104 protein-coding genes and 1 pseudogene (2 of these 105 cut by a window edge) are annotated in these 113164 nt (G+C 72.0%); 51 read left to right on the plus strand and 54 right to left on the minus strand.

Annotation, left to right across the window (positions count from 1 at the left end; translation table 11 throughout):
* A protein-coding gene (locus tag ACFYW9_RS04270; protein WP_389144802.1) for a 4-hydroxybenzoate 3-monooxygenase crosses the window boundary here: on the plus strand, positions 1 to 22 show its final stretch. It extends 1142 nt beyond the left edge of the window; only the last 22 of its 1164 coding nucleotides appear in the window; its start codon lies beyond the left edge, outside the window; the stop codon is at positions 20 to 22.
* Between the two features lie 271 nt (positions 23 to 293).
* Positions 294 to 2003 (plus strand): methyltransferase, encoded by a 1710-nt coding sequence (locus ACFYW9_RS04275; protein ID WP_389144499.1) that lies wholly within the window; start codon positions 294 to 296, stop codon positions 2001 to 2003.
* 73 nt (positions 2004 to 2076) lie between these two features.
* Here the strand turns inward: ACFYW9_RS04275 and ACFYW9_RS04280 are convergent, their stop codons facing one another.
* The 4 genes from ACFYW9_RS04280 to ACFYW9_RS04295 form a co-directional block, all read right to left on the minus strand.
* Positions 2077 to 2883: a pectate lyase gene (locus tag ACFYW9_RS04280; RefSeq protein WP_389144502.1), complete on the minus strand. Its 807-nt coding sequence runs from the start codon at positions 2881 to 2883 to the stop codon at positions 2077 to 2079.
* Positions 2884 to 2921: 38 nt separating this feature from the next.
* Positions 2922 to 3899 carry a polysaccharide lyase family 1 protein gene (locus ACFYW9_RS04285; protein ID WP_389144505.1) on the minus strand — a complete coding sequence of 326 codons (978 nt, stop codon included), beginning with the start codon at positions 3897 to 3899 and terminating at the stop codon, positions 2922 to 2924.
* A gap of 377 nt (positions 3900 to 4276) precedes the next feature.
* Positions 4277 to 4663, minus strand: coding sequence for a PPOX class F420-dependent oxidoreductase (locus tag ACFYW9_RS04290; protein ID WP_351860889.1), 387 nt, complete (start codon positions 4661 to 4663; stop codon positions 4277 to 4279).
* A 55-nt stretch (positions 4664 to 4718) separates the two neighbouring features.
* Positions 4719 to 5354 (minus strand): HAD family acid phosphatase, encoded by a 636-nt coding sequence (locus ACFYW9_RS04295; RefSeq protein WP_389144508.1) that lies wholly within the window; start codon positions 5352 to 5354, stop codon positions 4719 to 4721.
* A 257-nt stretch (positions 5355 to 5611) separates the two neighbouring features.
* Here ACFYW9_RS04295 and ACFYW9_RS04300 point away from each other — a divergent pair, with 257 nt between their 5' ends.
* Positions 5612 to 6964: an NAD(P)/FAD-dependent oxidoreductase gene (locus tag ACFYW9_RS04300; protein ID WP_389144511.1), complete on the plus strand. Its 1353-nt coding sequence runs from the start codon at positions 5612 to 5614 to the stop codon at positions 6962 to 6964.
* Between the two features lie 347 nt (positions 6965 to 7311).
* Positions 7312 to 8697 (plus strand): S1 family peptidase, encoded by a 1386-nt coding sequence (locus ACFYW9_RS04305; protein WP_389144514.1) that lies wholly within the window; start codon positions 7312 to 7314, stop codon positions 8695 to 8697.
* 78 nt (positions 8698 to 8775) lie between these two features.
* On the opposite strand, the gene ACFYW9_RS04310 is transcribed toward ACFYW9_RS04305, so the two are convergent.
* From ACFYW9_RS04310 to ACFYW9_RS04340, 7 genes are all read right to left on the minus strand, one after another.
* The gene (locus ACFYW9_RS04310; protein ID WP_326783913.1) at positions 8776 to 8967 is read right to left on the minus strand and encodes a hypothetical protein; all 192 of its coding nucleotides are present in this window, start codon (positions 8965 to 8967) and stop codon (positions 8776 to 8778) included.
* A gap of 71 nt (positions 8968 to 9038) precedes the next feature.
* The gene (locus ACFYW9_RS04315) at positions 9039 to 9734 is read right to left on the minus strand and encodes a L,D-transpeptidase (RefSeq protein WP_351860897.1); all 696 of its coding nucleotides are present in this window, start codon (positions 9732 to 9734) and stop codon (positions 9039 to 9041) included.
* Between the two features lie 213 nt (positions 9735 to 9947).
* On the minus strand, positions 9948 to 10301 hold the full coding sequence (locus tag ACFYW9_RS04320) for a VOC family protein (protein WP_351860899.1): 354 nt from the start codon (positions 10299 to 10301) through the stop codon (positions 9948 to 9950).
* Between the two features lie 58 nt (positions 10302 to 10359).
* Entirely contained in the window at positions 10360 to 11178 is an 819-nt protein-coding gene (locus tag ACFYW9_RS04325; RefSeq protein WP_389144519.1) for an SDR family NAD(P)-dependent oxidoreductase, read from the minus strand.
* Positions 11179 to 11239: 61 nt separating this feature from the next.
* Positions 11240 to 12166: an SDR family oxidoreductase gene (locus tag ACFYW9_RS04330; protein WP_389144522.1), complete on the minus strand. Its 927-nt coding sequence runs from the start codon at positions 12164 to 12166 to the stop codon at positions 11240 to 11242.
* Positions 12167 to 12323: 157 nt separating this feature from the next.
* Positions 12324 to 12953, minus strand: a complete 630-nt coding sequence (locus tag ACFYW9_RS04335) for an MBL fold metallo-hydrolase (protein ID WP_389144525.1) — start codon at positions 12951 to 12953, stop codon at positions 12324 to 12326.
* The gene (locus ACFYW9_RS04340; RefSeq protein ID WP_351860907.1) at positions 12953 to 14038 is read right to left on the minus strand and encodes an S-(hydroxymethyl)mycothiol dehydrogenase; all 1086 of its coding nucleotides are present in this window, start codon (positions 14036 to 14038) and stop codon (positions 12953 to 12955) included. The genes ACFYW9_RS04335 and ACFYW9_RS04340 overlap by 1 nt, the downstream gene beginning before the upstream one ends.
* A gap of 321 nt (positions 14039 to 14359) precedes the next feature.
* On the opposite strand from ACFYW9_RS04340, the gene ACFYW9_RS04345 reads away from it, so the two are divergent.
* Both ACFYW9_RS04345 and ACFYW9_RS04350 read left to right on the plus strand, forming a co-directional pair.
* The gene (locus ACFYW9_RS04345) at positions 14360 to 15796 is read left to right on the plus strand and encodes a rhodanese-like domain-containing protein (protein WP_389144529.1); all 1437 of its coding nucleotides are present in this window, start codon (positions 14360 to 14362) and stop codon (positions 15794 to 15796) included.
* Positions 15793 to 16539, plus strand: coding sequence for a sulfite exporter TauE/SafE family protein (locus ACFYW9_RS04350; protein ID WP_389144532.1), 747 nt, complete (start codon positions 15793 to 15795; stop codon positions 16537 to 16539). The genes ACFYW9_RS04345 and ACFYW9_RS04350 overlap by 4 nt, the downstream gene beginning before the upstream one ends.
* A gap of 3 nt (positions 16540 to 16542) precedes the next feature.
* Here ACFYW9_RS04350 and ACFYW9_RS04355 read toward each other — a convergent pair whose 3' ends face one another.
* Positions 16543 to 16830, minus strand: a complete 288-nt coding sequence (locus ACFYW9_RS04355) for a metal-sensitive transcriptional regulator (RefSeq protein WP_351861049.1) — start codon at positions 16828 to 16830, stop codon at positions 16543 to 16545.
* An 81-nt stretch (positions 16831 to 16911) separates the two neighbouring features.
* On the opposite strand from ACFYW9_RS04355, the gene ACFYW9_RS04360 reads away from it, so the two are divergent.
* From ACFYW9_RS04360 to ACFYW9_RS04370, 3 genes are all read left to right on the plus strand, one after another.
* Positions 16912 to 17484, plus strand: a complete 573-nt coding sequence (locus ACFYW9_RS04360) for a rhodanese-like domain-containing protein (RefSeq protein WP_389144535.1) — start codon at positions 16912 to 16914, stop codon at positions 17482 to 17484.
* Between the two features lie 90 nt (positions 17485 to 17574).
* Positions 17575 to 19329, plus strand: coding sequence for an ABC transporter ATP-binding protein (locus ACFYW9_RS04365; protein ID WP_389144538.1), 1755 nt, complete (start codon positions 17575 to 17577; stop codon positions 19327 to 19329).
* Between the two features lie 304 nt (positions 19330 to 19633).
* Positions 19634 to 20551, plus strand: coding sequence for a helix-turn-helix transcriptional regulator (locus ACFYW9_RS04370; protein ID WP_389144541.1), 918 nt, complete (start codon positions 19634 to 19636; stop codon positions 20549 to 20551).
* A gap of 34 nt (positions 20552 to 20585) precedes the next feature.
* Here the strand turns inward: ACFYW9_RS04370 and ACFYW9_RS04375 are convergent, their stop codons facing one another.
* Positions 20586 to 20882, minus strand: a complete 297-nt coding sequence (locus ACFYW9_RS04375; protein ID WP_389144544.1) for a hypothetical protein — start codon at positions 20880 to 20882, stop codon at positions 20586 to 20588.
* A gap of 171 nt (positions 20883 to 21053) precedes the next feature.
* Here ACFYW9_RS04375 and ACFYW9_RS04380 point away from each other — a divergent pair, with 171 nt between their 5' ends.
* On the plus strand, positions 21054 to 21419 hold the full coding sequence (locus ACFYW9_RS04380; RefSeq protein WP_389144547.1) for a nuclear transport factor 2 family protein: 366 nt from the start codon (positions 21054 to 21056) through the stop codon (positions 21417 to 21419).
* A gap of 278 nt (positions 21420 to 21697) precedes the next feature.
* On the opposite strand, the gene ACFYW9_RS04385 is transcribed toward ACFYW9_RS04380, so the two are convergent.
* On the minus strand, positions 21698 to 22690 hold the full coding sequence (locus ACFYW9_RS04385) for a polyprenyl synthetase family protein (RefSeq protein WP_389144550.1): 993 nt from the start codon (positions 22688 to 22690) through the stop codon (positions 21698 to 21700).
* 185 nt (positions 22691 to 22875) lie between these two features.
* On the opposite strand from ACFYW9_RS04385, the gene ACFYW9_RS04390 reads away from it, so the two are divergent.
* Complete coding sequence (locus tag ACFYW9_RS04390) at positions 22876 to 24120, plus strand: glycosyltransferase (RefSeq protein ID WP_389144806.1); 1245 nt, start codon at positions 22876 to 22878, stop codon at positions 24118 to 24120.
* A gap of 213 nt (positions 24121 to 24333) precedes the next feature.
* Here the strand turns inward: ACFYW9_RS04390 and ACFYW9_RS04395 are convergent, their stop codons facing one another.
* Positions 24334 to 26202: a cellulase family glycosylhydrolase gene (locus ACFYW9_RS04395; protein ID WP_389144554.1), complete on the minus strand. Its 1869-nt coding sequence runs from the start codon at positions 26200 to 26202 to the stop codon at positions 24334 to 24336.
* A gap of 459 nt (positions 26203 to 26661) precedes the next feature.
* On the opposite strand from ACFYW9_RS04395, the gene ACFYW9_RS04400 reads away from it, so the two are divergent.
* Positions 26662 to 27882, plus strand: coding sequence for an XdhC family protein (locus ACFYW9_RS04400; RefSeq protein ID WP_389144557.1), 1221 nt, complete (start codon positions 26662 to 26664; stop codon positions 27880 to 27882).
* Positions 27883 to 27932: 50 nt separating this feature from the next.
* Here the strand turns inward: ACFYW9_RS04400 and ACFYW9_RS04405 are convergent, their stop codons facing one another.
* The gene (locus ACFYW9_RS04405) at positions 27933 to 28442 is read right to left on the minus strand and encodes a metallophosphoesterase family protein (RefSeq protein WP_389144560.1); all 510 of its coding nucleotides are present in this window, start codon (positions 28440 to 28442) and stop codon (positions 27933 to 27935) included.
* Positions 28443 to 28454: 12 nt separating this feature from the next.
* Positions 28455 to 30887, minus strand: coding sequence for a SpoIIE family protein phosphatase (locus ACFYW9_RS04410; RefSeq protein ID WP_389144563.1), 2433 nt, complete (start codon positions 30885 to 30887; stop codon positions 28455 to 28457).
* 338 nt (positions 30888 to 31225) lie between these two features.
* On the opposite strand from ACFYW9_RS04410, the gene ACFYW9_RS04415 reads away from it, so the two are divergent.
* Entirely contained in the window at positions 31226 to 33394 is a 2169-nt protein-coding gene (locus tag ACFYW9_RS04415; RefSeq protein ID WP_389144566.1) for a SpoIIE family protein phosphatase, read from the plus strand.
* 169 nt (positions 33395 to 33563) lie between these two features.
* On the opposite strand, the gene ACFYW9_RS04420 is transcribed toward ACFYW9_RS04415, so the two are convergent.
* Positions 33564 to 34946 (minus strand): S1 family peptidase, encoded by a 1383-nt coding sequence (locus ACFYW9_RS04420; protein ID WP_389144569.1) that lies wholly within the window; start codon positions 34944 to 34946, stop codon positions 33564 to 33566.
* 757 nt (positions 34947 to 35703) lie between these two features.
* Here ACFYW9_RS04420 and ACFYW9_RS04425 point away from each other — a divergent pair.
* The 4 genes from ACFYW9_RS04425 (at position 35704) to ACFYW9_RS04440 (ending at position 41869) form a co-directional block, all read left to right on the plus strand.
* Positions 35704 to 35919 carry a type A2 lantipeptide gene (locus ACFYW9_RS04425; protein ID WP_326783939.1) on the plus strand — a complete coding sequence of 72 codons (216 nt, stop codon included), beginning with the start codon at positions 35704 to 35706 and terminating at the stop codon, positions 35917 to 35919.
* Between the two features lie 91 nt (positions 35920 to 36010).
* Positions 36011 to 36820, plus strand: coding sequence for an HlyD family efflux transporter periplasmic adaptor subunit (locus ACFYW9_RS04430; RefSeq protein ID WP_389144573.1), 810 nt, complete (start codon positions 36011 to 36013; stop codon positions 36818 to 36820).
* Positions 36817 to 39039: an NHLP family bacteriocin export ABC transporter peptidase/permease/ATPase subunit gene (locus tag ACFYW9_RS04435; RefSeq protein ID WP_389144576.1), complete on the plus strand. Its 2223-nt coding sequence runs from the start codon at positions 36817 to 36819 to the stop codon at positions 39037 to 39039. The genes ACFYW9_RS04430 and ACFYW9_RS04435 overlap by 4 nt, the downstream gene beginning before the upstream one ends.
* A gap of 1 nt (position 39040) precedes the next feature.
* Positions 39041 to 41869, plus strand: a complete 2829-nt coding sequence (locus ACFYW9_RS04440; protein WP_389144579.1) for an NHLP bacteriocin export ABC transporter permease/ATPase subunit — start codon at positions 39041 to 39043, stop codon at positions 41867 to 41869.
* A gap of 186 nt (positions 41870 to 42055) precedes the next feature.
* On the opposite strand, the pseudogene ACFYW9_RS04445 reads toward ACFYW9_RS04440, so the two are convergent.
* The 3 genes and pseudogenes from ACFYW9_RS04445 to ACFYW9_RS04455 form a co-directional block, all read right to left on the minus strand.
* Positions 42056 to 42382: pseudogene (locus ACFYW9_RS04445) on the minus strand (ArsR/SmtB family transcription factor); the annotation flags it as partial.
* A 32-nt stretch (positions 42383 to 42414) separates the two neighbouring features.
* Complete coding sequence (locus tag ACFYW9_RS04450) at positions 42415 to 44007, minus strand: phosphatase PAP2 family protein (RefSeq protein WP_389144582.1); 1593 nt, start codon at positions 44005 to 44007, stop codon at positions 42415 to 42417.
* Between the two features lie 341 nt (positions 44008 to 44348).
* Positions 44349 to 44771: a subtilase-type protease inhibitor gene (locus tag ACFYW9_RS04455; protein WP_326783946.1), complete on the minus strand. Its 423-nt coding sequence runs from the start codon at positions 44769 to 44771 to the stop codon at positions 44349 to 44351.
* Positions 44772 to 45112: 341 nt separating this feature from the next.
* Between ACFYW9_RS04455 and ACFYW9_RS04460 the strand changes: the two genes are divergently transcribed.
* Entirely contained in the window at positions 45113 to 45664 is a 552-nt protein-coding gene (locus ACFYW9_RS04460) for a hypothetical protein (RefSeq protein WP_389144586.1), read from the plus strand.
* 117 nt (positions 45665 to 45781) lie between these two features.
* On the opposite strand, the gene ACFYW9_RS04465 is transcribed toward ACFYW9_RS04460, so the two are convergent.
* Entirely contained in the window at positions 45782 to 46960 is a 1179-nt protein-coding gene (locus ACFYW9_RS04465; protein ID WP_389144589.1) for a PucR family transcriptional regulator, read from the minus strand.
* A gap of 113 nt (positions 46961 to 47073) precedes the next feature.
* On the opposite strand from ACFYW9_RS04465, the gene ACFYW9_RS04470 reads away from it, so the two are divergent.
* Positions 47074 to 48243, plus strand: coding sequence for a lactate 2-monooxygenase (locus ACFYW9_RS04470; protein ID WP_389144592.1), 1170 nt, complete (start codon positions 47074 to 47076; stop codon positions 48241 to 48243).
* The gene (locus tag ACFYW9_RS04475) at positions 48240 to 49214 is read left to right on the plus strand and encodes an NAD(P)-dependent oxidoreductase (protein WP_351860957.1); all 975 of its coding nucleotides are present in this window, start codon (positions 48240 to 48242) and stop codon (positions 49212 to 49214) included. Before ACFYW9_RS04470 ends, ACFYW9_RS04475 begins: the two co-directional genes overlap by 4 nt.
* A 145-nt stretch (positions 49215 to 49359) precedes the next feature.
* Here the strand turns inward: ACFYW9_RS04475 and ACFYW9_RS04480 are convergent, their stop codons facing one another.
* A complete protein-coding gene (locus ACFYW9_RS04480) occupies positions 49360 to 49971 on the minus strand; it encodes a hypothetical protein (protein WP_389144596.1) in 612 nt (203 codons plus the stop codon).
* Between the two features lie 313 nt (positions 49972 to 50284).
* Complete coding sequence (locus tag ACFYW9_RS04485; RefSeq protein ID WP_389144599.1) at positions 50285 to 52090, minus strand: RICIN domain-containing protein; 1806 nt, start codon at positions 52088 to 52090, stop codon at positions 50285 to 50287.
* Positions 52091 to 52883: 793 nt separating this feature from the next.
* Between ACFYW9_RS04485 and ACFYW9_RS04490 the strand changes: the two genes are divergently transcribed.
* The 11 genes from ACFYW9_RS04490 (at position 52884) to ACFYW9_RS04540 (ending at position 65520) form a co-directional block, all read left to right on the plus strand.
* A complete protein-coding gene (locus tag ACFYW9_RS04490) occupies positions 52884 to 55259 on the plus strand; it encodes a SpoIIE family protein phosphatase (protein WP_389144602.1) in 2376 nt (791 codons plus the stop codon).
* Between the two features lie 282 nt (positions 55260 to 55541).
* Positions 55542 to 56777: an arsenic transporter gene (locus ACFYW9_RS04495; RefSeq protein ID WP_389144605.1), complete on the plus strand. Its 1236-nt coding sequence runs from the start codon at positions 55542 to 55544 to the stop codon at positions 56775 to 56777.
* Positions 56778 to 56782: 5 nt separating this feature from the next.
* Complete coding sequence (locus ACFYW9_RS04500) at positions 56783 to 57325, plus strand: universal stress protein (RefSeq protein WP_389144608.1); 543 nt, start codon at positions 56783 to 56785, stop codon at positions 57323 to 57325.
* A gap of 137 nt (positions 57326 to 57462) precedes the next feature.
* Positions 57463 to 58296, plus strand: coding sequence for a phytanoyl-CoA dioxygenase family protein (locus ACFYW9_RS04505; RefSeq protein ID WP_389144611.1), 834 nt, complete (start codon positions 57463 to 57465; stop codon positions 58294 to 58296).
* Between the two features lie 211 nt (positions 58297 to 58507).
* Positions 58508 to 59359 carry an endo alpha-1,4 polygalactosaminidase gene (locus ACFYW9_RS04510; protein WP_389144614.1) on the plus strand — a complete coding sequence of 284 codons (852 nt, stop codon included), beginning with the start codon at positions 58508 to 58510 and terminating at the stop codon, positions 59357 to 59359.
* A gap of 11 nt (positions 59360 to 59370) precedes the next feature.
* Entirely contained in the window at positions 59371 to 60663 is a 1293-nt protein-coding gene (locus tag ACFYW9_RS04515; protein WP_389144618.1) for an ABC transporter substrate-binding protein, read from the plus strand.
* A gap of 90 nt (positions 60664 to 60753) precedes the next feature.
* A complete protein-coding gene (locus ACFYW9_RS04520; RefSeq protein ID WP_389144621.1) occupies positions 60754 to 61716 on the plus strand; it encodes a carbohydrate ABC transporter permease in 963 nt (320 codons plus the stop codon).
* Complete coding sequence (locus tag ACFYW9_RS04525; RefSeq protein WP_329303143.1) at positions 61713 to 62543, plus strand: carbohydrate ABC transporter permease; 831 nt, start codon at positions 61713 to 61715, stop codon at positions 62541 to 62543. The genes ACFYW9_RS04520 and ACFYW9_RS04525 overlap by 4 nt, the downstream gene beginning before the upstream one ends.
* Positions 62544 to 62549: 6 nt before the next feature.
* Positions 62550 to 63581 (plus strand): carbohydrate kinase family protein, encoded by a 1032-nt coding sequence (locus ACFYW9_RS04530; RefSeq protein ID WP_389144625.1) that lies wholly within the window; start codon positions 62550 to 62552, stop codon positions 63579 to 63581.
* Positions 63582 to 63664: 83 nt separating this feature from the next.
* The gene (locus ACFYW9_RS04535) at positions 63665 to 64984 is read left to right on the plus strand and encodes an alpha-glucosidase/alpha-galactosidase (RefSeq protein WP_389144628.1); all 1320 of its coding nucleotides are present in this window, start codon (positions 63665 to 63667) and stop codon (positions 64982 to 64984) included.
* Between the two features lie 116 nt (positions 64985 to 65100).
* Positions 65101 to 65520, plus strand: a complete 420-nt coding sequence (locus ACFYW9_RS04540) for a hypothetical protein (RefSeq protein WP_389144631.1) — start codon at positions 65101 to 65103, stop codon at positions 65518 to 65520.
* Positions 65521 to 65607: 87 nt separating this feature from the next.
* On the opposite strand, the gene ACFYW9_RS04545 is transcribed toward ACFYW9_RS04540, so the two are convergent.
* On the minus strand, positions 65608 to 68271 hold the full coding sequence (locus tag ACFYW9_RS04545) for a LuxR C-terminal-related transcriptional regulator (protein WP_389144634.1): 2664 nt from the start codon (positions 68269 to 68271) through the stop codon (positions 65608 to 65610).
* A gap of 313 nt (positions 68272 to 68584) precedes the next feature.
* Between ACFYW9_RS04545 and ACFYW9_RS04550 the strand changes: the two genes are divergently transcribed.
* The 4 genes from ACFYW9_RS04550 (at position 68585) to ACFYW9_RS04565 (ending at position 73392) form a co-directional block, all read left to right on the plus strand.
* Positions 68585 to 70210, plus strand: coding sequence for an MFS transporter (locus tag ACFYW9_RS04550; RefSeq protein ID WP_389144637.1), 1626 nt, complete (start codon positions 68585 to 68587; stop codon positions 70208 to 70210).
* A gap of 199 nt (positions 70211 to 70409) precedes the next feature.
* Complete coding sequence (locus ACFYW9_RS04555) at positions 70410 to 70607, plus strand: hypothetical protein (RefSeq protein WP_151467062.1); 198 nt, start codon at positions 70410 to 70412, stop codon at positions 70605 to 70607.
* Positions 70608 to 70731: 124 nt separating this feature from the next.
* The gene (locus ACFYW9_RS04560; protein ID WP_389144640.1) at positions 70732 to 71394 is read left to right on the plus strand and encodes an HdeD family acid-resistance protein; all 663 of its coding nucleotides are present in this window, start codon (positions 70732 to 70734) and stop codon (positions 71392 to 71394) included.
* A gap of 204 nt (positions 71395 to 71598) precedes the next feature.
* A complete protein-coding gene (locus tag ACFYW9_RS04565; protein WP_389144643.1) occupies positions 71599 to 73392 on the plus strand; it encodes an ArnT family glycosyltransferase in 1794 nt (597 codons plus the stop codon).
* Between the two features lie 84 nt (positions 73393 to 73476).
* Here ACFYW9_RS04565 and ACFYW9_RS04570 read toward each other — a convergent pair whose 3' ends face one another.
* A complete protein-coding gene (locus ACFYW9_RS04570) occupies positions 73477 to 73998 on the minus strand; it encodes a hypothetical protein (protein ID WP_389144646.1) in 522 nt (173 codons plus the stop codon).
* Between the two features lie 226 nt (positions 73999 to 74224).
* Complete coding sequence (locus ACFYW9_RS04575; RefSeq protein WP_329303134.1) at positions 74225 to 74758, minus strand: flavoprotein; 534 nt, start codon at positions 74756 to 74758, stop codon at positions 74225 to 74227.
* A gap of 294 nt (positions 74759 to 75052) precedes the next feature.
* On the opposite strand from ACFYW9_RS04575, the gene ACFYW9_RS04580 reads away from it, so the two are divergent.
* Both ACFYW9_RS04580 and ACFYW9_RS04585 read left to right on the plus strand, forming a co-directional pair.
* Positions 75053 to 75685 (plus strand): LysE family transporter, encoded by a 633-nt coding sequence (locus ACFYW9_RS04580; RefSeq protein ID WP_389144650.1) that lies wholly within the window; start codon positions 75053 to 75055, stop codon positions 75683 to 75685.
* Between the two features lie 159 nt (positions 75686 to 75844).
* Entirely contained in the window at positions 75845 to 76288 is a 444-nt protein-coding gene (locus tag ACFYW9_RS04585) for a nitroreductase family deazaflavin-dependent oxidoreductase (RefSeq protein ID WP_351860997.1), read from the plus strand.
* Positions 76289 to 76423: 135 nt separating this feature from the next.
* Here the strand turns inward: ACFYW9_RS04585 and ACFYW9_RS04590 are convergent, their stop codons facing one another.
* Positions 76424 to 77530 carry a cation diffusion facilitator family transporter gene (locus ACFYW9_RS04590; protein ID WP_389144809.1) on the minus strand — a complete coding sequence of 369 codons (1107 nt, stop codon included), beginning with the start codon at positions 77528 to 77530 and terminating at the stop codon, positions 76424 to 76426.
* Between the two features lie 176 nt (positions 77531 to 77706).
* Here ACFYW9_RS04590 and ACFYW9_RS04595 point away from each other — a divergent pair, with 176 nt between their 5' ends.
* Positions 77707 to 78012, plus strand: coding sequence for a DUF4235 domain-containing protein (locus ACFYW9_RS04595; protein WP_389144654.1), 306 nt, complete (start codon positions 77707 to 77709; stop codon positions 78010 to 78012).
* Positions 78013 to 78128: 116 nt separating this feature from the next.
* Here ACFYW9_RS04595 and ACFYW9_RS04600 read toward each other — a convergent pair whose 3' ends face one another.
* Positions 78129 to 78590 carry a pyridoxamine 5'-phosphate oxidase family protein gene (locus ACFYW9_RS04600; RefSeq protein WP_351860999.1) on the minus strand — a complete coding sequence of 154 codons (462 nt, stop codon included), beginning with the start codon at positions 78588 to 78590 and terminating at the stop codon, positions 78129 to 78131.
* 86 nt (positions 78591 to 78676) lie between these two features.
* Positions 78677 to 79441, minus strand: coding sequence for a TetR/AcrR family transcriptional regulator (locus tag ACFYW9_RS04605; RefSeq protein WP_351861001.1), 765 nt, complete (start codon positions 79439 to 79441; stop codon positions 78677 to 78679).
* Between the two features lie 155 nt (positions 79442 to 79596).
* Here ACFYW9_RS04605 and ACFYW9_RS04610 point away from each other — a divergent pair, with 155 nt between their 5' ends.
* The 4 genes from ACFYW9_RS04610 (at position 79597) to ACFYW9_RS04625 (ending at position 83818) form a co-directional block, all read left to right on the plus strand.
* Positions 79597 to 81090, plus strand: coding sequence for an APC family permease (locus ACFYW9_RS04610; RefSeq protein WP_389144659.1), 1494 nt, complete (start codon positions 79597 to 79599; stop codon positions 81088 to 81090).
* Positions 81091 to 81136: 46 nt separating this feature from the next.
* Entirely contained in the window at positions 81137 to 82768 is a 1632-nt protein-coding gene (locus ACFYW9_RS04615; protein WP_389144662.1) for an amidohydrolase, read from the plus strand.
* Positions 82769 to 82904: 136 nt separating this feature from the next.
* Entirely contained in the window at positions 82905 to 83267 is a 363-nt protein-coding gene (locus ACFYW9_RS04620) for a DUF1304 domain-containing protein (protein WP_389144664.1), read from the plus strand.
* Positions 83264 to 83818: a TetR/AcrR family transcriptional regulator gene (locus tag ACFYW9_RS04625; protein WP_326783982.1), complete on the plus strand. Its 555-nt coding sequence runs from the start codon at positions 83264 to 83266 to the stop codon at positions 83816 to 83818. Before ACFYW9_RS04620 ends, ACFYW9_RS04625 begins: the two co-directional genes overlap by 4 nt.
* A 33-nt stretch (positions 83819 to 83851) precedes the next feature.
* On the opposite strand, the gene ACFYW9_RS04630 is transcribed toward ACFYW9_RS04625, so the two are convergent.
* The gene (locus ACFYW9_RS04630; protein ID WP_389144666.1) at positions 83852 to 84700 is read right to left on the minus strand and encodes a hypothetical protein; all 849 of its coding nucleotides are present in this window, start codon (positions 84698 to 84700) and stop codon (positions 83852 to 83854) included.
* 123 nt (positions 84701 to 84823) lie between these two features.
* Complete coding sequence (locus ACFYW9_RS04635) at positions 84824 to 85771, minus strand: GlxA family transcriptional regulator (protein WP_389144812.1); 948 nt, start codon at positions 85769 to 85771, stop codon at positions 84824 to 84826.
* 137 nt (positions 85772 to 85908) lie between these two features.
* Here ACFYW9_RS04635 and ACFYW9_RS04640 point away from each other — a divergent pair, with 137 nt between their 5' ends.
* Positions 85909 to 86859: an NADP-dependent oxidoreductase gene (locus ACFYW9_RS04640; RefSeq protein WP_389144669.1), complete on the plus strand. Its 951-nt coding sequence runs from the start codon at positions 85909 to 85911 to the stop codon at positions 86857 to 86859.
* Positions 86860 to 87150: 291 nt separating this feature from the next.
* On the plus strand, positions 87151 to 87531 hold the full coding sequence (locus tag ACFYW9_RS04645; protein WP_389144672.1) for an anti-sigma factor antagonist: 381 nt from the start codon (positions 87151 to 87153) through the stop codon (positions 87529 to 87531).
* 493 nt (positions 87532 to 88024) lie between these two features.
* On the opposite strand, the gene ACFYW9_RS04650 is transcribed toward ACFYW9_RS04645, so the two are convergent.
* From ACFYW9_RS04650 to ACFYW9_RS04660, 3 genes are read right to left on the minus strand one after another with little or no spacing between them, the layout of a single operon-like run.
* Positions 88025 to 88771, minus strand: a complete 747-nt coding sequence (locus tag ACFYW9_RS04650) for a GAF domain-containing protein (RefSeq protein WP_389144675.1) — start codon at positions 88769 to 88771, stop codon at positions 88025 to 88027.
* A gap of 5 nt (positions 88772 to 88776) precedes the next feature.
* A complete protein-coding gene (locus ACFYW9_RS04655; protein WP_389144678.1) occupies positions 88777 to 89478 on the minus strand; it encodes an ANTAR domain-containing protein in 702 nt (233 codons plus the stop codon).
* 11 nt (positions 89479 to 89489) lie between these two features.
* Complete coding sequence (locus ACFYW9_RS04660; RefSeq protein ID WP_389144815.1) at positions 89490 to 89843, minus strand: STAS domain-containing protein; 354 nt, start codon at positions 89841 to 89843, stop codon at positions 89490 to 89492.
* Positions 89844 to 90390: 547 nt separating this feature from the next.
* On the opposite strand from ACFYW9_RS04660, the gene ACFYW9_RS04665 reads away from it, so the two are divergent.
* Positions 90391 to 91428, plus strand: coding sequence for a fatty acid desaturase family protein (locus ACFYW9_RS04665; RefSeq protein ID WP_389144681.1), 1038 nt, complete (start codon positions 90391 to 90393; stop codon positions 91426 to 91428).
* A gap of 245 nt (positions 91429 to 91673) precedes the next feature.
* Here the strand turns inward: ACFYW9_RS04665 and ACFYW9_RS04670 are convergent, their stop codons facing one another.
* The 6 genes from ACFYW9_RS04670 to ACFYW9_RS04695 form a co-directional block, all read right to left on the minus strand.
* Complete coding sequence (locus ACFYW9_RS04670; RefSeq protein ID WP_389144684.1) at positions 91674 to 92282, minus strand: alkaline shock response membrane anchor protein AmaP; 609 nt, start codon at positions 92280 to 92282, stop codon at positions 91674 to 91676.
* Between the two features lie 28 nt (positions 92283 to 92310).
* On the minus strand, positions 92311 to 93000 hold the full coding sequence (locus ACFYW9_RS04675; RefSeq protein ID WP_389144687.1) for a DUF6286 domain-containing protein: 690 nt from the start codon (positions 92998 to 93000) through the stop codon (positions 92311 to 92313).
* A 51-nt stretch (positions 93001 to 93051) separates the two neighbouring features.
* Positions 93052 to 93465: an Asp23/Gls24 family envelope stress response protein gene (locus ACFYW9_RS04680; RefSeq protein ID WP_389144690.1), complete on the minus strand. Its 414-nt coding sequence runs from the start codon at positions 93463 to 93465 to the stop codon at positions 93052 to 93054.
* Positions 93462 to 93632: a hypothetical protein gene (locus ACFYW9_RS04685; protein ID WP_389144827.1), complete on the minus strand. Its 171-nt coding sequence runs from the start codon at positions 93630 to 93632 to the stop codon at positions 93462 to 93464. The genes ACFYW9_RS04680 and ACFYW9_RS04685 overlap by 4 nt, the downstream gene beginning before the upstream one ends.
* Before the next feature lie 81 nt (positions 93633 to 93713).
* Positions 93714 to 94202: an Asp23/Gls24 family envelope stress response protein gene (locus ACFYW9_RS04690; protein ID WP_389144693.1), complete on the minus strand. Its 489-nt coding sequence runs from the start codon at positions 94200 to 94202 to the stop codon at positions 93714 to 93716.
* A 147-nt stretch (positions 94203 to 94349) separates the two neighbouring features.
* Complete coding sequence (locus ACFYW9_RS04695) at positions 94350 to 94847, minus strand: PRC-barrel domain-containing protein (protein ID WP_389144696.1); 498 nt, start codon at positions 94845 to 94847, stop codon at positions 94350 to 94352.
* Positions 94848 to 95312: 465 nt separating this feature from the next.
* On the opposite strand from ACFYW9_RS04695, the gene ACFYW9_RS04700 reads away from it, so the two are divergent.
* From ACFYW9_RS04700 to ACFYW9_RS04710, 3 genes are all read left to right on the plus strand, one after another.
* On the plus strand, positions 95313 to 95609 hold the full coding sequence (locus ACFYW9_RS04700) for a hypothetical protein (protein ID WP_389144699.1): 297 nt from the start codon (positions 95313 to 95315) through the stop codon (positions 95607 to 95609).
* Positions 95610 to 95881: 272 nt separating this feature from the next.
* Entirely contained in the window at positions 95882 to 96733 is an 852-nt protein-coding gene (locus ACFYW9_RS04705) for an RNA polymerase sigma factor SigF (protein WP_389144702.1), read from the plus strand.
* Positions 96734 to 97135: 402 nt separating this feature from the next.
* Positions 97136 to 98764 carry a phytoene desaturase family protein gene (locus ACFYW9_RS04710; protein WP_389144705.1) on the plus strand — a complete coding sequence of 543 codons (1629 nt, stop codon included), beginning with the start codon at positions 97136 to 97138 and terminating at the stop codon, positions 98762 to 98764.
* Between the two features lie 48 nt (positions 98765 to 98812).
* Here the strand turns inward: ACFYW9_RS04710 and ACFYW9_RS04715 are convergent, their stop codons facing one another.
* The 9 genes from ACFYW9_RS04715 to ACFYW9_RS04755 all read right to left on the minus strand — a co-directional run bounded on the left by ACFYW9_RS04715 (position 98813) and on the right by ACFYW9_RS04755 (position 106834).
* The gene (locus ACFYW9_RS04715) at positions 98813 to 99685 is read right to left on the minus strand and encodes an SDR family oxidoreductase (RefSeq protein WP_389144708.1); all 873 of its coding nucleotides are present in this window, start codon (positions 99683 to 99685) and stop codon (positions 98813 to 98815) included.
* A 108-nt stretch (positions 99686 to 99793) separates the two neighbouring features.
* Complete coding sequence (locus ACFYW9_RS04720; protein WP_389144711.1) at positions 99794 to 100978, minus strand: zinc-dependent alcohol dehydrogenase; 1185 nt, start codon at positions 100976 to 100978, stop codon at positions 99794 to 99796.
* A gap of 209 nt (positions 100979 to 101187) precedes the next feature.
* A complete protein-coding gene (gene tal / locus ACFYW9_RS04725; protein WP_389144714.1) occupies positions 101188 to 102858 on the minus strand; it encodes a transaldolase in 1671 nt (556 codons plus the stop codon).
* 223 nt (positions 102859 to 103081) lie between these two features.
* Positions 103082 to 103579: an SRPBCC family protein gene (locus ACFYW9_RS04730; RefSeq protein WP_389144717.1), complete on the minus strand. Its 498-nt coding sequence runs from the start codon at positions 103577 to 103579 to the stop codon at positions 103082 to 103084.
* Positions 103580 to 103825: 246 nt separating this feature from the next.
* Positions 103826 to 104179: a DUF6479 family protein gene (locus ACFYW9_RS04735; RefSeq protein WP_389144720.1), complete on the minus strand. Its 354-nt coding sequence runs from the start codon at positions 104177 to 104179 to the stop codon at positions 103826 to 103828.
* Positions 104180 to 104241: 62 nt separating this feature from the next.
* On the minus strand, positions 104242 to 104691 hold the full coding sequence (locus ACFYW9_RS04740) for a hypothetical protein (RefSeq protein ID WP_389144723.1): 450 nt from the start codon (positions 104689 to 104691) through the stop codon (positions 104242 to 104244).
* A 94-nt stretch (positions 104692 to 104785) separates the two neighbouring features.
* Positions 104786 to 105874, minus strand: a complete 1089-nt coding sequence (locus ACFYW9_RS04745) for an iron-containing redox enzyme family protein (protein ID WP_389144818.1) — start codon at positions 105872 to 105874, stop codon at positions 104786 to 104788.
* On the minus strand, positions 105874 to 106170 hold the full coding sequence (locus ACFYW9_RS04750; protein ID WP_389144726.1) for a CDGSH iron-sulfur domain-containing protein: 297 nt from the start codon (positions 106168 to 106170) through the stop codon (positions 105874 to 105876). The genes ACFYW9_RS04745 and ACFYW9_RS04750 overlap by 1 nt, the downstream gene beginning before the upstream one ends.
* Positions 106154 to 106834, minus strand: coding sequence for a HemK2/MTQ2 family protein methyltransferase (locus ACFYW9_RS04755; RefSeq protein ID WP_389144729.1), 681 nt, complete (start codon positions 106832 to 106834; stop codon positions 106154 to 106156). Before ACFYW9_RS04755 ends, ACFYW9_RS04750 begins: the two co-directional genes overlap by 17 nt.
* Positions 106835 to 107151: 317 nt before the next feature.
* Between ACFYW9_RS04755 and ACFYW9_RS04760 the strand changes: the two genes are divergently transcribed.
* A complete protein-coding gene (locus ACFYW9_RS04760) occupies positions 107152 to 107961 on the plus strand; it encodes an alpha/beta fold hydrolase (protein WP_389144732.1) in 810 nt (269 codons plus the stop codon).
* Entirely contained in the window at positions 107961 to 109241 is a 1281-nt protein-coding gene (locus ACFYW9_RS04765; RefSeq protein WP_389144735.1) for a PP2C family protein-serine/threonine phosphatase, read from the plus strand. The genes ACFYW9_RS04760 and ACFYW9_RS04765 overlap by 1 nt, the downstream gene beginning before the upstream one ends.
* 993 nt (positions 109242 to 110234) lie before the next feature.
* Here ACFYW9_RS04765 and ACFYW9_RS04770 read toward each other — a convergent pair.
* Positions 110235 to 111074: a formate/nitrite transporter family protein gene (locus tag ACFYW9_RS04770; protein ID WP_389144739.1), complete on the minus strand. Its 840-nt coding sequence runs from the start codon at positions 111072 to 111074 to the stop codon at positions 110235 to 110237.
* A 262-nt stretch (positions 111075 to 111336) separates the two neighbouring features.
* Between ACFYW9_RS04770 and ACFYW9_RS04775 the strand changes: the two genes are divergently transcribed.
* The gene (locus ACFYW9_RS04775; RefSeq protein ID WP_389144742.1) at positions 111337 to 111795 is read left to right on the plus strand and encodes an ATP-binding protein; all 459 of its coding nucleotides are present in this window, start codon (positions 111337 to 111339) and stop codon (positions 111793 to 111795) included.
* A 418-nt stretch (positions 111796 to 112213) separates the two neighbouring features.
* Here ACFYW9_RS04775 and ACFYW9_RS04780 read toward each other — a convergent pair whose 3' ends face one another.
* The 3 genes in view from ACFYW9_RS04780 to ACFYW9_RS04790 are tightly spaced (at most 3 nt apart) and all read right to left on the minus strand, a layout consistent with a single transcriptional unit that may run on beyond the window.
* A complete protein-coding gene (locus ACFYW9_RS04780) occupies positions 112214 to 112492 on the minus strand; it encodes a gas vesicle protein K (RefSeq protein ID WP_326783991.1) in 279 nt (92 codons plus the stop codon).
* A complete protein-coding gene (locus tag ACFYW9_RS04785) occupies positions 112489 to 112716 on the minus strand; it encodes a gas vesicle protein (RefSeq protein WP_351870927.1) in 228 nt (75 codons plus the stop codon). Before ACFYW9_RS04785 ends, ACFYW9_RS04780 begins: the two co-directional genes overlap by 4 nt.
* A gap of 3 nt (positions 112717 to 112719) precedes the next feature.
* Positions 112720 to 113164 carry the 3' portion of a GvpL/GvpF family gas vesicle protein gene (locus ACFYW9_RS04790; RefSeq protein ID WP_389144747.1) on the minus strand. It continues 365 nt past the right edge of the window, so 445 of the gene's 810 nt are visible here — the last part of the coding sequence; its start codon lies beyond the right edge, outside the window — the gene reads right to left on this strand; it ends in the stop codon at positions 112720 to 112722.

Below are 113164 nucleotides of genomic sequence, written 5' to 3' on the forward strand. Positions count from 1 at the left end.
CGAGCACTACGTCGGCCTCTAGTGCCGTGTCAGTCAAGGTTTGCCCCCTCGAGGAGCGGCGTCCGGTGCGTGCTCTCGGCGTGCCGGCCGGAAGTCCTCGTACTGGACGTACTTGGGCTTTCGGCCGGTGCGGCGAGTGGGGGTGCCCCCTGCTCGGAGAGCTTGGGGGAGCGTGCCGGGCGTCGCGACGGGGCGAACCTTGGCTGACGCGGCACTAGCCGCCCATGTCCCCGACGCGCCCCTCGTCCATCCGAACGCGTACATCCGAACCCCGGAATGAGGATCCCTCCACAGTGATCACGGCATTGTCGGGCGAAACGTCCCGCCTGCGCGCGACGGTCGACTTCGTCAAGCAACAGGACACCGCCACACTGCTCCCGCTCCTGCTCCCCGGGCTCGACGGCCCGGAGCTGCGGAGCCTGGTGGAGCGCTGCGCCTTCTCGCATGCGGCACTGCTCGTCCTCCCGGCCGACGAGGAGGCGCTGAACGCCACGCTGGCCGACTGCGGGCTCGTCGTGGACGCGCCGCCGCGGCCGAGCGTCGTCGTGCGCGAGCGTCTCGCCGTACGGCACAAGCGGTCCGCGGCGCAGCTCGACGTCGGCGTTCTGCGTCCCTCGGTGGAGTGCCTGGACGGGGTCCGGCGCATGGTCGAGGTGTTCACCCTGACCGTGCCGCCGGGATCGGACCTCGAAACGGTCGCCGCGCACGAACGGGAGCGGCAGCACGAGGCGCATGTCGCCTTCGAGGTCGGGGAACCGGACCCGTTGGTGCTGCGCGGGCTGTGCGCGGCCTTCGGACGGTACGGCGCCACCTCCGACGGCGGCGGCTACAACCCGCACGAGAACGGCACGGTGTTCTACTTCGGCGCGCCCGCCGAGGCCAAGGCCGGATACCGGCGCGTGGAGCTGTACGTTCCCGGCGACCACCGCGACGTCCTCGCCGCCCACCTCGACGCATGGCGCGGGCGTCAACCCGCCGAGACCCTGCTGCGCCTGCTGACCGGGGCGTGGACGACGCAGGCGCTGGCCGCGTTCGCACGGCTGGAGGTCGCCGAGGCGATGGACGAGGAGCGGGGCGTCGGCGTGGCGGAGCTGGCGCGGGCCGTCGGCGCCCTCGAGCCGAACCTGGCCACCCTGCTGCGCTACCTCACCATGCTCGGCGTGGTGCGCGAGGACCGCGACGGTTTCCGGCTCACGGACACCGGCGGGCTGCTGCGCGCGGACGCCGAGGGGTCGATGCGGGCGCTGGCGCTGATGTACGGGGGTCCGTTCTACGAGTCCTTCGCCGGGCTCGATCACACCGTGCGCACCGGACAGGTCGCCTTCGAGCGGCGCTTCGGCGAGAACCACTTCGACCACTTCGCCCGCGATCCCGAACTCGCCGGCCTCTTCGACCGGTCGATGGCCGCCGGTTCACGGATGTTCGACCCGCTGCCCGCCCACCCGGTCCTGCTGGCGGCGGCCGACGGGGCCACCGTGGTCGACATCGCCGGCGGCAACGGGGAACTGCTCGGCCGGATCCTTTCCGCGCACCCTCGCCTGCACGGCCTCCTGCTGGAGCGCCCGCACACCGTCGAGGCCGCCCGCCGTCTCCTCGGCGCGGCCGGCCACACGGCGCGGTGCACCTTCCGGGCGGGCGACTTCGCGGACGTACCCGCGGGCGGCGACGTCTACGTCCTGTCCCGCGTCCTGCACGACTGGGACGACGACCGCTGCCGCGAGATCCTGCGCCACTGCGCCCGCGCGATGCACGAGAGCGCCGACCTGCTCGTCGTCGAACGGGTCCTGCCCGCCGACGGCTCGGCCTCGCTGGCCACGGCCTGGGACCTGCACATGATGTGCAACGTCGGCGGCCGGGAACGGCGCGCCGACCACTACGCCCGGCTCTTCGCCGACGCGGGCCTCACCCTGGTGGGCCGGACACCGCTGCCCCTGGACGGCAGCGTGCTGCACGTCCGCAGGATGGGGCCGGCACACGCGGCGTCCGGGCTCCAGGTGTACTGACCCGCTGGGTTGTCGACGCGGCTGAACGAACCGGCGTACGAGGCCGGTCCGTTCAGCCGCCGGGCGACGGCCGTCAGCCGTAGGTGATGTCGGACGTCGCGTACTTGCAGTAGGTGCTGTCGGGGCCGCTGCCGTTCGTGGTCGGCTCCGCCCCGGTGTTGTTGCCTGTGTACTTCTGGCAGGGGACGATCTTCTTGCTGCTGTCCCCGACGATCCTGATGGACTTCAGGGTCGCGCTGTCGCCGTAGTTGGTGTTGATGCCGACGAGCCTGCTTCCCTTGTAGGTCGCCTCGATGGTGTTGAGATTGATCGTCCGCTTGTACTGCGTCTTGCAGTTGCCGCAGGATCGGACGAACGTGCCGAAGGTCTTCACCGCGAAGTTCGACACGTTCAGCGTTCCGGCGCCGTTGAACTGGAACACCTTGTCACTGGCCTCCTTCGCGCCGCCGCCGCTGACGGTGTAGACGTTGGACGACGAGGAGCCGAGGAACGTCGCCGCGTCCTCGCCGACGTCCTCCCACCAGACGTTCTGGAGCGTGCAACTGCCCAGGCAGTGGATGCCGTCGGCGGCGGGCGCGCCGATGATGACGTTCTTCAGGACGGTGCCCGCCGCCAGTTCCAGGATCGGCCCCTGGTCCTCGTCCTGGCTGTCCGAGCCCAGGTCACCGGTGCCGTAGAGACGCTTCATCCCGTAGTCCTTGGTACCGGAGACCGAGATGGTGGAGGAGACGGCCTGACTGCCCGTCGCGGTGGGCCAGGTGGCGGCGCTCGCCGGTGTCAGAGCACCGTCGGCCATCACCATGGCGGCCGAGAGGCCGAGCGCGGCGAGGGTGCCGGTGAGGGTGCGCCGCCTGGCGCGCGGACGTGCTGATGACGTCATGTCCGGATGCCTTCTTCCTGTGGGGGTGGTGGGGTTCGTCAGAGCTTTCCGGTGCCCGCGCCGGACGTCACCGAGGCGACGACGGTCGAGGCCGGCTCGGCGGTGTAGCTGTAGGGCGGCTTCGTGAACGTGCCGACCTGCGAGATCTCGGTCGCGGCTCCGCCGAGATCGTTGCCGGTGAGGTTGGCGTGGCCGTCCACGTCGCTGTCGCGGTTCGTGGTGACGGCGACGGCCGTGCTCCGGAACACGTTGTTCTCCACGAGCATCTGGGCGCCCATGCGGGAGTGCACCGCGGTGTCGGCGCCGACGACGTAGTTGTCGTAGACGTGCCCGGTGCCGAAACGCAGGCTGGGGATGCGGGAGTTGACGTTGTTGAACCAGTTGTGGTGGTACGTCACCCGCAAGTGCCCGGTGTCCTCACTGGTGTTGCTGTCGCTGTGGCCGACGAGCGAGCCCTTGTAGTGGTCCTTGAAGGTGTTCCAGGAGACGGTGACGTAGTCGGAGGCGTGGGTGATGTCGAGCAGGCCGTCGTAGTAGTCCTTGCCGTGGTCGCGGTCCGACGAGAAGGCGTTGTGGTCGATCCACACCTTCGTCGAGGCCTGCACGGTGATCCCGTCGGCGGGCGCGACCGGCTTGCTGATGTTCAGGTTGCGGACGACGACGTTGGTGACCTTCTTCAGGCGCAGTCCGCCGCCGGTGAACCCGGACGCCGAACCGACGCCCAGGACCGTGGTGTTGGAGCCGATGTCGACCTGACCGCTGAGCGGGATCAGGCCGCTGACCTTCACGACCTTGGCCGCGTCGCCGGTGACGGCGGTCTTGAAGGCGGCGAGTGTCGTGACGGTGACGGCGGTCGCGCCGCCGCCACCGGTGGTCCCGGCACCGAAGCCGACCGGCGCGGTCTCGGCGGCTCCGGCCGGCTGCGGCAGTACGAGTGCCGTGGCGACCGCCAGGGTGGCGGCCCCGGCCGTCAGCAGGGCCGGGCGGGAACGCTTGCGTGGGGGGAGCGTACGCATACGGGTGTGTCCCTTCAGAGGCGACTCTGGACATGTACACGGATGCCGTACCTGTATCTGAACAACGCGGAGTGTGCGGCATGCCGTTCACGGACCTGAAGCGAGCTGGATACGACGACTTGCCCTGGTGGTGCGGCTCGGAGATCTGATGTCTCGTATACGAGATGTCACACACGGGTCACGCTGCTGAACGGGAACGTAAACGGTAAGCGCTTTCTAGTCAACGCTTCCGACAGCACTCGTCCGGCCGGCTCCCGTATCAGCCGCGAACCCACGCCGCCGTGGAAGACGGGGCGGGCATGCGAAAGGGAGGGCGCCCTCGGCGCCCTCCCGGGATACGGCACACGGCTCGAAAGCCGTCCTCACGACGGACTACGTCACTGGGACAGGGTGATACGGATGCCGACCGTGCCGCTCTCGCCGCGGCGCAGGCGGCTGCCGAGCAGGGTGAGACGGCCCGTCACGCCGTACTTGCGGGCGATGAGCTTCCGGTAGCGGGCCGTCTCCGCCGCGTCGACGATCTCGGCCGTGCCGGGAACCGGCTCCCCCGTCGGCCTGCCGCGCACGTCGCACGGACCGACCAGGACATCGGCACGGTTGCGGATGCGCTTCACCTTCCAGCTGTCCGCGACGGTCCAGGCGCCCAGCGCCGTCCCGTCCCGCACCACCCACACGGGCGTGGCGACCCCCGTGCCGTTCTTGCGATAGCTGGTGATCAGCAGGTACTTGCCCGATCCCAGCGCGTCCAGCGAGGCCTCGTCCATGGCGGAAGTGTATGCGGGACGGTCCACGGCCCCCTCGGCGCCGGAGCCGTCCGGGTCAGGACAGCTCGCCGTCGTAGTCCGGCAGCTTGAACGTGCGCTCCGCGTGGCCGCCGACCAGGTCGGTGGTGTTGTTGCCGATGTTGGCGATGATCGTGTAGCCGCGGGACTCGATCTCCGCGCGCTTGCCGGTCTTGTAGGCGCCGACCTCACCGAACAGGTCCGGCAGATCCCGCACGTAGAGTCCGTCCACCGGGTAGCCGACGCACTTCAGGTTCCACTTCGTCTCACTGGCGATGATGCCCGGACGCGCGGTCACGAAGAACACGGCCACGCCCCGGGAGTGCGCGTAGCGGGCGAGTGCGAGCGAGGCCTTGACCGCCGGGGTGGGCAGCTCGTACCAGGGGTGGAAGTCGGTCTCCAGCGTGGTGTTGTCGATGTCGAAGACGACCGCGAGCTTCTGGCCGCCGGCGTTCGCGGTGCGCTGCTCGACGTACGGCACCGCCTGGTCGATGACTGCCTGGACGTCGTTCTGCCAGGTGGCGTAGTCGACACCGGCCGTCACGGAGGCACTGGCGACCGTCCGGGCCGGGGCCGCGACGGCGGACCCGGCCGCGGTGGCCGTCCCCCCGATCCCGAGCGCCACGACCGCCGACACCACACCTATCCGCCGCACCACACCATGTCGCGTCATGCCTGTCCCCTTGTCACATCTGTCGGTCGGAGTGCGCGAGTTGGTCGAACCCGCGCATCGAGACGGCGACAGTGCCTGGGACTGCCGCCGTGGCGGAAATGATCCTGGCAGCGCGTGTACGGAGGGGGAAGAGGTAGTTACTGATCGGTAGAGATCGTGCTTCGCGCGCTTCGGGGTACCCGCCGTGCTGTGGCACGTGTCCGCGGCCCGTGTGAGCCTGGGCTCGCGGCTGGCACCAGTGGAAAGAGGCTGCTCTGATGCAAGGACCGAACATCGTCATCGTCGGCGCGGGTTTCGCCGGGGTCGAGGCCGCCAGAAGCCTGGAACGGACGCTCACCCCCGGCGAGGCCAGGGTCACCCTGATCAGCCCCACCGACTATCAGCTCTACCTGCCGCTGCTGCCCCATGTCGCCGCCGGTGTCGTCACACCTCAGTCCGTCGCGCCCTCGCTGCGCCGGATCCTGCCCCGCACCGCGCTGGTGCCGGGCGGAGTGATCGGTGTCGACCCGGAAGCCAAGGTGTGCGTGGTCCGGAAGATCACCGGAGACCTCGTCGATCTGCGCTACGACTACCTGGTGCTCACTCCGGGAAGCGTGACCCGCACCTTCGACATCCCCGGGCTGGCGGAGGAGGCGCGCGGGATGAAGACGCTCGCCCAGGCCGTGTACCTGCGCGACCACGTGATCGCCCAACTCGACCTGGCGGCGGCCACGTCGGACTACGACGAGCAGGCCGCGCGGCTCCAGTTCGTGGTGGTCGGCGGCGGGTACGCGGGCACCGAGACGGCGGCCTGTCTCCAGCGCCTGACCACCGCGGCGGCACGGCGCTACCACCCCCGTATCGACCCCGGTCTCATCAAGTGGCACCTGATCGACGTCGCCCCGAAGCTGCTGCCCGAACTGGGGGACAAACTGGGCGAGAGCGCGCTGCGGATGCTCGGCGAACGCGGCGTACGGATCTCGCTGGGCACCTCCGTCGCCTCCGTCACCAAGGACGAGATCACCCTCACCGACGGGCGGGTGCTGCCCTCGCGGACGCTGGTGTGGACCGCGGGCGTCGCGGCGAGTCCGCTGGTCGACTCGCTGGGCGCGGAGACGGTGCGCGGACGGCTCGTCACCGAGCCCGACTTCAGGGTGCCGGGAGTCGACGGGGTGTTCGCGCTGGGCGACGCGGCGGCGGTGCCCGACCTGGCCAAGGGCGACGGCTCCGCCTGCCCGCCGACCGCCCAGCACGCGGCCCGGCAGGGCCGGCACGCGGCCAAGGTCCTCGCGGCGAAGCTGCGCGGTGAGCCCACCCTGCCGTACCGGCACAAGGACCTCGGTCTGGTCGTCGACCTCGGCGGCCACGACGCCGTGTCCAAACCGCTCGGCATCGGCCTCAAGGGCGCGCCCGCACAGCTCGTGGCCCGCGGATACCACCTGTACGCCCTGCGCACGGGCGCCGCCCGGTTCCGTACGGGTGCCAACTGGCTGCTCAACGCCGTCGCGGGCGACGACTTCGTCCGCACCGGCTTCCTCGCGGACCGCAAGGGAACCCTGCGGGACTTCGAACGGACGGATGTGTACCTGAGCCGGGCCGAGGTGGCCGCCCGGACCCGTACGGGCGTCTAGGACCCGGCGCCCCCTCCTGCGGTCGGACGGGGTCCGGCCCTCTCCTCGGACAGGAACGGGCCCTCTCCTCGGACAGGGCCCGTTCCTCCCGTCGGACGGCGGCGCGCTCCGGCCGTCTCAGCACCCTTCGGAGTGCGGCGACTTCGGCGGCCCGAAGCCAGGGCCGGCGTCAGAAGCGCCCGCGCGCGCTTCTGACGCCGGCCGTTCCCGACACGAACCGGCCACCTGTGCGAGAGCTCCGGAAGGCGGTGAACGCGCGGGCCGGGACGCACGTATGAGGGGAGGGCCCTCGACCGGGGCCTTCGGCGGCGGGGCCGCCGCTCCGTACGGTTTTCGGGAGCCCACGCATGAGGCACGCACGACGACGGATCGTCCAACGGGGGGCGCGCCTGGCGGCCGTCGGCGGGCTGCTCTGCGGGGGGTTCATGGTGACACGCGCCATGGCCAGCGAACCCTCCGGCGCGTCGGGCACCACGGCGAGTTCGGCGCAGGTCGCGGCGGACACGGGTGCCGGACTCGTGTCCCGGCTGGGTACCTCGCGGACGGCCGGCAACTGGATAGCCGCCGACGGACGTCCCGTCGTCGCGGTCACCGACGCGGACGCCGCGGACGCGGTGAAGCGGGCGGGCGCTCGCCCGAAGGTCGTGACGCACAGCATGCAGGACCTCAAGTCCGCGACACAGAAGCTCGGTTCGGCACCCCGCGTGCCGGGCACCGCGTGGGCGGTGGACTACACGAAGAACGAGGTGGTGGTGCAGGCCGACAGCACGGTCTCCGCCACCGACTGGTCGCGCATGACGAAACTGGCCGACGGCATCGGCGACTCGGTGCGGATGCAGCGGACCCAGGGCACGTTCACCACGCGGGTGAACGGCGCGCAGGCGATCTTCTCGACGAGCGGACGCTGCTCGGCGGGGTTCAACGTGACCAACGGGCAGAGCGAGTTCATCCTCACGGCCGGACACTGCGGCCCCGCCGGATCGGTCTGGTTCTCCGACAACACGGGCAAGCAGCAGGTGGGCCGCACGGTCACCACGGCGTTCCCCGGCAGTGACTTCTCGCTGATCCAGTACGACACCGGGCAGCAGACCTCGGCCGGGAACAACGTCGTGTCCATCGGCGGCGGCAACGGCGTACGGATCACCGGCGCCGCCGATCCGGCGGTGGGCCAGCGGGTCTTCCGCAGCGGCAGCACCAGCGGGCTGCGCGACGGCAAGGTGACCGCGCTCAACGCGACGGTCAACTACCCCGAGGGCACGGTCACCGGGCTGGTCGAGACGACGGTGTGCGCCGAACCCGGCGACAGCGGCGGCCCGTTGTTCTCCGAAGGCATCGCGCTCGGGGTGACCTCGGGCGGCAACGGGGACTGCAAGACCGGCGGTACGACGTTCTTCGAGCCCGTCACCAAGGCGCTGACGGCGCTGGGAGTGACGCTCGCGGGCCAGCCCGCGCAGGGCGCCGGTGGTGCGGCCCAGCCGTCCGTCGCCCCGTCGGCGACGGCGATGGCCTCGCAGGGAGGGGCGCCGGGTTCGGCGGCTCCGGGCGCGGTCGAGGCGGTGGGTGAGACGGGGGCGGCCGGGACGTTCGTCTCCGAGCTCACCGACCCGCAGAACGTCGGCCCCGGCCTGCTGGTCATCGGGGGAAGCGTCATCGCGCTGATGGCGACCCGGTTCATCCGCACCGAGCAGGACCGCAACGCCTACCGGCGGCAGTACTCACAGAGCTGGGGCTGAGCGGGCCGACGGAGGCCGGCGCCGAGGATTCGAGGTGAGGGCTCCCCGGGAACGGGGAGCCCTGCCGGACGTGGAGGGTCAGGCGGCCCGGGTGGCCGAGGACGACGGAGCGGCCTTCGCCCACTCCAGGACGAGACGCTGGTACTCGCGCCGCTCGTCCATGTTCAGCGACCCACCCGCCCGGAACCAGAGAGCCCGGATCTCCTCGTTGACTTCGGCAGCGGATCGCTGAGTGTCGTTGTCAAGAGTGGTGCACATGGCGTGAAGCATACGGCCCTTGACGTGAAGATGATGTGAGCAAAGACCCACGGGACGACATAACGGACCGTGAAGCTCGTCACTCACGTGCCGGGCTTGCGGCCGTACACGTAGACGTCGTCACCGTTCTTGAGCAGCGACCAGTACTTCTTGGCCGTCGTCGGGGTCATGTTGACGCAGCCGTGCGAGCCGGGCGGGTTCCACATGCTGAGGCCCACCGAGTGGAAGGCCTGACCGCCGTCGAAGAACTGGCTGTAGGGCATGGCCACGTTGTAGATGCTCGAGACGTGGTCGATGTCACGCCAGTAGACCTTCTTCAGGCCGGTACGGGTCTCGTAGCCGTCCCTGCCCGTGCGGACCGGGACCGGTCCGTAGACCAGGCGGCTGCCGTCCTGGATCCAGCTGAGCTGGAGCGTGAGGTTGACGCAGGCGATACGGCCCTTGTTCACCGGACACTTGCCGTCCCGGTTGGGATTGGTCCCCACGGCCTTCTGCTTGTTCATGAGGTCCATCACGCCCCAGGTGACGGGCCCCGCGTACCCGATGTTCGGGGTGATGCCGTGCTTGTTCTGGAAGGCCTGGATCGCCTTGCAGTCGGTGGTGGACTGCCGGCCGTCGACGGGCCGGCCGAGGAACTTCTCCACCTGCTTCTGGTACGGGCCTGCGGCCGTCGTGCAGCTCGCGGCCTGGGCGGGCGTCGCACCCAGCGCGAGGGTGAGCGGTGCCACCAGTCCGGTGAGTCCGAGCGCGACAGCTCCCCGCCTGCGTATGTCCCCCATGGCGGACCTTCCTGTTGTGTCCATCGTGTTGTCTGCCTGCTAGACCGTCCTAGAGGGTATTGCGTTGTACGACCGGTCAGACAGGTACGAAACAGTGACATTCCTCGCTGTGACGACTCCGGTCCCCCGGCGGCGACCCCGGCTTCCCGCACCTGACGCCGGAGAACTCGCGCCGGCGACGCACGGGCCACCGGGCGGTCACAGATCCTCGCGTCAGGCGGGCTGCCACAGCTCGACGCGGTTCCCTTCCGGGTCGGTGACCCAGCCGAACCGGCCGACGCCGTCCATGTCCTGGGTCTCCTCCGCCACGTCCGCTCCCCGGGCGCGCAGTTGCGCGAGCATCGCGTCCAGGTCGCGGACGCGGAAGTTGAGCATGGTCTGCTGGCCGGGGGACCCGAAGTAGTCGGTTCCGGACTCGAAGGCCGCGAACACGGTCGGCCCGGCTTCCGGGCGCCACAGGCCGTTCTCGTCGGCGTCCAGGCCCAGGCAGTCGCGGTACCACGCGCCCAGGGCCGCCGGGTCGCCGGCGCGCAGGAAGTATCCGCCGATTCCAAGCACACGTTCCATGGGGGCCATCCTGTCAGCAGGGGTCCCGGACGGACCGGCACCACACCTGTCGCCCGCTTCAGCTTCCGTCGTCGCTCCCGCCCTCGCCCTCTCCTCCGACCGTCTGCTTGAACCTCTTGTTGACGCCCAGCAGGCCGCCGTCGACACACAGGGTCGTCCCGGTGATCCAGGACGCGTCGCGCGAGGCGAGGAAGGCGACGGCGGCCGCGATGTCCTCCGGTTCGCCGACCCGGCCGAGCGGGTACAACTGCCGGGCCGCCGAGGCCAGAGCGTCCTCGTGGCCCTCCCAGGCCGTGGTACGGACCGTTCCCGGCGCCACCAGGTTGACGCGGACACCCCGGGCGGCGGCGTGGCCGGCCAGCGTGCGGGTGAGCGACATCAGTCCCGCCTTGGCCGCGCTGTAGGCGTGGTTGCCGAAGTCCTGGATGCCGTTGACGGAGCCGATGGTGACGATGGCCCCGCGGCCGGAGGCGACCAGGTGCGGGAGCGCCGCGCGGGCGCAGCGGTAGGCGCCGGTGAGGGTGACGTCGAGATCACGGGCCCATGACTCGTCGCTCTCGTCCTCGAAGAGCGGGGCGTCGGGGCTGCACCGGTAGGCGTTGTTGACCAGGACGTCGAGCGAGCCGAAGGTGTCCACGGCGTACGCCACGGCGGCCTCGACCTGGGCCCGCTGCCCCACGTCGCAGGTGAACGCCTCGGCCCGCGAGCCGAGTTCACGCAGTGCGGCGGCGGTCTTCTCGGCCTCGGCCGGGTCCACGTCGGTGACGAGGACCCGAGCGCCCTCCGCTGCCAGGCGGTGGGCGGTCGCCGCACCGATGCCGCGGGCCGCGCCCGTGATCAGAACCCCGTGTCCCTCGAAGCGCCTCATCGCAGTCATGGCTGGGAAGGTACCTCCATGATCGTGACAGCGACAGAGGACGGTCCGGACCCGCCGTCCGTCAGCGGTACCCCGTCGCGTCCGCGGGCTTCCCCTTGTCCTGCACCTCGACCATGTAGCGCCAGGCGTCCGGCCGGCTGCCGTCCCGGTCGGTGAAGCCGTACACCCGGGCGAGCTGCCCGCTGGAGAGGGACTGCCCGTTCCAGCGCGCTCGTTCGGGATCGGCGGCCAGGGCGGCGACCGCGCGCCCCACGTAGAACGGCGTCTCGGAGATGGCGAAGTGCGGCACGTTCGCCTCGGCGTCGTGCCAGTTCTCCTCGGTCACGCCGAAGGCTTCGAGCATCATCTCCGAGCGCAGCCAGCCGGGGGTGAGCGCCACGGCGGTGGCGCCGCGCGGGCCCAGTTCGTGCCCGAGGGCGAACGCCATGCGCAGGACGGCGGACTTGGCGATGTCGTAGAAGAAGGAGACCCGGTAGGTGTCCCGGTTGTACTCCGCGGTGCCGTCGGTCATCTCGACGACCAGGCCGCCCGGGGTGCGCAGCAGCAGGGGCAGCGCGTGGTGGCTGGTGATCGCGTGGGTCTCGATGGCGAGCCGGAGCATCCTGCGTCCGTTGTCGAGGTCGTGCTCCCAGACGGGCGCGTCCCACTCGAAGAGCTTCTCGGCTCCCCAGATGTCGTTGACCAGGATGTCGAGACGGCCCTGTTCGTCCGCGATCCGGGCGACGAGCCCGGCCACCTCGGCCGGGACGAGATGGTCGGCGGGGACCGCGATGCCGCGTCCGCCCGCCGCGGTGACCAGGTCCGCGGTGTCCTCGATGGTCTCCGGGCGGTCGTACTCCGAGCGCCGTTCACGGGTGCTGCGGCCGGTCACGTAGACGGTGGCGCCGGCCGCGCCCAGTTCGACGGCGATTCCGCGGCCCGCGCCCCGGGTCGCGCCCGCCACCAGCGCGACCTTGTCCCGCAGCGTGCCTTCCAGCGGCCCTGACATGTCCGACCTCCGTGCTCGTGGCGTCCACGGGCGCTCACCCGTGTGTCCCTACGAGCCTCTCCCGGAAGCCGGACATCTTCTGTCAGGTATCCGTGTGGCGGCTTCACCGTGTCGCCGCGCGTCGCGGACGGATGTCCGGCCGGCGCGGTGGCGGGCGTCAGTGGCCGCGCGCGATCCAGGTCTCCAGGTGCGGAGCCTCCGCTCCGATCGTGGTCGACTCGCCGTGGCCCGTCCGTACGACCGTGTCGGCGGGCAGGGTGAGCAGCCGGTCACGGATGGACTCGACGATCGTCGGGAAGTGGGAGTAGGACCGGCCGGTCGCTCCCGGGCCGCCCTGGAAGAGGGTGTCGCCGGAGAACAGCGTGCGAAGGCCCGGGTCGTAGAGGCAGACCGCGCCGGGGGCGTGGCCCGGGGTGTGGAGCACGGTCAGATCGGTGCCCGCGGCCTCGATCACCTGCCCGTCCTGGAGCCAGGCGTCGGGCATGCGGTCCGGGTGGGTGAGCTTCCACAGCGGCAGGTCGTCGGGGTGGAGCCAGATGGTGGCTCCGGTGCGCTCCGCCAGGGCGGGGGCGGCGTCGATGTGGTCGTTGTGGGCGTGGGTGCACACGATCCCGCGCAGGCGGCGGTCGCCCACCGCCTTCGCGATGGCGTCGGCGTCGTGGGCGGCGTCGATCACGACGGCCTCGTGGTCGTCGCCCACGATCCAGACGTTGTTGTCGACCTCCCAGGTGCCGCCGTCGAGCTCGAACGTGCCCGAGGTGACGAGGTGTTCGATGCGCGCGGCCATCAGAACACCACCACCGAGCGCAGCACGTCGCCGTGGTGCATCCGCTCGAAGGCGGCCTCGATGCCGTCCAGGGCGATCGTCTCGCTCACGAACGCGCCCAGGTCCAGGCGCCCTTGGAGGTGCAGGTCGATCAGCATCGGGAAGTCGCGGGAGGGCAGACAGTCGCCGTACCAGGACGACTTGAGGGCGCCGCCTCGGCCGAAGACGTCGATCAGGGGGAGTTCGAGCTTCATGTCGGGGGTGGGCACGCCGACGAGGACGACCGTGCCGGCGAGGTCGCGGGCGTAGAAGGCCTGCTGGTACGTCTCGGGGCGGCCCACGGCCTCGATGACGACGTCGGCGCCGAAGCCGCCGGTGAGTTCGCGGATCGCCTCGACGGGGTCGGTGGTCCGGGAGTTGACGGTGTGCGTCGCGCCGAGCTTCTCGGCGGTCGTGAGCTTGCGGTCGTCGATGTCCACGGCGATGATCTTCGCCGCGCCCGCGAGCCGGGATCCCGCGATCGCCGCGTCGCCGACGCCGCCGCAGCCGATCACGGCGACGGTGTCGCCCCGTCCGACGTTGCCCGTGTTGATGGCGGCCCCGATGCCGGCCATCACTCCGCAGCCGAGCAGTCCGGCGACCGCCGGGGAGACGGCCGGGTCGACCTTGGTGCACTGTCCGGCCGCGACCAGCGTCTTCTCGGCGAAGGCGCCGATTCCGAGGGCCGGGGACAGCTCGGTGCCGTCCTTCAGCGTCATCCTCTGCTTCGCGTTGTGGGTGTCGAAGCAGTACCAGGGGCGTCCGCGCAGACAGGCACGGCACTGTCCGCACACCGCGCGCCAGTTGAGGATCACGAAGTCGCCGGGCGCCACGTCCGTGACACCGGCGCCGACCGACTCCACGATTCCGGCCGCCTCGTGGCCGAGCAGGAACGGGAAGTCGTCGTTGATTCCGCCCTGCTTGTAGTGCAGGTCCGTGTGGCAGACCCCGCAGGCCTGGATCTTCACCACGGCCTCGCCCGGCCCCGGATCCGGCACGACGATGGTCTCGACGCGCACCGGCTCGTTCTTGCCCGGTGCGATCACGCCCCGTACTTCCTGCGCCATGTGAGTGAGCCCTTCCCTGAGTCGACGTTCCGTCAACCGACCCTACGGGGTGACGGGCCGGTAGAAGGCCAGGTGGCCGCCGCGGCCACGGTCCCGGTGCCGCGAACGGCCGACCCGTGGCGGACGGCGGCGCCCCGCGCCCCGCCGCGCCGGAGGCAGAGGACACGGCCGGGACCACGGACGAGGGCGGGGAGAGGCGCGTCACCAGCGCCTCCCAGATACCCCCGGGGGTACCTCTGCTACCGTGGACACATACCCCCGGGGGTAATTTTCGCAGAGCCGCGAAGCCTGTCGGGCTTCCCGCGGGAGAGGAGTGCTGCCGTGTTCTTCGTCGACACCATCGAGGTGGCGGGCCTGGGCAACCGGAGCTATCTGGCCGGCGGCCCACGCACCGCCGTCGCCGTCGATCCGCCCAGGGACATCGAGCGGGTGATCACGGCGGCGGCCCGGCGGGGCGTGCGGATCACCCATGTCGTCGAGACGCATCTGCACAACGACTACGTGAGCGGCGGCCTGGAGCTGGCCCGGCTCACCGGGGCCGCCTACCGGGTCCCGGCCGGTGCCCGGGTCGCGTTCGAGCGGGTCGCCGTGACCGACGGCGACACCGTGCGGGTGGACACCGGGCTGACGCTGGAGGCGCTGGCCACGCCCGGACACACCCCGCACCACACCTCGTACGTGCTCCAGGAGAACGGACAGGCCGTCGCGGCCTTCACCGGCGGATCGCTGCTCATCGGCACGGTCGGCCGGCCCGATCTGGTGGAGCCGCGGCTCACCCGGGAGCTGGCCCGCGCCCAGCACGCCTCGGCGCACCGGCTCGCGGCCGAGCTGCCCGACGACACCGCCGTCCTGCCCACCCACGGCTTCGGCAGCTTCTGTTCCGCCGGAACCGCCGAAGGCGACGCGACCACGATCGGGCGCGAGCGCGCCGGCAACGAGGCCCTGGTCAAGGATGTCGACTCGTTCGTCGCGGACCTGCTCGCCGGACTCGACGACGTGCCCGCGTACTACGCCCACATGGGCCCCGCCAACGCCGGGGGCCCGGCCCCCCTCGATCTGACCCCGCCCGCGCTCGCGGACGCCGCGGAGATCGCCGCGCGGCTCGCGGCCGGCGAATGGGTCGTGGACCTGCGCGGCCGGCTCGCGTTCGCCGCGGGGCACGTCGCCGGAGCGGTCAACTTCGAGGCGGACGGCCAACTGGCCGTCTATCTGGCCTGGCTGCTGCCCTGGGGCAGGCCGGTCACCCTGCTCGCCGATTCTCCAGAACAACTCGCCCACGCGCAGCGTGAGTTGGCGCAGGTCGGCGTGGACCGGCCGGCCGCGGCGGCGATCGGCTCGCCGACCGACTGGCTGCGCGAGGGGGAACGACCGCGCACCTTCCGGCGCGCCGGCTTCGCCGAACTGGCCGAGGCGTACGCCTCCCCCGGACGGCCCGTGATCCTGGACGTCCGGCGCGACTCCGAACGCGCCGGGGGGCATGTCGCGGGGTCGGTGCACGTCCCGGTGCACCAGGTACGCGACCGGCTCGGGGAGATACCCGCCGGGACCGTCTGGGTGCACTGCGCCGGAGGCGTGCGGGCCGCCGTCGCCGCCTCGCTGCTCGACGCGGCGGGCCGGGACGTCGTGGCCGTCGACGACTCCTTCGCCGCCGCGGCCGCCTCCGGCCTGCCCATGACGCCGAGCACCCCCTCCGCCACCCCCTCCTCGGCCTTCGCCCCCGGCACGGCCTGCCGCGCGTCCGAGGACCCCGCGGCGTGAGCGTCCTGATCCTCGCCCTCGCCGCCGGGGCCGTGACCGGGCTCGCGCTCGGCGCGCTGGGCGGCGGCGGCAGCGTACTGACCGTGCCCGCCCTGATCTACCTGCTCGGATTCGCTCCCTCGGCGGCCACCACCGCGAGTCTGGTCATCGTCACCCTCACCTCGGTGACCGCGCTGTCGGCGCACGCCCGGGAGGGCACCGTCCGCTGGCGTGCCGGAGCGCTGTTCGCGGCGGCCGGGCTGATCCCCGCGGCCCTGGGCGGGGCGCTCTCCGGACAGCTTCCTCCGGCCGTGCTGACCGGCGCGTTCTCACTGATCGCGGGCCTCGCGGCGTTGCGGATGCTCCGGCCTTCGACCGGTGGGGCGGGGGCCCTGCCCGCGGGGACCGGCCGGATCACCGGGACGGGCGCCGGCCTCGGCACGGTGACCGGGGTCCTGGGGGTGGGCGGCGGCTTCCTCGCCGTACCGGCCCTCGTGAACGTCCTGGGTCTGCGGATGCGGGCCGCCGTCGGCACCAGCCTGCTGGTGATCACGGCGAACTCGCTCGCGGCGCTGCTCGCCCGCGCGGGCACGGCGCAGGGCCTCGACTGGGCGGTCGTCGCCCCGTTCGCCGGGGCCGCCGTCCTCGGCGCGTGGGACGGGAAGCGACTGGCGGCCCGGGTGTCCGGCGGCACGCTTCAGCGGATCTTCGCCTGGGTCCTGCTGGCCGTGGCCGCGCTGATGTTCCTGGACGTCGCGCTGTGAGGCTCAGGCCAGGGACAGGAAGAGCTTCTCCAGCCGGGCCCGCATCTGCTCACCGGTCTCACCGTTCTTCGCGCCCTTCTCGACATCGGTCAGGCACTGCTGGAGCCCGGTGGCGATGATCGCGAAGCCGGCCCGGTCCAGGGCGCGGGAGGCGGCGGCGAGCTGGGTGACCACCTCCTCGCAGTCGCGTCCCTCCTCGATCATCCGGATCACCCCGGAGATCTGCCCCTGCGCCCGGCGCAGCCGGTTCAGCACCGACTTCAGCTCGTCACCCGCGAGTTCCAGTTCCACGAACATTCCTCCGTCCATACCCCTAGGGGTATCGTACTCCGCCCTGCGGGGCACCTCCGAAGAGCAAGGATGACACTCCGTATGAACACCCCCGTCTCCCTCGACGTCGACCAGGCCCACGGACGCCTCGGCGAGCTGACCGTCATCGACGTCCGCACCCCCGGCGAATACGCCTCCGGCCATCTGCCGGGCGCCCTGAACGTCCCGCTGGACCGGCTCCGCCGTGCGGTGCCCGTGCTCGAAAACGCCCGGACCGAACTGCTCGTGGTCTGCGCCTCCGGCAACCGCTCGGCGAACGCCTGCGCCCTGCTGGCCGAGCACGGCGTGCCCGCGGCCACCCTCACCGGCGGCACCGGCGCCTGGGCGGAGCGCGGCCACGAGCTGCACCGCCCGGCCACCGCGACGCGGGCCGCCTGGTCCATGGAGCGCCAGGTCCGGTTCACCGCCGGCACCGTCGTCCTCACCGGCCTCGGCCTCGGACTCCTGCACCCCGCCTGGCAGTTGCTCTCCGCGGGTGTCGCGGGCGGTCTGGTCTTCTCGGCGCTCACGAACACCTGCGGCATGGCCGCGCTGCTCTCGAGGCTCCCGCACAACCGGCCCCGCCCGGCGGACCTCGACGCCACCCTCGCGGCCCTCGGGGAGCGCGTGTCCTGAAGTCCGCGCGGATCCGGGGCAGTCGGGGACGGGCCGCCCGGACCGCCGACGTAGCCTGAGTGCTCCGTCCACATCCCCGCGAGGAGCGCCGTGAGCCTGACCGAGGCCGAGCCCGAGGTGCCCGCGTGGCGCCTGCTGTTCGGGTACGTACGACCGCACCGCCGGGCGCTGTTCGGGGGCGCGCTGCTGGCGCTCGCGACCGGGGCCACCGGCCTGCTGCTGCCGCTGGTGGCGCGCGGCCTCATCGACGACCTGTCGCACGACCGGCCGATCGGCCGGGCCCTGTTCGGCATGGCGGCCCTCGTGGTGACCAACGCTGCGGTGGGAGCGCTGGGTTCGTACGTGCTGCGGCGCACCGCGGAGTCGGTGGTGCTCGGCGCGCGCCGCGCCCTGTCGTCGTATCTGCTGCGGCTGCGCATACCCGCCGTGGACCGCAGCGAGCCCGGCGACCTGATGGCGCGCATCACCTCCGACACGACCCTGCTGCGCGAGGTCACGACCGATTCGCTGGTCGGCCTCGGCACCGGCGGCCTCACCCTCGTCGCGACGGTGGTGATGATGGGCCTGGTCGACGTGGTGCTCCTCGGCGTCACGCTGGGCGTGGTGCTGTGCGCGGGTTCGGTGCTCGCCCTGATCGTGCCGCGCATCAACCGGGCGAGCAGACAGGCGCAGGACGCCGTCGGGGTGATGGGGGCCTCGCTGGAGCGGACCCTCGGCGCGCTGCGGACGATCAAGGCGTCGGGCGCCGAGCACCGCGAGGAGCGGAGCGTCCACGAGGCCGCCGAGGAGTCCTGGCGGCAGAGCGTGCGGGCGGCCGGATGGTCGGCGGCCGCCGGCAACACGGCCGGTCTCGCGATGCAGGTCGCCTTCATCACGGTCCTCGCCGTGGGCGGCGCCCGGGTCGCGACCGGCGCCATCGACGTCGGCACACTGGTCGCCTTCCTGCTGTACGTGTTCTACCTGATGTCACCGATCCAGCAGGTGGTCGGCGCGGTCACGCAGTACCAGACGGGTGCCGCCGCGCTCGCCCGCATCCAGGAGGCCCTGCGGCTGCCCGCCGAACCCGCCGCCCCGCCCGCACCCCTGCCGGCGCCGGACGCGGAACCGGCGACGCTCGCCTTCGAGGACGTCCGCTTCCGGTACGACGACGACCTGCCGTACGTCCACCACGGCGTGACGTTCAGCGTCCCGGCCCGGGGCCTGACCGCGTTCGTCGGCCCTTCCGGAGCCGGCAAGACCACCGTGTTCTCGCTCATCGAGCGGTTCTACGAGCCGGAGGCGGGCGTCATCAGTGTGGACGGCCGCCCGCTGGAGGAGTGGGAGCTGCCCCGGCTCCGTTCCGCCATCGGCTACGTCGAGCAGGACGCGCCGGTGCTGTCCGGCTCGCTGCGCGACAATCTCCTGCTCGGCAATCCGGAGGCCGAGGAGGGCGAGCTGACACGGGTGCTGAGGACGACCCGCCTCGACGGCCTCGTGTCCCGGCTGCCGAACGGCCTGGACACCCTCGTCGGGCATCGCGGCACCAAGCTGTCCGGCGGCGAGCGCCAGCGCGTCGCCATCGCCCGGGCCCTGCTGCGCCGCCCCCGGCTGCTGCTTCTCGACGAGGCCACCTCGCAGCTCGACGCGGTCAACGAGGCCGCGCTGCGCGACACGGTCGCCGACGTGGCCCGTACGACCACGGTTCTGGTGGTCGCGCACCGGCTGTCCACGGTCACGACGGCCGACCGCATCGTCGTGATGGACGCGGGCCGCGTCCGTGCCGTGGGCACCCACCGCGAGCTCGTCGCGGCGGATGAGCTCTACGCCGAACTGGCCGCCACCCAGTTCCTCGCGACCACGGGATGACCCCGGCACGGTAACCGGACCACGGCCCGGCACCCGGACCGCACCCCCGGCACCCGGCACCCCGCACCCGGCACCCGGCACCCGGCACCCGCCTCGGAACGACCCCGGCCCGGTGGCCACACCCCGGCGTCCGGACGGCGCCCCTCCACCACGCCCGGCGAAGAAGCCCGCGGCGGTTCCTTGGCGACGGCCCGGCTCTCCTCTATGGTGATGCCTTCCTTCCGCCCCGGGGCGGTCGTCCGCACGCCGCCACCCCCGACCGGGCGGCGAGGCACGTCCCACCCGGATACGCAGGCGACTGATCATGGTCAACAACTCACACCCGGCCGGGCAGGCCACCCCCGGACCCGTCTTCGCGGCCCCCGTCGGCCCACCCGTCGGCCTGGAGGTGATCTCGCTCGCCGCGCTGCGCGCCCGGACCCGTGCCCACGGCACCGATCTCGGCGCGCCGCAGCGTCCCGCCTTCCACCAGGTGCTCACGCTGGCCTCCGGCACACTGCGCCAGAGCGTGGACTTCACCGCCCATGACGTCGAGCGGGGCACCTGGCTGTGGACGCGCCCCGGGCAGGTCCTGCAGTGGGGGGACCTCACGGGGACCGAGGGGACGCTGATCGCCTTCGAGCGGGACTTCCCGGGCGCGGCCACCGTCCGCGCGGCCCGGCTCGACGACCCGCACGCCCGCGTGCTGCGCACCCCCGAAGGCGAGGTCGCCACCTCGTTGCGGGTGGCGACCGAGCATCTGGTGCACGAGTTCCGGGCACCCGGGCGGCTGCCGCGCGACGCGCGAGGCGCCGTACTGCGTCATCTGCTGGACGTGCTGATCCTGCGCCTGACCCATCTGGAGGGATCGGACCCCCCTCCCACCGGACCCGGCGAAACCTTTCTCCGCTTCCGCGCGACCGTCGAGCGGGACTTCGCGCGCACCCGGCGGGTGGACGACTACGCCCTCACCCTCGGCTACTCGGCCCGCACGCTGTCCCGGGCCGCCCTCGAATCGGCGGGCATCGGCGCCAAGGAGTTCATCGACCGCAGAGTGATCCTGGAAGCCAAGCGGCTCCTCGCCCACACCGACCTGGCCGCCGCCCGCATCGCCGCGCAGCTCGGCTTCTCCAGCGCCACGAACTTCGCCAAGTACTTCCACCAGCGTGCCGGGCAGGCTCCCATCGCGTTCCGCACGGCGGTACGCGGACGCGGCGCGGACATCCCCTCGGCACGGGGCTGAGGGGGTGCCGCCGCTGTCGACGCCTGCCGGGGCCCTAGCCCCCGATGCCCGGGAGCAGCCCCGTGACGGGTGCGGTGAGGTCGGTGATCCGGTGCAACTGGTTCAGGTCGTTCGTCCGGTTCAGACCCGCGACCTGGACGGAGGGCCGCGGAAGCCCGGCCTGCTCCTCGGCGGGGATGTCGCTCGTCGCGAGCGAGTCGAGCGTGGCGACGGGGTTCGTCTTCCCGGCGTCGTGGGCCTCGGAGCCCGCGGCCGTAGCCATCGGCGCGACAAGTCCCGTGACGCCGACGGCGAGACCAACGGCGGCGACGATACGTCGTGTTGAGATCATGCAATCAGCAACGCGCGGGCCCCGGAGCGGACACGGCCCGGGGTGCGCGCTCACCCGGGAGGCGCACCGGGCCCCTTGCGTTTGCCGTGGGCCCCGAGGCGGAGGACGCTCGATACTGAGGCGCTTCGCGGCCGGCTCGTGGCCGGTCCACGCCTTCCTGAGGAGGTCCCCATGGGCACAGCGGCAGCCCCCGCCTTCGACACCGAGGCGCTGCGCCGGGGCATTGAAGGAGACAGCGCGGCAGATCTGCTGTCGCTCTACGCGGACGACGCGGAACTGCGCATCGTCGACCGCAACACCCAGCCCAGCCACCCGATGGTCAAACACGGTCGCGCCGAGATCGCCGAGATGCTCGACGACGTCTACAGCCGGGACATGACGCACAAGATGGACCGTTGCGTCGTCCAGGGCGACCACGTCGCCTACACCGAGACCTGCGTGTACGCGGACGGGGTGCGGGTGATGAGCACGTCGATGATGTCGTTGCGCGACGGCAAGATCGTCGAGCAGACACTGGTACAGGCATGGGACGAGTAGGGAGGAACTGGCCGAAGGTCCAGGTCACGTCTCGTCTGACCTGGACCTTCTCCGCGGGCGCGGCGATGGGGAGTTCACGCCCGGACCGGTCCCGACGGCGGCACGCGGTCTCCGCGGCGGGTCTGCGGGTGTCCGCCTCCCTGCTGGACTCGATCCTGCGGACCGCGCGTTCGTATCCGCGTCCCCCGGCGGCCCGTACCGCCCGAAGGCTTCGCATCCGGCCCCGGTGAGTGCCACGCGTCCGCCTCGTGCCGGCTCGCAGAGGGACCGGGTCGCCGTCAGAGCTGGGGCGCGACCGCTCGGGCGACGGACTCGGCCACCCGCAGCAGCATCGGGGAGGCCCGGTCCACGAGGTCGTGCAGGACGTCCGAATAGGCCCTGTCGCCCCCGAGTTCGTCCAGGAGGCGGTGGGCCCGGTCGCGGAAGACGCCGATGTCCTCCTCGTAGCGGCGCAGCACGTCCGGTGCGAGAAGGAGGCCGGCGAGCGCCGCTCGGGCATCGGTCGAGTGGCGTGCGGCGGCGTGCAGTTCCAGGACGTCGCCCGCGCGGTCCCGTCCGGCGCTCTCCACCGCGCACGCCAGCAGATAGGTCACCGTGCCGTTCGCGAGGTCTTCGTTGCGGCCGGTCAGGATGTCCTGCTGATCGTTGAAGAGCTGCCACAGAACGCCGAGGACGTTGCCGAACTCCCGCCAGAGCTCGACTCGTTCGTCCGGGCGGTCGGCCAGCAGCGCGGCCATGGCGGTGACCATGCTGAACGGGGCGCCGGACTTCCCGAGGTAGGCCGTGACCACGGCGTCGCGGGTGGCCGCGTCCGCGTCCGCGCGCAGGTCCCTCAACTGCCCCTCGGTCGCGGTGATCCAGCACCTCACGACCTCGGCCGACAGCGGGCCGCGCGCCTTCTCGGGGATCCGCGGCGACTGAACGACGAGCAGGGGAAGCGGAATTCCGCTGATGACCGTGGCGAGCAGCGCCTCGCTCTCGCCGAGACCGCCGGCGGCGAAGACGGCCTGGCCGTCGGCGAGGTCGTCCAGGTAGCACGCGGAGGTCCACCACAGTTCGTGGACGACGGCCAGCGGAACGGCCGGTCCGGTCGCCCCCGTCTCCACGGCGTGGACGATCACCGGCAGCACGGACAGAGGGTAGGCGAAGGTCCGGTGTTCCAGGAGTTCGGCGACCGCGGCCCGGACGGACACGGCCGACGGTCCCAGCATGCCGAGCGCGGACGCGCGCTCCGCCTCGATGCCCGCGGACATCTCCCGATGCAGATCCATGTACGACTTCGCCCGCACGCAGCCCACCCCCACCACTGAATTGTTCGAGCGCTGATTCGATCATTCGCCATGATGGCGAGCCAGAGCAACTTTCCGCCATGGCCGGTTCCTTGAGAGCCCTTCCGACCGGCGAAGCGGCAAAGGCCACGGACCTCGCCATACTGGATCTCGTGCGAGTGGCGATCCTGACCGCGGGTTCACGGGGCGACGTGGCCCCGTTCACCGGACTCGGGCGCGGCCTGGTGCGGGCCGGGCACGACGTGACCCTGGTGACGCACGGATGCTTCGCGGGCCTGGTACCGGGTTCGGGGGTGGGGTTCCACGCGCTGCCCGTCGATCCGCGGGCCGAACTGGAGTCCGGGCGAGGGCGGCGGCTCCACCGGAGCGTCACGGGCGCCGGGAAGATCATCAGGCTGGCGGGAATCGCCCGGTCGCTCGTCGGGCGGCTGACCGACGACATGATCGCGGCCGCCCGCTCCAGCGACGTCCTCCTACTGGCCGGTTCGCTGGGACCGCTCGGGTACGCCGTCGCGGAGGGGCTGGGCCTGCCCAGCATGGGAGTGCATCTCCAGCCGCTGGCGCCGACGAGGGAGTTCGCGCCCCCGGTGGCCGGTGCCGGCTCCTGGGGGCCCACGGTCAACCGGGCGGCCGGGTACGGGGTGAACCTGGCCGTCGAGCGCGTCTACGCGGAGGCGGTGCGGAACCTGCGCGAGGAACTCGGCCTGCCGCCCATGGGTCCCCTCGCCGCCCGTCGCGCCCGCGAACGGCGGGCCTGGCCGGTGCACCACGGGTTCAGCCCTCTGGTGGTCCCCCGGCCGCGGGACTGGAGACGCGGGCTCGACGTCTGCGGCTACTGGTGGCCCTACGACGGCCAGGACGCCCGGCTCCCCTCCGCGCTGGAGGACTTCCTGGACGCGGGCCCCGCTCCCGTCTTCGTGGGCCTGGGCAGCGCGACGGTCCCCGATCCCGGACGGCTGAGCGGCGAGATCGTACGTGCCCTGCGGGCCGCCGGGCTGCGCGGGGTGATCCAGCGGGGGTGGGGTGAGCTGCGCGCCACCGGTGACGACATGTTCACCGTCGGAGAGGTGCCCCACTCGATCCTGTTTCCCCGGACGGCGGCGGTGGTGCATCACGCCGGGGCCGGTACGACCGCGGCGGGGCTGCGGGCCGGGGTGCCCGCGGTGCCCGTGCCGGTCCAGTTCGACGAGGGTTTCTGGGCGGCGCGGCTCGTCGCGCTCGGGGTCGCGCCCGGCGTCCTGTCGCCACGCGGGCTGCGCGCGGAGCGGCTGGCGCCGGCCCTGGTCCGGGCGACCACGGATCCCGCGTTCCGGCGAAGCGCGCGGAACCTGGCGGAACGCCTTCGCGCGGAGGACGGGGTGACCCCGGTGGCAAAGGCCCTCGACCGGCTCGAACACCGCGGGCGGCTCTGAGGACCTCCAGGCTTCCGGGCCCGGCCCCACAGCTCCGACAGCCCCCGGTCCCGCAACTCCGACAGCAGTGACAGTTCTCCGGCGGCTCGTACGGGACGGATCCCGTACGGACTCATGGCCGGCCTTCCTGGAGGTCGGCAGCGCGTCCCTCCAGGAAGGCCCGCCGGTCCCGGCCTCCCGGCCGTACCGGGAGGCCGGGAGCGGCGACGGCGCTCAGCCGAAACGCGCGGCGGCCCAGGCGGCGAGTTCGGTCCGGGCCCCGCTCAGCAGGGCGGCGGACGGGGCGCTCGCCCCGTTCGTGACCAGCGCGTAGTGCACGGTTCCCGGGCCGGACGCGGTGAGCAGGAGACGGCGGCTACCGGTGCCGCCCGGCTCGGGAGCCACGGCGACGGGCGTGGCCGAGGTGTAGGCGGGCGGGGAGACCAGCGCTCCGAGGTCGGACACCACCGTCGTGGCCGAGGAGGGGAACGAGGCCGGCAGATGGAGTTCCGTCGGGGCGGACCCGCCGTCGGAGCGCCAGACGAGCAGGCCGTACTGGCCCGTTCCCACGAGCTGGGAGACCTGCGGAAGGGTCGGGGGGACCGGGTTCCAGGTCAGGGTGGTGGAGCCGTCGCGGGAGCGGTCCTCGTAGGTGAAGGCGAGGGCGGAGCCCGCGGTGGCACCGGGGTAGAGGCGGTCGAGGAGCCGGGCGTCCTGGCGCAGCACGGCCGTGCCCGAGTCGTCGAGGCGTACGGCGGACATGTCCTCGTCGTTCCAGGCGTCGCCCGAGGTCAGGACCTTGCTCGGGTTGTCGTTCATCAGCTCGTGGTGCCGGCCGCTGTAGATGTCCCACTGCCACTGGGTACCCGACAGGACCGGTCCGGACGAGGCCGCTCCTGACCACCAGCCGGACCCGGAGAGCCGGGAGTCGAGGGCCTGGTACATCGCCTTGTCGACGGTCGGGGCCTTGTCCGAGACCGTTCCGGAGAGCGGGTGGCCGAACTCGGAGACGACGGCCGCCGTCCCGGCGGCGGTGGCCCGGTTCCGCACGGTGCCGAAGTCGCCGGTGTACTGGCCGTCTCCCGCCTTGCCCCACATGAGGATGCCCGAGATGGCCTTCTGGTCGTAGAAGTGGGTGTTGAACACATAGCGCGGGCCGAGGGTGCCCGCGTCGAGCAGTCCGCCCTCCTGCTTCTGGGAGGTGATGTTGGCGTTCCAGAAGAGGTTGGGTTCCACGAAGGCGGGCTTGTCCTGCCAGCCGGCCGCGTCCATGCGGGCCCGGAACTTCCCGTAGAACGGCCAGAGCAGGTCGCGTTCCCAGGTGCGGCTGGTCTGGCCCGAGTCGTAACTGCCCGCGTAGGGCTCGTTGTACGGGTCGAAGCCGGCGACGCCCGCGAACTCGGCCGTGGTGAGGTGCTGCCGGACGTACGTCATGGTGGCCTGGGCCGTGGTGAGGAAGGCGTCCTGGAGTCCGCAGGAGTTGTGCCAGAAGTCGTACTGTGCGGCCTTGACGGCGTTGTTCTGGGTGATGTTCTGGCCCCAGAAGAGGCAGAGGCCGCAGGACTCCTGCGGGTAACCGCCCGCGGTCACGGCCCACTTGGGGGCGCCGTCGCCCGCGTACCAGCTTCCCTGGTTGAAGAGGTGGCGGGAGTAGAGGTCCTGGTGGAAGTCGGGGAAGACACGGATTCCCGCGTCGAGGAAGGCTCGCATCTGGTCGGTGACCGCGGCGAGGTAGGCGTTGTCGACCTGGCCGCGGACCGGTTCGGCGTGCGCCCAGGAGAGCAGGAGGCGCACGGAGTTGCCGCCGCCGAGGGCGCGCAGCGCCGTGGCGGACTTCGCCGCGTCGGCGACCGAGGCGAAGGGCAGTCCGCTGTTCTCCTCCAGCTTGGTCTCGCCGGAGACGTTGTAGCCGCGCAGGACGACCTCGCGGCCCAGGCCGTCGGTGAAGCGGCCGTTCACGACCGTGAGGGCGGCGGCGGCCGGCTGGTCGAACCAGAGGGAGTCGGGGAGTCCGTCCGCGGCGGCGGGCGGGGTGCCCGCCGCCGTGAGGAGACCGGTGAGGAGTACGAGGACGCCGAGCAGACGCGCACGTAACTTCGTCATGTCCACAACAGTCCCGCCGGCATCAGGAGCCGTCAACACCTCTGACTCATGAGTAAGTTTCTCGTTTCACCCGCCTGGGCGCACAGGGCCGGCAGCACGGCCGGCCGGCTCACCCTCCGACCCTGCGCGTCAGGTTCAGCAGGTACTCCTTGCGGTCCAGCGGGTTCAGGTCGGTCCGGGGACGGCCCGGGATCGCGCCCCGCGGCACGGGCGCGTAGTGGTCGAAGGAGCATTCCAGCTCGCCCTCGCCGCGCGTCGGCCCCGGGTGTTCCCGTCGTCGACGCTGCCGATCTCGTCGATGACCCGACCGTGTGCAGCAGGCGGCCACGCGCGACGGCAACGTATTAACGCTCAACGAAACCTCGCCGCGGGACGGATCCTTGGAGGTGACCGGATCCTGGTCCTTCGAGGTGACCGGATCCCCGCGAAGGCCCGGCCCCGCGGAGAGAGGAGCGGACGATGCGCGACATCCTCCCCGCGCTGTACGAGTGGTACGCGGCCGGATCGCCCTTCGGGCTGGCCACGGTGGTGGCGGTCGACCGCAGCGCGCCCCGCGACCCGGGCGCGGCCATGGCGGTCGGCCCGGGCGACGAGATCGTGGGCAGTGTGTCCGGCGGCTGTGTCGAGGGCGCGGTCTTCGAGCTGGCCCGGGAGGTGACCGCCTCGGGCGAGGCCCGTCTGGAGACGTTCGGGTACAGCGACGAGGACGCCTTCGCCGTGGGACTCACCTGCGGCGGAGAGATCACCCTGCTGGTCCGGCGGGTGTCGGCCGCCGACGATCCGGCCTTCGCGGCGGTGGCCGAGTCGGTGGCGGCGGGCCGCCCGGTGACGCTGGCGACGGTACTGGACGGCCCGGCGCCACGGGGGGCGACGCTGGCCGTCCGGCCTGACGAGACCCCGGCCGAGAGCGGGCCCCCCGGCTCGGCGACCGTCACCGGCCCGGACGGCGCACCCGGCTCGGCGGGCCCGGACGGCGCCGCCTCCGCCCCGCCCGGGCCGGCGGACCCGGACGCCGGGACTGCCGGGTCGCTCGGGTCCGGGGGGCTGGATGCCGCCGTCGCCGCCGACGCGCGGGGGGAACTGGCCCAGGGGGCGACGGGGCGTCGGCACTACGGGCCGCACGGTGAGCGGCGCGAGGACGCCGTCACCGTTTTCCTGCACTCCTTCGCACCGCCTCCGCGCATGCTGGTCTTCGGCGCCATCGACTACGCCTCCGCCGTGGCCCGCATCGGAGCCTTCCTCGGCTACCGGGTCACGGTGTGCGACGCCCGTCCGGCGTTCGCCACGCCCGAGCGCTTCCCGGCGGGTGCGGAGGTCGTCGTGGACTGGCCGCACCACTACCTGCGCGGCACGACGACCGACGCGCACACGGTGATCTGCGTCCTGACGCACGACCCCAAGTTCGACGTGCCCCTGCTGGAGGAGGCGCTGCGCCGCCCGGCCGCGTACATCGGGGCGATGGGCAGCCGCCGCACCCACGACGACCGCCTGGAACGGCTGCGCGCGGCCGGTGTCCCGGAGCGCGAGTTGTCCCGGCTGCGCTCCCCCGTCGGCCTCGACCTCGGCGCCCGTACACCGGAGGAGGTGGCCGTGTCCGTCGCCGCGGAGATCATCGCGCTGCGCTGGGGCGGCAGCGGGCTGCCCCTGACGGCCAGGGGCGGGGCGATCCATCCGCGGTGAGCCGCGCCCGGCGCCGGCTGACCCGCGTCCGGCGGCCCGTGACCGTGGGATCAGCCGCTGCGCGGAGGCAGCCGGTGCAGGGTCACCTCGGCGAGCCGGCCGTCGCCGGTCACCGTCGCGGTCATGTACGTGCGGTACGGCTCGCGGCGGCGGTCGGTCGGTGAGCCGGGGTTGAGCAGGCGCAGGCCGGTGGGCGCGGTGCTGTCCCAGGGAATGTGGCTGTGGCCGAAGACCAGCACGTCGAGGTCGGGGAAACGCCGCGCGCAGCGCTGTTCGCGCCGGTGCGCGGAGCCGGTCTCGTGGACGACACCGAAGCGCAGGCCACCCAGCTCGGCGCGGGCGGTCTCGGGGAGGCGGGCCCGCAGACCGGGGCCGTCGTTGTTGCCGTACACCCCGATGACCCGCCGGGAACGGGCCTCCAGCAGGTCGAGGGTGGCGGTGTCCACCCAGTCGCCCGCGTGGATCACGACGTCGGCCGACGGGAGTTCGGCGAGCAGTGCGGCGGGGAGCTCCCCGGCCCGCTTCGGAAGGTGGGTGTCGGACATGAGCAGCAGACGCACGGCCTCACCTCCTCAGTCGAGCGAGATCTCGCTCCAGACCTGCTTACCGCCGCTCACCGGCACCGTGCCCCAGGTCGCCGACATCGCCTCGACGAGCAGGATGCCACGGCCTCCGGTGGCCTCCCAGCCGATGCTGGTGGGCTTGATCGGCGTACGGGGCGAGTTGTCGGCGACCGCGATGCGCAGGCGGTGGTTGATGAGGGTGAGGTCGAGCCTGACCTTGCCGTCGGTGTGCACCAGGGCGTTGGTGACGAGCTCCGAGACGATCAGCAGGGCGGTGTCCGTGTACTTGCCGACGCCCCAGGTCCGCAGGGCGCGCCGGGTGTAGCGGCGGGCGTGCCGGACCGCCTCGGGGACCCGCCAGACGGTCCAGCTCTCGCGGAGCGGCAGGACCTCCATGCCGTCGTACCGCATCAGCAGGAGGGCCACGTCGTCGCTGCGGTTGGCGCCCGTGAGCAGTTCGTCGGCGACGAGACCGAGGTGGGCGGGGTCGGAGCCGGCCAGACCCTCGGCGAGACGTTTGAGGCCGTCCTCGATGTCGACCTCGACGGACTCGACCAGACCGTCGGTGGTCAGCGCGACGATGGTGCCGGGCTGGAGCCGCAGCGGGCTCATGGGGAAGTCGGTCTGGCGGATGACGCCGAGCGGCGGTCCCGTCTCCGACTCGGGGACCTCGGTACGGCCGTCCGGGTGACGCAGCACGGGCGGGATGTGTCCGGCGCGCACATACCAGGCGGACCCCTCCTCCATGTCGATGTCGACATAGCAGCAGGTGGCGAAGAGGTCGGTCTCCAGATCGAGCAGGAGCCGGTTGGCGTGCGAGACCACCACGTCCGGCGGGTGGCCCTCGACGGCGTAGGCGCGCAGGGCGGTGCGCATCTGGCCCATGACGGTCGCGGCCGAGGCGTTGTGCCCCTGCACGTCACCGATGACGAGGGCGACGTGGTTGTCGGGCAGCGGGATGACGTCGTACCAGTCGCCGCCGACGTCCAGGCCCGACGTGGTGGGCAGATAGCGGGCGACGGCGACCGCGCCGGGCAGCCGGGGCAGCCGTCGCGGGAGCAGGGTCCGCTGGAGCATGGAAATCAGTTCGTGCTCGGCGTCGAAGGCGTGGGCGCGTACCAGGGCCTGCCCGGCGAGACCCGCGGACGCGGTGAGCAGGGCCCGCTCCTCGGGGCCGAACTCGTGCGGGGTGTCCCAGCCGATCAGGCAGGCGCCCGCCATGCGGCCGCCCGCCGGCAGCGGCAGGACGGCGAGGCCGCCGGGGCCGACCTCGGCGAGCGCGGATTCCAGGTCCGCGCCCGCGGGCCAGATGGCGGGCCGCCCCTCGTTGAGGGCCGCCGCGAGCGTGGGCATGGCCCGGACGGGCGCGTCGGGCCACTCCGAACGCCATTCACTGCGCCACAGCTCCGGCCAGAACTCCGGCTGAGGCGGGTCCAGGAGCGTGACGACGAGACGGTCGCCCTCCAGCTCGGCGACGGCGATCCGATCGGCCTGGAGGGGTTTGCGCAGGGCGGCGACGACGGCCTGGCCGACGTCGCGGACGGTGCCGGCGGTGGCCAGCGCGGCCGCGAGCCGCTGGACGCGGCCCACGTCGTTCAGGCCGGAGCGCAGCTTGGAGGCGTCGGAGACGGTGCCCACGAGCCGTGCGGGGCGGCCCTCGGCGGAGGGCCGCAGCCGGGCGCGCAGCCGGAGCCACTTGTGTCCGCCGGACGGCTGGCGGATGCGGAACTCCAGCTCGCGTTCGCCGATCGACATGTGGTCCGGTTCGACCGCGGACATCAGGGCCGGGAGGTCCTCCGGCACGGCCATGGACAGCAGGGTCTCGACCTTGCCGTCGAAGGTGGTGGGGGACAGTCCGAACAGGTCGAGCACCTCGCGGTCGACCTCGACGTGCCCGGTGTCCATGGCGAGGCTGAAGGCGTTGGCGGGCAGGTCCGCCGCGTCGTCCGGCGGCGGCGCGGGCGGGCAGACCACGGCATCGGCGAGCAGCCCGAGGCAGGCCCGGTCCTCGGGGCCGAAGCCGTCGGGGCGCTCGCTGACGGCGACCAGGCAGCCGTTGTCCCCCAGGGGCAGCACGGCCAGCGAGAAGTCCTGGGAGGCCGGCCGCCGGGCGTCGGCGCAGCGCCCGAGCTCCTCGGGTCCGAGCCAGCACGGCAGTCCCGAGCGCAGGGCCTCGGCGGCCGGGGAGCCTCCGGACAGGGGGTAGCTGTCGCGGAGCCCGTACAGCGTCCTGGGCACCCCCGCGGACTCGGCCAGCTGCAGTTCACCGCCGCTCACACTCGGTGAGTACACGGCGGCCACGGTCGCACCGGTGAAGACGAGTGCCTGTTCCAGCAGGCGGTGCAGCCGTTCACGTGGGTCGAGATCCGCGGCGAGCGTCTTCAGGGCAAGTTCGGCACGCGACCTTCTCGTTCCGCGTTCCGCAGCACCCTCACTGACCACGCCGTCATTACAGCGCTTCCCGGGCTCGGGCGCAGCCCCTGTGACCGTTCCGAACGCGTCGGGCCTGCGGCGGAGCCCATACGGGACGGCCGATTCGACGAAAGCGGATCCGTCGTGATTCATGTCGTCCGCACCGTGCTCCCATGACGAAGGCACACCGTGCTCCCATGACGAAGGCACACCGTGCTCCCGTGACGGAGGTGACGGTGCGCGTCCCGGCCGGGCGGGACGGCGGGTCGACGGCCTGCGGGGGCGGGTCGGCTCGCCGTGCGGGATCGACCTCCAGGGAGGAGCCTTGACCCCTGGAGGTGCGGAGTCGTGGACGGCCCCGCTAGGAGGTGGTCGCCGTGTCCGACGGGCAGGAGGCCGCGCAGGCGCCGGCAGGCCGGCCGGCCCCCGTGGGACGTCCGCTGCTGTCGCTGACGCTGGCCTCGATGCTGGACGACGTGGACGCCCACTCGGGAGCCGTCTACCTGCTGTCCTCCCAGGAACCGGTGCTGGAGATGGCGGTCTCCGCCGGGCTGCCACGGGCCTTCGCCGCGCCGTGGGAGCGCGTGGGGCTGAACGCGCCGATCCCGGTCGCCGAGGCGGTACGGGAGCGGCGGCTGATCTGGGTGGGCGGCGAGCACGAGATGGCCCGCAGGTACCCCCGGATCGCGGTGGTGCTCCCGTATCCCTTCGCCCTCGTCGCGCTTCCGGTGGCGACGGCGGCCACGGTGTACGGCGCCGTCTACGTGACCTGGCCCGGTTCGCATCCGCCCGACCTCTCCGACCGGGAACGCGATCGCCTCACCGCGGCCTGCGACCGGCTCGCGCTGCGTCTGGAGCGTGCCGCCGCGGAGAACCGGCCGCTGCACCCCGAGCCGGATCTGCTCACGCCGTCCGCGGAGGCGCCCGGCGGCACGCTCGGCTCGGTGGAGGCCACGCGGATGGTGGGGCGGCTGCCGTACGGGCTGTGCTCGCTGGATCTGCACGGGCGGGTCGGCTTCGCCAACGCGGCGACGGCCGAGCTGCTCGGGGTGCCCGTCAGCCGTCTCCTGGGCACCCAGCTGTGGGCGGCCGTGCCCTGGCTGAACGACCCGGTCTACGAGGACCGCTACCGGGCGGCGCTGATCAGCCAGCACGTGACCTCCTTCGTCGCGCTGCGTCCGCCGGGCGACTGGCTCTCGTTCCGCCTGTATCCGAGTACGAGCGGGCTGAGCGTGCGGATCTCGCGGGCCCGCCCGGTGTCCGAGATGACGCGGGCGGGCCCGCAGCGGCGCGACGGCAGCCCCCGCCTGGTGACGATCTCCCACGTGCTGAGTCTGGCGAGCGCGCTGACGGAGGCGGCGGGCGTGCAGGACGTGGTGCAGCTGGTGGCGGACGAGATCTCGCCGGCCGTCGGCAGCCAGTCCCTGGTCGTCCTCGCCAGCCGGGCCGGGCGCATGCACGTCCTCGGGCATCGCGGTTATCCGGACGCGCACATCGTGGAGCGCTTCAACGGGCTGCCGCTGAGCGAGCAGACCCCGGGCACCCAGGCGCTGAACACCGGTGTGCCCGCGTTCTTCGACTCGCGCGAGCAGCTGGAGCGGCTGTATCCGGCGCGGAACGCGACACCCGACGGCATGGGCGCGTGGGCGTATCTGCCGCTGGTGGCCTCCGGACGGCCGGTGGGCACCTGCGTCCTCGGGTACACGCAGTCCCACCACTTCGCGCCCGACGAGCGGGCGGTGCTGACCAGTCTGAGCGGTCTCATCGCCCAGGCACTGGAGCGTGCCCTGCTCTACGACGCGAAGCTCCAGCTCGCACAGGGCCTCCAGGCCGCTCTGCTGCCGGCCTCGCTCCCGCCGCTGGCCTCGGTCGAGGCGGCGGCACGCTATCTGCCCGCGACCCAGGGCATGGACATCGGCGGGGACTTCTACGACCTGGTGTCCTCGCACGGCCGGGCGGCGGCGGTGATCGGGGACGTGCAGGGGCACAACGTGACGGCGGCGGGACTGATGGGGCAGATCCGTACCGCGGTCCGCGCGTACACGGCGGTCGGCCAGGCCCCGGAGGAGGTGATGGGGAGCACCAACCGGCTGCTCATCGACCTGGGCACCGAGCTGTTCGCCAGTTGTCTGTATCTGCGCCTGGACCCGGCGCGCGGGGTCGCCGTGATGGCCAGGGCGGGGCATCCGCCGCCGCTGCTGCTCCGGCCGGACGGTGAGGTGAGGGTGCTCGACCTGGCCGGCGGGCCGCTGCTGGGGATCGACCCCCACGCCGTCTATCCGACGACCGCGGTGCCGCTCGTCCCGGGGTCGGTGCTCGCCCTGTACACCGACGGTCTGATCGAATCCCCCGGTGTCGACATCGAGGACGCGCTCGCCGACCTCGCGCGACGGCTCGCCGCGAGCGGGCACCAGCCCCTGGACGAGCTGGCCGACACGCTGCTCCAGCGGGGCGAGGAGAGCACGCAGGAGCGGCCCGACGACGTCGCCCTGCTTCTGCTGCGGGTACGGCCGCGTGGCGGGAACGGCGCCGTATGAGGAGCGGTCCGACCCTCCCGCCGGAGGGCCGGACCTGTCCACTGTCGACCGGAATTCCCTGTTCCGTTGGCCGGTCAGTGGTTCTTGATCGCCGGGCTCACCGGCTTCGGGGGCGGACACGAGGCCCGATCCGTCGCCGGCGGTCGGCTACTGGGGTGGCGGTGCCGGACTACTGGTGCTTGCGGGACCGGTGGTGCGTCCCGTTCTGGCCGGCACCCTCGCCCGCCGCGTCACCGGCGCCCGGGTCCACCGCGTCACCGCCGGCGCCCGGATCCACAGCGCTCGCGCTCGGGTCCACCGCGTCACCGCCGGCGCCCGGGTCCACGGCGTCACCGCCGGCGCCCGGGTCCACGGCGCTCGCGCTCGGGTCGACCGCGCCGCCGGCACCGGCGTCACCGGCACCCGCGTCGCCCGCACCCGCACCCGCACCCGCACCCGCGTCACCGGCTCCCAGCGTCGCGCCGACCGCCGCCAGCGCGGTGGTGACGGGCTGGAAGAAGGTCTCGCCGCCGGCCGTGCAGTCGCCGCTGCCGCCGGAGGTCAGGCCGACCGCGCCGCCGTCCTGGGTGAACAGGGAGCCGCCGCTGTCGCCCGGCTCGGCGCACACATCGGTCTGGATGAGGCCCGTGACGGTGCCCTCCGGGTAGTTCACGGTGGCGTTGAGACCGGTCACGTTGCCGTCGCGCAGACCCGTGGTGCTGCCCATCCGGAAGACCTGCTGGCCCACGGCGGCCTCGACGGCCTGGTTGATCTGGACGCTCTGCCCGTTGCCGACGTTGACGGCGCTGTTCGTCTGCGTGGCCGGGTCGTCGTACTTGACGAGGGCGAAGTCGCCGTCTCCGGGGAAGGTGGCCTGGTCGACGGTGGCGATGGGCGCACCGTTCGCCGAGTCCGACCACTCGGCGACGGCGACACCGCAGTGGCCCGCGGTGAGGAAGGCGGGGGTTCCGTCGCCCGCGGTGACGTTGAAGCCCAGCGAACAGCGCGCGTTGCCGCCGAAGATGGCGTCACCGCCGTCGACGAAGGTCTTCAGGGTTCCCGCGGACTTCGAGAGGGTCGCCACGCCGGAACCGAGGCCCTTGACGGTCGACTCGACCGTGTTCCACTTGTCGCCCGTGACGGTGGAGTCCGCGGTCACCCGGATCTCGTTGGTCTTCGGGTCGACGGACCACGCCGTGCCCGGGATCGTCGCGTCGGCCTTGAGGGTCTTGGCGGCGGTCTGCAGCTCGGCGGTGCTGTTCTGCACCTGGTGGGCCACCGCGCCGGCCTTCTCGATCTGGTTGACGACGTTGCTGTTGTTACCGACGACATTGATGACGAGCTGCTTTCGCTGCGCGTCGTAGTACGAGCCGGCAAACGCGTCACCCAGTTGGGAGGCCAGCATGGACGCGACGTCCGAGACGTCGTTCGCCGCGAAGGTTCTGGGAGTGGCGGCATCCCCGTTCGACTGCGACGCGTTGGCGTTGGGCAGCAGCAGAGCCGCTGCTCCGAGCGCCGCGACGCCGCCAACCGCGATGGCGGCCTTGCGCTTGGGTATCCGTTTGTGACTCAACTCTTGACCTCCTGGGGACGGGGTCGATGCCGCGTCCGGCAGCTGACTAGGGGGCGCCTGCTTGCCCGTTGATACGCGTGTGTCGCCCGGGGTGTTCAACTGCCATTGCAAATCGCGGGAGTTGACTTCACCAAAGGCGTCGATTGCGGAGACAACCGGGGCATTCCCCCTACCGGGAGGACGCCGGGACAGGCAGGACCGGCGCAGGCGGGACCGCCGAGACCCAAGGGGACCGGAGGGAACTGGAGGGAACTGGAGGGAACGGACAGCGCCGCCGAGGAGGACAGCCGCATCCGGGACGGCACGGAAAGCGACCGCCCGACGACGCTCCGTCGACGGGCGGCGGCGGAATCCCGGGTTCAGGGAATCTGCACAGCCCGTGCTCACCGAGGTCACCGCGGACCGGGGATCTGCACAGTCGCGCGCCCCCCCGCGCGCCGATGGGCCGGGACTGTCCGATTCGGCGCGGGAGTGGCAAGGGTCAGGGTGGATCGATGCCGCGCGGCATGTGAAGAAGTGGCCGCAGAGGCGTGTGCACCCGTGCACGGTTCACCGCCCATGGAGCACAAGTTCCCAGGTGAGAGCCCTGGTTGATTGGAAGCGCGCCCCGCGGCCGTGCTTTGATCCGTTGCACCGCGGAGGTCGCAGCACAGCTCCCGGCAACGGGAGCCGCACCCCTGCGGTGGCGGCCGTCGTCTGTCCCCCAGAGGGGGCCGCTCTCCCCCTTGTGAATATCCATATGAAGGGAAGTTCCATCATGAACTCCACCCCCCGTGTCGAGACCGCCGAGATCTCCGACGCCGACCTCGACAACGTCTCCGGTGGCCTCGCGCTGAACGCCGTCGGCACCGTCACCGGCCTGGTGGACGGCGTTGCCCCGGTCTCCGGCATCGTCGGCACGGCCATCGGCACCGTCGAGGGTGTGACCGGCCTGAACACCGCCCCGGTCACCGGCCTGGTCGCCGGTCTCTGATCGCGTTTCACGCCGCCGAGTCCCGGAACCGCCCCACCGGTTCCGGGACTCTCGGGTTCCGTGAGCCTCTCGAACAGGTGAGAAGAGTCCCGTGCAGTTCCGCCAACAGGCCCTCGCCAAGCTGCGCTCCCCCGAAGAGCTCGACCTTCCGGTGCGCTTCGCCCGCCCACAGGGCCGGCTCGCCCTGTCCGTGACGGTCCTCGCCATGGCCGCGGCCTCCGTCTGGGCCGTGACCGGCACCGTCACCCCCACCGTCGCGGCGCCCGCCGTGCTCACCCACGCGCAGGGCAGTTACATCCTGCAGAGCCCGGTCGCCGGGCAGGTCACGGCGGTCCTCGCGAAGGAGGGCGAACGGCTCCCCGCGAACGCCCCCGTACTGAAGGTGCGTACGGCGCGAGGGGAGACGGCCGTCGTCCGTACGGTCGCCGCGGGGCGTGTCACCGCCCTGGCCGCCACCATGGGCGCGATCATCTCGACCGGCGCGAACGTCGCCGCCGTGGAGAAGGCCGCCCACGCCGACGACCCCCTGTACGCGACGGTGTACGTCTCCGCCGCGAGCGCGGCCGCCGTTCCCGCCGGCGCCGCCGTCGACCTCACCGTCCAGTCGGCGCCCGCCCAGCGGTACGGAGTACTGCGCGGTCATGTGAAGACGGTGGGCCGCAGCGCGCAGACCCGGCAGCAGATCGCCGCCTACCTCGGTGACGCCCAACTGGGCGAGCAGTTCAGCGAGAAGGGCAGGCCTGTCGCCGTGCTGGTCGGCCTCGACCGGTCGTCCGCCACCCGCAGCGGCCTGAAGTGGTCGTCCGCGGACGGGCCGCCCTACGCGCTCACCTCCATGACCCTGGCCACGGCCTCGGTCCGGCTGGCCGGTCAGCGCCCCGTCGACTGGCTCCTGCCGTGAGCGCCGCACCGGACACCCGCGGCAGACGGCGCGCCGCCCCGCCCCGGCGCAGCGTGCCCAGGACCCGGGTCGGAAGCGTCCGCACCCCCACCGTGCTCCAGATGGAGGCCGTGGAGTGCGGTGCGGCGTCCCTGGCCATGGTGCTCGGCCACCACGGCCGACACGTCCCGCTCGAAGAGCTGCGTATCGCCTGCGGTGTCTCGCGGGACGGCTCGCGCGCGAGCAACCTGCTGAAGGCGGCGCGCGGTTACGGTCTGACGGCCAAGGGCATGCAGATGGACACGGCCGCGCTCGCCGAGGTGCGGGGGCCCGCGATCCTGTTCTGGGAGTTCAACCACTATGTGGTGTACGACGGCATGGGCCGCCGTCTCGGACGCCGGGGCGTGTTCGTCAACGACCCCGGCAAGGGCCGTCGTTTCGTGCCGATGGAGGATTTCGACACCAGTTTCACCGGGGTCGTCCTGGTCATGGAGCCGGGCCCCGGGTTCCGCAGGGGCGGCCGCAGGCCGGGGGTGCTGGGTGCCATGCCGGCCCGGCTGCGCGGTACTTCGGGCACGATGCCCGTCGCGGTGCTGGCGAGCCTGCTGCTGGTGGCGGTCGGCGCGGCCGTGCCGGCGCTCAGCCGGACGTTCATCGACCAGTACCTGATCGGCGGTCAGAGTTCGCTGCTGGGTGTGCTGTTCGCGTCGATGGGCGCCTCGGTGCTGCTGACGGTGGTGCTGACCTGGCTGCAACAGGCGAACCTGCTGCGCGGCCGCCTCATCTCCTCGACGCTCTCCAGCGCACGGTTCCTGCGCCATCTGCTGCGGCTGCCGGTCACCTTCTTCTCCCAGCGCAGCCCGGCCGACCTGGTGCAGCGGCTCCAGTCGAACGACGCGGTGGCCGAGACCCTGGCGCGCGATCTCGCCGCGGCGGGTGTGGACGCGGTCGTCGTCGTCCTGTACGCCGTACTGCTCTACACCTACGACCCGCAGCTCACGGCCGTCGGTATCAGTGTCGCGCTGCTCAACGTGGTGGCGATGCGTGTGGTGATCCGGCTGCGCGCGACCCGCACCGCCAAGCTCCGCGCCGACACCGCCCGGCTGACCAACACCTCCTACACCGGGCTCCAGTTGATCGAGACGATGAAGGCCACCGGTGGCGAGGACGGCTACTTCCGCAAGTGGGCGGGACAGCACGCCACCACGCTGGAGGAGCAGCAGCGCCTCGGTGTGCCGAGCGCGTGGCTGGGGGTGGTCGCCCCCACGCTGGCCATGCTCAACAGCGCGCTGATCCTGTGGATCGGCGGCCTGCGGGCGGTCGAGGGGCAGGTCTCCGTGGGTCTGCTGGTCGCCTTCCAGGCGCTGGTCACCCGGTTCACCGCGCCGATCACCCGGCTCAACGGTGTCGCCGGCCGGATCCAGGACTTCGCGGCCGACGTGGCCCGGCTCAAGGACGTGGAGAACTTCCGCGCCGATCCGCTCTACGCCCGCCCGGGCACCGGCGGGTCCACCCGGCGTCTGCGGGGTCATGTGGAGCTGGAGAACATCACGTTCGGCTACAGCCCGCTCGACGAACCGCTGCTCACCGGATTCTCGCTGACGGTCGGACCGGGTCAGCAGGTCGCCCTGGTCGGCGGTTCGGGCAGCGGCAAGTCGACGGTGTCCCGGCTGATCTCGGGCCTGTACACGCCGTGGGAGGGCACGATCCGCATCGACGGCCAACGCCTGGAGGACATCCCGCGCGGAGCGCTCGCGTCGTCCGTCTCCTTCGTCGACCAGGACGTGTTCCTCTTCGAGGGGACGGTCCGCGACAACGTGGCGCTGTGGGACCCGTCGATCCCCGACGACGCGGTGGCCGCCGCCCTCCAGGACGCGGCGCTGTACGACGTCGTCACCCGCCGACCCGGCGGGATCCACAGCCGCGTCGAGCAGGACGGGCGGAACTTCTCCGGCGGTCAGCGGCAACGTCTGGAGATCGCGAGGGCGTTGGTGCGCAGGCCCAGCGTCCTGGTGCTCGACGAGGTGACCAGTGCCCTGGACGCGGAGACGGAGCAGACCGTCATGGACAACCTGCGCCGGCGCGGCTGCGCCTGCGTGGTGATCGCCCACCGGCTCAGCACCGTACGGGACAGCGACGAGATCGTCGTGCTCGAACACGGCGCGGTCGTGGAGCGCGGGCGGCACGAGGCACTGGTGGCGGCCGAAGGCCCTTACGCCGGTCTGGTCAGGGAGCGTTGAGATGAGCACGGTCCACGAAGGCGTCCACGAGCAGGACATCGTGCTCGGCGCGCTCGGCGGCATGGGCACCCATGTCGGCTGCGCGGGAGTGAGCCGTCTCGATCTGGAGGGTCCGCAGGTCCTGTGGCTGGTGGTCGCGGGGGCCATGGACCTGTTCGCGGTCGACGCGGCGCAGCAGGGTCACTGGCATCACCTCGGCCGGCTCGAAGCGGGCTCCCTGCTGCTCGGCCCGGTGACGGGGCCTCAGCACACCCTGGTGGGGCGGCCGTTGCGCGGCTGCGAGCTGCGCCGGATCGGGTTGCGCGAGCTGCACCGGCCGGCCGACACGTCGACCTGGTCGTACGACGCGTACGGCAACCCGCAGTTCGTGCCGCCGGCTTCGAGCCCGCTGGAGCACGCCCTCGCGCTCGGCGTGGGACGCGGTCTCTCCGTCCTCTTCCAGGCGCCGACGGCCGCAGAGTACACCGCCGCTCCCACCGACGACGACGTGTTCTGGATGCGGGTCCCGCCGGGGAGTGTGCGGTACGGCTCGCTGTACGGGGCCGAGGCGGCGGCCGATCTGCTGATGGACTCCGGTGTCTGGCAGGGCATGGTCGACCAGCAGTACCGGCTGCTGTCCACCCTCGACCGCTGGATCGAGGAGCTGGAGGCCGGTCACGAGGACCGGGCGGCGGCGGGCGTCAAGGCCGGTGAGGCCGTCCGCGACCGGGCCGACCGGGCACTGCTCGCCTCGATCGGCAGAACGTCGGCGAAACGCCCGACCGCGGCCGAGACCGACGCCACCTACGCGGCCTGCGAGCTGGTCGCCCGCGCGGCCGGGATCACCCTCGCCGAGCGGACGGGCGGCGGCGCGGAGAGCGAGCGGCTCGATCCGGTCGAACGGATCGCGCTCGCCTCACGGCTCCGTACCCGTTCCGTGCGCCTGGACGGGCGCTGGTGGCGTGACGACATCGGCCCGCTGGTCGGCAGCCGGGCGGTGTCCGGTGCGCCGGTGGCGCTGCTGTGGCGGCGCGGCGGCTATGTCGCCGTACAGCCGTCGTCCGGGCGGGAGACGCCGGTCGAGAAGGCCAACGCCTCGGAGTTCGAGCCGCGGGCCGTGATGTTCTACCGCCCGCTGCCCGAGCACGGGCTCGGCCCGCTGCGGCTGCTGCGGTTCTGTCTGGCGGGCACGGGCGGGGATCTGCGCAGCCTCGCGGTCAGCGCCCTGGTGACCGTGGCGATCGGCGCGCTGGTGCCGATCGCGACCGGCCGGGTGCTCGGCGAGTACGTCCCGAGGGCCGAGCACGGCCTGATCGCGCAGGTCTGTATCGCGCTGATGGTCGCCGGCGTCGTGTCGGCGGCGTTCACGCTGCTGCAGAACCTCACCCTGCTGCGGATGGAGGGCCGGATCGAGGCGAGTCTCCAGCCGGCCGTGTGGGACCGGCTGCTGAGGCTGCCCACCTCGTTCTTCGCCGCCCGTTCGACCGGTGAGCTCGCGAGTGCCGCGATGGGCGTGAGCGCGATCCGGCGGCTGCTCGCGGGGGTGGGCCCCACGCTCGCGCAGGCGGGCACGGTCGGCGCGATGAACCTGGGTCTGCTGCTCTGGTACAGCGTGCCGATGGCGCTGGCCGCGATCGGCATGCTCGTGGTCGTCGCGGCCGTGTTCCTCGGTCTCGGTCTGTGGCAGGTGCGCGGGCAGCGCCGGCTGGTGGTCCTGGGCAACAAGCTCAACAACCAGGCGTTCCAGACCCTGCGCGGGCTGCCCAAGCTGCGGGTCGCGGGGGCCGAGAACTACGCGTACGCGGCCTGGGCGGGCGAGTTCGCGCGCAGCCGTGAACTCCAGCGGCGGGTCGGCCGCGTCAAGAACCTGACGACGGTGATGGGCGCGGTGTACCTGCCGTTGTGCTCACTGCTGATGTTCATGCTCCTGGCGGGCCCGGCGCGGGGCTCGCTGTCGGCCGCGGCCTTCCTCACCTTCAACACGTCGGTGACGATGCTGCTGACGTCGGTCACCCAGATCACCGGCGCCCTGGTCTCCGCGGCGGCCGCGCTGCCGATGTTCGAGGAGATCAGGCCGGTGCTCGACGCGACGCCCGAGGTGCGCGGGGCGAGTACGCGTCCCGGTGTGCTGTCCGGCTCGGTCGAGGCGCGGCGGCTGTCGTTCCGGTACGCCGACGACGGTCCGCTCGTCCTGGACGACGTGTCGTTCTCCGTCCGGCCGGGCGAGTTCGTGGCGATCGTCGGCCCGAGCGGCTGCGGCAAGTCCACCCTGCTGCGGCTGCTGATCGGCTTCGACCGGCCGGTGTCGGGCAGTGTGCTCTACGACGGCCAGGATCTGGGGGCCCTCGACCAGTCCGCCGTACGACGTCAGTGCGGTGTCGTGCTCCAGCACGCGCAGCCCTTCACCGGGTCGATCCTGGACTGCATCTGCGGCACCGAGCCGTACACGCAGGAGGAGGCGATGGAGGCGGCGGAGATGGCGGGTCTGGCCGAGGACATCGCGCGGATGCCGATGGGGCTGCACACGCTCGTGGCGGGCAGCGGCTCGATCTCGGGCGGTCAGCGCCAACGCCTCATGATCGCCCAGGCGTTGATACGGCGCCCGCGCATCCTCTACTTCGACGAGGCGACCAGCGCGCTGGACAACGCGACGCAGCGCACGGTGATCGAGAGCACCAAGGCGCTCAACGCGACCCGGGTGGTGATCGCGCACCGGCTGTCGACGGTGCTGGACGCGGACCGGGTCATCGTGATGGAGAACGGCCGGGTCGCCCAGCAGGGCTCGCCGGCGCAGCTGCTGGCGGACACGGGCGGGCGGCTGCACGAGCTGGTGCGGCGGCAGCTGGCCTGAGCGGTCAGTCCGTCCCCGGCACCGGGGCGCCGGAGGGGACACCCGCCTCGACGTAGTCCTCGTAGATCTCCTTCCAGGCCGGGATCCCGCCGGCGCGCGGGTCGGACGCCTCGCCGCGCACCGCCCGGAGGAAGCGTCCTGTGGGGGTGCCGCGCCGTCCGGTCGCCTTCGGCCGGGCGGGAACGGCTCTTCTCGCTGGTCCGACGGCCCGCCCGTCACGTCGTCCAGGCGGCCGAGGGCGTCCAGGCTCTCGTTCCACAGCCTGCGGTACCCGGCGAGCCAGGCGTCGAGTGCGGCGATCGGGGCGGGGGCGTAGACCCGGCGCTGGGCGTCCTGTCGTACCCGGACGAGCCCGGCGTCACGCAGCACGCGCAGATGCTTCGAGGTGCCCGGCTGGCTGAGCCCGCACGCCTCGACGATCTCACCCACGGTCCGGGGGCGCTCCAGGAGGAGCGCGACGATGGCCCGCCGCCGGGGGTCGGCGAGGGCGGCCCAGAGGGCGTCGTCGGACATGATTCCCCTATGCCTCGACGGTTATATAGCCGTCAAGGAATGGAAGGGGGGTCCGCGGGGCCTCCGTCGGCGGGGAGGCGGCGGCCCCTCACCCGTCGCCGGCGGCGGGCCGTCGCGGCGGCCCCGCGTGCCTCCTGGACCGGCTCGCCCCTCCCCCGGACGGGCCGGTACACGACCAGGGCCCGGTACTCCTTCTCCAGCCTCAACCCGGTGGCGCCGGAAAGCGGTTCACCGTCGAACGCCAGGATGTCCGCGCCGGCGATACCGTCCAGCTCCAGCCAGGGAACCCGCTCGGCTTCGTAGACCCGTGAGTGCTCCAGGGTCCCGAGGACCGCGGCGGCGACGGTACGGGTGCGGGCCAGACGGCGCCCCGCGTCGACCAGGCGCACATCGAGCAGATCGTCGTCCAGACGCGGCCGGAAGGCGGGGACGAGTCCCTCCGGCACGAAGCGGCCGTTGCCCGCGAGGAGCAGCCACAGGCGACGGGGCCGGCCGTTGACGTTCAGTTCGACCGGGCGTGCGGTGCCGAGCACCCGGGCCAGGGCGAGCGCCGTCGTCGGCGCGGCGGGCCGACGGCGTTCCAACCGCTCGCGCAGCCGCGCGAGTTCGGGGTACGGGCCGATGCTGAACTCGTTGAGGAACCAGGTGTCCTCTCCCGCCCCCGAACGGGCGACGCCGATGTCCACCGACACCCCCTCGCCCCGGACCACCGCGTCGGCGGTGTCCTCCAGGTCCCGGACACCCACGTCCAGCGCGAAGCGGTCGGCGGTGCCACCGGGGAACACGGCCAGTGCCAGCCCCCGTTCGGCCGCCGCGCGGGCGGCGACGCCCGCCACCGCATCGCCCCCGCAGACACCGAGCGCGCCGCCGGTCTCCACCGCCCGGTCGGCCGCCGCGGCGAGCAGCTCCGCGAGGTCGTCGCCGGGGCCTCGCCCGATCACCTCGGCCTCGGGCAGCAGGGCGCGCAACCGCCGGGCGTGGCCCGGCGGTGCCCCGGGCGCTCCGGCACGGGCCGGGTCGTCGACGACGACCACCAGTCCCTTGCCCAGCGGCAGGGCGAGCGCCCGCGCGGCGGGCCGTTCCCGCTCCGGTACGACCGGGCGCGGCGGCCACCAGCGGCAGGTGAGGGCGGCCGCGCCCGCGCCGATGGCCACGCCGGCGAGGACGTCTCCCGGGTAGTGGACCCCTACGTAGACACGCGAGAAGGCGACGGCGGCGGCCACGGGCGCGACCAGGAGGCCGTAGCGCGTGGACTCCAGGGCGACGGCGGTGGCGAAGGCCGCGGCGGAGGCGGAGTGTCCCGACGGGAAGGACGTGGTGTGCGGCTGACGGGTCAGGCGCCGGATCGCGGGGACGCCCTCCAGCAGCGGGCGGGGGCGGCGGGCGCTCCACTTCACCAGCGTGTTGACGGTGAACGAGGCCAGTGCCAGCGAGCCGAGGCCCCGCAGCGCCGCCCGGCGCCCGGCCGGTCCGCCGACGAGGGCGATCCCGGCGGCCGTGCCGAGCCACAGGCGGCCGTGGTTGGCGGCGTGGCTGAGCCGCCGCAGCGCCGGATCGGCCCCGGGCACCCGCGCGGTGGCCACCCGTGTGAACAGCCGCTGGTCCCATTCGAGGAGTGCACCCATGCTCCACCGCTACGCCGCCCCGGCCGTTCCGGCATCCCGGGTGACCCGCAACGGTGACGGGCATGGGCCGTTGGGCGCACGGACCGCCCCGGCCTGGTACGGGGGTACGGCACGGGCGCGGGAACGGCCGGCGTCCACCGCGGCGCCCTCGCACCCTCCAGGGAGTGACGCCGTACCGCGGTGACGCGGTGGCGCACGCGGACATGCCGAAGGCCGGTCGACGGCCCCACTCCGTCTGACCGGCCCTCGGTGCGAAATCACATGGCGCCTCGTGACGGTGCCCGCACTCCCCAGCTACGGATCCCGGTCCATGTCCACGACGGCCACGCGATCCCGGTCTCTCAGAACGCGAAGACCGTCATCCCGTAGGAGGTCTTCACGCACTCGTTGGCGAAGGTGTGCTCGTACGAGACGCGCTTGCCCTGCCAGACGCCGGCCACCGTGACGACCACGGGGTCGTACTGCCTGGTACAGAAGACATCGTTCCTCGGCGTCAACGCGTCGAGATCACCCTTGACCCCCCGTAGTTCGGCGCAGGCGTCGGCCGCGGCGGGATGGGTCCCGGAAGCCGTCGGGGCGCAGTTGAGAGTGACCGCGCGCTCCGGCGTCGCGACGGAGGCGGTCTGGCCGTGGCCCGTGGTGAGCACCAGGGCGGAGGGGGCGTAGAGCCCGGACGGGGCCGCGTGGGCGGACCCGACGAGGGGGCCGCAGACGGCGGTGGCCGTCAGGGTGAGAGTCGCTGCCCAACGCGCGGTGTTCGGCATTGTGTGCATCCTTCCGCTCGATCGAATGCGATACCGGCTCGGTCGGTGCCGGTTCGGCGAGCGCGAGTCTGCCGAGTCCGCACAGGAAACACACATCGACCCCACACGTTTCAGTAACTTTGAGTATTGAATCAGTGGCGCGAAGTTACAGAATTCGAACGGATGAAGCCCGGAACTGAGCGCCCGACGACAACCGCCGACAGCCGCCTGGCCGGAAAGACACGGCTCAGCAATAGGCCTGAAACATTCCACTTGAACCGTCATGCCGCCTCGACTTCCGCTGTCGGCGGACTTCTCCGGCTCCCCTTGCGCATCGATCGCGAGAGAGTAATCGTGATTACATGATTACATCGGAGCAACGTGAGAAGCTGCGCGGCTGGTTCGCCGGCCGCCTGCCCGACGATCTCTTCGAGAGCCTCACGGAGGTGACGGCCGACCGTGAGGAGATCACCGTCGTCGGCCGCATCCCCGAGCCGCGGCTCGCCGAAGGCGCCTCGGACGCCGAGAAGGAGGCGGCGCTCCGGGCCCGCGTCCAGGAATTCCGCGAGCGCACCCGCGAGGAACGCATGGAGGTGGCCCGCGACGCGGAGCACCGCTTCCGCAAGAAGGTCTCCTGGGGTGTGGAGTGCGGCACCGAGCGCGCCCTGTTCACCCATGTCGCCGCGCCCGTCATGACCCGGCTGCGCCAGCCCGAACGCGAGGTCCTCGACACGCTCGTCGCGGCCGGGGTCGCCCGCAGCCGCAGCGACGCCCTGGCCTGGTGCGTCCGCCTCGTGCAGCGCCACACCGACGACTGGCTGGGCGAACTGCGCGACTCGCTGGAGCAGGTGCACCGGGTCCGCTCACAGGGCCCGGACGTCGGGGCGGAGGACGATCCCGGCGACGAGGAGTGACCGGGCCGGCGGCACCTCGGCGACACCGCTCCGGGGGTTGGCCCCGCGATGACGGCGTGGGCCGTCCGGGCGACCCCGGAGCCTCGGTCGCAGATCGTCCGGCTCCGCCGCTGAGCCTCAGTCGCGGATCGTCCGGGCGATGTCCAGGGTGAGCCGCTGCCAGGGGTCGCGGGGGTCGCGGCCGGTCAGCTCGTGCACGCGGCGCAGGCGGTAGCGCAGGGACTGCGGATGAAGGTGCAGGGCCCGCGCTGCGGCGTTCGCCGAGCCCGAGTCGATGTACGCCGTGAGGGCGTCCAGCAGATGCCGCCGGGCGGCCTCGGCGAGCGGCCCGAGCACCAGGCGCGCGATGTGGTCGGGCGCGGCGGCCGGGCGTCCGGCGAGCAGGGCGAGCACCTGCGCGTCGGCGTCGGTGAGCACCTGCCCGGACCGGTGGGCGTGGGCCGGGGCGGTGTCGAGCGCGTCGGCGGCGAGCCGGTGCGCCAGGGCGATCCGGTCCGGGCTCTCGCCGGTGATGACGCACCCGCGCCAGGACCGTTCGCCCATCACCTCCCCGGCCCGCTCGGACGCCGCGAGCGGCAGCAGCAGGACGGCACGTGAGCCCCGTACCGTCGCCAGGGACGTCACCTCGCCCCCGGGAGGGGCCAGCGCGTCCAGCAGGGCCGTCGCCGTCTCGTGGGCGAGATCCGGCCGGTCCCCGGCGACCGGCTCCGCCGCCAGCAGGCAGTACGGATCCGGGAGCTGGATGCCCAGTCTGGCGGAGCGGTCGGAGAGCGCGCCCACCGAGGCGTGCCGTCCGGCGATGAGGTCGTCGAACAGCAGCCGCAGCGCCCGGCTCCGGTCGCCGGCCAGGTCCTCGCTGGTGGCGGCGTAGGCGGTGGCCATCTCCTCGGAGAGCGTGTCCAGGGTGGCGAGCAGCATGCGGGCGAGCGCGAAGGCGTCGGCGGCGGCGAGCCGGGGCGCGCGGGCGGCGACCTCGTCCGTGAGGACGGTGCCCGCGACCCGGTAGGCGCGCAGCACCGCCTGCACCGGGCGCCCGTCCGCCGCGCGGGCCGAGGCGATGCCCCGGAAACGCCGGAGATCGGCCGGTCCCAGCGTGCCGTCGGTGGCCCACAGGTGGAGCAGCCGTTCCAGGCCCCAGGCCGCGATGGCCCGTACCTCGGGCAGCCGGCTGTCGTCGAGCGCCGCGTACACCGGGACCTGTTCGTGGACCGCCGCGACGATCGCCTCCACGACACGCGGGTCGGCGACCATTTCCTGCCGGACGCGTTCCCGGTCCTCGGACGGCTTGTTTGTCACAGGGTGATGATTCCAGCCGCACGTTGTGCGCACCACGGTGGACGGGACTTGTCACAGTCGCCAGGATCATCGTCGTACAGCGCGGTCTCAGGGACGAGAGGCGGGACGTACGGATGGCGAAGCACTGGGCCGACTTCCAGTACGAGATCTATCTGAACGGAATGACGGGCGCCGTGCCGCGGCTGCCCACCGATCTGACGCGGCTGGAGGAGCTGACCGAGCAGCGGCTCGGCCCCGGTCCGGTCGGCTACGTGGCGGGAAGCGCGGGCGACGGCAGCACGGCGCGCGCCAATCGTGAGGCGCTCGGCCGGCGCCGGATCGTGCCGCGCATGCTGCGGGACGTCCACGAACGCGACCTGTCCGTCGAGGTGCTGGGGCGCCCGTTGCCCGCGCCGCTCGCGCTCGCGCCGATCGGCGTGCTGTCGATCATGCATCCGGACGCCGAGTGCGCCGCGGCGCGGGCCGCCGCCGCGCAGGGCGTGCCCTACATCCTGTCCTCCGCCTCCAGCACGCCGATGGAGCAGGTCGCCGAGGCCATGGGCGACGGCGAGCGCTGGTTCCAGCTCTACTGGGCGAAGGACCGCGAGGTCACCCGCAGCTTCCTGGACCGGGCGAAGGCGGCCGGGTTCACCGCGCTGTTCGTCACGCTCGACACCCCGCTCCTCGCGTGGCGCCCGCGCGACCTCGACCAGGCGTACCTGCCGTTCCTGCACGGCGTGGGCACCGCCAACTACTTCTCCGACCCGGCGTTCCGGGCGGGTCTGGCCAAGCCGGTGCACGAGGACCCGAACGCGGCCGTCATGCACTTCGTGAGCATGTTCGCGGACCCCGGCAAGACCTGGCCGGACCTGGCCTTCCTGCGGGAGAACTGGGACGGGCCGATCGTCCTCAAGGGCATCCTGCACCCGGACGACGCCCGGCAGGCCGCCGAGGCGGGGATGGACGGCGTGGTGGTCTCCAACCACGGGGGCCGGCAGGTGGCGGGGTCCGTCGCGGCCGCCGACGCGCTGCCCCGCGTGGCGGCGGCGGTGGGCGACCGGCTCACCGTGCTCTTCGACAGCGGCATCCGCACCGGCGACGACATCTTCAAGGCGCTCGCCCTCGGGGCGCGGGCGGTGCTCGTCGGACGTCCGTACGCCTACGGTCTCGGCCTCGACGGACAGCCGGGCGTCGAGCACGTCGTCCGCTGTCTGCTCGCCGAGTTCGATCTCACCCTCGCCCTGTCCGGACACGCCCGTCCCACCTCCCTCGGCCCCGAGGACCTCATCGAGGAGACCGCATGACCGTCACCAAGAACGTGCTCGCCGTCGTCTCCGCGCACGTGGGCGGCCGTACGGCGGGAGCGGCGCTCGCCACCCTCTTCCCGGGGCAGGCCCGTGTCACCGTCGTGGAGACCACGGACGAGGACCCCGCCGCGCTGCGCGAGGCGCACGTCGTCGTCACCGGCCTCGGCCCCGTGACCGCCGGACACATCGCCGCCGCACCGGACCTGGAGCTGATCCAGTGCGCGAGCCACGGCTTCGACTACGTCGATCTGGACGCGGCGCGCGAGCGGGGCATACCCGTGTGCAACATCGGTTCCAGCGGCGCCGAGAAGCAGAACGTGGCCGAGCAGACCTTCGCCCTCATGCTCGCCCTGGCCAAGCAACTGGTGCCCGCCCACACCGCGTTGACCGAGGCGGACTGGGCGCTGCCCCGGCTCCAGCAGTCGATCACGGAGCTGTCCGGCAAGACGCTCGGGATCGTGGGACTCGGCCACATCGGCGAGGAGGTCGCGCGGCGCGCGGTCGCGTTCGACATGAGCGTCGTGTACGCCGGGCCCTCGCGCGCGTCCGCCGAGACGGAGGCCCGGCTCGGCGCCCGCCACGTCGAACTGGAGGAACTGCTGCGCGTGTCGGACTACGTCAGCCTGCACGCGCCGCTCACCGACGCGACCCGCCATCTCCTGAACGCCGAACGGCTCGCGCTGCTCAAGCCGACCGCGTTCGTCGTCAACACCTCGCGTGGCGCCCTGATCGACCAGGACGCCCTCGCGGACGCGCTGCACGCGGGCGCCCTCGCCGGAGCTGGTCTCGACGTCTTCGACCCCGAACCGCCCACCCCGGCCCTGCGGTTGCTCAAGGCGCCGAACGTCGTGCTCTCCCCGCACGTCGCCGGTGTCACCCGCGAGACCCTCGTACGGATCGCGCTGGCCGCGGTCCAGAACGCCGCGGACTTCGTGACGGGCAAGCCGCCCCGGGACGTCGTCTCGTAGCCCGGACGCCGGACGGCGCCCACTTCTCGGCCGCGCGCTGCGCCATGAGCGGGGACAGGTCGACGCCCGTCACCTTGACGCCCCGCTCCGCGAGGTGGGCGGCGGCCCGGCCGGGCCTTGGTTCGACACCTGAACCTGTGCCGAGTCACCGGCTTTCCGGGCTGTCGGTCGGCCATACCGCTTCCAGGCCGTGGTCGGTGGCGTAGAACAGGTACGGCCGCAACTCGGGGGCGTGTTCCAGGTCGCGGCGCAGCGCGTACAAACGAGCCGACCTCGCCGCCAGGAACGGTTGGGTGGCGAGCAGGCCCCTGAGATCCCCGAACCGCCAATCCGCACCCAGCAGCTTCCTTGCCCGTACCAGCAGTTGGACTCCGTCGACCGGAATCCTGCCTGCATAGACGTCGGCGGTTGGCGGCAGTTCCGGCTCCGGGTCGGGGGGCAGGGCGAAACCGGAACGCAGCCACACCTCGAACACCGGGGCGGCGACATCGAGGTCGGCTTCGCCGAGACCGCCCAGGTCGGCCCAGAACACCGGGCCGCCGTCGTCGCACCTGAGGAAGAATCCCCGATCGCCTTCTCGGCCGATCATGAGGTAGCCCGTGAGCCACCCGCCGATGCCGTAGGTCGTGTTGCGCTCCAGCAGGGATTCCAGGCAGTACATGACCACTCCACCGGCGACGACGTCGTCGGTGACCGACGCCAACCATCTCCGGTAAGCGGCATCCGTCCGGGAGATGAGTTGCTCGACCGTCTCCACCGCCGGCTCCTGCCTGTCGTCGCCAGGCGCGGTCTCCCCGTGCGGCGGCCGTGCCCCGGGACGACCTGCGGGCCGCCCGCAACTCCCCCGTGGCGGGCGGCCCGTGTCCGATGTCCAGAGATCAGGTTCGGTACCGGTACACAGTGCTCTAGGCCGCTGAGCTACACCGGCCGAAGCCGGCGGCGGGATTCGAACCCGCGTCTCCCGATTTGCAGTCGAAGTAACCGGTACCTGCGCACCTGGACACGCCCACCGTAGCCGCACGACCGCCGCCGGGCACGGGGTTTTCACGGCAGCCGCCACCCGGCCGCGTTCAGGGCCGTTCGGTCCGCCAGCGCTGGATGTCGGAGTGGTCGCGGACCTTGACCACGATGTCGGCACCGGGGTCCGTGGACGCGGGTGCGACGGCCAGTCCGTCGCGCCCGCGGGACAGCAACTCGCCCTCGTCGGTGAGGTCGTAGCGCATGTCCTCGCGCCGCTCCTCGTCCTCGTCGGCACAGCGGCCGAGGAGCAGGACACCGTCGTCGGCACGTGCGTCGAGGCAGAGCCCGGTGCTCGCGACGCTGCGCAGCAGTCCGTCCCGCTCGTACACCCATTGCTGGGTCCAGGCGGACGAGCACACGTCCAGCGTGGCCTCGGCGCCTTCCACGGCCCTGGCGTCCCGCAGGCCGAGGCACAGGTCGGCGTCCACGTTGCGCAGCCGGGTCCGCTCACCCTTGGACGCCACTTCGACCGCGGTGGACGGCGTGGACATCACGGGCGGGACCTGAGAACCCTGGGCCGGCGACAGCGTCCGGCTGCTGCTCGCCCCGATGGCGGCGGCGGAGTCGGTGCCGCCCTCCTCGTTCGGCCACAAGCTGACCGCGAGAACGGTCGCCAGCAGCGCGGCCGACAGACCGGCCCCGGTGACCAGGGCCTGCTGCGACCCCTCGGCCTGCCTGGCGGCCCGTCGCCCCGTCGACACGAACAAGTGCTGCGGACGACGGCGCCCGCCGCCCGCCGGGCTCGCACCGCCTTCGGCGCGACCCTTCCCTCCACGGCGTCCGCCCGCGCCGGCTCGCCCTCGGACCGCCGGGGTCTCGCCGCTCTCCGCGCGACCACGGCCCACGGGGATCTCGCCGCTCTCCGCGCGACGCACGTCGTCCCCGGAGCCCGCGTCCGTCCCGGTCCGCTCGGCGCCCGCCGGGCGTCCGTCGTCCGGGAGACGCCCGTCCTTCCCGGCGCTCCCACCGCCGCGCTGCCGCCTGCCCCGGAACCGGGAGACGGTGCGCGGGCGCAGTCCCTGCCGTCCGCGTGCCCGGCGGGAGTCGTAGTAGCGGCGGGCGCCCCAGCCGAGCACGGACTCGGCGATCAGAAGCCCCAACCCGCCCTCGAAATGGCTGAGTTGCGCCGCCGCGTACCGACAGTAGGAGCACTCCGACAGATGCTCCTGGACATCCGGCAGCAGGGCTCCGCCGCGCCGGATCGGCGCGTCGAGGAGCCGGTTGTGGAAACCGCATTCCCTGGTCGGGGCGAATTCCAGATGTGCCCGCAGACAGGCTTGGCGGAATTGCTCGCGGGCCTGCTCCCAGGCCGCGACCGCGACGGGCTCGTCCATGCCCAGAAGACCGGCCGGCACGGACAGCGACTCGGCCTCCACCTCGGTGTGCCACAACAGGCAGCGGGCGACGCCCGGAAGACCGAGGAAAGCGTGTTCGGCGAGCTTGCGGTTCTCCGCCGTCATGGACTTCGCCGCGCGCATTCCGCGGCCGCCCGCGGGTTTCCTCAAAGCCGGCAGGGCCTCCGACATCCGGTCGTCCGCGGCCCAGGTCCGGACCGTGTCCCGCACCGTGACGAGGAGCCGGGGCCGCAGCGCGAGAGCCTGCTCACCCTCCCCGAGGCCGTCGAGGACGTGGCGGAAGGACGCCTCGGTGACCATGGAGGCGACCTGCGAGGACGTGGCGAGGCAGATCACCGCGTAGTCGTACGCCGGCCGCCAGTGCCGGGCTGTCAGCAGGGCGACGGGACGGGTGCCGTCGGCCTCCTCCCCGCCTCTCAGCGCGGCGGCGAGGTCCTCGTCGGACTCGCCGAAATATCCGCCGGGCGGACGGTCGGGCAGCGGCGGGTGGGGGGTGCGCACGGGAGCGGGTTCCTTCCGAGGTGCAAGGGGCACACAGGTCGTGCTCGCCCGTCGAAAAGGAGTCCCGATTGGTGTGGACCTTTTGACGGAGCGCCGGGAGAACGGCCGGGGACGAAGGCCGTGCGGCGACCGTCGCTCAGGGAGCTTCTCGAGCTCATCGACAGCCGGGAATGGCGAACAGCGATTCAGACCCGGCCCTTGACCAAGCGCGGGAGGCTCACCCTCGCACAACACACTCGTCACCAACAAGGCGAACGAGCCAGATCAGCCTTATTGAAAACATGTCAAAAGCGGTCGGCGACTTGGAGGGCCGTCCGGCTTTCGGCATTTCATGCGCCCCGTGTGAACCGTGCGCACACACCGGCTCCTCACGCGCGCTCCCCGCGCACACGACTCCGCGGTCCACTGGGACCGGCCCTTCTCGAAGGCCCCGCGCGGGACGGCGGGCGCTCCCACGCGAAACCGGCCGCCGACCCCGCTCCTCCCGCCCTCGGTCGGCGGCCCCGGGGCCGTTTCAGGGGCCTCGCATTCGCGCCGCATCATGGCAAACACCCACGAACAAGCGGATTCTGACGAAGGGATACGGGCTCACGGATCCGGCCGTCGCCGGCCCGGCGCCACTTCCGTCCCGCGAGCCGCACCGGCCGCGAGGGCGCGGCACACGGGCCGTCCGCTACGAATGGCTGTCCGGACCCTCCCCGTTCGAGGGTGCTCGAGTCGCCCAGCCACTAGTCTGGAACCCGGACGACGCGCTTGTTCACTGTGAGTGTGCGCACAAGGGAAAGTGGCGACGATGAGCCCGGTCCACCCTCTCGACGAGGCCGCCACCGCACGGGCGGTCATCGACGGGAACGGCACCCTGATCCACTGGAGCGAGGGCGCCCGCCGGCTCCTCGGCTATTCCCCCGAGGAGGTCGAGGGCCGCCCGGCGGCGGATCTCCTGGCCCCCGGGAGCACGGGCCCGCTCCCGGAGACCGGCGTCGACCGCCGGTACGGAGTACTGGCCCTGCGCCACCGCGACGGCCGGATCCTGCCCGTGTGGCTGCTCGCCCACCGCCTGGAGCGGGGCGAGGACTGGCTGGTGCTCACCCCGCTGGAGGGCCGGGAGCCCCGCACCCTGGAGGACCCGCTCGTCCGCGCCGTCCTCGCGCAGGCTCCCTGCGCCATAGCCGTCTACGACGAACGGCTGCGGCTGTACGGCCTCAACGACGCGATGTGCGAGGTCGTCGGCCTGCCGGAGGACCGCATCCGGGGCCTGCGGGTCTCCGAGATCGGCTCCCGGCGGGCCGGCGAGCAGCTGGAGCGCGAGATGGCCGAGGTCCTGGCCTCCGGACGGCCGCGCGCCGTGGCGACGTACGCGCGCGCCGACGGCGAGGACCGGGCGCAGCACTGGCTCGCGCGGATCGCCCCGCTCACCGACACCCATGGACGCGTGATCGGCGTGTCCGTGGCCGCGCACGACTTCACCGAGCAGTACCGGGCCCGCGAGCGGCTCCAACTGGTCAACGAGGCGAGCATGCGCATCGGCACCACCCTGGACGTCGGCCGGACGGCCCAGGAGCTGGCCGACGTCTGCGTACCCGCCCTCGCCGACTTCGTCAGCGTCGATCTGCTGGACCCCCCGGAGAACGGAGGCGAGTACGACATCGAACCGCCGGCCGCCCCGGTCACGCTCCGCCGCGCCGCCCACCGGTCGGTGAACGAGGGCAGCCCGGAGGCCGTCCTCGAACCCGGCGACGCCGACGTCTATCCCGCGTCCTCGCCGCAGGCCGACTCGCTGATCGCGGGCCGGCCCCTCGTCGCGCCGAACGCGAGCGGCACGCTGGAGGAATGGCTGAGCTCGGACGGACCGCGCGGCAGACACGTCCGGGAGTACGGCGTCCACGCCACCATGTCGGTGCCCGTCCGGGCCCGGGGCCGGACCCTCGGGGTCGTCGTCCTCAGCCGGTTCCGGCGGCGTGACCCCTTCACCGCCGACGACGTGCTGCTCGCCGAGGAGGTCACGGCCAGGGCCGCCGTCTGCATCGACAACGCCCGCCGCTTCTCCCGCGAGCGGCAGACCGCGCTGGCCCTCCAGCGCAGCCTCCTGCCCCAGTCCCTACCCCGGACAGCTGCCCTGGAGATGGCGTCGCGCTATCTGCCCGCGGCGCGTGCCGGGGTCGGCGGCGACTGGTTCGACGTGATCCCGCTGTCCGGGATGCGGGTCGCCATGGTCGTCGGCGATGTCATCGGCAACGGCATCCAGGCCTCGGCGACCATGGGCCGGCTGCGCACCGCCGTCCGCACCCTCGCCGACATCGATCTGGCCCCGGACGAGCTGCTCACCCACCTCGACGACCTCGTCGTACGGCTGTCCGCCGAGGCCGGGGCCGAGGAGACCACCGGAGAGGTGGGCGCCACCTGCGTCTACGCGGTGTACGACCCGGTCTCCCGGCGCTGCACGCTCGCCAGCGCGGGCCATCCGCCGCCCCTCGTCCTGCCACCGGACGGACCGCCCCGGCAGATCGACGTGCCGCCCGGTCCGGCGCTCGGCCTGGGCGGGCTGCCCTTCGAGTCGGTCGAGCTCGAACTGCCCGAGGGCACGGTGCTCGCGCTGTACACCGACGGTCTGCTGGAGAGCCGCGACCGGGACGTCGACGCCGGCCTCCGGCTGTTCTGCCGGGCCCTGGAGGAGTCGTCGCGGCATCTGGAGGAGGCGGCCCACGCGATCCTCCAGGCGCTGCTTCCCGCGGGCGGCGCGCCGGACGACGTGGCGCTGCTGCTCGCCCGTACCCAGGGCCTCGCCTCGTCCGCCGTGGCGACCTGGGACATCCCCGCCGACCCCGCCCTCGTCGCGCCGATCCGCAAGCAGGTCGCCGATCAGCTGGAGATCTGGGGCCTGACCGTGGCCACCTTCACGGCCGAGCTGGTGGTCAGCGAACTGGTCACCAACGCCATCCGCTACGGCGAACCGCCCATTCGGCTGCGGCTCATCCACGACGCCGAGACCCTGATCTGCGAGGTCTCGGACAGCAGCCACACCGCACCGCATCTGCGCCGGGCGAAGACCTTCGACGAGGGCGGACGCGGACTGCTCCTGGTCGCCCAGCTCACCCAGCGCTGGGGCAGCCGGCACACCCCGGAGGGCAAGACCATCTGGGCGGAGCTGTCCCTCCTCGGCGAGGAGTGAGGGGCCCACCGGGACGGAGCGCAGCGGCACGGCGGCACGAGGGAGGGCGCTCACGGGCCGGGGGCGCGGTGTCTGATGTGATGAGGGTGCCGCCATCACCGCCCGGAGGACACCATCCTGTACAGCCCGCTCGTCCAAGCCGTCCCCGGCGCGGCCGGCACCCGTCTCGCCGAGGCCCTCTCCGCCGGTCGGGGCACCCACGTCATCGCGTCGCACACCGGCGGTACCGCCACGCCTGTCGCCGCACCGCTGGCCGCCGCTCTCGGCAGCCCGCTCGCCGAGGTGCTGTCCGTCGTCCTGCTCGCGGCCGTCCTCGTCTGCGCGGTCGTACGGCCCTTCAACTGGCCGGAGGCGGTCGTGGCCGCGCCCGCCGCGGGGCTGGTCCTGGCCACCGGGGCGATCTCCTGGGACCACGTCCGCGCCGAGGCCGCCCATCTGGGTCCGGTGATCGGCTTCCTCGCGGCGGTCCTCGTCCTGGCCAAGTTCTGCGACGACGAAGGGCTCTTCCAGGCGTGCGGCGCCTGGATGGCCCGCTGGGCCGCGGGGCAGCCGGGCCGGCTGCTGACCGCGGTGTTCGCGCTCGCCTCGGCGATCACGGCGGTGCTCAGCCTGGACGCCACCATCGTGCTGCTCACCCCCGTCGTGTTCGCGACGGCGGCGCGGATGGGGGCCCGCCCGAAACCGCACGTGTACGCGTGCACCCACCTGTCGAACACCGCCTCGCTGCTCCTTCCGGTCTCCAACCTCACCAACCTCCTCGCGTTCACCGCCAGCGGTCTGAGCTTCACCCGGTTCGCCGCGCTGATGGCGCTGCCCTGGCTGGTCGCGATCGGCGCCGAGTACGTGGTCTTCCGGCGCTTCTTCGCCCGTGACCTCGCGGCGGGCGCGCTCCCCCGACGGGCCGAGGAGCCACCGGACCTGCCGCTGTTCGCCCTGATCACCGTCGGCTGCACCCTGGCCGGTTTCGTCCTGGCCTCGGCCGTCGGCGTCGACCCGGCCTGGTCCGCCGCCGCGGGGGCGCTCGTCCTGGCCGGGCGGGCCCTCCTCCGCCGCCGCACCACCCCGCTCACCGTGGTGCGCGCCGCCGCGCCGTCCTTCCTCGCCTTCGTCCTCGCGCTCGGCATCGTCGTCCGCGCGGTCGTCGACAACGGTCTGGACGACGCCCTCGACGACCTCCTCCCGGAGGGCGGATCACTGGCGGCGCTGCTCGGCGTCGCCGCGATCGCCGCCGTCCTGGCCAACCTGATCAACAACCTGCCCGCGGTCCTCGTCCTGCTGCCGCTGGCCGCCGACTCGGGCGCGGGCGCGGTGCTGGCCGTCCTGCTCGGCGTCAACATCGGGCCCAATCTGACGTACGCGGGTTCCCTCGCGACGCTGCTGTGGCGACGTATCGTGCATCAGCACGAACACGGCGTCGACCTCAAGGAGTTCACCCGGCTGGGCGTGATCGCCGTACCCGCGGCGCTGGTGCCCGCCGTACTGGCGCTGTGGGGCTCGCTCCACGTCATCGGAGGCTGATGGGCATGCGGGTGGTCGTCTGGCTGGTCGAGGGAACATGGCCCGCGTGCGTGGACGCCGTGCGCACGCACGCCCCCGGGGCCACGGACGTGGTGCTGCTGCACGTCGCCGACCCCGCCGTGCCCGGTCTCGCGCACGGCGCCTTCGCGGGGCTTCTCGGACGCGGACGCGCCGAGCCCGATCCCGGCGACCTCCTGGAGACCCTCGGCACGGTCTCCGGGGCCGAGCTCCTCGACGCGGCGGCCCGGCGGCTCGGGGGCCCGGCGACACTCCTGGAGCGCACCGGCCGGGTGGAGCGGGAGGTCGTGGCGGCGGCCGAGGACGCCGGTCTGCTCGTCCTGGCCCGCGACGGCGACCGCAGCCGGCTCGGCCCGCACAGCCTGGGACCGGCCGGACGCTTCGTCGTCGACCACGCTCCCTGCCCGGTGCTGCTCGTGTGGCCCGAACCGGCACCGGACGTCACGACGCTGCCGCCTCCGCCCCCGCATCCGCCGCACCACCCGGACCATCCACACCATCCCGATCACCCGCACCGCCCTCGTCCCTGAGGACACCCGCCGGCGGACGCCCGGCCGTGTCGCGTGCCGCCTCGGGACGAACCGCTCCCGCGCGGTGGTGGAAGAGCCCCCGGACGGGGTAACCGCCCGGTGTGGGACACGAGGGTGCGCCGAGAGGGGACGGTCGTATGGCAGTCACGGACAGGAGCGGGCTCGGCCGGTTCGAGCAGGACGGCTTCGTGGTGCGGCGCGGGCTGTTCGCACCCGACGAGATCGACACGCTGTGCGCGGAGTTCACGGCGCTGCACGAGGCCGGCCCGGTCCCCGGGCACTTCGAACCCCGGGCCCCGAGGACCGGCGGCACGGAGTCCGGCGGCGTCGGAACCGGCGCCCCTGCCGACCCGCTGCACGTCTTCCCCCGCTTCATGCACCCGCACCGCGTCAACGCCCTGTCGCTGCGTCTGCTGCTCGACCCGCGGGTGCGGGACGTCCTCGAGATCCTGCTGGGGGAAGAGGTGCTGGCCGCCCAGAGCATGTTCTACTTCAAGCCGCCCGGAGCCCGCGGCCAGGCGTTGCACCAGGACAACTTCTATCTGCGCGTCGAGCCCGGCACCTGTGTGGCCGCGTGGACCGCCTGCGATGTCATCGACCGTGAGAACGGCGGCCTGGAGGTCGTGCCGGGCACGCACCGGATGGACCTGTTCTGCCCGCACGAGGCGGACCCGGCGCTGTCCTTCGCCCGCGAGTACGTACCGCCGCCCGCCGGTCTGACCGCCGTGCCCGTCGACATGGAACCGGGGGACGTCCTGTTCTTCAACGGCAGCCTGGTCCACGGCTCCGGCCCCAACCGCAGCCGTGACCGTTTCCGCCGGTCCTTCATCGGTCACTACGTCGGCCGCTCCACCCGGCGCATCGGCGGCTTCTACCGCACGCTGACGATGGACGGTGAGGCCGTGGTCCTGCCCGAGAACGAGGGCGCGGGCCCGTGCGGGACGGGCTGGACGGCGGCCGGTCCGCACTGAACGCCGGAGCAGCCTACCGGCGGCGCCCTCGGCCGAGGCGGTCACTTGACGAAGTCGGGCATGCGCGATTTGATCCTCTGAGTGCCGTGGTGCGACCCGGCACGCAGAGGTGCGCCCAGCCGGTAACGGACCAGGTTCAAGTCCGGCCAAAGTCGCCAGGATCGCTCGAAGCGTCCGAGGCGGGGACGCACTCGCGATTGGTGGAGCGGACATGCCCCCCGTCAAACGTGTTCTCCGCGCCGGAGTTCCGGTCACGGCCCTCGCCGGTCTTCTGACGCTCGCGGGCTGCGACGCGGGCACGGACACGAGCGCCTCGGACGAACCGGCGCCCCGACCCGGCCGGACAGCGACCTCCGTCGAACTCCCCCCGCTCCACGCGGGGTTCGACTACCAGATCGGCGGCGCCTACCCCCCGGCCGCCGACGTCCGCGTCGTCAGCCGCGACCGCTCGTCCTCCCCCGCCCGGGGCCTGTACAACATCTGCTACGTCAACGCCTTCCAGGCCCAGCCCGAGGAACGCGGACAGTGGCCCGCCGACCTGCTGCTGCGGGACGCGGACGGCAAGGTCGTCGTCGACCAGGACTGGAACGAGGCGCTGCTGGACATCCGGACGCCGGACAAGCGCCGACGGGTGGCCGCGCGGGTCGAGAAGTGGATCGACGACTGCGCCGACAAGGGATTCGACGCCGTCGAGCCCGACAACTACGACAGTTACACCCGCTCACGGAAACTGCTGAGCGCAAAGGACGCCACCGCGTTCATCACCCTGCTCTCGCGGCACGCGCACGCCCGGCATCTGGCGATCGGGCAGAAGAACACCGCCGAACTGGCGGGAGTCAGATCACGGACCGGGCTCGACTTCGCGGTGGCGGAGGAGTGCGGCGAGTACGACGAGTGCGGCGCGTACGCGAAGGCCTTCCACGACCGGGTGGTGGTCGTCGAGTACACCGACAGCGGTCTGCGCAAGGCCCGTTCGGCCTTCGGCGACCGGCTGAGCATCGTGCGCCGGGACGTGAAGGTCTCGACACCCGGCAGCGCGGACTACGTCCGCGAAACGCGCTGACGGAGGCCGGGATGACACACGTGATCGCGCGGCGCCGGCTGCTCCTGGGCGCGGCCGCCGCAGGGGCACTGGCAGGCTGCGGCGGCCCCTCGGACGGCGTCGGAACCGACGGCAGGGTGACCGTCGAACTGTGGCACGGCCAGAACGACACGGCCAGGAAGGCCGTGGAGTCGCTGGTGGCCGAGTTCAACCGCACTCATCCACGCATCCGCGTGGACAGTTCGGGCGGCGGGGTGGTGGCCGACGCCATGCTCCAGAAGGTGACGGCCGCGCTCGCCGCCGGCTCGTACCCCGACATCGCCTACGTCTTCGGCTCGGACCTGGCGAGCGTCGCCCGCAGCCCCCGGGTCGTCGACCTCACGTCCGCGCTGCACGAGGGCACCCCGCCGTGGAAGTCCTTCTGGGCGCCCGTGCGGGACGCGGTCACCGTCAACGGCAGGGTGCGCGCCGCCCCGGCGGTGCTCGACTCGCTGGCCGTCGTCTACAACAAGAAGCTGTTCCGTCAGGCCGGGGTCCCCTTCCCGAAGGCGGGCTGGAGCTGGGACGAGTTCACCGACACCGCGCGCAGACTCACCGACTCCGGACGCGGGACGTTCGGCACGGGCTGGCCGGGCACGGGCGACGAGGACACGGTCTGGCGGCTGTGGCCGATGATCTGGGACCTCGGCGGCGAGGTGATCGCCGCCGACGGCAAGAGGGTCGGCTTCGCCGAGCAGGGCGCCCGGGCTCTGTCGACCCTCGCCCGACTGGCCCACGACAGAAGCGTCTACGTCGATCCGAAGCCCGGCAGCGAGCAGATGTACCAGGTGTTCCTGAGCGGCCGGATGGCGATGGTGGCGACGGGACCCTGGCAGCTTCCGGACGTCATCACCGCCAAGGTCGACTACGGCGTCGTCCCGCTCCCGACGTACAGCGGCAGGCCCGTCAGCATCTCCGGGCCGGACACCTGGACCGTCTTCGACAACGGTTCCGCCCGTTCCCGGGCGGCCGTCGAGTTCGTGCGCTGGATGATCCGCCCGGCCCAGGACGCGCGCTGGGACATCGCGGCGGGCAGTCTCCCGCTCGGCTCGGCCACCGCCCGGCGTCCGGAGTGGCGCGAGCACGCGCGGACGACCACCGGACTCGGTGTGTTCACCGACACGCTGGACTCCGCCCGGGTCCGGCCCGTGCACGCGGCCTATCCACAGATCTCCCAGGCCCTCGGCGAGGCGATCGTCTCGGTCCTGCTCGGCAAGGACTCCCCCGCCCACGCCGTCCGCCGGTGCGCCGAGACGGCCGACGCGGCCCTGCTCATCCCCCGGTGACCTCGGCTCGTCCCCCGGTGACCTCTAACTCATCACCGGTGACCTCGACTTCAGACGTTCCCAGCTGACTTCCAGCTGAAGGAGGCCGTCATGTCCGTCCTTCCCCGCGCCATCACCGTCGTACCGGGTCCCGCTCCGGCCCCGGCCGCCGCACGGCGTGCCACTCGCCGCCGCGGCCGCCGGGAGACCGCCACCGCCTGGGCCTTCATCGGCCCGGCGGTCGTCGTCATCCTCGGTCTGAGCATCGTGCCCGTCGTCTGGTCGCTGCTGCTCTCGTTCCGGGCCGACGACCTGGTCACCCCGGGCCGCTGGGTCGGCCTCGACAACTACCGGGCCCTGGCCCAGGACCCCAACTTCCGTACGGCCGTGGGCAATACCCTGCTGTACGCCGCCCTCTACGTGCCGCTCAGCCTGCTCGGCGGGCTGATGCTGGCCCTGGCGCTGAACCGCCGTATCCGGTTCATCGGTCTCTACCGCACACTCGTCTTCGTTCCGTTCGTGGTCTCGGCGACCGCGCAGGGCGTGCTGTTCTCGTTCATCCTCGATCCCGAGTTCGGTGCCGCGAACTCCCTGCTGCACAAGCTCGGGCTGTCCCCGCAGGGCTTTCTCACCGACCCGGACCAGGCGATCTATCTGCTGGTGCTGATCTCGCTGTGGAGCGGCGTCGGATTCTGCGTCGTCGTCTATCTGGCCGCGCTCCAGGACGTGCCGCCCGAACTCGTGGAGGCCGCGCGGATCGACGGGGCGGGCCGCGGTCGGACACTGCGCCACATCGTCCTGCCGACCCTCACCCCGGTCACCGTGTTCCTGCTGCTGTGGCAGCTGATCACGGCACTCCAGGTCTTCGACCTGATCTATGTGACGACGAAGGGCGGCCCCCTCGGCTCGACCGGCGTGGTCGTCTACTTCGTCTGGCAGCAGGCGTTCCAGACGTTCACGGCGGGCTACGGGGCCGCCGCGGCGTACGTCCTCGCGGTCGCCCTGCTGGTGGCGGGCGGGACGCTGCGTCTTCTGCGGCGCCGGCAGGAACGTACCGAAGGAGCGGTCCGATGAGTTCACCCGCAGCCTCCCGCAGGCCGAGCACGTGGCATCTGCTGTTGGCGCCGCTGACCCTGTGCTTCGCGCTGCCGCTGGTGTGGCTGGTGCTCAGCTCGGTGATGTCCGACGCGGAGATCAACCGGTTCCCGCCCGCGCTGTGGCCGAAGGGGATCGATCTGGGCGGCTACCGGTACGTGCTCGGGAACGCGATGTTCCCGCGCTGGTTCGCCAATTCGCTGATCGTCGCGGTCGCGGCCGTCCTGTCGAACCTGCTGCTGGGAGCGCTCGGCGGCTACGCCTTCGCGCGGATGCGGTTCGCCGGATCGCGGACGCTGCTCGCCCTGATGCTCGCGACGATGGTGATCCCCTTCCAGCTCACGATGATCCCGACCTTCCTGGTGATGAAGGAACTGGGTCTCATCGACACGCTCGGCGCGCTGATCGTGCCCTCGCTCGTCACCCCGTTCGCGGTCTTCCTGTTCCGGCAGTTCTTCCTCGCGCTGCCCAGGGAGATGGAGGAGGCGGCCTGGATCGACGGGTGTTCGCGGCTGCGGGTGCTGTTCTCGATCGTGCTGCCGCTGGCCCGGCCCGCGCTGGCCACGGTCGCGGTGCTGACCTTCCTGAGCACCTGGAACGACCTGTCCTGGCCGCTCATCGCGATCAACCACGACACGCGGTACACCTTGCAGCTCGGCCTGACGACCTTTCAGGGGCAGCACCACACGCGGTGGTCGGCGGTGATGGCGGGCAACGTGATCACCGTGCTGCCCGTCCTGGTCGCGTTCCTGCTCGCGCAGAAGACCTTTGTCCAGTCGCTCACTTCGAGCGGTCTGAAGGGCTAGGCCACCATGAGATCGTTCGATCTGCTGGTCGTCGGCGACGCCAATCCGGATGTCGTCCTCGGCCCGTTGCGCGGCCCCCTGGAGTTCGGGCAGCGCGAACAGCTCGTCGAGCACGCCGGGTTGGTGCTCGGCGGCTCCGCGGCGATCATGGCGTGCGGGGCGGCGCGGCTCGGGCTGCGGGTCGCGTTCGCGGGCAGGGTGGGTGACGATCCCGCGGGTGCCTTCGTGCGCGAGGCGCTCGCCGGACGCGGTGTCGACGTGGGCTCCCTGGTCACCGACCCGGTCCGGCCCACCCCTCTCACGGCCGTCGTCATGGCCGGGGACGGGGACCGGGCCATCCTGACGGCGCCGGGCTGTCTCACCGGGACCGGTCCCGAGGACGTGCCACGGGACCTCATAGCGGCCTCCCGGCACGTGCACGCGGCCTCGTTCTTCCTGATGCCCCGTCTGGCCCGGTCCCTGGCCTCGGTGTTCGGCCTGGCCCGGGAGACCGGTGCCACGACGTCACTCGACACGAACGACGACCCGGCCGGACACTGGGACCACCGACTCCTCGATCCCGTAATGAAGTTCACCGATTTCCTGTTGCCCAACGCGGCCGAGGCGTCGGCGCTGTCCGGGGAAGCCGATCCGGTCGCCGCCGCCGCCTTCCTGGCCGGCCGGGGGCCGACGGTCGTGGTCAAGGACGGCGCGAACGGCGCCCTCGCCGACACCGGGACGCGGCTCGCGCACGCACCGGCCACGGCCGTCGACCCCGTGGACACCGTCGGCGCGGGCGACAGCTTCGACGCCGGGTTCGTCGCCGCGACCCTGCGCGGCCTCGGCCTGCGCTCCGCGCTCACGGTGGCCGCGGCCTGCGGTTCGCTGTCGACCCGGGCACACGGCGGTACGGCGGCACAGCCCACCTGGGACGAGGCCCTCGCCGCGGCCCGCGCGCACCTCCCGGACCTCCCGGACCTCCGGGACCTCCCGGCTCTCCCGGACCCCCGGGACCTCCCGGCTCTCCCGGACCCCCCGGCGTCTCGAACCGGCCGATGAACGCCGGCGCCCCCGGCACCGCCGGGCACCCGGCCGTCCCACGAACCCCCGCACCCCCGCACCCGCGAGACCAGGAGCCGTTCATGAACGACGTCACCGCCCCGAAGATCGCCTTCATCGGAGCCGGGAGCGTGGTGTTCACCCAGGGACTGCTGGCCGACCTGTTCAGGTTCCCCGAACTCGCGCACGCGCGCATCGCGTTGCACGACATCGACCCGGAGCGGCTCGACACCGCCGAGGGCGCCGCCCGGTACATCGCCGGCGTACGCGGCGCCGAGCCCGCCATCACCGCGCATCCCGACCGACGGGCGGCCCTGGAGGACGCCGACTTCGTCATCAACATCATCCAGGTCGGCATGGACCGCGCGACCCGCACCGACTTCACCGTGCCCGCCCGCTACGGACTGCGCCAGACCATCGGCGACACGCTCGGCATCGGAGGCATCTTCCGGGCCCTGCGCACGTTCCCGGTACTCCGCGCGCTCGCCTCCGACATGGCCGAACTCTGCCCGGACGCCATGCTGTTGAACTACACCAACCCCATGGCGATGAACGTCCTCTACCTGAGCCGCATCGCGCCGAAACTGCGTGTCACCGGCCTGTGCCACTCGGTGCACTGGACGATGCACGACCTCGCCCAGCTCGTCGGGGTCCCCTTCGAGGAGGTCACCCACCTGGCCGCCGGGGTCAACCACCAGGCGTGGGTGCTGCGTTTCGAGCGCGCGGGCCAGGACCTCCACCCGCTCCTCGACGAGGCCATCGCCAAGGACCCCGGGCTGCTGCGCCGGGTCCGCGTGGACATGTACCGCCGCCTCGGCCACTACCCCACCGAGACGAGCGAACACTCCTCGGAGTACGTGCCGTGGTACCTCCACCACGACAGCGAGATCGAGCGGCTCAGGCTGCCGGTGGGCGCCTATCTGGACATCATCGAGGAGAACGCCGCGAGCTACCGGCGCACCCGCGAGGCCCTGGCCTGCGGGGTGCCCCTCCCCGTCGAGGGCACCTTGGAGTACGCCCCGCAGATCATCCACAGCACGCTCACCGGCACCCCCCGCACGATCTACGGCAACGTTCCCAACCGCGGGCTGATCGACAATCTCCCTGCGGACTGCGTCGTCGAAGTCCCGTGCCTGACGGACGCGTTGGGGGTGCAGCCGACCCGTGTCGGCGCGCTGCCCCCGCAGTGCGCCGCGCTGAACAGCGCGTACGTCTCCGTCACCGACCTGGTGGTCCGCGCCGCCACCGACGACGAGCCGCGGCACATCCGGCACGCCGCGATGGCCGACCCCGCGACGGCCGCCGCTCTCCCCGTCGAGCGCATCTGGGACCTGTGCGACGACCTCGTCCGGGCTCACGGTGATCTCCTCCAGCCCGGGCTGAGGGCGCTGCTGGGCCACTGAGCGGGGGGCGGTGTCCGTTCACCGTCACCCTTAGGGGGTGAGGCCGGTCGGGGCCTGGTGCCGCAGGCTCGGTGGTGAGTGGCTGCGGTCGCAGCCCGTGCAACGGAGGTCTCGCCATGGCAACCACCCAGCATCACACCCGCTCCAAGGCCACGATGACGACCGCGAGCGGCCTGATGATCTTCGCCTCGGTGATGCTGTTCGTCTCCGGCGTCCTGGACATCCTGCGGGGCGTCATGGCCATCGCCGAGGACGACGTCTTCGTCACCGGCCAGAACTACGTCTTCAAGTTCGACCTGACGAGCTGGGGCTGGATCCACCTGGTGCTCGGCGCGGTCGCCGTGGTCGTGAGTCTCGGCCTGTTCACGGCGGCCACCTGGGCCCGGGTGATCGGCGTCGGCATCGCCGCCCTGCTGATCATCGCCAACTTCCTCGACATCCCGTACTACCCCGTCTGGTCGCTGACGCTGATCGCCCTGTACGGCTTCGTCATCTGGGCGCTCTGCGTGGCACGGCCGGACACGGACACCGTCTGACCCGGCGGCGACGCCGGAACCGGCCCGGACCACCCGACCGGACCACCCGACCGGGCCGGGCCGGCTCCCGGTGCGACGGTCCGCGGCTCACAGGATGTGCAGGTCGCGGGCCCGTCGTACGGCCTCGCCCCGGCGGGTCGCGGCGAGCTTGCGGTAGACGCTCTTGAGATGGGTCTTGACCGTGTTGACCGACAGATGCAGATCGGCCGCGATCTCGTCCCTCGACATCATCTGCGCCAGCCGTTCCAGCACCTCCTGCTCGCGCTCGCTGAGCTGTTCGACCACCGGTTCGATCACGGACTCCTGCCCCGTCCGCAGGCCCGGCCCGGTACCCCGGACCGCGGCCGCCTCCGGGAGCCACTCATGGCCCTGAGCCAGCGCGGGCCGGTGCCGCACGAAGGCCCGTATCCAGGGGCCGGCCTCCAGGAACGGCCGTCTCAGACGCTCCGGTCTGGCCGTCCGCAGGGCCCGCGCCACCAGTCGCTGGGCGGTGGAGTCGTCGCCCAGCGCGTCCGCGGTCTGCGCCCGTGCGAGCAGCACCCGGACGGCGATGCCGGGCCCCTCGTCCACCTCGACGGAGAGCGCGTCGAGCAGGGCGCGCGCCGCCTCCCGGTCACCGGTGGCGAGCCTCGCACGGGCGGCGGCCGCCGTGGCCTCCGGCCCGGTCGCCCGCTCCTCCACGAGCACCTCCGCCGCGGCGAGCGGTTCACCCAGTGCCAGGTACGCGGTCGACCTGGCCAGCGCGGCCCGGTCACCGACCCACGGTGAGGGCTCGACCCCGTGCGGCGGGCGCTTCAGCTCCTCCAGGACGCGCAACGCCTCCTTCGGATGCCCCTTGGCCAGCAGTACCCGGGAGCGCAGCAGCGCCAGGCCCGCCGTCGCGACGGGATCGTGCGAGGCCGTACCGGAGGCGGTCGCCTGGTCCAGATGGGTCTGCGCCGCCGCCAGATCGTCGCGCTCCTCGGCGACCGCCGCCAGCACGAGCTGGGCGACGCCCGTCCGGTCGGCGGGCGGCAGGCCGGAGCGCTCCGCCTCGGCGACCGCCGCCCGCGCGTGCGACTCCGCCCGGCTCGGCCGGCCGCACAGGAGATCGATCAGGGCGAGCCGGCTGAGGGACTCGTGCCGGGGGTACGCGGTGGACGGCCCGTCATCGACCTGCACGGCGGCGGACAGCGAGAGCCGGGCCGCGTCGAGCCGTCCCGCCCAGAGCTGCGCCGAGCCCAGGTCGGTGAGCATCAGGGCGGGCAGTTCCGGGTGCCGTTCCAGCCGCTCGGCCGGAAGGGACAGCTCCGCCGCCGTCATGTCCTCGGCCGCCGCCTGCGCCGCCTCGGCCGAGCCGGTCAGCCGGGCGGCGAACACCCGCAGCAGCGCGTGGCTCAGCCTCAGGGCCGCCGTGCCGGCCTCGTCGCCGGCCAGGTTCTCCCCTGCCCGGCGCAGGTAGTCGAGGCCCCGGTCGACGTCGTGGCGGACGAGTTCACGGGCGGCGCGCACCAGACACGCGGCTGGACCGGCCGCGTCCGGGGGCATGGCGGCGAACAGTCCGTCGAGGCGCTCGGCGTCGAGTCCCGTCAGCAGTTCGCCGATGGCCAGCTCGTCGACGAACCGGTCGGCCGCGAGCTCCCACTCACCCGCCCCCGCCGCGTGCGGCAGGGCCTCCGCCAGCAGGCCCGACTCGCTCAGCCAGCGGGCGGCCCGCCGGTGCAGCTCCGGCTCCAGGCCCGGGAGTCTGACCCGCAGATGGACCCGCAGGATCTCCGCGAACAGGGGGTGCAGCCGGTACCACGAGTGGCCGATGGCCTCGACGAAGGCGTTGGCGTGCTGGAGCCCGGCCAGGATGGGATCGGCGTCGTCCCGGCCCGTCAGGGCGTTGGCGAGATCCGGGTGGATCTGATCGAGGATGCTCGAACGCAGGAGCAGGTCCTGGGTCTCCTCCGTCTGCGCTTCGAGGACCTCGGCCAGCAGGAAGTCCGCGAGCGTGCTCTGGCCCGCCTCGAAGTTCTTGATGAACGTGTCCGGGTCGTCGACGTGCTGTGCCGCCAGGATGCACAGGCGCAGTCCGGCCGCCCAGCCTCCGGTCCACTCCGTCAGCGATCGGGCGCCTTCGTCCGACAGCCGGATGTCGTGACGGTTCAGCAGCGCGGCCGTCTCTCCCGGGACGAAGGCCAGGTCGGCGCCCCGGACCTCGGCGACCTCTCCGGCGGCACGGTAGCGGTGCAGCGGAAGCTGTGGCTCCGTACGGCTGACGACGACCAGGCGCAGGCCGCCACCCGCGTGGCGCAGGACGAACTGGAGCTCGTCGGCGACCTCCGCCGAGGCGCCCACCCGGTCGAACTCGTCGAGCACCAGGATCACGGGATCCCCGCGTTCGCTCAGCCAGGCCGCCAGCCGGGTCAGCAGGGAGTGGTCGACGTCGCCGGGGCTCGACGGGCTGCCGATGTCGTCCGGCACGTCCGCTCCGTGCCGCCGCAGGGATTCCAGGACGTACGTCCAGAAGATGCCGGGGCCGGTGTCCTCGGGCTCCACGGTCAGCCAGGCCACGTCGTCCGGACGGTCCGTCGTGGAGATCCAGTGGGCGACCAGGAGCGTCTTCCCCGCTCCCGCGGGCCCGTTGACCAGGGTGAGGGGGCCTCGCACACCCTCGGCGAGGCGTCCGACCAGCCGCGGCCTGCGGACGAAGGTCTCCGTCAGGTCGGGGACGGTGAACCGGACGGCGAGCAGGGGGTCACCGCCCGGGGTCAGCAGCCCGGCCATGAGGTCCTGCCTCCGCGATGTCTCGGCAGCGGCGACGCGTCCGATCCGATGTGGTCCGGGTCCACGGCTCCCTCCCCGGTGTAACCCCCGCACACTGATCGTCACCTGATGTCCGGAATGTCGCAAGGCAGGCTCCGGTCCCCCGCCGCGGGTGAGGTGCGGGGGACCCGTCCCGGGTGCCATGGGAGCGGATTCCCCGGATGCGCGAAAGCCCGGGTCCGGGTGCCATGGAGGTGCCGTGGACGCGCGGCCGGGCCGGACGCCCCTGTCCGGCACGGCGGCGTCGCGGGCGGAATCGATGAGGTGGTCACCGGTGAAACACTGGCGCGCTCTTGCCGTGCTCGGGACGGCCCAGTTCCTGATGGTCCTGGACACCTCCGTCATGAACGTGTCCATCAGCCAGCTCGTGGAGGACTTCGACACCGAGGTCACCGCCATCCAGGCCGTCATCACGCTCTACGCGCTGGTCATGGCCGCGTTCATGGCCACCGGCGGGCGGCTCGGCGACATCCTCGGACGCCGTCGGCTCTTCCTCGTCGGACTCGTCGTCTACGGCGTGGGCTCGGCCCTGACCGCGGTGGCTCCCACCCTGTGGATGCTCGCGCTCGGCTGGTCGGTCATCGAGGGGCTCGGAGCCGCCCTGGTGCTGCCGGCCATGGCGGCCCTCGTGGCGGAGTCCTACGGCGGACGGGACCGGGCCGTCGCCTACGGTGTCATCGGCGGGCTCGCCGGTGCGGGCATCGCGGTCGGACCGCTGCTGGGCGGCTGGGTGACGACGTACCTCACCTGGCGTCTGGTCTTCGCGGGCGAGGTCGTGGTCGTCGTCGCGATGCTCTGCTTCCGCCGGGCGATCCCCGACAGGCCCCGGCCCGAGCCCCGCCCCCGGCTGGACGGCGTGGGTGCCTTCCTGTCGGCGGCCGGACTGGGACTGGGCGTGCTGGGTGTCCTCCAGAGCGGCACCTGGGGGTGGGTGCAGCCCCGCAACCCGCCCTTCACCGTCCTCGGCTTCGCTCCGACCCTGTTCGTCGTCTCGGCCGGGGTGCTCGTCCTGGCCGTCTTCGCCAAGTGGGAGCGCCGCAGGGAGGCGCACGGCACCGACCCGCTGATCCATCTGTCGCTGCTGCACCGGCTGCCCCTGCGCTCCGGTCTGCTGACGCTGGTCAGCCAGAACCTCATCCTGCTGGGGCTGTTCTTCACCATCCCGCTGTATCTCCAGGTGGTGCAGGGGTTCGACGCGTTCCAGACGGGACTGCGGCTGCTCCCGGTGTCCGTCACGATGCTGCTGGCCTCCGTACTGGCCTCCAGGCTGGGGCGGGTGATGGGGCCGCGCCGGGTGGTGAGACTGGCCCTGCTGACGCTGCTCGGAGCCATCACGTGGCTGCTGGCCACCATCGAACCGGACATCGACGACGCCCAGTTCGCCGGGGCCATGGCCCTGCTGGGCGTCGGCATGGGCCTGCTCGCCTCGCAGCTCGGCAACGTGGTGCAGTCCAGCGTCGGCGAGGAGGAGCGCAGCGAGGTCGGCGGACTCCAGTTCACCGCCCAGAATCTGGGCTCCGCGCTCGGTACCGCGCTGATCGGATCGATCCTCGTCGGCGCCCTGGCGCAGGCCTTCACCAACCAGGTGGCGAAGAACCCGGCGGTGTCGCAGGAGGCACGCAGTCAGACGAGCGTCGCGCTCGAGGCCGGCATCAGCTTCGTCCCCACCGACCAGGTGCGTTCGGCCGCCGAACAGGCCGGGCTGCCGCCGGCCGAGGTCGACGCCGTCACGGACTCCTACGCGACGGCTCAGCTCAACGGCCTGAAGGCGGCGATCCTCGCGGCCGGCGGCATCACGCTCGCGAGTTTCCTGGTCACGACGCACCTGCCGACCGGAGGGGCGGGCCGGGGGAAGGCACCCGGGACGAGCAGCCCGACCGTTCCCGTCGAACCTGCGTGAGCGCGCGGGACTCGAACCGGTGAACCCGAGACGCTCGAACCGGCGTGAACCCGGGGCGCCTGAACCGGCGCGAGCGCGCGGCGGCTCCCCGGCCCCGATTCACCTTCTGCGGGTGAGGGCGGGCGGGGCGCGGTGCCGGATGATCGTGGGGAAGGGTGCCGTCCGCCCACCCCAGGCCGCCCGCCGGGGAGAGTTCCGTATGCAGTACGAGATCCGCGTCGAGGGACATCTGTCGGAGACGCTTTCCGAGGCGTTCCCGGAGATGGACCACGTGCTGATCTCGGGCCAGACCATCCTGTTCGGCCCGGTCGTCGACGAGGCGCACCTGTACGGACTGCTGGCCCGCTGCCGGTCGCTCGGCCTGCGGGTCGTGGAGATGCGCCAACTGCCCGGGTGACCACGAGGATCACCCGCCGGGGGTGAGCCGCCGGAACCCGGCGCACGGGAGCGTGGATGCCGGGAATCCACCCGCCGTCCCGTCGGCGGCCCGGACCGGTCCGCCGGCCGCGTGAGGAGGAACCATGACGGAATCGCATGGTCCGGCACCGCAGACCGGACCCGAACCCGGGCCCGGGGGCCGGGCCTACGCGCCCCCGGGGGACCCCGCGGTCATGCTGGACCGCGTCGGCGCCTCCTGGACCTGGCTCCTCGGCTCGGCCGTCGCGACGCTGGTCCCCGGCGTCCTGATCCTGGTCTGGCCGGACGAGACCCTGCACGTCCTCGCGGTTCTCCTGGGCCTCTACCTGCTGGTGATCGGCCTGTTCCGGTTCGTGTCCGTGTTCGGCCAGCGGGAGCAGGGCAACCGGTTCGCCACGCTGCTGATCTCGGTGCTCTACGTACTGGCCGGCGTCCTGTGTCTGCGGAACCCGCTGCAGACCATCGCCGCGCTCTCCCTGATCCTCGGCATCGTCTGGCTCGTCTCCGGCGTGCTGACCGCGTACACCGCCCTCGCGGCCAAGGACCTGCCGCACCGTGGCTTCGTCCTGTGCGCGGCGGCGATCGGCGTCATCGCGGGCATCGTCGTACTCGCCCTGCCGACCGAGTCGGCCCGCGCCCTGACCCGGCTGCTCGGTCTGTGGATGGTGCTGATCGGTCTGGTCGAACTGGCCGTGGCCTTCGCCTGGCGGGCCGCGCTGCGCCGGGCGGTCTCCGCCGGGCCGCGCGACCCGGCCTCCCCGTACTGAGGAGAGGCCGGAACGGAGGACCGGGCACGCCCGGCCGTACGCACACCGCCGCCCGCGATCCCTTGAGTTGTGCGGAAGGCCGGGCATACTCGTGACTCCCCTGCCAGGACGCCGGCCGGATCACCCGGCCGGCGCCTCGACGCGTACCCGAATCCGTGGGCCGCCCGATGAGCAGGCTCGTACGGAGCGGACGTAACAAAGGGCATGCCGACATCTCTGGCCAGCAGGCACGACGAGCGCGTGCCGGTGAACGGCGCGGTGGCACCGCGCGCGCTCCTCGGGCGGCTGCGACGGCACAGAGGGGCCGTGTTCGTCGTCGCCGTGGCCCTGCTGCTGGTCCAGATGGCCGTCGCCATGGTCAGTACGGCCGTCGAGCAGACCCCGACGATCGACGAGCCCGTGTACGTGGGCACCGCGACGGTCTACGTCCAGCAGCACGACCTGCGGTACAACCCCGAGCATCCGCCGCTGGGCAAGCTGATCATCGGAACGGGTCTGCTGTTCGCGCACCCGCACCTCGACCCCGCGTTCAAGGGCGACCAGACCGAGCTCGGGCGGCATGTGCTGTACGAGTCCGGCAACGATCCCTGGCGGGTGATGCTGTGGGCGCGGTTGCCGGTGATCGTCCTGACGCTGCTGTCCGGTCTGGTCGTCCTCGCGTTCGCCCGTGAACTCGCGGGCAGGAGGGGCGCGTTGGTGGCCCTCGCGCTCTACGCCTTTTCGCCCGACGTGATCGCGCACGGCTCGCTGGCCACGCTCGACGTCCCGGCGGCGGGTTTCCTGCTGACCTCGGTGTGGCTGGTGTGGCGGGCCGGGCGACGGCCGTTCCTGTACCTGCCGCTCTCGGCCGTGGCGCTCGGCGCGACGGTGGCGACCAAGATGAGCATGCTGCCGGCCGTTCCGCTGGTGCTGCTCCTCGCGGTCGTGTCCGTGTGGCGCGCGGGCACCAGTGGCCGGGGCGCGGCGCCGGTCGACGGCCCACGGGTGAGGGCCCGGCTGCTCGGACGCGCCGCCGCGGCCGCCGCCGGGATGGCCGTGGTGGCCGTCGCCGTGGTGTGGGTGACGTATCTGGCCGTCGATCCCCGGCTGCGCTGGACGGCGCCCGCGGATCTCCCCGCCGTGCACGGGCTGCGCGCGCTGCTCGTCGACCACCTGCCCGTGCCGCGGCCGTACCGGGACGGTATGCGGGTCCAGTTCGGCTTCGAGAACGCGACCTGGCAGGGCTTCCTCTTCGGTCGGCTCTACCAGGGGTCTCTCTGGTACTACCTGCCGGCGGCGCTGCTGGTGAAGACCCCGCTCGGCATGATGGCGCTCTGGACGGCCGGTTCGCTCGCGCTCCTGGCCGTACGCCGGCTGCGCCCCGCGGCCCCGTACCTCCTGATCCCGCCGGCGCTGCTGCTGGCCTCGGCGATGACCGGCTCCCGCGATCTCGGCGTGCGCTACGCCCTGTTCATGCCGGTGTTCCTCGCGGTCGCGGCGGGCTGCGCCGTGGTCCCGCGCGGGCGCCGGCAGGAACGGGCCGGGGCCGAGCGGCGGCGCCCGCCGGGGTGGGCGGGGATCACGCGGCGGCCCGGGCCGGGGTGGCCGGGGCCGGTGACGGCGGCGCTGGTCCTGTTCGTCGGCGTCAGTTCGCTGCTGACGTACCCGTACTACCTGCCGTACTCGAACGAGGCGTTCGGCGGCCCGGGGAAGACCTACCTGCGTCTGCACGACTCGAACGTCGACTGGGGCCAGGACCTCGGCCGCCTCGCCGACCGGCTGAAGGAGCACTACCCCCACGAGAAGGTGTGGCTCGTCTACAAGGGCGCCGGGGTGCCGTCCGCCTACGGCATCGACGCGACCGACCCCCGTACGGTGCCCGCGGCCCGGGTGCACGGACTGCTCGTCGTCTCCGACACCGCGATCGACAAGGCCGATGCCCGCCTGAAGGCGCTGCTGGCCCCGAGCGGACGGGTCGAGGAGATCGGCCACTCGATCACCGTGTTCCGGAGGCCGTGACCCGGTGCCGTTCGCGGACGGCGGGCCGGCGACCGGCGCGCCGCCTCCCTGGAACGGCCGACGGCCGACGGCCGACGAGCCTGCCTACGCCCGCTCCAGGACGTAGGCGCTGCGGGAGTCGGGGTCGCCGAAGAAGAAGTACAGCAGCAACCGCTTCTTGTCGTTCCGCTGCAACTCGAAGGTCCAGGTATAGGTCTCGGGTGCCGGCTCGGGCCCGGCCGACGTGCCGAGGCTCTCATCGGGGCCGGGAGTACGCGTGGCCGATGCCGTGCGCGAGGTGAGGGTCAGCCGGACGTGCTGGCCGTCGTTCCACCCGACGCGCTCGTCCGTCAGCTCCCACACCCCCGTCCCCGACACCCGCCATCTGTCGTCGAAGTCGAACTCCTGCCCGTCCAGGAGGCGGATGACGGCCGTTCCGTCAGCGCGGAGAGTGACCTCCGTCCTGTCGACGCAGCGCCACGAATCCACGATCTCCGCCCGCTTCGCGTCATGCACCGCGGGCACCTCGTCGTACATGTGCGGACTGCATCCCACCAGGACGAGCAGGCCGGCCACGAGGACCGCGACGCGCCGTACCAACGGGCCGAGCGGGTCGGTCCTCACCATCCGGTCCTCCGAAGCGGCGCCACAAACGACTGCGGTTCGACCGGGTGCCGATCACGCGCCCGCCATCCTGCCAGCGTAATTGAACATGTTCAACTCCTTCTCCGGACCGCGCTCCTCCGACTTCGGATCACCGCCGGCCGCGAGGGAAACGCCTGACGGGGCGGCCCGGCGAAAGCATCGGTTCTCGTCGGCCGCGGCTCGGAGCCGGAGCGGGCCCGGAGCGGGCTCACGCCCCGGGCGTCAGCAGGTCCAGCACCCGTTCCCAGGGGAAATCCCCTTGCCCGCCGTCCTGTTGACCGTCGCCTGCGTACGGGTCGCCGAAGCGGACGCCCATTCCGCGCAGTCGCTCGACGCTGGCCCGGTAGGCGGGGTGTGCCGCCAACGCCTCGTTCACGCAGGGCAGTACGGCGATCGGGACGCCGAGTCCGTAGGCCTCGCACAGGGTTCCGAGGGCGAGGGTGTCGGATATCCCGGCCGCCCACTTGTTGACGGTGTTGAAGGTGGCCGGGGCGAGGGCCACCGCATCCGGGGCGGGGAAGGGGCGCGGGTCGCCCGGGGCCCGCCAGGCGGAGCGGATCGGACGTCCGGTCCGTTCCTCGACGGCCGCCGCGTCGATGAAGCCGAGGCCCTGGGGCGTGGCGATGACACCGACCTCCCAGCCCCGCTCCCGCGCCGCGGTGATCAGCGTACCGACGCCCTCGGCGACGCCCGCCGCGCAGACGACCACGTAGAGGAAGGGTTTCTCGCTGGGTTCGCTCACGTTCGCACCCTAGTGAAGATCCCGGCCCACCGGTGGTGAGGGGAGCCACGCGGGGGCATTCCCCCGCCGGGCAGGCGCCTTTCGCTCCGCCGGGGCACGTCGTCGACGGAGACCTCGGCTCAGGACGCCCCTGCGGAACCCTTCCGAAAACCGGTTGCGCGGTCGCGGCCGGCGGCCCGAACATCTGCCCATGTCCACGAACGAAGCCTTCCTGCCGCCGACCTCCGCCACCGCCCGTCCGGTGCGGGTCCAGCAGCAGCCCGGCCGACCGCGGAGGCCCGAGCTTCCCCGGTCGTGACCGCCGCTCTCGTCGCGGGGCTTCTCGCGGGCTACGGCATCGCCATGCCCGTCGGAGCGGTCGCGACCTACCTCGTCTCCCTCACCGCTCGTACCTCCCTTCGGATCGGCGCCTCGGCCGCGCTGGGCGTCGCGACGGCCGACGGGCTCTACGCCCTCGTCGCCGCGCTCGGGGGTACGGCGCTCGCCGCCGGACTCCAGCCGGTGATGCTCCCGCTCAGCCGGGCCTCCGCGCTGGTCCTGGCCGCGCTGGCGGTCCACGGCGCGATCGGCGCGGTCCGCCGCTACCGCGGGCGCCGGCTCGCCGAACGGACCGGGCAGGACCCCCCGCACCCCGTCCGCGCCTACCTGTCACTGCTGGGGATCACCCTGCTGAACCCCACCACCGTCGTCTACTTCGCCGCTCTGGTGCTCGCCAGCCGCACGGCCGAGGCGGTGAGCCCGCTGGAGCAGGGAGTGTTCGTGCTCGCCGCGTTCGCCGCGTCCGCGAGCTGGCAGCTCCTGATCGCCGGGGGCGGCGCCCTGCTCGGCCGGACGCTGACGGGCCACCGGGGACGACTGGTGACGGGGCTCGCGTCGAGCTGCGTGATCATGCTGCTGGCCGTACGTGTACTGGTGGCCCCGTCATGAGGGCCCGGGCCCCGGCCGGTGTGCGGCCCGGTACACCCCACCGGGGGATCGGTCCGGCACGGGGAGCCACACGGGCCGCGGTGCGGAGAATTCGCGTCCGTGCTGGTGTTGAATCGTGCCGAGACACGACCAGTCCGACGCGACGATGGGACGGAAGTCATGCCACTTGAGGGCGAGTACGAGCCCAGCCCCACGCAGTGGGTCCGGGACCAGGTGGAGTTGTACGAGAGTTCCGGTGGGACCAAGGGAACGACCCTGATGGACACCGGCCTGCCCGTCATCATCCTCACGACACGCGGTGCCAAGAGCGGCAAGATCCGCAAGACCCCGCTGATGCGCGTCGAGCACGACGGACGGTACGCCGTGGTCGCCTCGCTCGGCGGTGCTCCCAAGCACCCGGTCTGGTACCACAACGTCACCTCCGACCCTCGCGTCGAGCTCCAGGACGGACCCGAACGCAAGGAGTTCACGGCCCGGGAGATCACCGGCGAGGAGAAGGACCAGTGGTGGGAGCGCGCGGTCGCCGCGTATCCCCCGTACGCCGACTACCAGAAGAAGACCGACCGGGTGATCCCCGTCTTCGTGCTGGAGCCGGTCGCCTGACTCCGGCACACCGCCGGAACCACGTAGGGACCGGCTGACCCACCGGCCGGCGCACCCGCGGGAACCCCCGACGGGCCACCCGGATTTTCCGCGGTGCCGGTGCGCATGAACCGAAGGACGTCGGGCACCCGAATGTCAGGCCCCGCCGCGCTCCCCCGTCGCGGCGGGGCTTCTCGTCGTGGCGGGGCTTCCTGTCGTGGCGGGGTCGCGCGCGGGGATGGGGTCTCCCGTCGGCGCGTCTCGCGTGGGGACCCCATCGCTCGCTCCGCCCTCGCCGCGGCGCGCGGCCGCTCGCGCCGCTCCGGCGTCGGTCACGTCGAGGAAGATCTGGCCGGCCTCGGGGAAGGTGTGGGCGACCGAGCGCTTGATACGGACGGCGACCTCCTCGACCTCCTCGCTGTCGAGCCCCGGGACCAGGTCGATCCTGGCGGCCACCAAGGTCGAGGCGAGGCCGATCTCCATGGTCAGCAGCGCCTCGACGCTGTCGATCTCGGGCTGTGCCTTCAGCAGTTCACGGATCCGGCCGCTCTGCTCCTCGTCGACAGCCCGTCCGATGAGCTGCTCGCGGGCGTCGCTGCCGAGCCAGAAGGCGATGCACACGAGCAGCAGTCCGATGGCGAAGGAGGCACAGGCCTCCCACACGACCTGGCCCGTGATCATGTGGAGCACCATGCCGACGATCGCGAGGCTCACCCCCAGGACCGCGGTGCCGTCCTCGGCGACGACCGTCCGCAGGGCCGGGTCGCGCATGCCGTCGCCGCCCTTGCCGCGGATCTGGAAGAGGGCGCGCAGAAGCGAGGCCCCTTCCGCGAGCAGGGCCACACCGAGCACCGCGAGCCCGGTCATATAGCCGCCGAAGGATTCCTCGGCCCCGTTGCGGAGTGCCTCGAAGCCCTGGAAGAAGGAGAAGCAGCCGCCCATGACGAAGATGCCGACGGCCGCGAGCAGTGACCAGAAGAACCGCTCCTTGCCGTAGCCGAACGGATGCTTCCGGTCGGCGGGCCGCCTGCTGCGGCGCAGCGCCGCCAGCAGGAACACCTCGTTCAAACTGTCCGCCACGGAGTGCGCGGCCTCCGAGAGGAGCGCGGGCGATCCCGAGGCCAGGCCGCCCACCGCCTTGGCCACGGCTATCACCAGGTTGGCGCCCAGCGCCACGATGACGGTGACCCTGGTCCGGCCGTCCGAACCGTCCTCCTTCCGCCGCCGCTGCCGCGTCGCCGGGGCGCGATCCGCCGCTTCCACCGGTTCTGTCGTCTCTTCTCCGCTCACACCGGCCGGTTTCCCTCGGGGCTCCACCTCACACGGGGACGGCCTGGAGAATCGGACCGAGGGGTACACGGGCGGCACAACGGGCACTCGTACCCGGTGGGAGGAGGCCGGAGTGGGTCCGCGGCCTCGGAAGCGGAGAAGGAGTCCCGGTGTCCAAGAAGCAGAAGAAGCTCAAACTGCCCCTGGCGTACAAGCCTGTCGGCTTCGTGCTGAGCTGGGCCGGAGGTTCCCTGGCCGGGCTCGCCTTCCAGAAGACCTGGATGGCGATACGTCATGAGGAGGACGCTCCCGACGCCCTGGACAAGGACCGCGGCTGGGGCGAGGTCCTGCTCGCCGCCGCCCTGCAGGGCGCGATCTTCGCCGTCGTCCGCAGCGCGGTGGACCGCTCGGGCGCCAAGGCCATCGAACGGTCCACGGGCGTGTGGCCCTCCCCCGACAGGACCGGCCGCGACTGAGCGGCGCGGACGCGCGCGTCACGAGTCCGGCCCGGGCAGGTGACGGGCGCGGCGGGCGGCCACAGCGGCCCGCCGCTCCGCCGTCCCGCCGCGCCGGTCCCACCCCTCCGGCGCTGTCAATCGGCCACCAGCCACGCGCCGTCCCGCATGAGGTCGCGGCCGGAGAGTTCGTCGGCCTCGCGCCAGGCCTGCACACGCACCGGGGTGACGCTGAAGTACCGGTAGTGGGTGCTGAGTCCGCGCGGGTCGAAACCGGTGCGGGCCGCGAACGCGTCGCCGGTCCCCTCCGGCAGCTCGTCGGCCTCCAGTGTCCGGACGGTGCCTTCGATCATCACCACGTCGCGTGTCGGCCCGAGGCCGAGCCGTACCGTACCGGTCGCGCGCAGGTTGCGGCCCGTGGGACTGGCGGCGGGGGTGGCCAGCAGGACGGTCGTCCCGTCCCAGAGGTAGGACAGCGGCACCAGATACGGCGCTCCCCCGGCGCTGTCGGCGGTGGACACCCAGACGTCGACGTCGGTCTCCAGCCGGTCGAGCGTGTCCTGTGTGCGCTGCTTGCGGGTGCGGGCGGGCGGGTTCATCTGCGGACGGCCTCCTGGTCGACGGCGTACGGGCGGCACACCTGCCCGGGGCAGGTCGCTCTGCACGGATGACGGTGGAGCGGGCCTCAGTGTGACGGGCCGGGCCCGTTCGGCGCGGGTCCCGCGGCGGACCCGCCCGCGGTGATCTCCGCGAGCCGGGCGGCGGCGGCGCCGAGCAGCAGGTCGAGCGCCGTCGGATAGGCGCTGCGCCGCATGTCGTGCACGAGATGGCGGGCCGTCGCCGCGATGTTCGGGTGGCTGTCGGCGGGCAGCCGGGCGTACGTCGCCCGCCACACGGCGGCCTCGGCCTCTCGGGTGGCCGGGGGAAGGGCGAGGCTCGCGGCGTCCAGGGCCGCGAACGCGAGGGCCTGGTCGACGAAGGCGTGGTAGATCCGTACGGCCTCCGGGTCGGGGAATCCGGCGCCGCGGAGCACCCCGAGGATCGTCTCCACCGCCTGGATCTCGTGGGCGCGGCCGGTCACCCGGTAGGAGCTGAGCACGGCGGCCTGCGGATGGGCGAGGGATCCGGCGTGCACGCGCAGGCCGAGTTCCCTGAGGTCGGCCCGCCACTCCCCCGTGGGGTGCCAGGCGCGCAGGGTGCGGCCGATGAGCTCGTCGGCGATGGCGAGCAGCAGGTCGTCGGTGTCGCGGAAGTACCGGTACAGGGCGCTGGGGTCGGCGCCGAGGGCGAGGCCGAGGCGGCGGACGGTGAGCGCGTCGGCGCCGTGCTCCTTGAGCAGCCGCAGGGCGGTCTCGACGATCAGTTCCTCGGAGAGGACGACGCCTGTCTTGGTGGGGCGTCTGCGCCGCCGGGCGGCGGGCGGGACGACACGGTCGTTCGTGGACGTCATGGGGTCTCCCTCCGGTGCGGTGCGCGATCCCTCCGGTGTGGTCCTCCTCCGGTGCGGGCACCTTATGTCAACGCCGTTGACCTGTTAAGGCCCCGGGCAGTTTCATTTCCGGTCATCGGGCCGGAACCAGGCCCCGGGTGCGATCGGAGCAGGCCATGACGCAGAACCCGTACGGTGTGGATCCCCCGTCCTTGCGCAAGACCCTCGGCCTGCTGGACGGTGTCGCCATCGCCGCCTCCAGCACGGCGGCGACCACCAGCATCGGGATCGGCCTCGGAGTGACGGCGGGGGTGGTCGGGCTGCATCTGCCCGCGATCATGCTGCTGGCCTTCCTGCCGATCCTCGGGATCGCGGGCGCCTTCTCCCGGCTGAACCGGGTCGAGCCGAACGCGGGCAACGGCTATGTGTGGGTGGGCCGTTCACTCAGTCCCTGGCTGGGTTTCCTGGTCGGCTGGGTGAGCATCGTGGCCACGGTGGCGTTCCTCGCGTACACCACGGCGGTGACCGGTTCGGCGATGATCCAGCTCGCCGGCCAGGCGGGCCTGCACACGGTGGCGGGGCTGGCCCTCGATCCGGGCTCGACCGCCCAGACCACGGCCGTGGGCGTCGTGGTCCTCGTCGCCGTCACGCTCACCGCGGTGACCGGTGTCAGAACCGCGGCGCGGCTCCAGGCCGGGCTGCTGGTCTTCGAGTACGTCGTCCTGCTGGGCTTCTGCGGGTACGGCATCGTGAGCGGTCCGCACCCCTTCAGCCTGAGCTGGTTCGACCCGTTCCAGATCCCGTCGGCGACGGCGCTGGCGCAGGGCCTGCTGCTGTCGGTGTTCTGCTACTGGGGATTCGAGGCGGCGTTCACCGTGAACGAGGAGGTGCGCGATCCGCGGGACGCCTCGCGGGCCGGGACCATCACGCTGGTGACGATGCTGGGGCTGTTCCTGCTCGGCTCGGTGGCCTTCCAGCGGGTGCTGTCCGAGGACGAGCTGGCCGGGCACGGCGCCGAGGGACTGGCCTTCCTCGGGAACCGGCTCGCCGACCAGCCGCTCGCCGCGCTGCCCCTGGTGGCGCTGATGTTCTCCGCGGTCGCCTCGCTGCAGGCCGGGGTGATCCCGACGGCGCGCGGGATGTTCGCGATGAGCCGGGACCGTACGCTCGGGCCCGTGTGGTCCAAGGTCAGCGCCCGGTACGGCACTCCGGCGATGGGCACGCTGCTCATCGGCACGATGGCCGTTGCGGTGGCGACGCTCTCGCTGGTGATTCCCCGTCTCGCCGACATGATCATGGCGACGGTCAACGCCGTCGGGATCGTCGTGGCTCTGTCGTACGCGCTCATCGCCCTCGCGGCGGCCGCCCGGTTCCGCGGGCTGCTGCGCGAGAACCTGCGGGACGGGATACGCGCGGTCGTCCTGCCCGCCCTGAGCGCCGTGGCGCTGCTCGGCCTCGGCGGCTATCTCGCCCGGTCCTTCTACGACTCGGCCGATCATTTCGAGGTCAGCGCGGACAACGGCTGGTTCCTGCTGCTCACCCCGACCCTGATGATCGTCTCGGGCTTCGTGGCCGGGGCGTGGGCCAAGTGGGTCCGCAAGTCCGCGTACTTCACCACCGGGCGGGGAACCGACGCCGACGCGCCCCAGCTCCTGGCCACCCCCCACTGAGCTTCCGGCGACCCGAAGCAAGGAAACGGAACAAGGAAACGGAACGATGCACGCTGACCTGCTCTTCACCGGCGGCCCGGTGTTCACTCCCGAGGGCCGCACCGCGACGGCGGTGGCCGTCACCGGCGAACGCATCACCGCCGTCGGGAACGCCGAGGTCCATGACCTGGCCGGCCCGGACACCGAGGTCGTCGACCTGGCCGGGCGGCTGCTGCTGCCCGGGTTCCAGGACGCGCACGTCCACCCGGTCCCGGCGGGCCTGGAACTCGCCCAGTGCGATCTCACCGGCGCGAAAACAGCCGAGGACACCGTGGCCGCCGTCCGCGCCTACGCCGAGGCCCACCCCGAACGGGAGTGGATCACGGGCGGCGGCTGGTCCATGGAGGCCTTCGCGGGCGGTACGCCCACCAAGGAGCTCCTGGACGCGGTCGTACCCGACCGGCCGGTGTATCTGCCGAACCGGGACCATCACGGCGCCTGGGCCAACAGCCGCGCCCTCGAACTCGCCGGCGTCACACGGGACACACCCGACCCCGCCGACGGACGCTTCGAGCGGGACGCCTCGGGCGAGCCCACCGGCATGCTCCAGGAAGGGGCCATGCAGTCGGTCGGCCGGCTGACTCCCCCGGCCACGTCGGCGGACCGGCTCGCCGCGCTGCTGCACGCCCAGCGCCGTCTGCACTCCCTGGGCGTCACCGCCTGGCAGGACGCGATCCTCGGGGACTTCCTCGGCATGGAGGATCCGTCGGAGGCGTACATGACGGCGGCCCGTGACGGTTCGCTGACCGCGCGGGTGGTCGGCGCGCTGTGGTGGGACCGGGAGCGCGGCGCCGAGCAGATCCCCGAACTCGTGGAGCGCCGGGCCGCGTTGCGGCACGGCAGGTTCCGGGCCACCAGCGTGAAACTGATGCTGGACGGGGTCGCTGAGAACGGCACCGCCTCGCTGCTCGACCCCTACCTCGACAAGTGCGGCTGCGCCACGGCGAACCGGGGCAAGAGCTTCATCGACCCGGACCGTCTGCCCTCGTACGTGGCCGAGTTGGACGCGCTCGGCTTCCAGTGCCACTTCCACGCGCTCGGCGACGGCGCCGTACGCCACGCGCTGGACGCCGTGGAGGCGGCGCGGAAGGCGAACGGGCCGAGCAACACCCGGCCTCATCTCGCGCACCTCCAGGTCGTGCACCCCGACGACGTTCCGCGCTTCGCGGCGCTCGGCGCCACCGCGAACATCCAGCCGTTGTGGGCCGCCCACGAACCGCAGATGGACGAGCTGACGATCCCTTTCCTGGGGCCCGAACGGGCCTCCTGGCAGTACCCGTTCGGGTCGCTGCTGCGCTCCGGCGCGCGGCTGGCGGCGGGCAGCGACTGGCCGGTCAGCAGCCCCGACCCGCTCCAGGGCATCCATGTCGCGGTCAACCGGGTGAGCCCGGACGAGCCGGGGCCGGTGTTCCTGCCGGCCGAACGCGTCGATCTGACCGCCGCGTTGACGGCGTACACCGCGGGAACGGCGTACGTGAACCACCTCGACGACACCGGGAGCGTACGGGCGGGTGCCCTCGCGGATCTCGTCGTCCTGGACCGCGACCCGTTCGCGGGACCACCGGAAGCGCTCAAGGAGACCGGAGTCGCGCTCACCTACGTCGGAGGGGAGCGCGTGTACACCGCGCCGAACGCCTGAGCCGCACGGCCTTCGGGCCTCGCTGAGCCGCACGGCCCTCCGGCTTCACTGCCGCCGCCGTCACTTCTTGGACAGTCGTCCAGCTATAGTGGACACCTGTCCAAGAAGTGACGAGACGGATCGGAGCCCGCCGACGATGGAAACGGCCGCGAGCGTGCTGGTGGGCCTGGTGGCCGCGCTGCACGCGTACATCCTGGTGCTGGAGATGTTCCTGTGGGAGAAGAAACCGGGGCGGGGTCTCCACGGGTTCGACGCGCCGATGGCGCGGGCGACCGCGCCGCTCGCCGCGAACCAGGGCCTGTACAACGGATTCCTGGCCGCGGGTCTGGTGTGGGGACTGGTCGCGGCGGACCCGACCGGCCATGACGCGCAGGTCTTCTTCCTGTGCTGTGTCGTGGTCGCGGGTGTGTACGGATCGGTCACCGCGAACCGCCGCATCCTCTTCGCCCAGGCGCTGCCGGGGGCGCTCGCCCTGGCCGCCGTCCTGCTCGCCGGATGACGCCCGACGACCCGCGCGCCGCCCGGACCCGCGCGAAGCTGCGGCAGGCGCTGCTGGAGGAGTGCGCCGAACACCCGCTGGAGGAGACCGGCGTCGCCGCGCTGGTACGGCGGGCCGGGGTCGGCCGGGCGACCTTCTACGTGCACTACGCCGATCTGGAGGCCCTGGCGGTCGACGCGTGCGCCGATGTCGTGCGGGAGGCCGTGGAGGCGCTGCACGCCTGGCGCGGCCGGCCCGACCCGGTGTCCGCGCCCCCCGCGCTGCGGGCCTTCTTCACCGGACTCGCCCCGCACGCCGGTCTCTACCGCGCGCTGCTGAGTCCGGGCGGCGGCGGCCCGCTGGGTCTCGTGCTCCACCGCGACCTGCGGGCCCGCAGCCTGGCCGAGCGCACCCTCGCCGGCGCGCCGGACGCCCCCCTCGTCGCCTCCGCGGTGGCCGCCACCTTCGCGGGCGTCCTCGGGGACTGGCTGCACGGCCTGCTGGAGGGCACCCCGGACACCGTCGCGGACGAGGTCTGGCAACTCCTGGTCGCCCTGCACACGAGCAGGTGACGCGCCGGGCCGGGCGGCGGACCGCCCGGCTGCTCACCGGCAGCCGAAGCGCGAGCTCGTCGCCGGCCACGCCTCCACCCCGTCCGAGGTCCTGACGTACGCCGTGGACCGGTCCGGTGTCAGCCACAGCCTCCAGTCGCCGTAGCGGTAGCCGGTGTCCCGCGCGTCGGCGGGCATGCGAACGTCTCCGTCGTAGGCGGCGGTGAGGGCCTCGGCCGGGAGGACCCGGTGCGGATCGCGCGCGTACTGACGGCCGTACCGGCCCAGGTCGAGGAAGTGCGCGCTCTGCCAGTCGCAGTGCTCGGCGCCCGCCACACTGGACACCTCGGTGGTCGGCACTCGGTGGCCGTCCCGGTCCGTCCAGATCTCGTACCCCCGCGCCTTCGTCCAGCTCGCCGGGAACTCGGAAGGGTCGCAGGACGCGCTGGTCTCCGGGCCCCAACCCGGGCGCCGCGGCTGGTCCTTGGCGACGACGACGGCGACCTTGGTGCGGCCCGCGACGTCGTACGAGAACAGGACGCGACCCCCTTCGGTACGCTCCACCCGGTAACCCCGATCGGGCAGTTCGGGCTGGTAGATGTCGAAGTACGCCTCCAGCCCCTCCTCGGGGGTCGAACCGCCGTCACCCTTGCTCCACGCGTCACCCGCGTCGCCCGCCCGGATCGCGCCCTCGCACTCCAGCGCCCGGCCCGCCGCGCCCGAACTCTCCTGCGCGTCCCCGTCGTCCTCCACCGTGTACGGAAGGTCCAGCGGCCCGGCGTACGGGGCGGCGGGCGCGGTGCCGGTCACCACCACCCCCTCGTGCCCGTCCCCGCCGCACCCCGCCGCCGCGAACCCCACCAGCGCCACCACCGCGGCCACGATCCCGCTGCGCGTCCCCACCACTGTTCCTCCACCCGTCGCTCGTGCTCCTACGACGCACGGGTGCGGACGTTCGTTCGTCGGCCGGTGCGGGTGATCGCCCGGGGAACGGCGCATGGCCTCGCGCGGACGGTCTCGCGGGGATCAGCGCGCGGTCTGGAAGGTCCGCCGGTAGGTCTGCGGCGAGACGCCGATCGTCGCCTGGAGGTGCTGGCGCAGCGAGGCGCCCGTCGCGAAGCCGACCTCGCCCGCGATCCGGTCCACCGGCAGATCGCTGGCCTCCAGCAGATGGCGGGCCCGGGAGAGGCGCTGCTGGATGAGCCAGCGGCCGGGGCTGAGACCCACCTCGTCGTTGAAGCGGCGGGCGAAGGTGCGCAGGCTCATTCCGGCGTGGGCGGCGAGATCGGTCAGGGTCAGCGGGTCGCCGAGGCGCGCGAGTGCCCAGTCGCGGGTGGCGGCGGTGCTCGCCGTCGAGGGTTCCGGGACGGGCTGTTCGATGAACTGGGCCTGGCCGCCCTCGCGCAGCGGCGGGACCACACAGCGCCGGGCCACCCTGTTGGCCAGTTCGCTGCCGTGGTCGCGGCGGACGATGTGCAGGCAGATGTCGATGCCGGACGCGGCTCCGGCCGAGGTGAGGATGTCGCCGTCGTCCACGAAGAGGACGTCCGGGTCCAGGTCGACCCGCGGGAACAGGCGCCGGAACTCGTCGGCCACACACCAGTGCGTGGTCGCCGGGCGTCCGTCCAGCAGACCGGCGGCGGCCAGGACGAACGCGCCCGTGCAGATGGAGACGATGCGCGTGCCCGGACGGATGCACGCGAGGGCGGCGGCGACCTCGTCGGAACGGCCGACGGGGAGGGCGGCCGGGGTGACGGCGGCGATCACCACCGTGTCCGCCGTCCGCAGGACCTCGGGGCCGTGCTCGACGGTGACGGAGAAGTCGGCGTCGGTACGGACCGGACCTCCGTCGACGGTGCAGGTCACCACCTCGTAGCGGCCGTCCGCCGCGCCGAGGATACGGCTGGGCATCCCCAGCTCGAAGGGATAGACCCCGTCGAGCGCCAGGACCGCGACGCGCTCCACGCGCTCCACCGGCTCCCCTCGCTCCCCGTACCCCGGTCGCTCCGCCCGCTCCGCGTTCCGCGCCGTTTCGCTCATGGCACGATCTTATCGAAGGTTGGCAATCATGCCATTTTCTGCCGGGGTGCCTCCGGGCAGGCTGGTTCACCATGAGCACTGTGAACACGATGCGAGCCATCAGCCAGACCGTCCTCGGCGGTCCCGAGGTTCTTGAGGAAGTGACCCTGGAGCGACCCTCGCCGCGACCGAACGAGATCCTGGTCCGGGTACGGGCCGCGGGCGTCAACCCGACCGACTGGAAGCACCGCGAGAACGGCGGGTTCCTCGGCGAACCGCCCTTCGTCCTCGGCTGGGACGTCTCCGGCGTGGTCGAGGCGACCGGCATCGGCGTCGCCGCCCTCCAGCCCGGGGACGAGGTCTTCGGCATGCTGCCCTACCCCTACGGCCACGGCTCGCACGCCGAGTACGTGACCGGCCCGGCCCGCGCCTTCACCCGTAAGCCGTCGGTGATCGACCACACGCAGGCCGCGGCCCTCCCGCTCGTCTCCCTGACCGCCTGGCAGGCACTGACCGAGCGGGCCGGCGTGCGGCCGGGCCAGCGGGTGCTGATCCACGCCGCGGCCGGAGGGGTCGGCCACGTGGCCGTCCAGATCGCGAAGTCCCTCGGCGCGTACGTGATCGGCACCGCGAGCGCGGGCAAGCACGACTTCCTGCGGTCCATCGGCGTGGACGAGCCGGTCGACTACACCAGCGTCGACTTCTCCGAGGCCGTGCGCGACGTCGATGTCGTCCTGGACACCGTCGGCGGCGACACGGGGCTGCGCTCGCTGCGTGTCCTGCGCCCCGGAGGCGTGGTCGTCTCCATCCTGCCGGTCGGGTCCGACGCGTTCTACGAGGAGGCCGAGCGGCTCGGGGTCCGGGCGGTGCGGATGCTCGTCGACGCCGACCAGACCGGCATGAGGGCGGTCGCGGATCTCGTCGAGAAGGGCGCGCTGCGCGCCACCGTCGCCGAGACCTTCCCGCTCGCCGACGCCGCCAAGGCACACGCCCTGGGCGACACGGGCCGGACCACGGGGAAGCTGGTCCTGGTGGTCGACTGACGGCCGCGCGACCGCGCCGCCGGATACAGCGGGGGGCCGGGTGCAGCGAGGGCCGGGTGCAGCGGACAGCATGGCGCGCCAACTCGCCGCGCACAGCGAAGACATATGTCAATCGAACATGCTGGAATTCACCTCAACGAGGGTAACTTGCAGAGCAGGAAACGGTTTTACATCGAACCGGCGCCCTGGTCGTGTCCAGTGATCGCTTGACGAGTCGTCGCCCCGGCCTCCGGTGAGCCCGCTCTCGAGCCATCGGGAGCGGGCCCGCGGCCGGCTGGAGGTGATGTCCGCGTGGCGAGCGACTTCGCACCGTGCACCAGTCATCTGCGGATCCACCATGCCCACGGTCACGTGGTGCTGGAACTGCACGGGGAGATCGACCTGCTCGCCTCGACGGAGATCACCCCGCTCCTGGACGCGGCGACCTCGGACCCCGCGCCGCAGGTCGTGATCGACCTGCGGCGCGTCGAGTTCTTCGACTGTTCGGGGCTGCGACTGCTGTACCGCGCCAGGCGCCGCGTCCTCGACCGGGGCGGCCGGCTGCACCTGGTCTGCGCCCATCCGCTGACGCTCCGCATGTTCCGGCTGACGGGGCTCTCGAAGATCCTGCCGCCCGCGGCCTCGCTGGAGGAGGCACTGAACCGGCCTGCGGCCGTCTCGGACGTGCCCTGAGGGCCGACGGCGGAGCGGTCCGCCCGGGGAACGGGGCCCGTACGGCCTCGTCCACCAGGACGCTGCCGACATGCCCCAACCGAACGGCAGTCCACCCGGCAGCCGGGGCGGTTCGGAGGTCAGATCGGTGGAGCGGCCACCAGGCGCCGTCGATGCGCCGGGACCTGCTGGTGGTCCCGCCCGAGACCGGCCCGGAAGCAGCCGAACGTCTGATGGCGGCGGCATCCGAACCCGGCGGCCCGCCACTGACCGCGAGCGCGCTCATCAGCGTCGACCGGGCGCCGCACGCCGTCTCCGTACCCGTCCGGGTGCGGGACGCGGAGACGGCGCGGGAGTCCGAGGCCGGCGCCCCGCAGGTCACTGCGGCTGTCCCGAAGCGGACCAGCCGACTGGTCATCGGTATGCGAGGTACGCACCGGCGACCGGCTCCGATGCGCTCGCTGATCGAGGGTCTTGAGGGTCTGGACTTCGGGACCGGGATGCCGGGGGTGGGTCAGGGCGTCCGTGCGTCGAATGCGCGGACGGCGTCCGTGTCCTGGGTGCCATCGGTGATGGCCCGGGCGAGCTCGGAGAGCTTGCGGCTGTGGGCGCGAGCGTAGGAGCGGAAGATGCCGAACGCCTCGTCGACGGTCATCTGCCAGCGCTCGGCGAGGATGCCTTTGACCTGTTCGATGACGATGCGGCTGTTGAGGGCGTACTGGAGCTGGTCACGCTCGGCTTCGCTGTGCGCGAGCGTGCGTTGTTGGAGGATCGCGATGGTGGCCACGTCGGCGAGTGCCTGGGCGAGTTCGAGGTCCTGGGCGGCGAGGGGTGAGGGGTTGTTCTGGAAGAGACTGAGCGCGCCGATGATCCGTCCGCGCAGCCGGAGCGGCAGGGCGTTGGTGGCGACGAACCCGGTGTCCTGGGCGCTGCGGGTGAACTGGGGCCACCTCGCGGCCGCCTCGGGGTCGGTGAGGCTGATGTGGACGCGGGGCCGGCCCTGGCGGTAACACTCGACGCAGGGGCCCTGGTCGTGCTGGAGCGCGAAGAGTTCCAGGAGCCGGGTGTGCTCGTCGGAAGCGGCCAGGAGATGGAGCCGGTCGTTCTCGTCGGCGAGCAGGATGCCGACGGCGGCTACGTCCAGCAGCTCCACGCAGCGCCTGGACAGGTTCTGCAGGAAGTCGATGACGTCGAAGTCTTCGATCAGGGAGTCCGCCACCTCGACGAAGACCTCGGTGAGCTGCTGGTTTCGGGTTGTCATGGAGATCAGTCCTCGTCTGCGTCGTCGATGACGTTCGTCGGGGGCAGCTCGGGGGCAAGCCGCAGACGTCTTGCCACGATGTCCCGGGCCGTATCGGTCAGGTTGAGATTGTTGCTGTAGGCGTGGGCGCGCAGCCTGAGCAGGGCTTCCGCCAGCGGTACGGACAGCTGGACGCTGACCATGCCGGTCGCCTGGTGCAGGACCGCGTGGTGAAACACCTGGCCTTCGTCGTCGGGTGATGACAGCAGCGGGAACCCGAGGTCCAGTACTCGTTTGGTCAAGGCGGCCGCGAGTGCGCTGGCGTCGTCGCCCTGTACAACTGTCAAGGGCCCGGGAACACTCCTGACGAGAGTGAGTACCCCCAGTGTGATGGCCCCGATCCGCAAGGGGAAGCAGAACACCGCCTGCACAGCCAGAAGGGACGCCTCCGCCACGAGTCCGGGCCAGCGGTCCTCGCGCACGCGGGCCAGATCGTGCACCCGCACCGCTGTGCCGGCGGCCAGGCTGTCCGGTCCCGGCCCCTGGCCGAGTGTGATCTGGAGGTCTTCGAAGCCGTCCGAGACAGCGCCCGAGGACCAGAGGATCTCCGCCACGCCTGGTCCGCTGCCCGCACTGACCGAGATCCCGTCCACGCCGAGCAGCTCAGCGGCGTTCGCCACCGCGTCCGACCAGGCATCGGTCCGAAGCAGCTGCAGGATCTTCGCCATGCGGTCACTGATCATGCGGCGCCGCTGGATGGGAGGGGTGGTCCGCTCGAGCGCGCACCCTCGGCAGGCACATCCTCGGCGAGCAGGAATTCCGTACCGGTGATCCGCAAGAGCCGGCGCACGATCGGGGGCGGCCGATGCAGCCGCACGTCCACCGCGGACTCCCCATGCCGCTCGTCGGCGGCGAGGAAGACGTTCAGGCTGCTGGCGTCGCAGAATCCGACCGCGCTGAGATCGACGTCGATGCCGGTCATCCTGTAGGCATGACACATGGCCAGGGCCGCGCGCACGCCCCAGACGGTGGCCAAGTCGATCTCACCCTCCACGAAGACGGTCGCCCGGTCATCGCACCGGTTCAGAATCATCGTATGCACAGCGGTGCCTCGGCTTCCCCGACCCGCACCAGAACCAGGCAAAGATGCATGCGTGCGTGCAGGCAGGCTAGTAGGGAATGAGCAGCGAGCTCGCCGAGAGACAGGCGCTGCCACTGGCCGAAGAACACCTGGCACGTGCGGGGAGGAAAACACCTGGCACGTGCGGGGAAGGGGTCCGCGATCAGGGGGCCGGCGCCGTCAATCGACAGGACGCGCCGGGGTCACGGACGCACCCCCATGGTACTCGCCGAACAAGGCATCGCGCCGACGCTCGTGCCTCTCCCGCGTGGTCGGCCAGGCATCGGGGCCTCGCCGAGGTCCAGAACCCGATGCCGAGACTCCCCGGAGCCGCCCTCGCGGCGTCTGGAGGTGCGGGAAACGGATTCCGGGGTACCCAGAAGCACACAACCAGCTACCTCACACGCTGCGGAAGCCGCCTCCCTGCGGAGACGACTGGGCCGTGACCCCGCCGACCGGCTGCGTGGAGTGAGCCCGCAGCGCACTGCTCCGGGCTCCGTCCACCGAGAGGGTCACGACCGTGATCGATGAAACCACTGTCCGTGCCGCGCCGGGCCCGGGAAGTGACTTCGCCCGGCTGTCGAAGAAAATCGCCGACAGCGGTCTGATGGACCGACGCCCCGGCTACTACACCGCACGCCTCACCGTCGTGACCGCCCTGTACGCGGGCGCCTGGACCGCCTTCGTCCTGGTCGGCGCCAACTGGTGGACCCTGGCGGTCGCAGCGCTGCTCGCCGTGGCCTTCGGCCAGGTCGCGCTGGTGTCCCACGACATCGCCCACCGTCAGGTGTTCCGGCTGCGCAGGGCGAGCGAGAGGTCCGGTCGCATCGCCGGGAACGCCGGTATCGGCATGGGGTTCGGCTGGTGGCAGGACAAACACACCCGGCACCACGCCAACCCCAACCACGAACAGCTCGACCCCGACATCGTCCCGGACCTGATCGTCTGGACGCAGGGCCAGGCCGATGCCGCCAGGGGACTGCCCAGGCTGATCGGCCGCTCGCAGGCCTACCTGTTCTTCCCCCTCCTGACCCTGGAGGGCTTCAACCTGCACGTGGCGGGTGTCCGTTCGCTGGCGAACCACGCGCTCAAGAACCGGGTGACGGAAGGGGCCCTGCTGTTCGGACACTTCGCCGTCTACCTCACCGCGTTGTTCCTGGTGCTGCCGCCCGGTATGGCGTTCGCCTTCCTCGCCGTCCACCAGGGCCTGTTCGGGGTGTACCTGGGCTCGATCTTCGCTCCCAATCACAAAGGCATGCCGATCCTCACCGGCGAGGACCGTCCGGACTTCCTGCGCCGTCAGGTCCTGACTTCCCGCAACGTGCATGGCGGCTGGTTCACCGACATCGCCCTGGGCAGCCTGAACTACCAGATCGAGCACCACCTCTTCCCGAGCATGCCGAGCCCGAACCTGCGCAAGGCGCAGGTCATCGTCCGCCGCTACTGCGAAGAGCTGGACGTTGCCTACCTGGAGACCAGTCTGGCCGCTTCCTACCGGCAGGCCCTGCGCAGTCTCCACCGGGCCGGCGCTCCGCTGCGCCGTACCGGAGCCGCCTGATCGGAATTCTGTGAGCGCCAAGAAGAACCCCGTGACGGCAGTCACGGACAAAGTCTCCGAGAGGGTCCAAGGCGTCATCCACCCCGGCAACGAGATCCCGGGCGCGCCGAGTCCGGTTCCACCATCGGTCGAGGAACCGATCGAACCGGTCGCTCCGCTGCCGCCGAAGCCCGACCAGCGCGGCCCGGACACATCCAAGCCCCACCGGGCAGCACGGAGTGTGCACACCGGCGGTCGGTCGCCTCCTACTCGGCGCGGTGCGGTTTGTGGTGCGCGACCTGTAGGCGTACCTCGGTGGGCCCGGGAGGGGAGCCGGTGGAGCGGCTGGCGGTGCGGAGCGGGCCGGTATGCAGGGCTTCGAGGACGGCGCCGGGTTCCCCTTGGGGGGTGAGAGCGAGCGTGACGCGGGTGTGGGGGTGGGCGGGGCCGCCGGTGATGTGTACGGCGGCCTCCTCGACCCCGGGCAGGGCGCCCGCTTCGGCGCCGATCGCGTCGCTCAGTGCCTGGTCGCGCAGTTCGACGCCTTCTCGTGGTGGTGTGCCGCCGACGGGCAGCACCCCTGGGCGGCGTCCGCGCAATTGGACGAGCAGCCACCACAGGGCGAGCAGGGCGACGAGGGCGAGAAGGGCGATGACCGCGGGCCACCACCACCATCCCTGGCTGCTCCAGCGGGCCCGGTCGGCGGAGCCGAGCAGGACGTCGTTCGGAGTGATCAGCGGCCAGCCCGCGGGCGGGGCGAGATCGTGTCGCCGGTAGATGTCGAGCCCGGCGAAGAGGATCAGCAGACCGCCGCCGAGCAGTACCAGTCCGGCGAGGGCCAGCAGGCTGCGGTTGAGTACGGGGCGCGGCGTCATGGTGGGGCTCCGGTGCTGGGGTTCTCTGTCAGTCGGTGCGTCGCCGCACTCGTACGACGATGCGCGGCGGGCGGGCGAGGGCGAACCGGTCGCGCTCTTCGCGAAGGACGGCGATGAGATCGTCCTTGACCTGCCGTGAGTCGCGGAAACGGACGTCCGCGCGGGCCTTGACGCGATGGCGGCGCACCCGGATGCGGGCCTTGGCCACTCCGGGTACCCGCATGGCGGCATCGCGCAGGAGGACCGCGGCGCCGTCGCGGTCCAGACAGGCTCGCAGTCCGGGCGCGGGAGAGCGCAGGGGCAGCCAGTGCCGCAGGCCGGGGGTGAGGGCCAGGACCATCAGCCAGACACCGGTAGCGGCGGCCACGGAGGCTCCCGTGAGCATCCACACGTCGTCCACGGGGCGAGTGGCCAGTCCATCGGCCAGGTGACGGCGCCAGGCAGCCGCGGGACGTCCCGCCCGGACGGCGACGACGTCGACCAGCGCCGCGGCCGTCACCACGAGAACAACCGAGGCGACCAGTGCGGCCGGAACGCGGCGGGCGGACCACGGACGGCGTGCCCGTTGCCCGCCCCCGTTCTCACCGGCCGTCAGGTTCGGTGCGGGCGTGCCGTGTTCGGGCACACCGGACCGGTCGGGCTCCTTCGTCAGCGGCACGGCAGCGCGGCCCGCGGAGGGCTCGGAGTTGTGGGCTGGAGAACTCGGGTCAGGTGTCATTGCGGCCTCCTTCCTGCGTGGCGTGCCCGGGGGCCCGGATCACGGAGCGGCTCACCGGAGCCGTCCCCGGTGCACGCCGGGGGCGGTCACCAGCCGTCGGACGGTGAGGATGACCTCTCGCACCTCCAGGCCGGTCAGTTGAGCCACCCGCTCGGCGACGTCACGCTGGATCCGCTCGCAGACGCCGGGGATGTCGGTGGGGTAGGGCAGGTCCATGGCCAGGTGCAGGCGCACCGATCCGGTACGGATGGCGGCGGTGGCGCTGGGTGCCGCGGGCCGGCCCCGGTCGGGCGGTATGGCGGCGCGCCGGGACTGGGCCGTCCGCGCGGCCCGGGCGGCGATGCGGGCGACCACCTTGTCCGGGATGACGGTGGCTCCCCGCTCTGCCGGGGGCGGCAGGCCGACGGCCCGTGCGAGTGAGCCGGACCTGTCGCCCAGGGACGGGGAAGCGGGCCGGGTACTCACCGCTGTCTCCGAGTACGGAGGTCGAGGTCACCTTGCACCGCGAGGCCCACGATCAGCCCCGCCGTACCCAGCACCAGAACGAGCAGGAACGCCCAGAAGCCGCCGAAGTATCCGGCGAAGCCGAGGGCCATGCCTGCCGCGAGGCCTGTCGTCGCTGTGTTCATCATGCACTCACCCGTCTCGCGAGCGCGATCGTCCGTAGAGCACCCGGCCATGCACGGGGCACGGCCATGGGTGACGGCGGTCGATCACCTCACGCGGTCCTCCGAATCGGCCTCTTCCGACTCGTCGTCGAGGTGAACGTCGTCGACGACGATGTTCACCTCGACGACCTCCAAGCCCGTCATCCGTTCCACGGAACTGATCACGTTGGTTCGTACCTCGCCGGCGACGTCAACGATGGAGACGTCGTATTCGACGACGACGTCCAGGTCGACAGCGGCCTGGCGCTCGCCGACCTCGACCTTCACTCCGCGGGTGGCTGCCGCGCCTGCTCCTCCGCTGCCGGGAACGCGTTCGCGCACGGCTCCGAAGGCGCGGGCCATCCCCGCCCCCAGGCTGTGGATGCCCGGCACCTCCCGGGCGGCGGTGCCCGCGATCTTGGCCACCACGCCGTCCGCGATGGTGGTCCTCCCCCGTGTCTCTGCCGGAGCACCGGCCCCGGTGCGGCCCTTGAGCGGGCTGACGTCTGTCTCGGGCCGGCTGTCTCCGCCGACGCTGGTGATGTTGTCTGCCATGGTGGTCGCCTCGATCGGTGTAGGACACGTCCGTCGCGCCCGCGGAAAGGTGAATGTCGCGCACCGGCGGTGAACCGCGCGGGACGCGCGTGCCTCTGGGGCCGACGTCCAGGTGTGTGCAGGACTCGCCGGTCGAAGGCGCGTCCCCTATCGCCACGCTTCGGGAGTCAGGTACAAACGCAGCCGTGGCTGCCCTGTCGCGGTGCTTTCCGTGCCGGCTCGCCCGTGCTCCTGGGAGCGCGTCATCGCGTCGTCTTCGCAGCTTTCGGAGCGGGCAGACCCGGTGTCGGGATTCTCATGGCCGCCGCGGGCGATGCCCGCAGCGGTGGTGTCGTCGTAGGGCAGCGAGGTGCCTTCGCCGGTAGTGGCGACCGTCCGTGAGCGAACGTGGGACCGTCTGTCCCGCTCCGGCCGCCAGCCCCGCTCGTCGCCCCACGCGATGCCGTAGTGCTCGTAGAGCCGGTGCTCCTCGCGTACGGGAACGAAGGACTCACCGGTGCCGAAGAGCCCGGTCTTGACGCTGACCCGTTCGGGCTCGCCGGTGGCATCGTCGAGGAAGACATGCCTGGCGTCGCCGATCTTCCTTCCGTCGACGTCGTACACCGGATGGTCCAGCGCGGCGGCAATCCACCCTTGGGTGATCATCCTGACCTCCTGCTCTCCGGTCGTCTTCCGCGTAACCCACTGGACAGCATGAAAACGTGACTTTATGCACTAAATAGCCCTACTCGACGACGAATCAGAGCGCTGCCGACCACTTCGGTACGACACGCGAGGCCGCGACAGCCACCTTCGTACGAGCGGCCCCGCCCGGGACGCTCTTCGCCGAGACGGACCGAGGGCCGCGGCCCCGTCGCTTCAGCGTCACCGCGAAGCGGCGCAGCACAGAGAACGAAAGCGGACCGATATATCACGTTTTACGCATGCGTGACGGGTCACTCGGCTCTTTGTGGTGTCCGTGGTGCGGCGATCCCTCCACAGCGCAAGAAGAGCCACCACACAACCGTGAGGACGAGAGGTCCCACCATGGCAACGTCAGCGAAGCAGCCCCCGCAAGGGCGAGGGCAACGCACATCCGAGGGAGAGCGCCAGTTGCGCTGGGGGCCGTCCGTGAATGACGAGTCTCAGCAGCCGAATCCCAGTCCCCACCGCTCCTTCCACCCCGACAAGTACGCCCCGGAGCCCGACAGGGCCCGCAAGGTGCCCACGAAGAAGGAGAAAGACGCATCGGGAGAGGGCACCCCCTCGGACAGCCTGACCGCGCGCGCCGAAGACCGGGGCAAGTCCAGAGGCATGCACGACACCGGGCGCCGCGGACAGTCCCGCCGTCCCAGCGGTGAAAAGGACGCCTCCGCCTACACCGGCATCGACCCTGACGGTTCACCCGCCGGGGACGGGAGCCGCTGAGGGGCACGGCAGACGGCCGTCGGCGGTGTTCGGCCGACCGGCGGGGAGTGGGGGCCGCGACCCGGCGCGCGGACGTCTGCCACTCCGCTTCGACGAGTGCCGGGCACTCTCCCCGCGTCGCTCGGCACCCTCCTCGCGCTCGGGCGGCGCCTGAAGGGTGCGGGAGGTTCCGGCTCCTGTTTCGCATGGACTGTCCGAATGCGGGTAACCGCGCTGTTGTCGGCCTCCAGCAGCCGGCGGTACGGGGGCTGGAACCGTGGGAGGGGCCTGATATGACGGTGACCGAGGCGACAGCACCACAGACCGTGCCACCGACAGCACCACTGCCGGAGATAGCGGACCCCTCGCGGGTCGCCCCCAAGGACGCCCGGCAGCTGTCCAGGCTGTTCTTCGACCAGCTGGCGGTGCTCGAGGAGGGCACGCCCGAGTACCAGTACGCGCGCAACACCCTCATCGAGATGAACATGACCCTCGTCCGCTTCGCCGCCGCTCGTTTCCGCAGTCGCGGCCACGACGAGATGGAGGACGTCGTCCAGGTCGGCATGGTCGGACTGATCAAGGCCATCGACCGCTTCGAACTCACCCGCGAAGTGGAGTTCACCTCCTTCGCGGTTCCTTACATCGTCGGTGAGATGAAGCGCTTCTTCCGCGACACTTCCTGGGCCGTCCATGTCCCCAGGCGGCTGCAGGAGGCCCGGATCCATCTCGCCCAGGCGACCGAGGAGCTCCGCAGCCGGCTCGGCCGTGCCCCCACGGTCAAGGAACTCGCCCAGCTGATGTGCCTGAGCGAGGAAGAAGTCAACGAAGCGCGCCTCGCCTCCAACGGCTACACCTCCTCCTCCCTCGACGCGACCATCGGCTCCAGCGACCACGGTGAAGCCGTCCTGGCCGACTTCATCGGCACCGACGACAACGCCCTCGAACTCGTCGAGGACTTCAACGCCCTCGCCCCCATGATCGCCCGGCTCGACGACCGCGAACGGCGCATCATCCACATGCGCTTCGTCGACGAATGCACCCAGGCCCAGATCGGCGAATACCTCGGCGTCTCCCAGATGCACGTCTCCCGCCTGCTCAACCGCACCCTCACCAAACTCCGCGAAGGCATGCTCACCACCAACTGAACGCGGCTCTCCGCACGACCGGCGGTGGGTCCCACCCCGCGAGGACGGGACCCACCGCCGAGGCATCCGGCCGGCCCGGCAGTGGCAGTCGCGCCCCTTACGGTCGCTCCTCGGCGGGTTCGACATAACTCCTGCACCCTGGAGGCGCCGGGCCGGGCCGAGCGGGCCAAGGACCTCCGAAGCGGTCTTGTCGCCGGACGGCAAGGGCTCCCGCGCCGGCCGCATGGCGAGCCGGGGAAGGGGTACTGGGTAGCCGCCGACCGTTTCAGGGCGATATGAGGAGTTCGTCATGGTGATCCGACACGGAGTTACCGAGTGGTCACCAGAGAGGAACGGGGGCGGCAGGTCGATGCGGCGCTCCGGCAGGCGGTGCGTCCGGGACTCTGACCGCAGGAGCTGAAGATGCTGGACGCCGTGGTCATCGGAGCGGGCCCGAACGGCCTGGTGGCAGCGAACCTCCTTGCCGACGCGGGCTGGAGTGTCGAGGTCCTGGAAGCCCAGAGTGAGCCCGGAGGCGCCGTACGCAGCGACCGCGGGCTGCACCCCGACTACGTGAACGACACGTTCAGCGCCTTCTACCCCCTCGCCGCGGCGTCACCGATCATCCAGAGCCTGGAGCTGCAGGCCGATGGTCTGCGCTGGTCCCACGCTCCGTCCGTGCTCGCCCACCCCCTCCCCGACGGACGGTGTGCCGTCCTCGAGCGGTCGAAGGAAGCGACTGCGCAAGGGCTGGACGCCTTCGGTGCGGGGGACGGAGCCGCGTGGTCGCGCATGTGTGGCACCTGGGATCGAATCGGCGGGGACGTGCTGGACGCCCTGTTCACCCCCTTTCCCCCGCTCAAGGCGGCTGCCCGCCTGGCGCTGAGACTGCGCGGGCCCGTCGGGCTGCCCCTCGCCCGGTCCCTCCTGCTGCCCGCGCGGCGGCTCGGTGAAGAGGAATTCCGGGGCGACGCCGGGCGCCTGCTCCTCGCCGGGAACGCGTTGCACGCCGACCTCGCCCCGGAGGCCGCCGGCAGCGGCGGATTCGGATGGCTGCTGTGCATGCTCGGGCAACACTACGGATTCCCCGTCCCGGCCGGAGGCGCGGGAGGCCTCGCGGCCGCGCTCGTCCAGCGCCTCGAACGCCACGGCGGCACCGTTCGCTGCGGTGAACCTGTGCGGGAGGTCGTGGTACGAGGTGGCCGCGCCATGGGCGTGCGGACGGCGACGGGGGAAGCAGTCCCGGTGCGGCGCTGCGTGCTGGCCGATGTGTCCGCTCCGGATCTCTACGGCGGCTTGGTGGACGAGCGGCATCTGCCGTCCGCGCTCCTGCAGAGCATGCGCCGCTTCCAGTGGGACTTCGCCACCTTCAAGATCGACTGGGCGCTGGGCGGGCGGATCCCCTGGAACACCGAAGCCGCCGGCGGCGCGGGCACCGTGCACCTGTCCGACAGCGTCGGCGAACTCACCCGCTTCGCGGCACAGTTGGCCTCCGGGACGGCGCCTGACCGCCCCTTCACTCTGCTCGGGCAGATGACGACCGCGGACGTCTCGCGCTCGCCACGGGGAACCGAGTCCGCCTGGGCCTACACCCACGTTCCGCAGACCGTCGTCGGTGACGCCGGCCCGGACCGCATCACCGGAGTATGGGACGAGCGGGAGCGGGAAGCCATGGCCGACCGTGTGGAACGGCACGTGGAGCACTACGCACCCGGCTTCCGCTCGCTGATCCGGGCCCGCAGGATCCTGGCCCCTCCCGACCTCCAAGCCCTGGACGCCAATCTGCACAACGGCGCGATCAACGGAGGCACGGCCAGCCTCCACCAGCAGTTGATCTTCCGGCCCGTACCGGGCACCGGGCGCCCCGAGACTCCCGTGCGAGCCCTCTATCTCGCGTCGGCGTCCGCGCATCCGGGCGGCGGAGTCCACGGTGCCTGCGGTGCCAACGCGGCGCGTGCGGCGCTTCGCAGCACCACGGGCACGGCACGCGTGCTCACCTCCGCCCAGCGGTTGTTCTCCGGTCGGCTCCGTATTCAGCAGCCCCGGGACTGACGGAGATCGAGCCCGCGTCGTGCGGTCGAGCCGGTCAGGTGACCCGGGTCAGACGAAGTCGCCGCGTCGTGCGGCGGCTCGGCCGCCCGCCCCGAGCGCGCCCGTCGGGGCGAAGGACATGCGCGTGAGTGAGCGGCGGGCGAAACGGGTGACCAGGGGCGGCAGCGCCGCACGCACCACCTGCACCATGGAGAGCCAGGCGGGGACGTAGACGGCGGGAGAGCGTCGCTCCACAGCGGTCGCGAGCCGCGCGGCGACCGCATCGACGGAGTGGACCTTCCTGGCCGGTCTGGGCATCTGCGACCGCAGCTCGCGGAGCACGGCGTGCTGATCCGCGTCGCGGATCATGTCGGTGTCCATCCAGTTCAGGTAGGCGATGCCCACGCCTGCGCCTCGGGGGGCCAGCTCGGCGCTCATGGCGTGCACGAAGGACTCGACGCCGGCCTTCGAAGCGCAGTACGCGCTCATCATGGGTGAGGCTCCGATGGATGCCAGCGAGGCGATCTGCAGGTAGTAGCCGTGCGTGGCCAACAGCGACGGCAGGAAGGAGCGGAGGGTGATCGCGCTGCCGATCAGATTCACTTCGATCACACGCCGCCACAGTGCCGGATCGGACTCGTCGAAGGGACCGCCTTCGGCGATGCCGGCATTGGCCACCAGCACCGATGGCGGGCCGAGAGACTGCCGGACTTCGCCGGCGACCCGCCTCATCGCCTCGTCGTCGGTGACATCCACGAGCCAGTGGTTCGCCGTCGCGGGAAGGGATGCCGCCACCCGCGCCAACTCTTCTTCCTCAAGGCCCAGAAGGGCCAAGCGGGCACCGCGCCGAGCCAGTTCCCGCGCGACGGCCTCACCCAGACCGCGGGCGGCTCCCGTCACGACGGCGACTCGGCCGTCCAGAGCACTCTGCTGCTTGGTCACTACGCACCCTCCGATGCGGCCATCGCGATGGCCGGAAAGCCCACAACGGCGCTGACGAACCCTTGCGTGCGCGGTCGTTGTCCGCTGCCGGAATGAACTCGGGGCCGGTCAGGGGTTGAAGAGGATCTTCACCGCGCCGTCCTGCTTCTTCTGGAACATCTCGTAGGCGTCAGGGGCCCGTTCCAGCGGCAGGTGGTGGGTCGCGAAGGATTCGACACCGAGCAGGTCGGCGTCGGTGAGCAGGGGCAGGAGGTCGTCCACCCAGCGCCAGACGTTGGCCTGGCCCATGCGTAGCTGGATCTGCTTGTCGAACATGGTCAGCAGGGGCAGGGGGTCGGCCATCCCTCCGTAAACTCCCGACAGGGAGATCGTGCCGCCCCGGCGGACGAGCTCGATGGCCAGGTACAAGGCGGACAGGCGGTCCACGCCGACGCGTTGCATCAACTTGGCGGCCAGTTTGCCGGGCAACAGAGTGGTCATCTGCTGCGCGGCCTGGGTGACCGCGGCGCCGTGGGCCTCCATTCCGACGGCGTCGATGACGGCGTCGGGGCCGCGTCCGGCGGTGAGGTCCCGGACGGCTTCCACGATCCCGTCTCCGTGCTCCTCAAGGTCCAGGGTGTGCACTCCGCGCGCCTTCACCCGGTCCAGCCTCTCGGGTACCAGGTCGATCCCGATGACCGTCCCGGCGCCGCGATGGGCGGCGATGCGGGTGCACATGTCCCCGATCGGTCCCAGGCCCAGCACCGCGACGCTGCCACCGGGCGGGACGGCCGCGTAGTCGACGGCCTGCCACGCGGTGGGCAGGACATCGGACAGATAGACGAACCGGTCGTCCGGAGGTCCCGGGGGAACGGCGATGGGCAGGGTGTTGCCGAACGGTACGCGCAGGTACTCGGCCTGCCCGCCGGGGACCTGGCCGTAGAGCTTGGTGTACCCGAACAGGGACGCGCCGCTTCCCTGACTGTGGACCTGGGTGGTCTCGCACTGCGAGTGCAGGCCCTGCTTGCACATGAAGCACGCACCGCAGGAGATGTTGAACGGTACGACCACGCGGTCCCCCTTGAGCACGTTCACCACCTCGGAACCGACCTCTTCGACGATCCCCATCGGTTCGTGGCCCAGGATGTCGCCGGCGTCGAGGAACGGTCCCAGGACTTCGTACAGGTGCAGGTCGGAACCGCACAGCCCGGTCGTCGTCACTCTGATGATCACGTCGGTCGGATCCTGGATCTCGGGATCGGGGACCGTGTCCACTCGTACGTCCCTCTTGCCGTGCCATGCCAACGCCTTCATGCGTCCTCCTCAGTCACTGCGCCGTCTCGGGCCGAGCACGGCCCCGTGTCCGGCGCGGACGGCCCGCGCGCTCCCCTCCGCTCCGGTGTCGACAGCCAGAGCCGGGAGACACGCACCACCGAGTACCCGACACGCCAAATCGACACATGTCGGACACGGGTGTGTTGTGGAATGCGTGAGCGTGTCATCCGGACGCCCGCGCACGGGCGTCACACTCGGGGCCGAGTGGAACGCAGGACCGATTCGACGGCGGCCAGACGGAGTCGTTCCAGTACGGCGGACTGGCGGTCGGCGCGCTCGATGAGGACGTCCAGGTGTTCGGCGAAGAGCCGCCCGTCGGTCTCCGCCAGGGTGCGCAAGCCGCGCCAGCAGGCCGCCTTGCCCTGGACACTCAGCAGCATGGATTCCAGTTCCAGGACGTCGCTGAGCGGGGAGCGGGACAGGAGATGGCCGTTGGGCTTGGCGCGGCCCGCCTTTTCGGCCAGCCAGCCGAGGGCGACCTTCGCGTAGGCGGTCGGCACCGCGAGATCGGCCATGATCTGCGTCAGCGAATCGCGGTCCTGCTCGACCTCATGGGCCAGTTCGGCCAGCGCGGTGCCCTGTTCCCGGTATTGCCGGGTCTGTGCGGCCCTGCGGAAGAGTTCCAGGCCGGCGGTCGCGCCGGAGAGGTGGTCGTTCAGATAGATCGCCAGAAGGTCGGCACCTCCCGAGGCCTTCTTCGGGAACGCCTTCGAGGTTCCCGGCCCGCCCGCGGCAGGGGCGGTGGCGCGCATCTCCCGGTCCACCGAGGCGGTGAGTTCGGTCCAGCTGTCCTCGAACTTGGCGAGTCCTTGCCTTTCGAGGGTGTCGGTGACATCCGTGAAGTCGACGCCGACACGCTCCAGCGCCTCGAAGTGGGCTGTCGCAGCGGCGCGGGCATCGACGGCCGGCGTGCGGGCAGGCAGAACGCCGTGGTCAGCGAACGCTTCCAAAGTGGCGCCGGGCATGGTGTTCACGGTGCCCGCGATGACGAGTTCGCCGACGTACATCGTGTCGGGGTAGGCCGCGTCCTTGACTCCGGTGGATGCCCACAGAGGCCGCTGCGGACGGGCCCCGGCCGCAGCGAGGCCCTGCCAGCGGGACCCGGCGGTCATCTGCTCGTACGCCTGGTGGGCGAGCCGCGCGTTGGCGATCGCGGCCTTGCCCCTGAGCGCCCGGGCCTCGGGGGTGCCGATGGCGTCGAGGCGCCGGTCGACCTCGGTGTCGACGCGCGAGACGAAGAACGAGGCGACGGAGTGAACGTCCGCCAGATCCCGTCCGGCGGCCTCGGCCTGCTCCAGTCCGGCCAAGTAGGCGTCCATGACCGCGCGATAGCGCTCCAGGGAGAAGATCAGGGTGACGTTGACGCTGATGCCCTCGGCGATGACACGGGTGATCGCGGTCAGCCCCTCGCCGGTGGCCGGGATCTTGACCAGGAGGTTCGGCCGGCCGACGGTCTCCCACAACTTGCGCGCCTGGTCGATCGTGGCGTCGGCGTCCCGCGCGAGCCGGGGATCGACCTCGACGGAAACCCGCCCGTCGGTCCCGCCGCTGCGCAGGTGGACCGGGCCGAACGCCCGGCACCCTGCCCGTACGTCGTCGGAGGTGAGGGTGAGGATGGCGTCGTCCACGCTCGCGCCCTCACGTTCCAGCCGGCGCAGTTGCTCGCTGTAGCGGTCTCCCTTGGACAGTGCGGAGGCGAAGATCGTGGGATTCGTCGTGACCCCCACGACATGCTTCTCCGTGATCAGCCTCTTCAGTTCACCCCCGGCCAGCAGTTCACGGGACAGGTCGTCCAGCCAGACCGACACTCCGGCCGCGGACAGCTCGGCGAGCGGATCGGAGGCGATGGGAAAAGTCATGCCAGAACTCCAGAAGGTGTGTGACGCCGGTCGGCCCGCCCGCCGCGCCGACCGGCGGAAGCGCCTGCGAGCGGACGGGCGGTCGAAGGCTCGATCGGCTCGTTCCCGCCGGTGACGACGCACGCGGATCGCCTGGGCCGATGGCGGTCCTGCGACAGGAGCGCGCCGTGTGCCGCTCGGCGCGGGCCGGCGCCGCGCCGGCGGTGACGGCGGCTTCGGCCTCTCAGCCTCGGCCACTGGTCGCCGTGCCTCCCGCCATGGCCCGGACCGCGGTGCCGGACGCCGCGGAGGTGACGCCCTCCACGGTTCGGGCAAGGCGGGGCAGCATGCTTCGGTGCCGCAACTGGATCAGGAAGTCGAGGGGCGCCGCGTGCAGAGCTCCTCCCGGTCCGCGCAGCGGGTGCTCATCGACCAGGACCAACGCCTGTCCGCCCCAGGGACGCACTTCGATGGCGATGCGCGCCGTACCCAAGCGGCCGCTGTCGGCCTCGAGCTCCAGCCAGTGGGGCGGTTCCGCCCGGCGGACCACCGTCCGCCCTTCGAACGTCCATGGACCCAGGTCCACGCGATACGCCAGCTCCGCGTCGACCTGCGGCCACCGAGTGTCCAGTGGCCACGAGGCAGAGGTCCCCACGACCCAGTCGGCGTAGAGCCGGGGATCCTCCAGAACCGCCCAGACGGCGTCAGGGGGCCGCTCGATCACTTGGTGTCGAATCGCCATGACAACCTCTGAAATAGTGATGAAAAGGTCGAAATCGTCGAGTACCCTTCCGCAGCGGCATCATGCGCCGCGGATCCTCAGTCGCACGCGCCGACGGCCCTCACGGCCGTCGGTCCGGCCGGGGTCGCCCCGGTGCGGCGGCCGCGGGCCGGATTTACCGGGTGGACCTGCCGCCCGAGCAGACCCGGGCCTGCCTCGCCCATGCGACCCCTTGCCGCCCACCCGGAAGCCCTCGGACCCGGTGGGTCATGTTCCGGCAGGGCCGGCACCGGATCCGGACTCCCAGCGCGGACGCTCCTGCCTCTCGCTGCGTTTGCCGCCCGAGCTGTGGAGTTGGTACGGCGTGAGGCGCTCGCTCTCGTCCGCGGCACGGGGGACCTCATCCGGCTCGCGCATCTCCCTGGACTCATGCACAGGACCGGACTCCGGCGGCGCGGGCTGCTCATGCGGCCGGGGCGGACCCGGCTCACGCCGACGCGCCTTGATGCCCAGCCGGACCGCCCACACCAGACCACCTACGATGAGCAGTCCGCCCGCGAAGGCTCCGAGCATTCCGAATGCCGCATCCTGTAGGGCTATTTCCCAGTATGTCGCTTTCATGAGCTGCGAGTACCCCCGTATGCGAGGTCAAGACTTCGAGGCAGGGATTCGCTGAACCCGGCTCACCGCTCAGGCGGCGGAGGTGTCGCGGTGTGGTGGGGATGCCGATGGGTGCGGCGGGCCGTCTTGAGGCGGGCCTCCAGGAGGTGGTCCCGCCCGGCGGCCAGTTCGCCGACGATGTCGCCTTCCATCTCGGCGAAGGGCCGGTAGTAGGTCGCGTTGTAGGCCTCGACGATCTGGAACGTCCAGTGGCCGGGGATGACGTTGCGGCCGACGAGTTCGCGCTCGACGCGGGCGGCCTGCTCGTCGTGGCCCGCCTCGCGCAGCAGGCGGGCCGCTTCGCCGAGCTCGAAGTCCGCCGTCCCGGTCAGCTGGTGGAACCCGTACAGGTGGCCGCGGGCCCGCTCCGTGGTCTCCAGAGCCTTCGAAAGCGCGCCCAGGGCGTTCACGGTCTCTTCGTCGACGTCCTTGGGCACCTGGTGCGCCGAATCCATCTCGCGGTTGCCGTCCATGGTCGTTCCCTGCCTTGAAAGTGACTGGCGGAGTGGTCGATCGAACCATGCGGCGCACGCGCCGAAGCCAGAGCCCCGCGGCACGAACGCTCCGTCACTCGGATGGTCTGCCTTCATGTCCCGGCTCAGGAGGTGCGGGAGTCCGGGGCCGGAGTTCCTGGCGCTGTCCACTGCTCGGCGCGGGGACACGAAGGACGCTGCGTCCGTCCCCCCAGGCGGCAAGGAGCGTGGCACCGAGTCGGCCCTCCAACAGCGTGGTGGCCTGAACGCCGAAGACGATGTCCGGTTCCAGAGCGGGTTCGCTCTCCAACAGGCCGCCCACCACGTCGTGCCGTACGACTTGTTCGTGGACGGCGTCCGCCTCGACGTGCTCGTCGTAGAACCGGATGGCGGCGGGCCCGGCGCCGGTGCGGCGCAGCGCCTTCGCCAGTCGGCGCGAGCCGGGCGAGGACGTCACCTCGACAGCGGCGAAGTGTCCGACGAGCGCGCCCCGCAATGCCCGGTGCAGCCCGAACAGGGACATCAGGTTCACGGTGGCGAGTGCCTCGGCCGGGGTGACGTCGAGGTAGTGACCGTACGCCGTTTCCAGACCGAGGTCCTCCATGAGGTCGGCGAAGAGCCTGGCGTGGATCTCCTCCGGGCGCCCCGCACCGAATTCGTCGTACTCGACCGCCACCATGGCCGCCTTGGCGCGGCCGTGCAGCCGTGGGACGACCCAGACGTGCGGGTCCGCCTCTTTGAGGTGGTAGAGGGAGCGCAGCGCCGCGTATTCCTTCAACTGTCCTGGTTCTCCGTCGCGTTGGAGATAGTGCGAGACGCTCGTTCCGTCGTGGCCGACCGGCTCGATCTGCAGGTCGTCGAGCGCCTCCTTCACCGGTACCGGACGAGGGACGTCGACCCGCAGAGCGGTGAGAAAACACCGTTCGAGTGCGCGGCGCAGAGCCAGGAGTTCCGGGTCCCACTCGCGCTCCTCGTCCACGCCGTCGAAGCCTTGGTAGTGCAGTTCGTACAGCACGTACAGAGCGAGCTGCAGATCGTCACCATAGGGATCGGCGCCGGCCGCCTCCTCCGGTCCGGGCACCGGATGCCCGTGAGCGAGGGCGGAGACGACGCCGGCGGACAGGACGCCGCGCGGGGTGGGCAGAGGCGGGCTGCACAGCCGGGCCTCCTGTCGGTCGGAAATCACTCGGCTCCCTCCGGCCCGGCCGCCTGGCCGGTCTCGTCGCCGGGCTCTGACCGGCAGCCCCGGGGCGGTCCGGCGGGCCCGGTCGTCTCGCCGTCCGGCCTCACGCGGCGGCGGTGACTGGTGTCGCACCACGGATAGGCGCGGCTGCGTCGACAGGTACAGACGGCCACGGTGAACCGGTGCGAGGCGGTGACGCTGCCGTCCTCTCCGATCACCTCGACCGGCCCCTCCACGAGCAGCGGCCCATCGGGGTCGACCCGGATGCGGCGCGCTCTTTCAGGCGTGTTCGGCACGGATGACCACCAGTTCTTCCTCTGCCTCGTCGCCGAGCAGGCCTGTCCGGCGCAGCCACGGCAGACGGGACCGCAATACCGGCCCGAACGGAACCATGGCCCTGTCGGTGACCACCGCGGCCATGCCGGCGCCTGCCAGCCGGTCCAAGGTGGCATCGACACCGCAGAGCCCCGAATGGACCACGAGCAGTGCACCAGTGGGCCGCAGCACCGCGGGCGCGGCATCACAGATGCGGTCCACCAGAATCCGGCCGTCGTGCCCCGCGTCCCAAGCCCGAGCGGCGCCCTTACGAGGGGGGTGGGCATCGGGAGAGGGCACATAGGGTGGATTGCTGATCACCAGGTCGTACGACTGACCCGCCACGGCACCCGTGAGGTCACCGCGGCGCACAGTGACGCGCCTCCGGGCGATCATCGCGTTGAAGCGCGCGGTCAGCACGGCCCGTCTGGAGATGTCGACGGCCGTCACCCGTGCTCCCCGTCTCGCGGCCTCCAGCGCCAGGGCGCCACTGCCCGTTCCCAGCTCCAGCACCCGGGTTCCGGAGTTCATGAACTCACGGTTCAGCGCCCGCGCCAGAAGGCGTGTGTCGTGCTGGGGGCGATACACCCCTGGGGGCGCCAGCAAGAAGGGGGGTACCAAGGGGGTGAACGTCTGGGTGGTCACTGTCTGCCTCCGATGTACGGGTGTCCCGTGCCCCGTGGGACGACCGGTCCTCCCCCCGCGCATGCCGAGCCGGCCGAGGAATCTGCCAGGTCTGCGGAGGATCGAGGGGCGGACGTTTCGCGCGCCCGTGACAACGGCGTTCTGCGGGCGGTTCTCCGTCGAGGCGAGTCCTGTTCCCTTTCGGCACTCGGGTCCCGTGGTTCTCTTCACACTGAGTGCCCCCCAGGTGGTGATCCACACGTCCTTGGCACCGCGTGATCCACGGGCCGGCCGGGACTTTCGGCCGGGGTCCAGGAGCGGTCTGCGAGGATGGCTCCATGGACGTGTGGGGCAGGAACCATGTAAGGGTGACCGGCCGGACGGACGGCCCCGTCGTGGTGCTCGCGCACGGATTCGGGTGCGACCAGAACATGTGGCGACTGGTGGTGCCGCTGCTGGAGCGCGATTTCACGGTGGTGCTTTTCGACCACGTGGGGGCAGGGCGCTCCGACCTGGCGTCGTGGAGCGAGCGGCGCCACTCCACGATCGACGGCTACGCCGAGGACGTACTGGAGATCTGTCACGAGCTCGCGCTGGGTCCCGTGACGTTCGTCGGACACTCGGTGAGCGCCATGATGGGTGTGGTGGCCTCCGCGCGGGAGCCCGATGCGTTCAGCGGTCTGCTGCTCCTCGCCCCCTCTCCCAGCTTCATCGACGACCCGGCGACCGGCTATCGCGGCGGGTTCAGCGCCGAGGACATAGAGGAGCTTCTGGAGTCGCTGGACGCGAACTATCTGGGCTGGTCGCGTGCCATGGCCCCGATGATCACGGGCAATCCCGAGCGGCCGGAACTGGGTGAGGAGCTGACCAACAGCTTCTGCCGCACCGATCCGGACATCGCCCGGGTCTTCGCCCGGGTCACGTTCTTGTCCGACCACCGCGAGTCCCTCGCCCATGTGCGGGTTCCGACCCTCGTGGCGCAGTGCTCCAAGGACGCGATCGCCCCGCCGGAGGTGGGGGCGTTCGTGCAGGCGCAGATTCCCGGCAGCAGGCTGATCACGCTGAACGCCACCGGACACTGTCCGCAGCTCGCCGCCCCGGAGGAGACAGCCGCCGCGATCGCCGCCTTCGCCGGAGCGAGCCACTGATGTGCAGAACCGACCACAGCGGGAGGAGTGAGGGTTGCGCCCCGGACTCTCGGCCCGGTGCCGACCAGGCCACGTTCTCCGCGTTGCTGGAGGACAGTGCGGAGGACTTGTACGAAAACGCGCCGTGCGGGTACCTGTCCACGACCCTCGACGGCCGCATCGCGAAAATCAACCGGACCCTGCTGAACTGGCTCGGATACGAGAACAGCGAACTGGTGGGCCGGAGGGACTTCGCCGATCTGCTCACCGTCGGAGGCCGGATCTACCACGAGACCCATTTCGGCCCACTGCTGCGTATGCAGGGTGAGATCAGCGGCATCGCCCTGGAACTCAAGACCGCCGGGGGCGGCCGGCTCCCGGTTCTGGTGACCTCTGTCATTCGCAGCGGCAGTGACGGACAGCCGCTGCTGATCCGCACGACGGTCTTCGACGCCCGGGACCGGCGCACGTACGAGTCCGAACTCCTGCGCGCCCGTCAGGAATCGGACCGGGAACGCGAACGCCTGAAGCGACTGAACGCCACCCTGCAGAAGACGCTGCTGCCTCCCACCCTGGTGGACGTGCCCGGACTGGACGTCGCCGCGTACTACCACGTCGCCTCCGCCGACGAGGTGGGCGGCGACTTCTACGACTTGTTCCCCCTGGACTCCGGCACCTGGGGATTCTTCCTGGGCGACGTCTGCGGCAAGGGCGCGGCCGCCGCGGCCGTCACCTCTCTGGCGCGCTACACACTGCGGGCGGCCGCCGTGTACGACCCCGACCCCGCGGCGGTGCTGGCCAATCTCAATACTGTCCTGAATCACGAGTACAACGGCGACGACCCTCGCTTCTGCACCGTCATCTTCGGTCTGCTCACCCCGGACGGGGACGCGGGCGGCTTCCAGGTCACCCTGGCCAGCGGCGGCCATCCGCCGGCCCTGCTGATGCGCTCCGACGGCCACGCCTACTGTCTGCCGACCCCCGGCGGCCAGTTGATCGGTGTTCTGCCCGACGCCCACATCGCCACCACCTCCATCCGCCTCGACCCCGGCGACACGCTGTTCCTGCACACCGACGGTCTCACCGAAGCCCACTCCGCCGACTCCGCCGACGGCCGCTACGGCGACGAGGCCCTGCTGGAGTTCGTCCAGGGGCTGGCACCCACCACCGCCCACGACGCCGTGGCCGCGATCCGGGACCTGCTCGACACCTTCGGCACCGGCGTGGACGACGACACCGCGGTCCTGGCCTTCAACGTGCCCCGGCACAGCGGTGAAGAGCGGACGCGACCCACGACCTGACCGTCCTGACCGTCCGCACCCGCGCCACTCCGGCGGGCCCGGTGGTGGAGCCGGCCGGCACCCTGGATCATCACAGCGCACCCACTGTCCGCAGACCGCTCCCTGGCCGCGGTGACCGGGCGGGTCGGCTCAGCCGCAGTCTCCGCCGGCTTCATGCCGCGCCTGTCGAGCAGCCCGTCCTCACTCATCAGACGGAGGGCCACCGAGGCCGCGCGAGGTGCCACGAGGGCGGTGGTGGTTGCCGTCGCGGACTTCCTCGACCACGCCCTCTGACCGGCCGCGCCCCCATGTTCTGGGCTGCCTCGTCAACCCGCCGTGGCGCCTTCCCGCCTTGTGATGATCCGCCGCGTGGTGCCGCTCGCCTGTCTTCGCGGTGCAGCACAGTGGGCCGGTGTCTCCTCGTCTGCTGCCCGTCCTGCTCCTGGCGCTGCTCGGTATCACGGGCTGCGCCACCGTGGCCCCCGATGCCCCACCGGTCGACGGCCGCCCGGGTGTACGCGCCTCGCTCTCGGCGGACGGCGCGGCCTCACCGACGTCCGTGCCGGTGGTGCAGTCCTCGCCTCGTTCTGCTCTGGTGAAGACCGAACCGGAGCGGCCGCGGCGTGCGGCCGGGGCCGCAACGGCTCCTCACCGTCGGGCAGCGGGACCAGCACGACGCACCACGCCTCGCACGGTTCCGCCGACGCATGCGGTGCCGCACTCGCGGACCGTCCCGCAGAACCGGAAGCCGCCACGAGCGCACTCTCGCGCGAGGACCCACCGCCACCCGACTCCGCGGGCACCACGCGCCCGTCCGCAACCCTGGCCCGACCAGATGCGTCAGCTTTGCCGCCGGGCGGACGGGGTCACCTCCTCCGAGATCGCGACCCTGTGCCACCAGACCTGGGGTTGACCCGGGCGAAACGCGGGGCAGCCCGCCGAAAACACCAAGGAGGCCGAGCGGAACGGCGCCAACGGCAGTGATGCCGTTGGCGCCGTTCAGAGACCGGGGGGTCAGACCGTAACGGAGGTGCGGGAGGTGGTGTCCCGGGCCGGGACGGACGGTTCGGTGGGGGCCTTGCCGACAGCCGTACGGCCGCCGTCGTTCGCGAACCAGTACGCGGCGGCGACCAGCACCGCTCCGCCCACGATGTTGCCCGGAACGGTGAAGGCGAGGTTGCGGGCGAGGTCACCGACCTCCGCCTGACCGTTGACGATGCCGAGCGAGAACAGCCCCATGTTGGCGATGCTGTGCTCGAATCCGCTGGCGACGAAGGCGAACACCGGCCACCACACCATGGTGGCCTTCGCGCCGTCGCCCGACGCCCGGGTGAACATCCACACGGCCAGACACACCAGCATGTTGCAGAGCATGGCGCGTGCGAACAACTGTCCGCCCGACGTGGCTTCCTTCGAGGCCAGCAGAGCGCCCAGCAGGCTGGCGGAGGGGCCGGACCTGATGGTCCCGGCCATGCCTATGAACAGGGCGAAGACCACGGCGCCCGCCAGGTTGCCGAGCAGCGACATCACCCAGATCCGCGCCAGGTCCGCCCAGGAGGTCCGGCCGCTGAGCACGCCGAACGTCATGGTCATGCACTGGCTCGTGAACAGATCGGCACCGGCGAACAGCACCAGCAGCAGGGCGATGGGGAACACCGCGCCCTCCACCAGCCTGACGGCGCCCGAATGGCCCGCCTCCAGCGGCCCCGCAACGCTGAGCAGCAGAATCTCGCCGACACCGATGTAGATGCCGGCGAGCATCGCGGAGACCAGATAACGGGCCGGCGAGCGGACGAGCCGGGACTTCTTGACGGCTAGATCAGTGGATTCGGCAATGGTTGCGGGAATTGTCATTGGCACGGTAACGACGTTATGCGCCGCACCGGCGTTTTATCACAGGAGATGGTCCCCGGTCCGTGGGCCTCTCGGTCCGGGCTTTCCGGGCCGTTCGTCACACAGCGGCCGTCATGCCCCTTCCAGGGGGATCCCACGCCGCCCGCGGCGGACCGGCACGGGCCGCCGACACGCCCGAACAGCGAAGCAGGTGCGCGAGAGCAACATCTTCCACGCCACCCGGGGTACATGTCGTGACAATAGGGAACGAAGGTGAAGAGAAATGGATTCATCCGGTAAGGACTCGGAGCCGCCGAGCGCTCACCCCATAGCCACCGCTGTCCCTTTGAACGGAGGCAACACCTGCATCGCCGCGGCGCGCCATCTCGCGGCGGACTTCCTCACCCATGCCCAGGCGGATCAGAACGTCGTCGTCTCCCCCCGTGTGATGGACCTGACCCAGCTGGTGGTCAGCGAGCTGGTCACCAATGCCCGTAAATACGCGCCAGGGCCCATCCTCATGGAATTGCGCATAGAGGAGGCCGCGGTCGAGGTGACCGTGCGCGACAGCGGCCGCACCCAGCCGATCGTCTTCGACGTCGATCCCCTCCGCATCGGCCAGCACGGCCTGGAGATCGTCAGGGCCGTCACGCGGAAGTTCCAGGTCCAGGCAGAACCGTCCGGCAAACGCGTCACGGCGCACATCGCCCTGGGAGACGACTCGGTACCTGCGCCGGGGTGAGCCTGGGGCTCAGGGCGTCCGGGCCGGGTCCGGAAGAGGCCGAGCACGCCGGCGATCCGTCCCGCTCCCAGCGTGGCAGCACAGGTACGGCGACGATCTCGGCCACTCGCGACGCGGGTGGACTCCGGTCCCCCGAGGGCCGCTTCAAGAGCTGTTGAGATGGGGATGGGTGCGTGCCCATGACACGCACGGGAATACCCCCTCCCTTACGGTCGGCAATCCGCCGGTACTTGTTTGACCGGAGCCGAGCACGGTCACCCAGAGGGTGGGCCCGGCGTCATCCGGACCCGGGCGCTGATCGTTGGGACAACAGCGACCAGCGTCGCCCTCACGCCGTGGCCCGTCCGTGAACAACTCGTCACGACAACCGACCCCCTCACCACTCGGCCACCAGTCGGCCACCACTCGGCCAGGGGCTTCAGCTTCTGGGCAGAAGGGTCCCGAGCGGGCCGAGGTCGAGATTGAGATCCTCCGGGCGCACTCCGTGCTGCTCGCAGAGCTCCGCCATCCGCTGGTCGAGGAGCATGAGCGTGGTCCCGATCTCGTCGACCTGCTCGTCACTGAGGTCACCCTGCTCGACACGGCGGATCGCCTGGCGCTCCATCAGCTGTCTGAGGAGTTCGACCACGGTGAGCACCAGGGCGACCAGGTCGCGCCCCATCCGGTCGGAGTCCAGGTCGAGCCGGGAGCCGCTCACAGGGGGCCGCCGTCCGCCCAGGGAGCCGGGACGCGCTCGTTGACGGACGACAGCAGGGCATGGAGGGACAGCCGCACCAGGGGGACGTCGGCGATGGCGATGACCAGATCCCCGCTGACCACCACACCGGTCGCCAGGACGCGGTCCAGCAGGTCCACGAGTGGAACGCCGACAGGGCCGCTCAGGGGCCCGGGGGCGTCCCAGGGCACCACGTCGTGCGTCACGGTCTACACCTCGCCGACGAATGAATAGGGCACCCATGGCCCGGACAGCTCGATCTCCGCCCCGGTGCGTTCCCGCAGCGTCTGTGTCAGCAGGGCCAGTTCGCCGGCGCGGTGTTCGGCCACCAGGTAGGTCGCGTTGAGGACCTGGACCCGGCGTTCCCCGGCGGGCTGGACGTGCGGTCGCAACGTGCGGGAGGCGGCGGCGAGGCCCCGGACTTCGGTGTCCACCTCTTCCGCGGTCCTCAGTGCCTCGTCCTGGATCCGCTCGCGGCGCTCCTGCGCGCCTCGTTTTCGATTCAGGTAGGCGAGGCCGGCCCCGGGCGCCGGGCGTGACCGCTCGGTCGGCGTCACACGCCGGGGCGCCGTCCGCACCGTGTCGTCTCGCGGGCAGGGCGGCGCGTAGACCTTCACACCCCATTCGGCATGGCGTGCGATGCGCTTGAGCGCG

It is taken from the genome of Streptomyces sp. NPDC002698, assembly GCF_042888945.1.
In the GTDB taxonomy this organism is placed as follows: domain Bacteria; phylum Actinomycetota; class Actinomycetes; order Streptomycetales; family Streptomycetaceae; genus Streptomyces.

Excerpts from the sequence above, each read along its gene's own strand:
- ACFYW9_RS04610 (WP_389144659.1), top strand. The coding sequence starts at position 79,597 with ATGACGCAGAACCCGTACGGTGTGGATCCCCCGTCCTTGCGCAAGACC.
- ACFYW9_RS04560 (WP_389144640.1), top strand. The coding sequence starts at position 70,732 with ATGACGGAATCGCATGGTCCGGCACCGCAGACCGGACCCGAACCCGGG.
- ACFYW9_RS04300 (WP_389144511.1), top strand. The coding sequence starts at position 5,612 with ATGCAAGGACCGAACATCGTCATCGTCGGCGCGGGTTTCGCCGGGGTC.
- ACFYW9_RS04625 (WP_326783982.1), top strand. The coding sequence starts at position 83,264 with ATGACGCCCGACGACCCGCGCGCCGCCCGGACCCGCGCGAAGCTGCGG.
- ACFYW9_RS04685 (WP_389144827.1), bottom strand. The coding sequence starts at position 93,632 with ATGATGAACACAGCGACGACAGGCCTCGCGGCAGGCATGGCCCTCGGC.
- ACFYW9_RS04670 (WP_389144684.1), bottom strand. The coding sequence starts at position 92,282 with ATGACGCCGCGCCCCGTACTCAACCGCAGCCTGCTGGCCCTCGCCGGA.
- ACFYW9_RS04660 (WP_389144815.1), bottom strand. The coding sequence starts at position 89,843 with ATGATTCTGAACCGGTGCGATGACCGGGCGACCGTCTTCGTGGAGGGT.
- ACFYW9_RS04490 (WP_389144602.1), top strand. The coding sequence starts at position 52,884 with ATGAGCCCGGTCCACCCTCTCGACGAGGCCGCCACCGCACGGGCGGTC.
- ACFYW9_RS04515 (WP_389144618.1), top strand. The coding sequence starts at position 59,371 with ATGACACACGTGATCGCGCGGCGCCGGCTGCTCCTGGGCGCGGCCGCC.
- ACFYW9_RS04380 (WP_389144547.1), top strand. The coding sequence starts at position 21,054 with ATGGGCACAGCGGCAGCCCCCGCCTTCGACACCGAGGCGCTGCGCCGG.
- tal (WP_389144714.1), bottom strand. The coding sequence starts at position 102,858 with ATGACTTTTCCCATCGCCTCCGATCCGCTCGCCGAGCTGTCCGCGGCC.
- ACFYW9_RS04320 (WP_351860899.1), bottom strand. The coding sequence starts at position 10,301 with ATGGAACGTGTGCTTGGAATCGGCGGATACTTCCTGCGCGCCGGCGAC.
- ACFYW9_RS04740 (WP_389144723.1), bottom strand. The coding sequence starts at position 104,691 with ATGGACGGCAACCGCGAGATGGATTCGGCGCACCAGGTGCCCAAGGAC.
- ACFYW9_RS04655 (WP_389144678.1), bottom strand. The coding sequence starts at position 89,478 with ATGGCGAAGATCCTGCAGCTGCTTCGGACCGATGCCTGGTCGGACGCG.
- ACFYW9_RS04425 (WP_326783939.1), top strand. The coding sequence starts at position 35,704 with ATGAACTCCACCCCCCGTGTCGAGACCGCCGAGATCTCCGACGCCGAC.
- ACFYW9_RS04540 (WP_389144631.1), top strand. The coding sequence starts at position 65,101 with ATGGCAACCACCCAGCATCACACCCGCTCCAAGGCCACGATGACGACC.
- ACFYW9_RS04385 (WP_389144550.1), bottom strand. The coding sequence starts at position 22,690 with ATGGATCTGCATCGGGAGATGTCCGCGGGCATCGAGGCGGAGCGCGCG.
- ACFYW9_RS04675 (WP_389144687.1), bottom strand. The coding sequence starts at position 93,000 with ATGACACCTGACCCGAGTTCTCCAGCCCACAACTCCGAGCCCTCCGCG.
- ACFYW9_RS04400 (WP_389144557.1), top strand. The coding sequence starts at position 26,662 with ATGCGCGACATCCTCCCCGCGCTGTACGAGTGGTACGCGGCCGGATCG.
- ACFYW9_RS04285 (WP_389144505.1), bottom strand. The coding sequence starts at position 3,899 with ATGCGTACGCTCCCCCCACGCAAGCGTTCCCGCCCGGCCCTGCTGACG.
- ACFYW9_RS04585 (WP_351860997.1), top strand. The coding sequence starts at position 75,845 with ATGCCACTTGAGGGCGAGTACGAGCCCAGCCCCACGCAGTGGGTCCGG.
- ACFYW9_RS04325 (WP_389144519.1), bottom strand. The coding sequence starts at position 11,178 with ATGACTGCGATGAGGCGCTTCGAGGGACACGGGGTTCTGATCACGGGC.
- ACFYW9_RS04600 (WP_351860999.1), bottom strand. The coding sequence starts at position 78,590 with ATGAACCCGCCCGCCCGCACCCGCAAGCAGCGCACACAGGACACGCTC.
- ACFYW9_RS04520 (WP_389144621.1), top strand. The coding sequence starts at position 60,754 with ATGTCCGTCCTTCCCCGCGCCATCACCGTCGTACCGGGTCCCGCTCCG.
- ACFYW9_RS04440 (WP_389144579.1), top strand. The coding sequence starts at position 39,041 with ATGAGCACGGTCCACGAAGGCGTCCACGAGCAGGACATCGTGCTCGGC.
- ACFYW9_RS04620 (WP_389144664.1), top strand. The coding sequence starts at position 82,905 with ATGGAAACGGCCGCGAGCGTGCTGGTGGGCCTGGTGGCCGCGCTGCAC.
- ACFYW9_RS04720 (WP_389144711.1), bottom strand. The coding sequence starts at position 100,978 with ATGAAGGCGTTGGCATGGCACGGCAAGAGGGACGTACGAGTGGACACG.
- ACFYW9_RS04775 (WP_389144742.1), top strand. The coding sequence starts at position 111,337 with ATGGATTCATCCGGTAAGGACTCGGAGCCGCCGAGCGCTCACCCCATA.
- ACFYW9_RS04475 (WP_351860957.1), top strand. The coding sequence starts at position 48,240 with ATGACCGTCACCAAGAACGTGCTCGCCGTCGTCTCCGCGCACGTGGGC.
- ACFYW9_RS04330 (WP_389144522.1), bottom strand. The coding sequence starts at position 12,166 with ATGTCAGGGCCGCTGGAAGGCACGCTGCGGGACAAGGTCGCGCTGGTG.
- ACFYW9_RS04315 (WP_351860897.1), bottom strand. The coding sequence starts at position 9,734 with ATGGGGGACATACGCAGGCGGGGAGCTGTCGCGCTCGGACTCACCGGA.
- ACFYW9_RS04545 (WP_389144634.1), bottom strand. The coding sequence starts at position 68,271 with ATGGCCGGGCTGCTGACCCCGGGCGGTGACCCCCTGCTCGCCGTCCGG.
- ACFYW9_RS04730 (WP_389144717.1), bottom strand. The coding sequence starts at position 103,579 with ATGGCGATTCGACACCAAGTGATCGAGCGGCCCCCTGACGCCGTCTGG.
- ACFYW9_RS04340 (WP_351860907.1), bottom strand. The coding sequence starts at position 14,038 with ATGGCGCAGGAAGTACGGGGCGTGATCGCACCGGGCAAGAACGAGCCG.
- ACFYW9_RS04735 (WP_389144720.1), bottom strand. The coding sequence starts at position 104,179 with ATGAAAGCGACATACTGGGAAATAGCCCTACAGGATGCGGCATTCGGA.
- ACFYW9_RS04695 (WP_389144696.1), bottom strand. The coding sequence starts at position 94,847 with ATGATCACCCAAGGGTGGATTGCCGCCGCGCTGGACCATCCGGTGTAC.
- ACFYW9_RS04360 (WP_389144535.1), top strand. The coding sequence starts at position 16,912 with ATGAACACCCCCGTCTCCCTCGACGTCGACCAGGCCCACGGACGCCTC.
- ACFYW9_RS04615 (WP_389144662.1), top strand. The coding sequence starts at position 81,137 with ATGCACGCTGACCTGCTCTTCACCGGCGGCCCGGTGTTCACTCCCGAG.
- ACFYW9_RS04290 (WP_351860889.1), bottom strand. The coding sequence starts at position 4,663 with ATGGACGAGGCCTCGCTGGACGCGCTGGGATCGGGCAAGTACCTGCTG.
- ACFYW9_RS04570 (WP_389144646.1), bottom strand. The coding sequence starts at position 73,998 with ATGGTGAGGACCGACCCGCTCGGCCCGTTGGTACGGCGCGTCGCGGTC.
- ACFYW9_RS04505 (WP_389144611.1), top strand. The coding sequence starts at position 57,463 with ATGGCAGTCACGGACAGGAGCGGGCTCGGCCGGTTCGAGCAGGACGGC.
- ACFYW9_RS04295 (WP_389144508.1), bottom strand. The coding sequence starts at position 5,354 with ATGACGCGACATGGTGTGGTGCGGCGGATAGGTGTGGTGTCGGCGGTC.
- ACFYW9_RS04765 (WP_389144735.1), top strand. The coding sequence starts at position 107,961 with ATGTGCAGAACCGACCACAGCGGGAGGAGTGAGGGTTGCGCCCCGGAC.
- ACFYW9_RS04555 (WP_151467062.1), top strand. The coding sequence starts at position 70,410 with ATGCAGTACGAGATCCGCGTCGAGGGACATCTGTCGGAGACGCTTTCC.
- ACFYW9_RS04470 (WP_389144592.1), top strand. The coding sequence starts at position 47,074 with ATGGCGAAGCACTGGGCCGACTTCCAGTACGAGATCTATCTGAACGGA.
- ACFYW9_RS04460 (WP_389144586.1), top strand. The coding sequence starts at position 45,113 with ATGATTACATCGGAGCAACGTGAGAAGCTGCGCGGCTGGTTCGCCGGC.
- ACFYW9_RS04375 (WP_389144544.1), bottom strand. The coding sequence starts at position 20,882 with ATGATCTCAACACGACGTATCGTCGCCGCCGTTGGTCTCGCCGTCGGC.
- ACFYW9_RS04605 (WP_351861001.1), bottom strand. The coding sequence starts at position 79,441 with ATGACGTCCACGAACGACCGTGTCGTCCCGCCCGCCGCCCGGCGGCGC.
- ACFYW9_RS04690 (WP_389144693.1), bottom strand. The coding sequence starts at position 94,202 with ATGGCAGACAACATCACCAGCGTCGGCGGAGACAGCCGGCCCGAGACA.
- ACFYW9_RS04280 (WP_389144502.1), bottom strand. The coding sequence starts at position 2,883 with ATGACGTCATCAGCACGTCCGCGCGCCAGGCGGCGCACCCTCACCGGC.
- ACFYW9_RS04335 (WP_389144525.1), bottom strand. The coding sequence starts at position 12,953 with ATGGCCGCGCGCATCGAACACCTCGTCACCTCGGGCACGTTCGAGCTC.
- ACFYW9_RS04395 (WP_389144554.1), bottom strand. The coding sequence starts at position 26,202 with ATGACGAAGTTACGTGCGCGTCTGCTCGGCGTCCTCGTACTCCTCACC.
- ACFYW9_RS04530 (WP_389144625.1), top strand. The coding sequence starts at position 62,550 with ATGAGATCGTTCGATCTGCTGGTCGTCGGCGACGCCAATCCGGATGTC.
- ACFYW9_RS04455 (WP_326783946.1), bottom strand. The coding sequence starts at position 44,771 with ATGCCGAACACCGCGCGTTGGGCAGCGACTCTCACCCTGACGGCCACC.
- ACFYW9_RS04705 (WP_389144702.1), top strand. The coding sequence starts at position 95,882 with ATGACGGTGACCGAGGCGACAGCACCACAGACCGTGCCACCGACAGCA.
- ACFYW9_RS04535 (WP_389144628.1), top strand. The coding sequence starts at position 63,665 with ATGAACGACGTCACCGCCCCGAAGATCGCCTTCATCGGAGCCGGGAGC.
- ACFYW9_RS04770 (WP_389144739.1), bottom strand. The coding sequence starts at position 111,074 with ATGACAATTCCCGCAACCATTGCCGAATCCACTGATCTAGCCGTCAAG.
- ACFYW9_RS04450 (WP_389144582.1), bottom strand. The coding sequence starts at position 44,007 with ATGGGTGCACTCCTCGAATGGGACCAGCGGCTGTTCACACGGGTGGCC.
- ACFYW9_RS04710 (WP_389144705.1), top strand. The coding sequence starts at position 97,136 with ATGCTGGACGCCGTGGTCATCGGAGCGGGCCCGAACGGCCTGGTGGCA.
- ACFYW9_RS04760 (WP_389144732.1), top strand. The coding sequence starts at position 107,152 with ATGGACGTGTGGGGCAGGAACCATGTAAGGGTGACCGGCCGGACGGAC.
- ACFYW9_RS04650 (WP_389144675.1), bottom strand. The coding sequence starts at position 88,771 with ATGACAACCCGAAACCAGCAGCTCACCGAGGTCTTCGTCGAGGTGGCG.
- ACFYW9_RS04565 (WP_389144643.1), top strand. The coding sequence starts at position 71,599 with ATGCCGACATCTCTGGCCAGCAGGCACGACGAGCGCGTGCCGGTGAAC.
- ACFYW9_RS04370 (WP_389144541.1), top strand. The coding sequence starts at position 19,634 with ATGGTCAACAACTCACACCCGGCCGGGCAGGCCACCCCCGGACCCGTC.
- ACFYW9_RS04305 (WP_389144514.1), top strand. The coding sequence starts at position 7,312 with ATGAGGCACGCACGACGACGGATCGTCCAACGGGGGGCGCGCCTGGCG.
- ACFYW9_RS04310 (WP_326783913.1), bottom strand. The coding sequence starts at position 8,967 with ATGCTTCACGCCATGTGCACCACTCTTGACAACGACACTCAGCGATCC.
- ACFYW9_RS04525 (WP_329303143.1), top strand. The coding sequence starts at position 61,713 with ATGAGTTCACCCGCAGCCTCCCGCAGGCCGAGCACGTGGCATCTGCTG.
- ACFYW9_RS04500 (WP_389144608.1), top strand. The coding sequence starts at position 56,783 with ATGCGGGTGGTCGTCTGGCTGGTCGAGGGAACATGGCCCGCGTGCGTG.
- ACFYW9_RS04640 (WP_389144669.1), top strand. The coding sequence starts at position 85,909 with ATGAGCACTGTGAACACGATGCGAGCCATCAGCCAGACCGTCCTCGGC.
- ACFYW9_RS04510 (WP_389144614.1), top strand. The coding sequence starts at position 58,508 with ATGCCCCCCGTCAAACGTGTTCTCCGCGCCGGAGTTCCGGTCACGGCC.